Raw genomic sequence first — 115,343 nt, forward strand, 5'->3', positions numbered from 1 at the left:
GTGTTAAATACAGACGAATAAGAAGAACCATATATCTCTTTATAAAGCTTTTGTAAATCTTCTGTTATGTAACTTCTGTCTATAATTACTTTTCCTATATAATGCCCTCCACCTATGAATTTACCTTTATTTGTAACACCTAATATTTCTAACATTCTAGTGAATTGACTTTTAGATATTGTTAAACAGCCAGCAAAACAAGCAGCATTTTTATAATCATCAATAGGTCTTGAATGAATATCAATTCCAGTACTACCAGGATAACCTGATCTTCTAATAACTGGCACACTTTCATTTCCTAATCCAAGTTCCATAGCATATTTACCTTTATGTAGTTTGGAATATACATTATATACACCTAATTCTAATGTTGGTGTTGGTGTATCATCATTATACTTTCCTTCTCCCATAGGAATATCTGGTAAGGTACTAGCACTAGTTGTATAAAATAACTCTCCATCTTTAGTTATTATAGCAAATATAGCTCCCATCCTGCCTTTTGGATGTAATGTAATATCTTTTATAGCTTTGCCTTTGTAGTTTCCTAAACCTTCAATAAACAATAATACGTTATCATTTTTTAAGTAAGGTTTTTCTTTAATGTGCTTGTTATAAATCTCCACTATTTTGTCTTTCATGAACTCACCCTTCCTTTATTATTATTGTATATAAGCACTAATGGCTAATAGGGTACTTATGATACCTACTAGCCATCCAATATATTGCCTATATTCTTTTTTGTTATTCCTGCTATTCTCTAATTTTTGTACCCTGTCTCCTACATCATTTATAGTCTGTCTAAGTCCATTATAGTCTCTTATCAAGGTCTTTGTTTCTGCCATTTCTATAGTTACATCACTAATCTCTTTAGTTACTCTTTGCATTGTTTCATAGAATTCTTTTTGACTTACTGCATCTGGCATATTACACCCTCTATACTTGATCAAAATAAGATTGAAAATGTTAAACAGGAAAAACGTGCTAGAAATTGGGCTTATGAAAAACTTATAAACATAGAAGACTTTATGTCGGCTTATAAATATGGTTGTTCTAATCAATATGAAATAGCTGAATATTTTAATGTAACTGAAGAATTCTTAATAAAAGCCGTCAATCGTTATAAAGAAAAGTATGGATTATATTATAAAACAGATAATTATATTATTTATTTTGAACCACTAGGTATACTAGAATTTTATAATAAGTAGTTATCTTATTATCTGTTTAGTTTAAAACGTAGAGGAGGTTAACTTATTGTGTAAGGTGGAGTAAGGAAAAGAGGTAAAAAATGGTATTATTATTTTGAAGCTGGAAAAGTCAATGGAAAAAGAAAAAAAATAGAAAAAGTAGGTGGGCTCACAAAAAAAGAAGCTGAAAGAGCTCTAAGAAAAGCCCTTGATGAATACGAAAGATGTGGATCACTTATAAATGAAAGTGATATATCTATTTCAGATTACTTTGATTATTGGTTTAAACAATATGTAATGATTAACTGTAAGTATAATACACAGGACTATTACAATAGAATAATAAATAATCATATAAAACCTGCTTTAGGTATATATAAGTTAAAAACAATAACACCTGCAAGACTTCAGGAATTCATAAACCAAAAACATATATCTGGCTATTCCAAAAACTCAATAGTAAATTTTTATGGTGTTCTTTCAGTAGCATTTAAAGCAGCTGTATACCCTTATCAATTCATTAAAATAAATCCAATGCACTATGTAAAAGTACCTAGAACACAAAACCATGATCGAGGAAAAGATGATTTAAAAGTTATTACAATGCATGATTTTAACACCATAATTAAAAGATTTTCATATGGAAATACATTTTATGTTCCCATCCAAATAGGATTTAATACTGGTATGCGTGCTGGAGAAGTTTGTGCTCTGACATGGGATTGCATTGACTTAAGAAATAATTCAATAAAAATCCTAAAAACTCTTATTGGAAAAGGGAAAGGAATATGGGAATTAGGTACACCTAAAACTAAAACTTCTTATAGAACTATTACAATTGGTACTACCCTTAACAATATATTAAAAAAGCACCATAAATGGCAACTAGAAAACAAATTAAGATATGGTAAATATTATACTGATTCAAATTATGTTTGTACAAAAGAAAATGGTAAATTAATTACTACAGATAGTATTAAATATCTTAGTAGAGTCGTCAATTATGAATTAGGTATCAACTTTAATTTTCATTCATTAAGGCATACACATGCGACTATGCTTCTAGAAGCTGGAGCAAATATTAAAGATATTCAAGAAATATTAGGACATGCTAAACTATCTACTACTATGGACACATATTCACATGTAACTAATAAAATGAAAAAAGAAACTGTTGAAATATTTGAAAACACAATAAAATAATTTGCCACCGACTAAGTACTGACGGTGGCAGTAAGGTGGCAATTTAATATTTTTCTTTTCTATAGCAACTGAAAACCCTGTATTTATCGGTACAATTTACAAATTGTTTCAACGTGCACCGTATGCGGAAACATATCCACACACCTAACTCTCTCCACCTCATACCCTCTCTCCAAAAACACTTTCAAATCCCTAACCAACGAAGTCGGCTTACAACTAACATAAACAATCTGCTTAACACCAAAGTCAATAATCTTCTCAAGAGCCCTAGGATGAATTCCATCTCTTGGTGGATCCAATACAATAATATCTGGTTTATCCTTAAGTTCATCAATAACTTTCAAAACATCCCCAGCAATGAACTCACAGTTACTTAATCCATTTAACTTAGCATTCTCCTTAGCCGCCTCGACAGCCTCTTCAACAATCTCAACCCCCACCGCTTTCTTAGCAACAGGTGCCAACATCTGAGTAATAGTCCCAGTACCACTATATAGATCAAAAATAACCTTATCCTTAGTCTCTCCTACGTAATCCCTTACAACCGAATACAATTTCTCAGCTCCAAGAGAATTAGTCTGAAAGAATGAAAATGAAGAAATACGAAATTCGAGTCCCAGTAATTTCTCTACAAAATAATCTCTTCCATACAGATTCCTAAGTTCATCCACTTTAACCGCATCAGCAAGATTATCATTGATAGTATGCATTATAGAAACAATCTCACCATCCAGATTACATTCAACCAATTTACCAATCCACTCACTAAGATCAATATCCATCTGAGATGAAGTAACTAGGTTAACAAGGATTTCATTAGTTTTTACTGCTTTCCTAACTATCAGATACCTGAGATACCCTTCATGAGTCCTCTTATAATAATAAGGTATATCTCTCTCAGAAAAATAATCTAAAGTAGTTTTTAAAATTATATTGAAATCGTCGCTTACTATCTTACAATCATCAGCAGTCACAATATCATATAATGAAGCTCTTCTATGTAACCCTAATGCCAGAGGTCCATCTTTATATTCATCTCCGAAACTATATTCCATTTTATTACGATACTGAAATACATTAGGGCTTCTAGTTATACCTTCATACTGAAAGTCTGTATCTAACGTATTCAATAACTCTAGAACCTGAGACTCTTTCAATTTAAGCTGTTCTTCATATGGTAAAGATTGATATAGACATCCTCCACATTCTCCAAACACCTTACAAGGTGCCTCCTCTTCTAAAGGTGATTTCTCTACTATATCTAATGCCCTCGCTACTATTTTATTCTTCCTCTTCTTAGTAACGACAGCTTTTACTTTCTGTCCTGGTATTACATTCTTAACAATAACCTTTTCTTCATCTATGTTAATAATTCCCTTATTAGGAAATTCAACTTTCTCAACAACACCTTCAATAATATCCTTTTTTTTCATCTATTGTCTCCTTAATAACTGTAATTATTTAGATTATTAAACATCTATCATACGCTCTTATTTCATATGCTTAAAAAGTATGACTTTCCTATAATGTAAAAATAGCGGAGAATTTCTTTCTCCGCTGTAATTCATGCTTATTATAACTATTCTTCAGATTGTGTTTGTTCTTCTTCTGCTGTATCATTATTGTCATCAGTATTATTTTCTTTGTAATCCATATCTTCAAAATCTTCGTCTTCGAATTCCTCAAATTCCTCGAAATCCTCTTCGTCATCAAAATCTTCGAATTCATTTGGGGCTAGCAATTTGTATAATGCAAAAGCTCCTGCGGCAACAGTAACAACTCCAATTACCACCCAAATCCATGTCTTACTTTTATGTTCTTTCTCTTCATTATCATTACCTTTGAACTTCTTAAGCAAATCGTTGACTTGCTTGATATTAAGGAACTCTTCTTTGTTAAGTTTCTCAATCATACTTACACCAACCCTTCATTTGAATATTTTGTATAATTATACCATTATTCTTTGCATTTTTAAACTAATTTTATTCTTATTTTTATTAATATTTTATTAAAAGTATAATTTTATGCTTTCTTTAGATTAGCAAGTCTTGCCATAAGCTTTTTAACTCCAGCACTTGGGAAATTAACTGTAACTTCAAAATCTGCTCCTCCTGGTGTAATGTCCAGTACCTCACCTATGCCAAACTTAACATGCTTTACTAAATCACCTTTTACATAATTAAGTGAAAAATTACTTGGAGATGGAATATTGTTAACGTTTTTCTTAACCACATATGGATTAGTTTTCAAAAAACTATGTGCACTTTTTCTGAAGCTAGTTTTTTCATTAGGTATATCTTGAACTGATTCAGTATACTCAAGATCAAACAAGTCATTGTTGATTTCTCTAATGAATCTTGAAACTTGATTATATTGAGTCATACCTCTAATCATTCTAGAATTGGCACCTAATAGATATAACTTTTGTTTTGCTCTAGTTATACCTACATAGCATAAACGTCTTTCTTCTTCTACGTCTTCTTGTTCTCCAGAAGATATGCTCATGTAGCTTGGGAATAGACCATCTTCCATACCAGAAATAAAAACGCAGGGGAATTCTAATCCTTTAGCACTATGCATAGTCATTAGAACGACAACATTGGTTTCTTCATTATAATTATCTATATCTGCTATAAGAGCAACTTCTTCTAAGAAACCATTTAATGTTGGATTTTCCTCATTACTTTCATATTCAGTTAATTTGGATATCAACTCCCCAATATTATCAATTCTTCCATATGCTTCATCTGTACCTTCAGCCTCTAGTTCTTTAACATAGCCAGTCCTGTCTATTACTTCATTAGTCAAGTCAACAAGACTCATCGTATCCATTTCTACTCTCAGAGTTTTAATAAAATTAGTAAATGCTTCCACTTTCTTAGAAGAACGTGTCATATTTGGTATTTTACCAACTTCACAAAGTGCGTTGAAGAAATTCACATCATTATTATATGCATAATCCTCTACTTTATTAATAGTAGTTTGTCCAATTCCTCTTCTTGGAACATTTATTATTCTTTTTACTGCAATATCATCAGTACTATTATTGATAGTCTTCAAATAAGCAAGTATGTCTTTAATTTCTTTTCTTTGATAGAAAGATGTACCGCCCACAATTTTATAAGGGATATTATTGATGATGAATCTTTCCTCAATAACACGTGATTGGGCATTAGTCCTGTATAGTACTGCAAAATCTTTAAAATTTCTATCTTCTGATTCAATACCTTTAATTATCTCTGAAGACATATATTCAGCTTCAGCCTGTTCATTCTGTAGACATTTATAATTAATTAAAGCACCTGCTTCATTGTCAGTATATAATGTCTTATTCTTTCTTCCATAATTATTACTTATTACTTGATTTGCCGCATCTAATATATTCTTGGTAGAACGGTAATTCTGTTCCAACTTGATTACCTCAGCATTTCTAAAATCTTTCTCAAAATCAAGTATATTACTGATATCTGCACCTCTAAATCTGTATATAGACTGATCATCATCACCGACTACACATAGATTTTTAAATCTGCTTGCTAACAATCCAACAAAAATATATTGCACGTGGTTAGTATCCTGATATTCATCCACCATGATATATTTAAATTTATCTTGATAATAAGATAATACATCTGGACATAACCTAAATACCTCAACTGTTTTTACTAATAAATCATCAAAATCAAGAGCATTATTTTTTTTGAGCCTGTCTTGATACATGGTGTATACTTTAGAGACAACTTGACTCCTGTATTCATAAGCTTGCTTTTCGTAGTTTTTTGGTGTAAGAAGCTTGTCTTTTGCTGAACTTATACTACTTAAAATACTATTTTCTTTAAATTGCTTAGGATCAACATTAAGTTGTTTCATGCATTCACGAATTAATTTTTTCTGATCATCAGTATCATATATAGTAAAATATCGGTCATAACCAATTTTATCAATATGGCGTCTAAGTATCTTCACACATGTAGAGTGAAATGTACTAACCCATATATCTTCACTACCATAACCTACAAGGTTATCAACTCTTTCTCTCATTTCTTTAGCTGCTTTATTCGTAAAAGTAATCGCAAGAATATTCCATGGTGCTACATTTTTTTCTTCAATTAAATATGCTATTCTATGTGTCAATACTCTTGTCTTACCTGAACCTGCTCCAGCTAATATAAGCAAGGGGCCCTCTGTATGTAATACTGCTTTTTTTTGCATTTTATTCAAAGAGTCATATTTTTTATCCATATCAATTACCACCTATATAGTAGAGTTTTTCATATACCTAATATCATATCATATGAAACATTAATTCGCTAGAGCCAAATATAACTATTTACAAGGAAAACTAACTTTAAATGACTATCTTAGCTATATGAAAAACATATTATAACTTACGTTTTCTCAATGTTAGGAATCATGAACGATTCTATATAACTTATTCATTATTCAACAAACTTCTTGCTATGTAGTTTTAAATACTATATAATAAGTATAATGCATAAAATGCATATATAAAGATTTATTCAATGTTAGTTATTTTAAGCACTACTCATCAAAATAATGAGGTGATAAAGAAATGAATTACTTAATGTATATGAAAAAATTATTAAACGATCTTGAAAACATGGACCATGTTTACTCCAAAGATATTCCAAACATTAGCTTATATATGGATCAAGTCACTACTTTTATGGATGAAAATCTAGGTTCATTAAAACGTAGGGATGATGATAAGATATTAACAAAAACCATGATTAATAACTATAGTAAAAATCATATACTACCACCACCAATAAAGAAAAAATATTCTAGGGATCATATGATTATGCTAATATTTATATATTATTCAAAACATGTGCTATCCATAACCGATATTCAAAAACTTCTATCACCTATAAAAGATATGTTAGAAAACAATCCCGATTTTTCAATAGAAGAATTTTATGATAAATTATTGAATGTCCAAAAAGATGAGTTTAAACTTTTTAAGCAGCATATTGAAAAGACTATAGAAGTAGCAGCTAACACATTTAAAGACTCCGATGAAGAAAACAAAGACATTTTGGAGTTATTCAATATAATATATCTGTTAACTCTTCAAGCCACTGCTCAAAAACATCTGACCCAAAAACTTATAGATAGATATTTCAAACAAAATACAGATCCCAAAGATACTAAACCAAAAAAATAAGCTAACGTAATCGTTAGCTTTTCATTCGTGCAAAAACCATATCATAACCGTCATTTCCATAATTCAATGAACGATTAACCCTACTAATTGTTGCTGTGGATGCACCTGTTTTTTCTGCAATCTCTAAATATGTATGTTGTTCCCTCAACATTTTTGCAACTTGTAGCCTCTGAGCAAGAGATTGCAATTCATTTACTGTACAGATATCTTCAAAAAACAAATAGCACTCTTCAGAATTATTTAAATTTAATATAGCTTCAAAAAGCTTATCCAATTCGTGTGATTTAATATTCTTACTCATTATATCCCTCTCCCTTTCTTCAGGTATAATAATAAAAAACCCATCTATCTATTTATTATTACACCTATACTCCTTAATCAAATTTTACCACGATAAAATATTAAAGTAAAGGGGATAATTACCCTTTTAGATATCTTTTTAATTTTTCTACAGAGGTGTTAACAATCAACTCTTTCGGGAAATTGATTTCATCAATCAGCTTAATAGCACTATCAAATTTTCCCACATCATAAGACACGTGTGCATCACTACTTAAAATGACGGAAACATTTTCTTCCATACATTTTTGCAACATTGTCTTTATATTTTCTGTTCCCTTCCTGAAACCTTTTGGATTCATGGAACTGTTATTCACTTCTAACAATACCTCATGTTCTTTTGCCGCTTTTACAACTCTATCATAATCCAATGGAAATCTTCCATCATCAGGATGTCCTATTACTTTGACATAAGGATTTTTCATTGCACCTATTATTGCATTGGTATTCTGTTCTATATCACCAAATTCAATACATGGTGGGTGTAAACTAGCTATAACAATATCCAGTTGCTCCAATATGGTAGTATCAACATCAATATCACCATCATAGTTAATTATATTGGCTTCTATACCTTTTAGAACCTCCACCCCATTAATGAAATGAGGTATAACTGATAAATTACTAAAATAAAACATATGTGCAGATCCTGGCATTGTTGGTGCATGATCTGTTATAGCTACTAATTCAAGTCCCTTCTTAGCAGCTTGCTCTACTACTTCTTGCATTGTACTATATGCATGTCCGCTTACTATGGTATGCGTATGAACATCTAGTATATATTCCATTAAATCATATCCTTTCTACAACTGTTACCAAATGATTATTCCTATAATTCCTGCTGCAATAATATAATAAATAGGATGCTTTTTGAATTTTAAAACAGCGAACAAAGTTACTCCAAATAGTATTATTGATTTTATGTCAAAGAAATCTCTAATCATGTTAGTCTCTTTAAACAGTTTAAGGTTGAAAATCGAAACTGTCGCAATATTGACTATTGCAGTAAGTATCAAACCTATAACTGTCGCTCTAAGTCCTGTAAATATGGATTTCACAACTGGTTTTTCATTAAATTGCTTTAAAAATTTCGCTATTATCATTATAATGACGAAACCAGGTATTATCAAACCAATAGATGATAATAGTGAACCTATAATATTTCCTTGTTCATAGCCCACAAAAGTAGCCATATTTATCGCAATAGCACCTGGCGTAGATTGCGATATAGCTATCATATCAGTAAATTGTTCTTCTGTAAACCAACCAAAATCTCTTGCTTTCTGCTGAAGTAACGGTAGCATAGCTAACCCACCACCATATGTAAATAAACCTATCTTAAAAAATTCATAGAATAGTCTAGCTAGCATCTTCGTCTTTTTCCTTTCTATTATAAATAAAAATACTTACTATCACTGCTCCTATTATGATAAAAATTGGAGAAACATCAAAAAATAGTACGCATACGAATGCAACTGATAAAAATATTATTCCCCAAATATCTTTAACGGATTTTCTTACCATCTTATAAACAGAAATCACTAATAATGCTAGAACTGCTGCCCTAACACCTTTAAAAGCATTTTCTACTATAGTTATTTCTCTTAATCTACTAAAAAATGTAGATATCATTATTATAATGATGATAGATGGAGAAATAACTCCTAGTGAAGCAGCTACAGCTCCCCAGAATCCTTTACCTTTTACACCAATAAGTGCAGCAGTATTAACTGCTATTACACCAGGAATGGATTGGGCCAATGCATAACTATCAAGTACTTCTTCTTCTGTAGACCATTTATATTTTTCTACTAGTTCTTTCTCGATTATAGGCAACATAGCATATCCACCACCTATAGTAAATAGTCCTATTTTGAAGAATAACATGTAATACTTTAATATCTCTTTAAACTTTTTCATTGATAATCACCTTTACATTTAATTACGTAAATATTCAACATATTTTAACATATAATTTTCTATATTTAAAGGACAAAAATTCATAAAATGATTAAACATCAAATATTGTAACAGGTACAATCTCCTATGCATAGTATATTTATACCAAAGCAAACAGCATGAAAACAGTTGTTTACTAACAAAATAAGGAGGGTCAAATTAGTGAGGAAAAAATTGGTTAGCTTAGTAGTACTTATGATTATTGCATCGACTGCAATCCTTAGTGGATGTAATAGTAAAAGTAATCTTACAACTGTAAGACTAAACGAAGTTGTTCATTCAATATTCTATGCTCCTCAATACGTCGCTATTGAAAAAGGGTTCTTTGAAGATGAAGGTCTAGATATTGAACTTACCACAGGATGTGCAAATGAGTACATCAGTAAATAAAATCGATTACTATTTCATCATCACATACAGTTATTTTACTAACCAATTTACTTATGATAGCTTTCTTTTCATTCAAAGAACAACTATTATAAATTCCTGTTAATTGCTCAAACTTACATTTATCCTTTAACTTCTTAACATTTTCTTTAACACTATCAACATAATCTGTAATCTTTTGTATCTCTATATCTAATTTTGCTAGTTTATCTTTATTACGATTGATATTCTTAACGAATATATCCGCTTTTTCCTGATCATTATTCAATAAGCATTCATCTATGGCCATTTCATATTTATATATCAATTTTTGCAGTTTTTCTCTTAGTAATATAAAGCTATTCAACTCGTACTGTTTATTATAATTAGTACATTCTATAGTTGATAGCATTTTATTAAAATCAGCTACACTAAAATCCTTTATTTCATTAGCAATCACTTCATTAATAATGCTATCATATTTTGATATACCATATATAGTCTTTTGTGTTATTTCCTTATGCTTTTCCTTATTCACAATATGATTTGGACAGCAATAATAATAAACTTTTTTCTTGATATCTTTATTATCTTTCTTTCTATGATATTTATTATAAGAATAACCTGTTTTCAATTTACAACCACATCTACAATAAATAAGTCCACTACATAATGCATTATCACTTATAGTAGCTGCTGTAAATAATTTATTCTTGTTTTTTTTGCGTTTTTCTATTAAGTCTTGAACATGATAATAATCTTTATCACTAATCAATCTAAGTTGTTTATTATATGGTTGAATCTTATAATTGTCTTGGCTATTTCTAATAACCTTATCTCTTGTGGATCTTGTCTTATTATACGATTTTAGACCAATATATACTGGATTCTTCAATATTCGTATTATTGTTGAAGCTCTCCATAAAAATTCATTTTGTGAAAGCTTCATATTATGATTTAAGTAATATTTCTTTTTTCTAGTATAGAAGTTATTACTATTTAAATAATTAGCTATTCTTACTGTACCCATGTTTTTGTTCATATATAGATCAAAAATGATTTTCACCACTTTTGCTTCTTCTGAATCTACGACCAGCCTACTAATGTATTGTCCTTTTCTATTCATATCGTTAGTTCTAATTAATCTATATCCATATGGAAGCCCTCCTAGAAATCTTCCTTTCTCATTTTTTTCTGCAAAAGCCGATTTGACTCTCATAGAAGTCTTGATACTCTCAAATTCCGCTGTCCAACTATTAAAAAAATTAATCAACTTGTCCATATGGGAATCTGTCCTTATTTCATTATTGGTTAAGGTTTCGAAAACTCTTATATCATTATTTGATAATACTTGTAGAATGTGAGGTGCTTCATCAGATCGTCTAGTAAGCCTGTCATTATTATATATTAACAATAAATCAAAATCTCTATTTTCAGCTCTTATGAGTATATCTATTAACTCATTCCTTTCTTTCAATGGTACCTTAAACCCTGATACATCAATCTCTGTATACTCTTCAATTAATTTCACATGATTTTCTGTGCAAAAATCCTGACAGCTTTTTTTCTGCATAGCCTCATCCTGTCTATCAGTACTAACCCTGTATAATGCTATAGCTCTTAATCCTTTTATATTACACTCCACATAATCCCCCCTGGATTTTAGTATTCATTTTTTTGAATGGAAGTAATTAATATCTTGAATACTCTATTTTCCACTTCTGACTTATCTCCCTCTAATTGATGATTACATATAACTTTAATACCTTTGACATATTTAATTTCTATTTCTCCATTCTTCAAAAATATAACTCCTTATATTTAAATATATCTATTAATATGCCATACATATATTGTCCTATTAATAATATTTATTGAAAAAGATACTATCTAAAAACACTAATTAAGATTTCTTTTTGTACATTAACAAACAAAATTATAATAGATTTATGTATTATTTTGACAAAATATATAATAAAATGATATAATGTAAAAAATATACATAACTAGAATAAAAAGTATATATATCATCATTTATTCAAGGAGGAATTTTTTACATATTTAACTCAAGGGGTTATATAAATAACACTTATTTTACGGAGGTAGTTTATGAAATGGTTTAAAAATTTAAAAATAACATCAAAAATACTTATAGGATTTATTTTAGTTTCTTTAATAACTGGTGTAGTAGGATTTGTTGGATATTATTCAATGAACCGTATTATGGATGATCAAAATGAAATTGCTAATGTACGTCTTCCCAGTGTAGAAGCTTTGTTAATTATAAGTGAAGCTCAAACAGCTGTCATTGTTGGTGAACGAGGACTTATTAATTCGGATATATATGATGCTCAATTTAGAAAAGATCAATATACATACATTGAGGATGCCTTTGCCAGAGCTGATGCCGCTTGGGTTGTATATGCTGAACTTCCCCAGACGGAAGAAGAAGCCGTATTATGGGATAAATTTATAACTCAATGGAAAGATTGGGAAAAGAAAGAAAATGAAATTGTCAAATTGCAAAAAGAAAGAGATGAATTAGCAACATCTAATTTACCTGAAAGTATTGATAAAATTAAATCGATTGATAAACAGGTTTTAGAATCTTCTAACATTAACAGAGAACTATTTTTACAATCCGAACAAACATTAGATGATATTATTAATGTAAATATGGCTATAGCAGATGAAGCTAATGATAAAGGTAAAGATACATATGCTTCTGCCAGTCTAGTAGTTATTGTAGTTATAGTATTGGGTATATTCTTATCTATTTTCTTTGGTTTGATAATAGCTAATACAATAAAAAAACCTATCAAGAAATCAATAAACATGTTAAAAGATATCTCTGAAGGAGAAGGCGATCTGACTAAAAGACTTAACATAACAACTAAAGACGAATTAGGTAAACTCGCTAATTATTTCAATATCTTTATAGATAATATACATGAAATAGTTTCACAGGTTAAAACAAATGCTGATAACCTAGCAGAATCATCTAATCAAATTTCACTAGGTATGGAACATTCTAACGAAGGTATGGAAGAAATATCTACTGGCGTAGCTAATGTTTCAGATAGTTCTCAAAATAATGCCAGTATTGTTGAAGAAGCTACTGCTAGTATACAAGAATTAGCAAGTAATTCAGATATAGTTTCACAACAAGTCGACAATGCATTCAACGACAGTAATTCAGCGCTTGAATATGTTAATCAAGGAGCTAATAATATAAAAGAAGTAGTTAATGCCAATAGTAGGGTAAAAGAATCCACTGACCAAGTATATGATGCTATAGTTAATCTAAAAGCTTCATCAGATGAAATAGGTGAAATAGTTACAATAATAGCTAATATTTCTGAGCAAACTAACCTCCTTGCATTAAATGCTGCTATAGAAGCCGCTAGAGCTGGTGAACATGGTAAAGGCTTTGCTGTTGTAGCAGATGAAGTAAGAAATCTAGCAGAAGAAAGCAAAGAATCAGCTCTAAATATAAGCAAATTGATAACTGAAATCCAAAGCAAAGCTGATAATGCCAACGCAGCTATTTCTGAAGGTCAAGAATTAGTAGAAATAAGCGTTAAGAAATCCAATATCATCGATGACCACTTTAGAAATATATTGAATTCAATTAAAGGCATTAATGATAAAATTGAAATGATATCCAATTCAGCTAATCAACAATCACAAGTTGCTGAAGAAATGACAAAAGCTATGGACCAAATGTCATCTTCAATTCAAGAAAATGCAAGTTCTGTTCAACAGATTAACAGTGTAATGGAAGAACAGGCAAGTGCATTTGAAGAAATCGGTGCTAGTATAGAAGAACAACGAAACGTAGCTTATACATTAAAAGAAAGAACAGATAAATTCAAAGTATAATATATTAATACTGATATTAATGTTGGGAAGTATCATAATGCATTGTATTAAAATGATACTTCCCAATTATTTTTAATCCACTCTCTTCAGGTTATGTTTACTCATAATAAAAGACTGTATTCTCATTTGGAATAACATATTATAAATTGACTGATGTACTCAACAGGATGGGGCGCAGATAAATCAATGACAGCTTTAATTTCTAACAACGCAGACATAGCCTTCATGGGTTCAGAATCATCTATTTACGTCTATAATGAAGGCAAAGAAGACTATGTAATCAACTTTGCACAACTCACCCAACGTGCTGGAAACTTCCTAATAGGAAGAACTAATGAAGAATTCAATTGGGAGAATGTAAGAGGTAAGACAATAGTAGGTGGACGTCCTGGGGGTATGCCCCAAATGGTACTGGAATATATTCTGAAAAAGAATAATATTAACCCTTATGAGGATGTAGAGGTTATTACAAATATCGACTTTACCGCTACAGCTGGTTCTTTTATTGGAGGCACGGGAGATTATACAGCTGAATTTGAACCATCAGCTTCCAAAATAGAAAATGAAGGTAAAGGATATGTTGTAGCTTCATTAGGAGTAGAAAGTGGTATGGTTCCTTACACCTCATACATGGCAGAAAAAAGTTATATAAAAGCCAATCCAGAAACCATACAGAAATTCACAAATGCTATCTATAAAGCTCAAATCTGGGTTGATGAACACACTCCAGAAGAAATTTCTGAAGTTATAGCACCACAATTCAAAGATACCGAAATGGATCTATTAATCAAGATAGTTCAGAGATACAAAGATCAAGATACTTGGAGAAAAGACCCATATTTTGAAAAAGCAGGTCTTGACCTACTTCAGAATATTCTTGATTCAGCTGGTGAACTATCGAAAGAAGTAGAATATGATAAAATCATAACAACAGAATTTGCTGAAGAAGCAATCAAAAATATAGAATAAATTTAGGGCATTTCATAATTAGCAAACAAAACTATCAAACACTAATTATTGAAATGCCTTTTTTATATTTGTAACATTTAGAATACCAATTCACTTATGTGAATACTAACATCTTTCATCGCAGAAATTACTTCTTCTATATTATCTCCTAAATGCTGTCTGAAAGTCCCTGCTCCCAATACCGCTATAGGCTTAGATTCACCCGCATATAATGGAATACCTATTCTCAAAATATTTTTATTTATGAACCCTTTATCAAGAACATATCCGTTCTCCATAAAATGTGATTTCAATTCTTGTAAACACTCTCTCTTATCATTATAATCACTAAAATAAGTTTCTATAATTCGCTTCTGCTCTTCTTGCTCTAAATGTATGATATAAGGCAAAGACCAAACAATGGATTCTTCATAATAACGACTGGTATCAACACTCATCATGGTTATATTATCTTTATGTGCCTTTTTGGTTAATACAATAAACTGGTCATTAGAATATCCAATTAGCAATAAACTGATTCCAAAACGGTCACTTAATTCAACTAAATGTTTATAAGCCACTTCTTTCAGGAAATGCCATCTATTACTTTTCTCAGCTAGACTGAATAACTTCAATCCTGTTATATATTTGTTGTTTAAATTCTTCTGTATATAATCTAGATAGCGCAAAGTATGAAGATAGCGATTCAAGCTACTTACATTATAACCAGTCATCGATTGAAGCTGGTTAAAACTAACTTCCTCCTCTTTTGCTATTATCTCTAGAATCTTTAGCCCTTTCTCTAAAGCTGGAGCTGGTGTCAAAGACATTATATCACCATTCCTTTCAACTAATTATAAATCTTTCTTGATTATGTAAATTAATGCCAATAGATATAGTATACCTGCTATAACAAAAAGTATTTGAAAAATATCTAGCGAAAATATTTTCCAAGTCGGATCGATTACCCTAATGATGATTGTACTAATATTAGTACTAACAAAAGAGAACACTGCTGTAATAGCTGAATTAACTGCCATATATGATAATCTATATTCATGATCTGTTAATTTCAAGTTGACATTAAACTTAGCTATATTGAACCCTATCATAAATATACCATTTAACAAGATAAATAAAAAGTAAAATATGTGAAAATCCAAAGAAATAAAAATCCATAAAAAATGAGTAAAGCCAAAGCATAAACCAGTATATTTCAATATCTTTTTCCATCCATATCTATCCACACCTGCTCCCCACATTTTAGCAAGGAGTAATTTGACTACCGCTGTAAAACTTGCTACGAAAGCTATAAAACCATATGAAAGATTAATATATTTAATAGCATATATATTAAAGAAAGGTCTACCGAAATTCCATGCGAACATCCATAATAATGAAAATAATATAAACTGCCTATATTTAGTATCTTTTAGAGGATATGTTAAAGTTTGTCTTAATGTCAACTTACCTTTAGTTATTATAGGGTAATCATCTAGTCTTGTAATAATAAATATTTCTCCAACTGCAAAAATAATACTTATTATAAATATCATCATAAATAAGGCTGTAGTATGTTCATAGGAATCCAGAACCCTACCCACGCATAAAGGAATTAGTATACCAACACCATTAGATATCAAGTTACGTGTTGAATAATATCTTCCTTTTCTATCCATCGGAATAATTCTATCATTCCAAGCTAAAAAAGTTCCTCCCATAAGTGAAGTGAATGACATTGAAGTGAATATTATGAATAATAAAAGTATGAATCTGTAATTCTCAATAAATGGTAGAAACATTACGAAATAGAATACAATGAATCTTAAGGTTCTAGTAATAAGTACCATTTTCTTAGGACTCTTGAATTTTTCATATATCAACGGAGAAATCAACTGAAAGATATTAGTAAGAGCTATGAACCCTAAAATATATCCCATCTCATAATCTTGTAAACCTAGATAAATCATGAAGCTAGTTAAAACTAAATTACCTGGTGTAGCAATTGCTTCAAAAATATTTCTTAATCCGATACACAGTAAAAAAACATTCTTCTGCTTCATTTTATATTTTTTCATACATCCACCTTTACTTTTATATATAATAGTTTAACTACTATATATAATACCATAATATCGAATATACTTCTACATGATTATTCAAATCAATAAAATGAGCTAGGAAGATATATTTTTCTCTGGACCTAATGATTGCCATATTTTATAGTTATTTAAGTATCAAAGTTAAGTCATTAACTTACACATAATAATGTTGACTGTAATACAATATAGTATATTGAAAATAAATTGGAGGTACATATGTCTCCTTTAGTTAAAATTAAAAATCTATCCTATACTTATCACACACCAAAAGGTGAAACCAAGACTTTAGAGAATATCAACCTTGAGATTAATAAAGGAGAATTTGTAAGTATTGTAGGTCCAAGTGGATGTGGTAAATCCACATTGCTATCCTTAATTTCCGGTTTATTGCAACCATCTATCGGCGAAGTTTTCCTTGACAAATCTTTAATAATTAACGATTCTCATTATATTGGATACATGCTTCAGAAAGATCATCTTTTTGAATGGAGGACAGTATATAAAAATGTACTCCTTGGTCTAGAAATCAATAACAAAATATGTAAAGAGAGTCTTCAATATATAGACGATTTATTAAAAAAATATGGATTATATGATTTTAAGAATTATAAGCCTTCTCAGCTTTCAGGAGGTATGAGACAAAAAGCAGCTCTTATCAGAACATTAGCTTTACAACCAGAAATATTGTTGTTAGACGAACCATTTGCAGCTCTTGATTATCAAACTAGATTATCTGCCGGAGATGAGATAGGAACTATATTAAAAAAAGAAAATAAGACAGCTCTATTAGTAACTCACGATATAGCAGATGCTATATTTCATAAAAAGTTACTGAATCAACTTTTTCACACTTCAAAATACAAACAGATGATTACTATATTACTGCTGCATTTAATTATAGGTACAAAAAGCTGAATTACCAAAAACCGTCTTACTTATAGTATTCATATTTAAAATTAAAATACTCTTATCTTGTTTAATGGCCATAAGCGAATTACCACTTGACCTTCAACCTTATCTATTTCTACACATCCAAAATCCCTACTGTCACTACTATGTTCTCTATTATCACCAAGTACAAATAATTCACCTTCATGAACCTCTATTGGAAAGTCGATAATGGTTTTTTCTGTTATACCTTTAATATATGGTTCTTCTAATTCTTTATCGTTAATAAAGACCTTACCATTTCTAATATCGATTCTATCTCCTGGTACACCGATAACTCTTTTTACGTATCTCATTCTAGGATGCTTACGTTGCAACTTTCCTAGAGTATCTTCAATACATATCCCTATAGGATTGCCCCAGAAACCTTCAGGTCTATCTTTCAGAAAAACTATTATATCTCCAAATTTGGGTTCTGTAAATATGTATGATAACTTCTCAGCAAACAAAAAATCATTTTCCTTCAAGGTATTTTCCATTGAATGTTGTTGAACTTTTGTAGAAGCTAGTGCATAACTTTGAATGACAATCACACTAATAATTACAATAACCGCAAATACAACTATATCTTTTAATTCTTTTAATATTTTTTTACCCATATTTTTTACTCCAATCTCTTAATAAGTTTTTTCAGGAAGATTAAGTATATTAAGATATTTTTTTAAAATCATATTATCTTCATCCTTCACTCCTGAATAATAAAAAGTTAACTTTCTATTACTGCTAAATGATTTATCACTTCGTTCCATAATATCTTTCAGATGTCTGACTGTACCTACATTACCATCTACTATTTTAACATGTTCAGGTATAATTTCTCTAAATTGACTTTTATAAAAAGGGAAATGCGTACATCCAAGTACGATTGAACCATATTTATCTAAGTCAAAAGGTTCTAATTGTTTTCTAAGATATGATACGATTTTATTTTTATCGAAGATGAAATCTTCTGCATATTCAACTAGTTTCGGAAGTGCTAATGAATCAACTATAGAATCACTATCAACTCTTTCAACCAGATTTTTGAATTTCTCTTCTTTTAAAGTCAAATCAGTAGCTGTAACCAGAATCCTTTTATTCTTGTTGTGTTCTACAGCATATTTTACAGCAGGTTCCATACCGATAATGGGAATATCATATACTTGTCTTAACTCTCTTACTGCTATACTTGTAGCTGTATTACAAGCAATAACCAAAACATCTACCTTTTTGGATATCAAAAATTGAACTACATTATATATGTATTTCTTCACTACTTCTTTTGGCTTAATACCGTAAGGAGCATTTATAGAATCTGCATAATAAATATATTCTTCATTAGGTAGCATTTTAAGTGCTTCATTTAAAACTGTAATTCCACCTATTCCTGAATCAAAAAAACCAATTTTCAATAATATCACCTTATATTTCTAACTACTTTATTTACTAGAATTTATTTTTAAAAATGAATACAACTAGAATAATTATATCATGTTGTATTTAAAATATGAATGAAAATTTACAATAATTATATTTTATTTTCATATTCTAAAATGATGACATATTTTTTCTATAGTTATTAATTATATACCATTTAATTAATCCATTCAATAAAAAAGGCTACTACACACTAAAATCAGCTGTAGTAACCTAATACTATACTTTAAACTACCTGTTTCTATATTGTTTAAACTTAGCTTTCATCTTTCTTTTCTCTTCCAACTTAAGTTTAGCGTTTTTTTTGCTTTCAATAAATATCAATTCCCTCTTTAGCTTCTTATAACTTTTAAGCCTTTCCTCGTCTAATTCACCACTTTTTATGGCATTTAATACTGCACAGCCAGGTTCATTAGTATGAGTACAATCTCTAAATCTGCAATTCTCACTAAGAGCATTGATTTCGCTAAAAGTATCAGTTAGAACATTTTCATCTTCACCTTCACTCCATAAACCTATTTCCCTCATACCTGGAGTATCTATAATCATCCCTCCATCTTTCAGAATGATTAACTCTCTATGAGTTGTAGTATGCCTTCCCCTATCATCATCTTCTCTGGCTTCATTAACCATCATGACTTCTTCACCTAATAAAGTATTGATAAGAGTAGATTTACCTACTCCAGATGAACCTAATACAACTGATGTTTTACCTTCACTAAAATATTTCTTGATTTCGTGTATACCTGTTCCACTTATAGAGCTGATAACATGAACATTCACACCAAATGATATATTCTGTACTTCTGCTAATCGATCATTAACATTATCACATAAATCAGCTTTACTAAGAATGATTACTGGTTCTGCTCCGCTATCCCAAGCTACTGTCAAATACCTTTCTAATCTTTTTACATTAAAATTATTGTTGAGAGATGTAACTATGAATACATAATCAAAATTAGTTGCAACAACTTGCCCTTCAGTAGTATTTCCAGCTATTTTCCTTATGAATTTGCTTTTTCTAGGTAGAACTTTTTTAATTATAGCTTTTTCTTCACCATTAACGGGTGTTACTGCAACCCAATCTCCAACTGTGGGTAAAAGATCTTTACTGGCTTCGTAATATAATTTACCTGAATTGAATCCTTCTAGTTCACCATACTGTGTTACAACTCTGTAAATCCCTCTATGTTCTACTAATATACGAGCAGGTATTAATCCTTTACTATAGTAAGTAGTAAAACTCTGTTCTAATTCTTCATTCCATCCATAATCATTAATTATCATATAACATACCTTTCTTATTTCTCCAGAAAAAAATCCCAGTGCATTCTCATTGCACTAGGAATAATCTCATAAAATAAAGGTTAGTTATATATCTATTTACATTAGTAATTATCTATTTTATATAGAATAATAGACTAATCCTCTTGAAAATATAAAAAGCAAAATTTCCTTTTATACAAAAACCTAGGCAATGTTAACACTGCTCTAGGTATATAAACCAAATTATAGATTTTCTCCTGGGAGCAGTTTGATTTTAAATTGTTTGGTTAATTGGATTCTTGTAATTTCTTTTAACATAAACAACCACTCCTTTCGAATTTCTCAATTTATTAACAATATTTATTATATCATATATTCATTGGATAAAAAAGAACTTTTATTTACATAAATAAATAAAGGGCTGTTTTACACTTTATACCTTCATCACTATATAAAACAGCCCCTTATTTATTAACAACAAATTTTATCGATCATTATTTTTTATTAAAATTCAGACATAATTTATATTAATTAAGCCAATAATATTATAAGTAAATGTATTAATCATGTATTAAATCTAATAGAAACGAACTAAAAATTCATTGTATATCATTAATTTAAATATTATAGAATATCTTTTAATATTAATTCATGATATATATATAATTAAACTTTAATATATACTTGATATATATTTGATTTAATATATGTATTATAGAAATTTTTAATCTGACTAAGCATTTTTAGAAACTTCATTAGGTATACAACTGGTAAGTTTATCATTAAAAAAAATGCCATACACGTTATCGACATCTAGTTTCAAAATATCAATAATTTTTGTTACTTCACGTAAATTGAAATCAACTATACCTAGTTCTTTTCTATTGTAAGTTTTTTGTGTTATTGATAGCTTTTTTGCCATTTCTACCTGTGTGTACCCCATAGAAGCTCTGGCAGATTTTAATCTATAAGTATTCATACATTCACCTCCCAGCACTTACCATTTGAACAAGTCAATCGTACCATACCATTTGGTAAGTGTCAACTAATAGTTTGTATTTTTGGTAATACTAATTTTAATTTTGGTAAGTAAGTATTATACTATTAATGAAATATCTCAAAGGGTATATATATAACAAAAATAATTATTTAAAGTGGTGTTTAAAATGAATAATAATTCTATTGGTTATCGAATATTAAATCTTAGAAAAAAAAAGAAATTTACGCAAAAAGAATTAGCAGTAAAAGTACATGTTACAGAGGCAACAATGTCAAGATATGAAAATAACCTTCGAGAGCCTAAGGGCGAAATAATTAATAGAATTGCTTTAGCTTTAAATACTACCACTGATTATCTGCTAGGAAGAAGTAATAATTCTCTTCCTATTAGGGAGCTAGACGATAATAAATCCATAGATATCGACCTCAATACTTTTATTAAAAAGTTAGAAGACGTAGATGGTCTAAAATTCCATGGAGAATTTATTGATGAGCAAACAAGAAGTATTATCTTAAAAACCTTAATACATGCAAGGGAAATTGCTGAAGAAATGCATAGAAATAAGGTAAATCCTATTAAGCAGTAATTATGAATGCAGGTATCCTTATTGATATTTAATAATATCATACTCTACACTCTCAAAGAGCAGAAATATTAATATTTCTGCTCTTAAATTTATAATAATATTCATATACTTATAAATATAAAAATATAAGGAGCACTATTATGAATATAGGAATCTATTCTAGAAAATCCAAAATAACCGAAACAGGTGACTCAATCAAAAACCAAATTCAATTATGCAAAGAATATGCATACAAATATTTTGAAATAGGAAATGTATACATATACGAAGACGAAGGTTTTTCGGGTAGGAATACTAAACGCCCTGAATTTCAGAAAATGTTAAAAGATGCCAAAAACAGTAAATTAGATATTATCATTTGCTACAGACTTGATAGAATCAGTAGGAATGTATTGGATTTTTCAAATACACTACATATATTGACACTTAACGAAATTGAGTTCGTAAGCATCAGAGATAATTTTGATACCTCAACACCAATGGGAAGGGCTATGATGTATATAGCAAGTGTATTCGCTCAACTTGAAAGAGAAACCATAGCCGAAAGAATTAAAGACAATATGTACAAATTAGCGGAAACCGGTAGATGGTTAGGAGGAATAACACCCCTAGGATATAAATCAACTAAAATCATAGATAAATCAACAGGTAAGTATATTTCAGTACTAATTGATGATCCTTATGAAAGTAAAACAGTTAAATTAATATTTGATAAATATCTGGAATGTAGATCACTTAGCAGACTACAGATATACACTCTAGAACTTAATCTAAAAACTCGAAATGATAAAGACTTTAGTTTAAGTTCATTAAAAAAAATCCTATCTAATCCTGTTTATATGTCAGCAGATAAAAATGCATATGAATATTTTTCGAAAAATAATTGCACAATTAACATACATCAGGATACTATGAATTTCAATGGTAATTATGGAATAATGGCTTATAATAAGAATAATGAAACCAATAATAAAATCAATCAAAAAGCAATGTCCCAATGGATTATATCTATTGGTGTTCACCATCCGATTATACTATCAGCCAAATGGATACACGTACAAAAGATATTACAACTCAATAAGCACAGAACCTATTCAACGCCAAGTAAAAGAAAAGCATTACTTACTCCAATAATAAAATGCAAAAGCTGCAATAAACCTCTAAGAGTAATCAGTAAATATGAAAATAATAAAGTTAAGTATTTTTACTATAAATGCAGAGTTAAAGAACTTACTCATAGTAAAGAATGTTCCATAAGAAATCTCAATGGCAATGCAAGTGAAAAATTGATCCTTGATGCAATTGAACATTATATCTCAATCGATAAACTTATCGAAGAATTAGAATCATATGCACAAAGTGTAAATAGCAGTAATGCTAACAACAAAATTTCCAACCTGCAAAAAGAAATAACTCAAACTAAAAATGCAATATACCATTTAACTTTGATTTTATCAAGTAAAACAAATGCTGTTTCAAAATATATCATAAAGGAAATAGATAAGCTAGATACTAAATTACACTCATTGAATAAGCAATTAGATATATTAACAAATTCAACAGCTACTAAAGCAAATGATAGTTACAACATGGATTTTTTATTGAATAATGAAATACATAGTATGTTATCCCATGAACAAAAAAAATTACTGATAAATAAAACTATAAAAAATATTTATTGGGATGGAAACAACTTAGAACTAGAATTACTACATCATAAATAATTCAGTAAAGTTACTTTTTATTTTATATAGTTGAAGCTATAAGTATGGGTGACAAAGTTGTCGTTCTAAGCAAAAGACCTGCAACGATAAAAAAAATATTTGACATTAATCTTACTATTGAAAATAAAACCCCTTTTAATTCAAGAAGTGCTCCTGAATTCCGTTTTTACTTTAATTCCATTTGGAAGGAGCTTGATAAAAATGATTGACGACTTCTCCTCAGAGCAAAAAAAATATCTAAAAAAGGTCAAAAAAGATAAAAAGATAATCCTTCTATTTCAAATTATCATTTTATTGTTTTTAATAATTACCTGGGAAATATGTTCAATATATGGAATAATTGATTCCTTTATATTCAGTTGCCCATCAAGAATCGCCGAAACTACTATAGATATGCTTCTAGACGGTTCTCTCATATATCATATATGGGTAACTTTATATGAAACTATCATAAGTTTTGCATTGGGTAGTATTTTGGGAATAATCATAGCAATCATTCTATGGTGGAACAATAAAATATCAAAAGTACTAGAACCTTATCTTGTGGTATTCAACAGCTTACCAAAAACAGCTTTAGCTCCAATATTTATCGTATGGCTTGGTAATAACACAAGATCTATCATTATCACTGCTCTAACAGTATCTATAGTAGTCACAATAATAAATGTATTCAACGGTTTCATTAACGTTGATAAAGAAAAAATTAAGTTGATATATACTTTTAACGGCAAAAAAAAAGATGTACTCAAAAAAGTTATAATACCCGCTAATTTTTCTAATATCATTAGTACCATGAAAGTTAATATAGGACTTTCTTTTATAGGGGTAATAATTGGAGAATTCATAGCTGGTAAGGCTGGGTTAGGAAAATTGATCGTATATGGAAGTCAAGTTCTTAAAATGGATTGGGTAATGATGAGTATCATAATATTAGCATTACTAGCTACTGGTCTCTATGAACTGATAGTCTTTGCTGAAAAAAAAGTCAACAAATTAAACAAATAAAATTATAGCTTTGCAGTAAAAATATAGATTAACCATTATATTTTTTACTGCAAAGCTTTTTCAAAAGGCTATTACTATACCACCATCATTAGCGTACGTAGATGAAATGCCTCTCATTTCCACAATGAAAATATCTTTAAAATTATATACATTACTAATCTTTTCTTTTAAAGCATTAGCTCTTTTCAAACAATTACAATGAGCTATTACTAAAAGTTTCTCTTCCAAGTTATCTTTTGTTTCACCCATTGCAGCTATCATTTTACCTAGAGCTTTATTTATTCCTCTTCCTTTGTTAATCATAATTATTTCACCTTTGCCATTAGAAGCTAAAACAGGCTTTATATTGAGCACATTGGCTATAGCGGCTTTTACCAAACTCATTCTTCCAGTCTTCACCAGATTGTCTAGCTTGTTAAGAACAAACATAGTTTTCATTTCTTTGATATAATTGCTTATAGATTCTACTATCTGAGAATATGTTTTACCTAATTTAGCTAAATAATCAATTTTTAAAGTTAATAGAACCTCTCCAGCTGATGCACTAAGTGAATCAAAAACATGAATCTTCTTATTGTCATTTTCGCTAAGATAGATATCTTTTGCAATCTCAGCACTATTATAGCTTCCGCTTAATTTGCTGGATAAAGTTATCACAAATACATTCTCTTCTTCACTCTCAAATCTATCAATATATTCTGCTGGTGCAGGACATGCAGTCTTAGGTACAGTCGTACTATCATTCATTTTCTTAACGAAATCATCAACTGAAAACGAACCATCGTCTGTATACCTTGTACCCTCTAGCTCTATGGTAAGTGGGGTTATCTCTACATTTATATTTTTTTTAATTTCATTAGTTATGTCACAACAACTGTCTACTACAATCTTAAAATTCAATTAATAGCCTCCTTAACATCTATACTGCACAATGTAGTTTTAAATACTACCTTTAATATTACCATAAATGAAATAAAATTTAAAGGCTATTTTTCATTTTGATTAATAATTTTTCTTGAATAATTAAATTTTAAACTATATAAAGATAAATACATCATCATAAAGCATAAAAATTATCAAACAGTTTACTCATATTTAATAAATCATCTACTCCTACTAATTCATTTATTGAATGCATTGCAAGCATTGGTACCCCTACATCTACAGCTTTTATAGGTAGATATGCGGTAACAACTGGTCCTAGAGTTTTTCCTCCGGGTATACATGAGTGATTAACGAATTTTTGATAAGGTATCTTATTTTCATCACATAATTGCTGGATAGTACCTGTTGATTCACAATCTGTAGCATAGCTTTGCTTAGCACTGAGTTTCAAGACTATTCCTTCATTGATAACAGGTCTATTAGTTGGGTCATTCTTCTCAACAGCATTAGGATGTAAAGCATGTGCAGCATCAGCAGAAATAATAAAAGATTCTTCTAGCATCCTGTACTGTTTAGATCTTGTTCTGCTAAGTGCCATAGATATTCTTTCTATTATGTTAGAAAACAATACACTGTCAGCGCCCTGTTTGGTTCTGCTTCCAATTTCTTCATTATCGAAACAAGCAGCAATATTAATACCACTTTTATTTTCTGTATTAGCAATTGATACAAGGCTAGTATATACCATCGCTAGATCATCAAGTCTTGAAGATTGTACGAATTCTTCATTAATACCCACTACATTTCCTTTTCCTGTTAAGTATAAGTATAAATCAAAATCGAGAATATTTTCAATCTCTGTGCCTAGTTCTTTTGCAATATAAGATACAAGATAATTATCTTTTGATAATGTTTTATTAATCTGCCCAATAAGTGGTAATGTATCTTTTTGAGGACTTAATTCAACACCTTTATTCACTTCTCTATTCATATGAATAGCTAGACTTGGAATAGTAAGTACTGATTTCTTGAAATCAATGTATTTAATAAGTGGTTTCATTGGGTTATCAGATTTCAATGCGACTTTTCCAGCAAGGGATAATGGTCTATCAAACCATGTATAATAGACAGGTCCACCATATACTTCTGTATTTAGTGTAATATAATTGTCTGTTTTGATTTCTGATACAGGTTTGATTTTAAAGCTTGGGCTGTCAGTATGAGATATTATAATCTTATATCCCATTTTGTCAACATATTCTCCTAAAGTAAAAGCGATAATCATTGAAGAATAAGGAATAACATAATATTTTCCTCCTTTTTCAACCTGCCACTCATCTTTCATGTTAAGTTCTTTAAAACCCTTTTCATCTAATATTTTCTTTCCTTGTATCACACTATGATAAGGAGATGTACTTTTTTCAATAAATGTCATTAAATCTTTTGAATAACTCATACTTGTTTTCATTTTTATTTCCTCTCTTCTTAATCTTTATACTATTTGTTTGATTGTTTTATTGTATATTTTAATTATATCAATAGAACTTTCTAGTTAATTGTAGTCATATTAATTAATCAATATAAAATCTCCATAAATAATCTGCTGCCTCTTCTGCATAATCAATATTAATACGTTTGGATTTTTTTATATCGATATTATCATGTTTTCCATCATCATATATATACAATTGGGGTGATAGCAAATCCATTCCGTTATGGGTTAAATCAAGTCCCAAAGCTTTACATAATTTCCCAGGTCCGTTAGAAAAATTTTTAATCTGATAATTATTCAGTTCTTCATACGCTTTATTATATCTGTTCAATGACATTTTAGTAATATTTTTCACGGGAACTACTCCCCTTATCAAAACAGCACAAGGGTCATTTATACTTTCTGTAACTATATTAAGGCAATAATACATTCCATATATTATATAGATGTATATATGACCAGCTTCACCCCACATTACTTCAGTTCTTGGTGTCCTCTTGCCTCCATAGGTATGACAAGCTTTATCATTGATTCCTTTGTAGGCTTCAACATCAGTTATCTTGACAATAATTTCATCCTTATGGTTATCAAGAAAAACAAGGTTTTTACCTAGTAATTCTTGTGCTACTACCAATGTGTCTCTTTCATAAAAATCTCTACTCAATCTATTCATTTTATTTTACTCCACTTTCTATCATATGTATGTATTATAAAGCAAATTTATTTGGATTAACATTACTTACTCACATATAATATTACAATAAAAGTATTGAAAGTTCTACCTCTATTTTGTATGATATACTTTAAGGGTACAATCACTATTGGTATTTGGGAAGGAATGGTACTATATGGTATGTTTTAACATAATTGATATAAAACTTTTTATGAATAATTTATTGAAAGATAAGATGTTTGATGATTTCGAGGTATCTACTGTTGAACTTAATACGTTTACGAAGTTCAATATTTCTTGTGACATAAATAAAAAATATCTTTCTACAAACGAAATTGAAATACTAGAAGGCAGAGATCAGGTTAAATGGTCAGAAATCAAGAATATAGTTTTCTATATGATTAAAGGAAACAAAACTCCATCTTATCTGAAAATTGTTTTTTCACTACCCCATGACAAAATAGAAAATATGATATCAAAACATCAATTACCTACAAAATCAGATAATGTAAATGGATTATTCATTAATATTTTATATGAAGATAACGTTCTAAAATGCACCACTGGTAGTTCTATGAAGATATTTACATTAGATAAGACTCTAGAAAATTATTGGGATGATTCAGTTAAAATATTTTTCAAAAAACACGGCATAACTGTTTAACCTATAATTCATATCGTTTATAATATAAATATTGCTTTTTTGTTAGCACTCTTCTTCAATGAGTGCTAATTTTTTCTTGACATCTACATAAAATACATTTATTATATCTTATATAAGTTATAATAAAAAATTCACTATATACCTTTACATATTACCAAGAGGCTACGCCTCGTATAATATTTCAAGATAAATAGAAAGTTAAGCTTTCTTATTATATAAAATATAAATACTTATGAAAAATTGTTAGGAGGAGTTAAAATGAGTACTGAAAAAGGGAATCTTTCCATCCATAGTGAAAATATTTTTCCAATAATAAAAAAATGGTTATATTCTGATCATGATATATTTGTAAGGGAACTTATCTCCAATGGATGCGATGCTATAACTAAACTAAAAAAATTAGACGCAATGGGAGAAGCATCTCTGCCTGAAGATAATGAATTCAAGATTGAGGTTATTGTTGACGATAAAGAGGAAACTCTGACTTTTATTGATAATGGTATTGGTATGACAGACGAAGAAGTAAAACAATATATTAATCAAATCGCTTTCTCCGGTGCTGAAGACTTTATGAATAAATATAAAGATAAAGCTAACGAAGACCAGATCATAGGTCATTTCGGACTTGGTTTCTATTCTGCTTTCATGGTAGCCAAAAAAGTTACTATTGATACTCTTTCATATAAAGAAGGATCAAAAGCTGTTAAATGGGTAAGTGACGGTGGTAATGAATATGAAATGAGTGATAGTGACCGTACCGAAAGAGGAACTAAGATTACACTTAACATAGGTGAAGACGGTAAAGACTTCTTGAATGAATACACAGTCAGAACTACAATTGAAAAATACTGTTCACTAATGCCTATAGAGATATATCTGATCAATCCTAATAAGGAAGAACCTAAAAATGAAAATGAAGACGAAAAAGGTGAAGTAAAAGAACCAGAAGAACCAAAACCATTAAATGACACTACACCTTTATATCTAAAAAAACCTAATGAATGTACAGATGAAGAATATAAAGAATTCTATAGAAAGACTTTTATGGATTTCAAAGAACCTTTATTCTGGATTCACCTTAACATGGACTATCCATTCAACTTAAAAGGAATACTTTATTTCCCAAAAATCGGAAATCAGTTTGAAACAATGGAAGGTCAAATCAAATTATATAATAACCAAGTATTCGTTGCTGACAATATCAAGGAAGTTATTCCTGAATTCTTACTGTTATTAAAAGGTATTTTAGATTGTCCAGACCTACCACTTAACGTATCAAGAAGTTTCTTACAAAATGATGGTTTCGTCAAGAAAATTTCTTCATACATTACTAAGAAAGTAGCTGACAAACTCAATTCACTATATAAAAAAGAAAAAGAGTCTTTTGAAAAATTCTGGGATGATATACATCCATTTATCAAGTTCGGTTGCTTGAAAGACGATAAATTCTTTGACAAGACAAACGGAATCATATTGTATAAGACTACAACTGGAGATTACGTAACACTACAAGAATATCTTGATAGAAATAAAGATAAACATGAAAACAAGGTTTATTATGTAACAGATGAAACACTACAAGCTCAATATATCAAAATGTTTAAAGATAATGATATGGAAGCTGTCATAATGAATACGACTATTGATCAACCTTTCATATCACATGTTGAAATGAAAGAAAAAGATACTAAATTCGTAAGAATCGATGCTGACCTTACAGATAACCTAAAAGATGAAGATGATTCAAGTGAAGAGGATAACAAAAAACTTCAAGAAGAAGTTCAAGGCATCTTCAGAAAATCACTTAGCAATGAGAACTTAACAGTTAACATTGAAAATCTTAAGGATGAAGAAATTTCAGCTATGATCATTCTACCTGAAGAATCAAGAAGAATGCAGGATATGAGTAAGATGTACGGAATGTTCGGAATGGATGCTGCTTCAATGCCAAGTAATGAAAGCCTTCTTCTTAATAAGAAAAATAAGTTGGTAAAATATATTCTTGAGAATAAAGATACCGAAAACACTGATATGTTCTGTCAACAAATCTATGATTTAGCTATGATTAGCCATAAACAGCTATCACCAGAAGCTATGACTACATTTATTGAAAGAAGCAACAAGATTCTTCAAAAATTGATATAGTCATATTTGACAAACTGATATATTAGTGATATTATATATGAAAATTTAATAGTTTAGTATAGTAGAGGAGCATTTTACATCAGTAGATAATTTGATTTGTTCAGGCAAATGTGATAATCATTGAAAGGGTAAGATGCCGAAGAAGAAAATACCTGTCTGTTTTCTGTCTGGGTATATAGTGAATAACTATATAACTGTCATATATTAATTGATATATGGGGTGCTACTTGTGACATTTAATATTAATTCTCACAGTCGGCACACAAAGCCGACTGTTTTTTATTATTCTATATTAAAATCCAACATTTCCCTCCACTTACTAATGAAATATTAAACAATACTTTCAATTATTTGTTATTATAACAATATAATATAATAAACAGATATTTGAAATGGGAGGTTTGATAATTATAAAAATTAAATCTATATGAAATCTGAAAATATTTGCTTACCTTATATTGATGTTTTTATTAAAAACAGATATACTAAAGTAGAACTGAAAGCAACTAAATAAATATGCAGTGACTAACTTATACTTAGTCATAAAAAAGATTTTAAATAGAAAAATTCTATTGTAACCAATAAAGATTTTTACTATAGTGTAATACTAAGAAGATATAACAAAAATAATATATAATCTGAGGAGGTTATCTGATGTCTATTTTTACAGGTGCTGGTGTAGCAATAATAACACCATTTAATGATGATATGAGTGTTAATTATGAAGGATTAGAAAAACTGATTGATTTTCAAATAGAAAACAAAACCGATTGTATTGTGATATGTGGTACAACTGGTGAATCTTCTACTCTTAATGATGAAGAACACCTTGAGTGTATAAAAGTAGCTATTGACAGAACCAATAAAAGGGTTCCTGTTATCGCTGGAACTGGAAGCAATGATACAAAACATGGTATAGAACTTTCCAAACAAGCTCAAAAACTAGGAGCTGATGGATTATTACAAGTAACACCTTATTATAATAAAACAACCCAAAAAGGCTTAATTCAACATTTTAGCTCTATCGCTAACAGTGTTGATATTCCTGTTATCCTATATAATGTACCTTCAAGAACAGGTCTCAATATTGATGTTGATACTGCATATGCATTATCAAAAGTAGATAACATCGTAGGTATAAAAGAAGCTAGTGGCAATATCGGTCACATTACTAATTTAGTTCACAAATGCGAAGGTAATCTTGACCTTTATTCTGGAAACGACGACCAAATAGTTCCTCTACTCTCTCTTGGTGGTAAAGGAGTTATCTCCGTTGTTGCTAATATCATGCCTAGAGAAACTCATGATCTAGTTGCAAAATTCTTAGCTGGGGATGTTAAAGGCAGTCTAGAAATACAGCTTAGAATACATGAATTAGTAAAAGCACTTTTCTGTGAAGTTAATCCAATTCCAGTAAAAGCAGCTATGAATTATCTAGGATTACCATCTGGTCCATGTCGTTTACCATTAACAGAAATGGAACCAGCTAACTTCTTAAGAGTTAAAAAAGCAATAGACGATCTTGGAATAACTATCTAAAAAAAAAACCACTGAATACATTTTGATTCAGTATTCAGTGGTTTTTATTATACTACGTAGAGCATTACTTCTTAGCAAATAACACATAATATATTCTAGCTATAAATATTTGTATAGATTTAATGTGTACAAAACAAACGTAAAAAACGGTTTCAAAAATGAAAGGAGTTATATAATGACTAGAATTATAATGCATGGTTGTAATGGGAAAATGGGACAGGTAATTTCTAGAATAGTTGAAGATGATAAAGATGCAGTTATAGTTGCAGGTATTGATGTCAATGATAACATTGCTAACCCATATCCTGTTTTTACTGATATGAACAGTATTGATGTTGAAGGCGACGTTATAATTGATTTTTCTACTGCAAAAGCTGTACCTTCATTAATCGACTATGCTAAATCAAAAAAATTACCAGTCGTATTATGTACAACCGGTCTTAACGATGAACAACTTAATATAGTTAATGAAGCTAGTAAAGAAATTGCCATTCTATTATCAGCAAATATGTCATTAGGGGTTAATCTTCTATTGAACCTAGTGAAAAAAGCTGCTAAAACACTTACTGCAGCAAACTTTGACATTGAAATCATAGAAAAGCATCATAACCAAAAAATAGACGCTCCTAGTGGTACTGCACTAGCCTTTGCAGATTCTATTAATGAATCACTTAACAACGAATACTCCTATACTTATGATAGAACTATAGTAAAAGCTAAAAGGGATTCAAAAGAAATTGGTATCCATTCCGTAAGAGGTGGTACAATCGTAGGTGAACACTCAATTATTTTCGCTGGAAAAGACGAAGTGGTTGAACTTAACCATAATGCTTTATCCAAAGATATTTTTGGCGTTGGCGCTGTGAATGCTGCCAAATTTTTAAGTCAAAAATCAAAAGGCATGTACGATATGCAAAATGTGATTGAAGGAAACTAATAGATTAATTCTATATCGAATAGACAATAAGTCATTTACAGTAACAGTAGATGACTTATTTTATTACTAACTACTATATACAGTTATTTTTTAATGCTCTCTAGTGAATCGTAATATTTCTCTAAAACCTCACTATTATCTTCAAAAAAGTAATTAAGATGTTCTATATTTTTAAGGACCCTTGGTTTTATATAGTGTTCCATCAATTCTGTATCTTTTAATAAATTATGTTTGACACCTATCAATCTAAGAAATTTCTCTATTACATTATGCCTATGATATAAGAATTTTCCTATCTCCTCACCTTTTTTAGTAAGGCTTATAAGTCCATATTTCTTATAATTGACTAAATCTATGGAACTTAATTTCTGAACAAGCTTAGTGGATGAAGAAGGTCTTACGTTCAATCTATTAGCTAATTGATTCATTCTTACATAATTTTCTTCTTTACATATTCTATATATCATTTCTAGATAATCCTCCATACTTGGAGTAAGTATATTATTCTCTCTATCTAGTATTTCATAACCTCTAAAAGTATAGAACTCGGATAAGTTGATAGTTATCCCCTCCTTTAATCTAAATTATTATAGTATCAACAAATTTATTCATATAAATCAAATTGATTCAGTATAATAGATACTACCGAAATAATACCCTACGAAATCATTGCTAACCATAATCAGCATTAAAACCTTCTTATTTCTTACCTGAGATAATTGCATAATTCCTAATTAATTCTATACGCACAAGTAGATTATAATGGTAGAAGAACTTAAACATACTGTCCTATAGAAATGAGCGGAAGGTAATTATGCAATTGCTTAACTAATAAAATATTTTTACAATGACTACAAATATTTATAACATTTTAATTGTTTATTTTTAATATTTCATTATATTTTATAATGTGTCGTGTTAATGTCGTATAATACAATGATATCATTATATCAAGCCAATGGTAGAGATAGCTTAGTACGTACAACAGATAATTTATAAAATGTTATATTCACATTTTACAATTAATCATCTCCTATCTCCTTTATTAATGTAATTGCAATTACACAATAAAATATTATATAAAAGGGAGTTTTTTTAATGGCAACAGGAAAAGTTATAAATCAAACACCAGTATATTATGGTCCTAGTACCTCTTATCCTTCAGAAAACAGTTATGCGGGACCAAATGATACAGTGACTATATTATGGGCTGAAGGGGCTTGGTATTATATTGAATATCCGGCTGGGACAAAAAAGAAGAGAATGTATATTAAAGATAGTGCAGTAAGTCAGAAAAGTGGTAATATATCGACTTATAATCCTAATCTACAAGTAAGATATTGTCTTGCTTCAACCAAAACTTATTGTGGTCCATCTAGTACCATATATCCTTCTGCAGGGTCAATAAGTAAAAGCGAAGAAGTACACTTCTTGTATTATAAAAAAGAAGGTAACTATGCTCTAATTGAATACAACATCAGTGGCAATAAAATGAAACGAGCATGGGTTGATTCTATGAAATTAGGAACTGAACAACCAATTCCTAGTCCTGTAGTTGGACAACGTCCATCTGATATGAATATTAACAGTGATAGTTATATGAGTAATACAAATATGTACTACCATGCTAATCTTGTAGGACAATGTACTTGGTTTTGTTGGGGTCGTGCACATGAAAAGAAAGGAAAGGCACTTTCATTTCATGGTGGTAACAATGGTCGTCAATGGTATGCTAATATTAATACCTCTAATGTTACAAAAAGACCTGCTAGTTTAGGACCTATTACAAATGCTATTTGTTCAATTTCATATGGGGATAATAAACCTGGACATGTTCTTTTTGTTGAACTTGTTGAAGAAAATACAATATACTATACTGAAGCTAATTACCCAAGAGATGATCGTTTATCTAGTAATGATGGTATAGTCAAATCATGTGATAAAAATCAGTTCCCAGTAAGTGGAACGGTAATGGGATATATAGTTTTATAATGGAAAGTTAATATGACTATCCTAGAAACATATAACTGAAAGTGTGTAAAAAATCTCCACCCTTATTATCATTTAAATAATTAGGATGGAGATTTTTTATTAATCTACTAGTTTATCTTTAATGATATAATATCCATCATTGTAAAATTCTAAAATATATATTTTTGATCTTATTATATTATTATAACTTTCATCATAGAAATCAACAGTTAATTCTAATTGGTTTCCATTAAGGGATTTTTCTTTGATTTTAGGAAATGCATTCCCTCCAAAACCAGTAATCGTAGGAGTTTCGATTTTTTCAGAATCCGTATTAATTAACTTTGTATTTCCTATGTCTAAAGTATACTCTTTTAAATATTTATCCAATTGTTTTTTAATATCTTCAACTTCTATCTGAAAAACACTTAATTCTTCATTATACCATTGCTTATGATATTCATCGTACAGTTCATCTTCCTTATCAGAATCTACATTTTCAAATAACGAATACAGAAATAGTTTATACAATTCATCTGCATCTAATTCTGTAGCATTGTTAAAGTCAAATTCAGGACAACAAATTTCCAAATTATATATATAACTGTCCAATAATTCTTCATCAGTCATTTTTTCTACTTTTTTAATTATTTCTAGTTCACCAGTTTCTTGTGACACTTCATCATTACCTTTATCATCTGATGAATCTTCATTATTATCTGTTGTATCATCTATTACTGTTTGTTCATCAGTTGGTGTCGGTGAAGTATTTGATTCTTCTATCTCTTTATTTGCGTTATTACAAGAACATAGAGATATAGTAATCAAAATAGTTAAGATTAAGATATTTAATTTTTTCATTATTGATATTCCCCTTCAATATTATTTTCTTGATAATCGTAATATATAAAATATATAATGTCAACATAATAAATGAATTATTATGGTAAATAAAAAATTATAATAAAAATTTTATTTGTACTTGCACCAATCAAGTTATCAATAAATATATTATTCTAAATGGATTCTAAAAGTTTCTTACGCCTAACTTTATAAAATAAAAAAACGAAGAGATTTTTATTATAAATCTTAAATCAAATAAATGAGGTGATAGATAATGAATAAAGTAATGTCACTAGATAATTTGGCAGTAGGTCAAGTATGTCAATTGTTAAGATTATTATCTGATGGAATTACCAGAAGAAGATTGCTCGACTTGGGATTAGTGAAAGATACTCCTATCAAAGCGCTTTACAAAAGCCCTTGCGGAGACCCTGTTGCATATGAAATTAGAGGAACAGTGATTGCTCTTCGTTCGGAAGAAGCGTCAAAAATAATAGTAAAATATAATCCTAATAAGGAGGATACTATTTAATGGGACTTACTAATCAATCAACTGGTTTGAAAACTTTAAAAGATAGCTTCAATGTGGATTTGCAATCTCCAGATGATATAGTCATAGCCTTAGCAGGTAATCCTAATACTGGAAAAAGTACAATGTTCAATTCTCTTACAGGTCTAAAACAGCATACGGGAAATTGGCCCGGTAAAACTGTTACTAACGCCAGAGGTACTTTCTCACATAATGGTCAAAAATATATCTTAGTCGATCTTCCTGGAACTTATTCACTATTATCTAATTCTGTTGAAGAAGAGATAGCTAGAGATTTCATATGTTTTGGGAAACCTCATGCAGTTGTTGTTGTAGCTGATAGTACTTGTCTAGAACGTAACCTCAACTTATTATTACAAATACTTGAGATTACCAGCAATGTAATCTTATGTGTTAATCTAATTGACGAAGCCAAGAGAAAAGGTATTGAGATCAATTGTAAGAAATTATCCCATGAACTGGGAATTACAGTAATTCCAACTAATGCAAGAAATGGTATCGGGCTTGATACACTAAAAGATAGTCTACATAGTATGATTACAGCAGAAAGAACCTTATCCCCTATTAAAATCAATTATAATGACCAAATTACGGAAGCTGTCGATGAATTATGCCCTATTATATCTCCAGTATTAGAAAATGATGTTTTAGATATTAGATGGACCTCATTAAGATTACTTGATGGGGACAGTTCCATAATTAAATCCATAGAAAAATACCTTAATATTGATTTGTCTTCTAGAGAAGAAATCATGTCAAAGATAAATTCAATAAAAGATGATTTGGAAATCATTCATAATATAAACATAGATGTTTTAAGAGAAAAAATAGTATCCAGTATAATTGATACCGCTGAATCAATAACTACCAAAGTTATTTCTGAACATAAAAAGAAAAATAAGAGTTTTGACAGAAAAATAGATAAAGTAATTACTTCAAAAGCACTGGGTATTCCAATAATGTTATTGCTTTTAGGTATTATTTTTTGGATTACAATAGTGGGTGCTAACTATCCATCAGCACTGTTATCTAATATGTTCAGTACTTTAGAATTGAAACTTACAGATTTTTTCAACTGGATAAGTGCTCCTGCATGGCTTCATGGTGTAATTATTCTAGGACTTTTTCGAACTCTTGGCTGGGTAATATCTGTTATGCTACCTCCTATGGCAATATTTTTCCCTCTTTTCACTTTGTTAGAGGATCTTGGATATCTGCCTAGGATAGCTTTTAATTTGGATTATTTTTTTAAGAAGTGTTGTGCGCACGGGAAACAAGCGTTGACGATGTGCATGGTTAAACTGAAACTGTAATATAATAGATTTTAAAATTTAGCCTACCTATTAAGATAGGCTATTAAGTTCTAGTAAATGTAATGACTAAAAAATTATTATGAAATTAGTTTTGTTAATTGGTAATAACAATAAAATCCTAATTCTTAATTATTGATAATGATGTTTAGATTTTTTTACTTTTTTAATCCCCAAACTTGAAAAATAATTGGCTTCTTTTTGATAATCACCAACTTTAGAACCTAACGTTAACAATGTAATTTTATAATCCTTATTAAGGTAATAATATAAATTATGCATATTATTATCATATTCTATTTTATTATTTTCTTTTGGTATTTTTAGTATAAGCCTAGCTTCATGTTCAGATTTCCAACAATTAGCTTTTATCAGATATCTAATCTGTGATAAAATATTATTAATACATTTATTAATAATTTTACATTTATTAGTAGATAATTTCTTGTTTTTTTGAAAATGTAAAATATTATCTACTTTTATTTTAATATCATTTATTTTATTATTAAAGTCTTTAATTCCAGGATAAATTACTTTATATAATTTTTTACTACCACCTTCAATATAATCTTTTTCATTCATTTTAAATTCTTTATACGAATCAGGTCTAGGAATAAAATATTTAAATGGGTCATCAAAAAATTCTTTATTTAAAATTATTGAAGCACCTTTTGCATCATCCCCATAGAATCTAAATAGGTTTAGATCATCCTCTCCTTTACAAAAGCTAATTAAATAAATTTCTGAATTAGTTTCACTATCAATTACTTTTAACAAATCATTATATTTAACATCATTAAAATAATCATATAACAATTTACCTTCATCTGGATCATTTAAACAATTTGAATTTGTTAATCTAATTTTACCGTTTGGATTTGCTAAAATACCTGCAGTATTTAGGTTACAATAATGAGCATACTTATGAATGTCTTCTGCTTTAACAACACATTTATCTTTAATAGTATTTACAGTATTCAACAAATCATATAACAAAATTATTAATTCACTATAGTTTACTGTATTGGTATTTCTATATATTTCATTACATGTATAATAAATGCTTTGTTCGTCAATAGCTAATGGTATTTCGAATTCATTTTCTATATTATCGCATATTTTATTCATATAATTAAAATCATTAATAAAATTCTTTCTGTCATAATTAAAATCATATTTAATTATTAATAATATACTTGCTAAATAATTAATATAATTATTATTTATACCAATTGCAGATTTAATATTATTAATAACTTCTTTTAGTCTATCATTATATAATTTATCCTTTTTAATAACGACCATATAATAATAAAGATTAAATATTAAATTATTATTATTGGTTTTATTAAAACAACTAATTGCATCTTCTACATTATTACTATTTTTATAATTCTCATTATCAGTAAAAGCATATAATGTACCTAACAGATTATAATATCTATTATATAAATAAGAATTAGATTTATATTCTTGAATATCATTCTCTAAATAAATCATTTGTTTTAGTGCTTTTTTATAATTATATTCATAATATAGAACATAGCATAAATAACATTTTATTTCTAATTGTAACTCTTTATTATTTTTAAATTTTTCTTGGGCTAATTTTAACAATTCTTTTGCTTTTTTTGTCTTATTATACTTTATATACATTGTTACTAAATTCATATAGGAGTAGAATAATTTATATCCAAAAATTATACATTGTTTTAATTTAACTTCAGCTTGTACACAATTATTATTTTCTAGATAATATATTCCATAATAAAAACTTAATAGAGTATTTACATTAATATTTTCGTTAATATTATTGTCTTCACTCACACTATCACATATAACTTTCATAGTATTAAAATCTCTGATTTCTAATAAATAATCTAATAAAATCAAAAGAAATTTATCATCATTAATTTTATATTTATAAATTTTATTTGTAAAATAATCTTTATAGATACGTTTATGGCATAAATTAATTTTAGTAATATTATTTAATATTAATGATAACATTTTTTCACACAAAAAGTATATATTCATATTACACAAATTAACTATCTCATCTATATAATATAAAATAAAATATGTAAAATTCTTATTATGAGAGGTTATAGTTTTATCAATTAATTTACATAAACTACTACTGATTATATCGCTTGCTTTATTTTGTAAATTTATAAGCTCATCTATTAATATATTGTTTTTTTCTATATTTCTTGCTTTTAACAGTTCTAATGTTATTGAAAACAGTTTACATATAGTATCTTTTAAATCAATATAATTTTTTTTATCTTTTATATCGATTAAAAAATTTTGTAGTTGTTTTTCTATTTCTTTATTATAACTATTTATCGTTTTGTTCCAAGTATCTATTTTAAATTCAATATTATCATTATTCATACAGACCACCTCAACTTTAGTCTATATTATAACACGTTTCCAGATAAATATTAATAGATAAATTTAATGATAATCCCTAAAAAAAACCAACCTTCAATTAATATAGTAGGTTACTTGACAAATTATTTAATTTACTTGCATATAATATAATTTTTTATGAATTTATATATGTATTTTTAAATCATATAAAAAATAATACACTTATTTTTTAACATTTATTTATATATAATTGTGGATTTTTACTCAAATATAGCGTAATATAGTAATTGTTAGAATATTATGCCACGAAAGGAGAATTTATGTGTTACAGCTATATACACCTATATTAAAATGGAAAAAAGGAGAACAAGATGCTTTACAAAAACTATCTGAAGAACATAGAAAAAAGATTATTCCGCTTATAGAACTAATCGACTATATTGAACCTGAAAATTTCATAGAAACTATTAAGTCATGTTTTAACTATCCTATTTATCTTGACACTATAATTGCAGCGGAAGATGACAGAGACTTTTTATTAAGTATTATAAAAAACTCTAATGGATTAGCATATCCCGTATTATACTATGATGATTTACACGAAACAATAGATAAGATTTACCCTTTAGTAAAACGAATAGCTGTTAGGTTAACCCTGCCTAGCGATATTGAAGCACCAGAATATGAGGATATTTTTGAGAATATTAGAGATTGCAAGAAAAAATTTGCTGACATAGAAATTGATCTAATAATGGACCTTCAAGTTATTGAAACCAAAAGAGAAGCTAATATCCATATGAGTGAGTTAAAAATGGTATTAGAAGAATTTTGTTTAAAAGATGTAAAAATTTTAAATAAAATATTAATTTCATGTACTTCTTTCCCTTCAAAATTATCTATAAAGTCAGGAGAAACAAAAGAATTCGATAGACTTGATATTAAAATCTTTAAAAAAATTTATAATAATAAACGTTTTTCATTATTACGTGATAAACTTATATACTCAGATTATGGTGTAACTAAGTTTACTGATAGCGAGATTGATTTTTCTCATCTTCAATATGGTATTTTACCTAAGATAAAATATACAACTCAAGATAAGTATATAGTCATGAAAGGAAAAAAGGACCATAAACGCAATGTGATGGTTGTTAGTTGTTTTGACATGTCTCACACTATTGTTTCCGCCAACTATTATTATGGAAAAGAATTTTCATTTGGTGATAATCAAATATATTGTAAAGCCCATCGATTAAATGGGCATGGTCCGGGCAATAACGGTCAATGGGTAACTATTGTTGCAAATCATCATATAGTTGCTTTAATTCAACAGCTTTCCAATCTTTACGACTTTTAAGCTTTTCACGTACATATTCTTTTGTATCATGATTATTAACTACTTTTGAAACAAGAATTCCTAACTCATACCGTGTTTTGCTCTTAATTCCCTTTTTAATACCGTTATCAATTAAGAGTTCACATAGTTCATTTTTCCAAAGCAATTGAGATAGATAGAATATATCTATCTCTTTATTTTTCTTAACTTGTCTCTTTCTTTTTAATACTGGCTTTTTTTTATTTAATGATACATAATATACTCCCCACCAATCAGGTACAATTTTCATAACTTTTGATACATGCTTTTCACCTGTCACAATTGTCATGGTATCAAATATTTTATTATAAGATTCAATTTGATCAGGCAATCTTTCTAAAGTATCTTGCTCACTTTTGATTTCATATCCATGTAGTTTCCCATTTAAAACAGCCATATCAATTCTTGATGTACCCATACATACATCCATCTCTTCAACTACTTTTGTAGTTGGGTCAGAAGTATATTTTTTCAGCGTAATAAATTTATATTTTAATAATTCTCTGATATCTGAATCATAAACTTTCATAAACTCACCTTTCACCTGTCAATATTGCTACTCTTATTATAATATTAATAACGTGGTATTTCAACTTATACTTACTGTGAATTAAATTAAAGTTCTCATTTCCTGTTAGAAATCATCATTTGTACTACTTGTAATCTTTTCTTTTTTAGCTATACTAAAATTTTATTTTCACTGTACAATTAAGAAAAAAAACACCATAATTCATAAAAATTTCAAGCCTATCTCCGACTAAGAAAATAGGCTCTAATATTACTTATCAAACTTTCTTTTTTGTGTTAACTGTTTTATTATCTCATTACCAAATACAGCAATAGCAGCTATAATTACAGATTGTATTACAGCAGTTACAATTACTATTGGTGTAAATTCACCTTCTACTACCACGCCCATATAAATAATGGTAATAAATAAGCTTGCACCTAATAAAATGATAGGTATAAGCCACTCTGCAGTAAATGCTGGTATTTTCTTTAAGAATAATCCTAAACAGTATAAAAATATAATTAATACAAATAACTCTGGTCTTATAAAACTTATAATTGCGTTCCAATCCATGTTATGTCTCTCCTTTAAAAATTTTTATTTCACCCTAATTTCTTTTATCTTAACTTAAACTTTACTTCCTTATTGCCTTGTTTAATACTGCGAATAATTCTCCAACTGTTATTGGCTGTCCTAGCTTGTTTTTCCAGTACTCTGGACTCTGTATTACATCTCTTTCTATTAGTCCGTTAAAACCATCTATTTGCCATTGTGGTACATTGATATACTCTGTTGTTTTATTATTAAGTGATTCAATGATCTGGTTAAATGGATACTTCTGTCCTGGACAATTTGGTTTTCTTCTTGGGCTGATCTCATAGTGTCCGATTATATGTTTTCTATCAACTGGTATTTCAATATTCCACTTATCTTTTACATAGTCTATTATGTATTGATGAAGCCATATTGTAGCTTTTAATTGTTCTTCTGTTAATTCGCCTTTTGTTTGTTTATATATCCCCTCATGTTCTATGGATATAGAATACCAATTAGGATTAACATTCATTTCCTTCACCATTGAAGCTGTAGCATTCTTTATATCTTTACTATTAATACCATTAGCCCATGCATTATCTTCTATTTTTACGAATTGATATATTTCTCCTGCCTTAGTAACTAAAAAATGTGCTGAAGAAACTTTATTACCTGAACTTGTAAACCAACAAAGGGCTGAACTTGCAGACCCTTCTGTTATATGATCTACAATTATTCTTGGAGCATATCCTCTCCTTGTAGATTTATTGGTATTACTGTTTCCTTTCCAAATTATTTCATATTCTTTCATCTAATCACCCTTTCGTAATAAACGATATAACAATAGCTACAATTATAGGAAAGCAAATTGATGTAATAATCACCCATTTAGCCTTATCTATTGTTGTAGCTATCTTATCTATAGTTTCATTCATTTTTGTTAATAATACTTCTAGTCTTATAGTAGTATTTTCTACTGTATTGACCTTTTCTTTTAGATTATTTATTTCTTCTTTGTTTTCGTCTATCCTATGATGTGCTGATTTAGCTGATTCTAAAGCTATCGTGGCTTTATCTGTATTTTCCACTTACCTACCACCTACTTTCGGTATTATGTTTTTCCTCTCTTCAAGTATGTGTTTTTTAGCCTCTTCTCTAGCATCTCTTATAATCTTTTCTACTTTCTTAGCTTTCTTTTCTGCATTATCTTCTGTCACTTCTCCAATATCTTTTAATTTATCTTTAATGATCTGTCCTGATATCTTAAGATAATCTGCTTTTTCGCTGTCTGTTAATGTATATTTTACTTTATCTTTAGTAACATATGATGGGGCTATAGAAGATGGATAAACAGTCGTTTTACCAGTGTATTTTTCTATATCCTTAAGCTTATTTGTAAACTCATTAGGTTTATAAGTAGTCTGTATAGCTGGATTAATCAATCTATTAAAAAATGCTCTCGAATCAGTTCCTTGTGGTGTTAATTCTTCACCTAATGATGATACACTAGGAACAAGAGATTTACTCATGCCTGGTATACTTGCTTTTATTCTCTTTTGTAATCTTTCTGTAGGCTTACCACTATATTGTTCTCTTTGTACTGGATCAGTTACTTGTGCTGCTTGCCTTATTGGTCCAGAAACAAATCCAGGTATTGCTTCTGTTACTGGTGTTATCATAACATCAAATTTTGATGAATCTTTATTCATACCAGTATAGAACATTGATTTAACTATACTTAATGTAGGCAGGTCCAATACTTCCTCTAATGCTTGATTAAGTGATGCAGTAGCGACCTCTTGTGTAGACTTATCTTTCTTAACTTCTCTGTCTATAGCTGCGCCTATGGCCCAACTCTTTCCTATAGGTTCTATCCAGTTAAGAGTTGATAGTTCATCACCTTTTTGTAATTGTGTACTTTCACCTTCTAAAAGTCTTTCTATAGCTGAAAGATTAACTTTCAATCCTCCTAATCCTTCAGACTTTTCTAATGATTTAAGGTCCTTGTCTTTGTCTGCATCATCACTAATTAGAAGTCCTTTTTGATGCATTAATGCAGCCATACCAATCATTAATGAACCATTTGTAGCTCTACCAAATGCCATAGCTGCTTTATGTTGTAATTTAGGATTTTTACCTACTTTTGCCAAGTTGTAAATACCCTTTAGATATCCTGCAGGTGTATACTCTATTACTCTTGATATAATGTTACCTGGTACCCTAGGATATTTTATTATCAGATCACCTAATCCAAACTCTTTGGTGATAATACCACTAGAACCTCTAATCTTTTGTCCGAATCCTGCATTGTTAAATACGTCTTTTAGTCCTTGTAATACTTTTGATGGTAAAGAATCATCTTGGAACGTTCTATATAACATTTCTTCCTCTGCTATATCAATCATTTCCTTTGTAGGTTTTGTAACTCCTGCAAGCTTCATTTGCTGATTAAGTACATCTTGTTTTATCTGTCCTTTGAAAAATTCGTCAGGAACTTTTAATTCATAAGACAAAACTTTTTCTCCTGTTTTACCTAATTTACCATTAAAGGCACTACCCCTTTGAATGGTGTATTTCCCTACATCTGAATTAATACCTAGCTTAGTATACATGGCTGAATCTTTTGCTCTGTCTATTGCTGGTACAATGGTTTTTCTCCATGATGTAGGTGCTGTTAGTGTTCTCTCTCCTGTCTTAATAGATGTAATCTTGTCTATTGGAATAGAAAAGAGATTACTTAACCTTTCGGCTTCATTGAATGATAGGTTACCAAATATATTACGCATAGCAGTAGGAATGTTTATTAAATGTGACATAGCTTGATAGGTAGATATCTTTTTCCATATAGAAGGTTTTATTAATCCCCTAACTTCATTCAATACTTGTTCTGTAGCTATCTCCTTCAACTTATCTTGGGTTTGTTTTGATAACTGATTATCAACCCATTTAGGAAGTTTTTTACCATAAGTTTTCTCAATCTGACTAATCATTTCTTCTGGGCTATCTATACCTTGTATTACTTCCATTTCCTTGTATATCTTTTCCTTAAATGCCTTAGTATCTTCTGTAGTAAATTTTAAGCCTTTTTCTTTAGCTTCTTTAATTAGCTTATCGGTCCATTTTGTCATTCCCTCTGGTGTAGTTCTAGCCCATGTTGCAGCTATCTGGTTAGCTTGGCCCATACGCTTAAGCTTATCTGAATGTTTCTCTAACAACTCAAAGGCTTCATCATACTGCTTATCCTTAAACAGTTTTTCTATCGTTTCCATGCCTACAGCAGATTCAACAGCGTTATTATAGACCTTTCCATCCCTAACCATGTTTTTTGATGCTTCAAAATTCTGTTGAACTAGCTTCTTAGCAGCTGTTAATGTATCTTTATTATTTATTGCATTGTATTCTAGTGGATGCTTTTCTACTATATCCCCTATACTCTTCTTAAGTCCTTCAACGTCTATTCTACCTTGTGAGAAACTTAAGTTTTCTCTTGGTCCATTTGCTTCAATGCTCTTATAACTTTCCTCTGCTAGTTCTTTCAATTTCTTTTGAGCCTTATCTGCGAACATTTGTAAATTTAATTTCATCTGCTTATCGTTAGTTGTTCCTAGTAACTGCTTAGTTTCATTTATGATGTTTTCAAGTTCTTTTGCATCTGTTATATTATCTATATTTTTACTAATTATGTTATCAATCTCATTTACTGGTATGTTTAGAGCTTCTTTTTTTATGTTAGGTATAATTGTATCAATGGAATTGTTAATCTTGCTAGAAAGCTTGTTAAACATAATATCTGGTTTTAGTTTAACACCACTTTCACTTATTCCATTTTTCAAATGTCTTTCAGCTTCTTGTCTGATAGCATATTTAGGTGGTTTTCCGTTATATTCTTTAAATAATCTACTATACCACTGGGGATTATAACTCGTTGCACCTACTCTATAATATCCTTCCTCACCAAACTTTTTAGCTGTATATCCTTTTTCAACTCCATTATTGCTGGTATTAAGTAAAGTCTTTGTATAATCGTCTAATTTACTGTTATATATTTCTTTTGCTTTTTCTGGTGATAGATCATCAATAGTTTTTGCTAACACTTCATCAAAGTTATTTGATTTGGTACTGTTTGATGCTATCTGATTAATAACTTCATCATTAATAAATCCTTTATACTCTTTATCTATGTAATTTAGACCTTTCACGATATCATTGATATCACTTTCATTAATAACCTTTTGAGCTTCTTGATTGATAATCTTTTCAGCTTCTAGTTGTGGTAATTCTTTAATAGCTTTTTCTACTGTTTCGACTGATTGTTTTGCTGCTTTATTATTTTTTAATATCTTAGCTAGATCAATGGCTTCACCAGCACCTTTAAATACTAAATTAGATACAGCATCTAAAAGAATATTTTCACCTGTATCTTTAGCAAGTTCCAAACCTTTTTTACCCTCTGCTTTAGCATCTAACATACCTTGTGGAGTTCCAAGAATTAAGTCCTCCACTCCTGCCCCGACTCCTGTTGCTGCAATTCCTCGTAATAATCTTGGAGCAGTTGCAGCACCCATTTGAGTTACAGCAGGGTTAAGACCAGATTGCAATATACTTTGTACAGCTGGATTAGTGGCTTTGCTGATTAATGGTGCGCCAACCGCATATGTTAATCCATATCTACCAAGAGTACCAGCTAATTCTCCACCACTAAGAAGTCTTTTTTCTCCTTTGTTAAGTTCAGCATATGGAGTATAGCCTAAATTCTCTTTTATTTGTCTTTCTTTGGCTTCTGGTGTAAAGGCTTCTTTGATTTGGTAATTCTCAGGAATATCCGAATTTTCCTCTATAGTCTGAATGCCCCCAACAAAAGGCTTAGCTAGTCCAGTTCCAACACCTTCTAATACTGTTTTAACTTTTCCTAACTGCTTTTTTATCCCCTGTTTAAAGTTGTACCAGTTATTATCTGGTTCTATATAACCTTTTAGTACTTCTGGCTTTTTATATCTATCAGCAAGAGTCTGTAATGTTTCCTCGTTAGTCTCAATAGGTTTAATGGAATCAAGCTTTTCCATAAAGTCTTTATACTCTGTAGATTGAGATATTTTATAGTTTTCTACTTCACTTCCTATAAGTAACTTACTTTTACTATCACTATTATTATTGTTTAACTCACTACCTATTAATAATTTACTCATTTAATCACCTACTACCAACTGGTAAACCATACTGATTAGCTATGGCTATTATGTAATCGTCTGGAACTCCATTATCTCGTAATTGTTTTAAATACTCTTCTAATTTATTAGAATCTATTCCTGTTACTTCCCCATCTTCTTTTATGACACAATATTTATTTATATAATTCGTATAACCCGTTATATCTTTACTTGTTACAGGGACTTCCAACTCATTGTTAAGAGCTTTTTCATACTGTTTTATTTTTAGTTTATCTAATATCTTTTGATCAGCAGTTCTATTGTCAGCACCTACATTACTAGTTAATTTGTTCTTATATGCTATATCAGCTAATTTACTCTTATACTCTACATCTTTCATCTTGTTATAGTCAGAATCAGGATTTATTAGTTGATCATATTCATATAAAGCCTTATCATTACTTATCTTTCCGCTGTCTATCTGTTGCTGTAATAGTTCTAATTGTCCTTTAAGCTCGTAAGGAAGATTATCAAGCTTAAGCTTATTAATTTCATTGTTTATGGTTTGAGCATCAATATTAGCTTGATTCATTTGTCCTTGCATTGTTTGTTGTCCATTATAATATCCAGTTAACCCTGCTTCTGAAACACCCTGGCTAAATGATTGTGAGTCTCTTTGTAAGTTATATGTTCTATCAGCATTTTCCTTGTTAAATAACTGCGCTTCTTTTTGTAGATTATACGCTCTATCAGCATTGTACTGATTAATTAAAGCTTGTAGCGTACTTGCTTGTGCGCCTGCTTTAGCACCTGCTACATCTGATTCATAAGCGTTATTTATTCCTGTTCTTCTCCTTTCTATGTCTGAGAATGCGTCATTTTCTGCTTCTTTTAGATTACCTACACCCTCTAATAAAGCCACTTCATTAGCTATTCTAGCCTGTGAATTTTCTCCACTCTTATTTAACCCATTTTGAGCGTAATACTCTTTGAAGTTCTTAGCACCCATCTTAGATTGTGTAGATAGATCATTTCTAGCATTATAATATTTAGGTTTTATCGTCCTTTCTTCTTGGGTTAGACTGGAAAGTGAATTATCTTTAGCTTTCTCCAATGCAGCTATAGCTTTTTTCTTCTGTAATTCTTGTAACTTTTTTATTTCTTCATATGGATCATAATCCGAGTAATTTGAATGATGAGAAGACCTCCTTGAAGATGATCTGCTAACTTTTACTTTAGGTTGAGGATTTTTCCTACTATTAAGCATTTCTTCTAATTGGTCTGCACTATAATTATCTCCTTCTATATCACGACTTTTACGTAAAGCATTAGCAGTATCATGCCACCTGGTAGCATCTTTATCGTCTTTATTATTTTTAGCATTTTCCCAGCTTCTCTTATACCTTAATAATCTTTCTAATTCAGCTGTTCTTAGATCATTTACCGTTGCCATTGTAACACCTCTACTCTTCTTGTAACATACCTTCTAACATGGACATTAAGGACGTTTCCTCATCCTTTGTAATAACACCTAGTAATCCAAATTTTAATGCATAAGCCATACCTTCTTCTAAAGTTAAAGTATTATCATTTATTCTTTTCTTAATTTTTATCTCTATCCAATTATTCATATTCTCATTCTCCTTTTATATATTACATTTTCTAGTAGTTTTGATATTTAATTCTACACTAGCTGTATAATCATACTTATGGTTGCTGGTAGTAATAAGTGCTGCTTTATGAATTGTTTTTGGTGTATCAAATATAACAGTGATAGTCCGATTTTTTTCTAATTTGTCTATGTACATATCGTCTAACTGTGTCCATCTATTTCCATCATACATTAACAGTTTATAAGTTCTGTAATTGTAATCATCTTTAAATACACTAATACATGCGGAAATTCCATAACAATTATCTATAGGACTTTTATAAACTACAGCATTATTATACCTATCACCACTATAATAAAAAGAAGTATTTGCTTCTCCATCTTCTTGTGGATCATCGTTTATGTAAATATCATTTGTATATTCTCTGTAGTATTCATTTATAGCCTTTATTCCGTTATTAGTTTTTATTCTTATCCCTGTATTTCCATTACTTTTTAATGGAATACTTAATATTCCTTTATTAGTTTTTATTCTCAAAGGACTTATATTATTAGAGTATAAATTAATTTTATTCTTTTTTGTCTTGATATGACCTTTTATACTATTCTCATATTCAACTATTAATTTAGGACGATAACCAGTATAGTTATTACTCCTTATACTACTTTCTTGTTCATCACCATCCACTTTACTCATAAAAACACCAACTATGTCTTTGTTTATATTATTAATATCATTATTATACTTTATTGCTGTTTCTACCCATCCACCATCTTGTGGACAAAATAAATATCCAAACTCTTTTATACTTCTAACATTCCAATTACTAAAGTTTAATATGCTATTTTTAGAATAAGTACTCCAAGGACTTCCGTATACATATTGCACTCTAATATTCCCGCCATTTCCATCTTCATATGGATTAGAATATGCTTTAAATGTAACTTTAACTATAGCTTCTTTTATTGGTAAAGATGATAAGTCAAACCCAATTACACCATATATTCCATTTAGCATATCTGATTTCAACTTAATAATATTCTCATTTCCATGTGTAACATTATTATCTTTGAATCCATAATTTGAATAAGTAGGATAGAAAGTCTTTGTGACAATTGCCATTACTTACACCTCCTACAAGTCAGTTCTAAGCCATATCCGACCTATTTCTGGATTTGATGGGTCACTTGTTCTTGTCTCAATTCTTATTGCAGCATTTTGAGTACGAATACCAGGAATAGCATTATTTATTTGGTTCTCTATAGTATTATTCATATTTGTAAGTTGTGTATCATGCTTATTAACTTTATTCTCTGCATTATCTAATCTAGTACCCTGTTCTCCGATAGCTAATTCATGTTCAAGTAATACCATGTCATTAATCTTCTCTTCTTTATCAAAGTCTTTATTTAAGTCTGTTATCCCTAATGTATTTTGTTCAACCCTTTTATTAACATTGCCTGGTATTAATCCATTTGGAATTATATTAAGACATGTAGAAGGGTCCCTCCTGCATTTACTATGTACTACACCTGTATACTTATTATCTAGTGTTATAGTTACTTTATCGTCTCCAATCACTCCATTAAGTGTATTACCATCCGAATCAATCAACTCTAATATTTCTATGCATTTAAAGTCCATTACAATAGTATTTTCATTGTTTAAGTGAATTTCTTTTATAGTAGTTGGTATCTGAACTAAATCTCCATTTTGGTAGGCTGGGAGAGGGGATGGGAATTTGAATCCTTGTTCTCCATCATTTATAACTTCAGGATTTTCAAGTTGATACCGTACGATTAAAGGATTTCCATTATCATGTAAAGATTTAAAATATGATTGTATCTCACTAGTTGTTGGTATGTGTGAATTATCCCAAGGTGTATCATCAAATCTTAAAGATAGATATAAAAGTCCTCCATACATATTAAAGTTGTATCCTGCGTGCGTAGATATTTCAGACCATGAATATCTTGGATCATTTAAGATAGCACTCTGTGTTTCATATCCAGTTGCTGATTTAGCATTATCCACATAAACACGTACTGAATCACCATCTGGTGCTTTTGATGAAAAAGAAGTATGCTGTGTTCCATCAAGTACTATAGCACCACTATTCCTATAAATTAATTTTTTGTTATCATTAATTTCATCTTTTATATCACCAATACAAAGTAATGGTCGTGGACTACCAAACCCTGTTTTTGTCTCAACATAAGGTTCATAAGGTGTTGCTGTATTATTTCTTTCTAATTGAACCTCGGATATATACATTCCTTTTGTTACTGTACTATCTTCATAGAACCCTATAAATAAAAAATTTTCATTTTCATGTGTTGTAAATGATACATTGTTTTGTCCTCTTCTATCTGATACAGTTGATTGAACATTGAATACATTATTTGTAGGTTTTTGAGAATAACCATAACATCTTAATGTTTTGGTAGGTACTGTATAATCATTAAATTTCAAAGTATATTTTGTATTTGGTTGAACTTCAACCAAAACGGATGGAACATTAGTTAATGTTAATCCTTGAGATACTAATTTATTATCAATGATATCTGCTGTGTGTTTATTTACATCACTTCTATTATATATTGTTGTGTTGACATTAAATAAATTCTTTCCCCTGCTCACTAAATCGTAACTTAGGGCAGAAGTTTTTAAACCTTCCCAATAACCATTTCTCACAATTTCCAGCATTTGTTCTTCTGTGTAATTTTCTATGCCATTAGCTGTCATATTAATAGCTAAAGCTTCTTTAACATAGATTTTCTGTGATGCTGTCTCGTCATCTTTATAAATTTGAAACACAAAATAGTCAACACTAGAGCTTAATGTACTAATTTTATAGTTCTCTTGAAAATTACCTGTACCCTGTAAAGTATTTGCTCCTGCAAGTCTTACGGATTGACCTGTACCTGTTTTTATTTGTGCATATACAAAATATTTATTACCTGTAGTTAAAGGCATATTTTGTTCAATACGTCCATATCTCTGATTAGGTAAAAATTCTGCAATAGTATTATTAACAACGAAAGCACTTGCACCTGCTTTTGCTACCCATTTGTCTGTATCATCATGAAAATCTCCATTTTTAACAGATTGATATATAGGTTTAACACCTTTAACCTCAGGATAAAATAACCCTTTTGTATTGTCTGGGTAACTAATTACAGTTGCATTGGAATTAGTTGGATTAAGCCTAAATTCTTTAGACTCATTTAGGTTTTTTTCATTATCTTTTATCTTACTTTCCCATGTGTCTAAATGAGTTTTTAGGTTTTTATGAGTATGTCCATCTACATCTTTTCTACTATGAATTACCTCTTCAATAGTTCCACCACTAGCAAAGTTATTTACATCTTCTTGAAGTGTATCTAACGCACCACTCACATTATTAGTGTTAGGTACCTTACCAGAATAAGAAATCTTATTAGCTGTATGAGCGTTTGACGATTTTATGTGATTACTTATATTAGTTGAATTTTGGTTGACCTTTGATTTATCTGCTTTATTATTCTTAAGGCTTGTTATATCAGTAATATTTTTACCAATTTTATTCTGTAGGTCTTGGTTTTTACTATCTACTTCTCCTTTTGTATATGTATTGGATTTATCTGCTTTGTCATTATTCAAACTAGATATATTATCCTCATTTGATTTAATTTTACCTTGTAGTGTTGTGTCTTTATCATCTATTTCTTTTTTAGTGTATGTATTGGATTTATCTGCTTTATCATTATTTAATTTAGATATATTTTTCTCATTGTTTTTTATACTAAGTTTTATATCTGAATCTATATCGTTTATTTCAAGTTTTGTATATGTAGTTTTTTTATCTGCTTTATTAACTTGAAGATCATTTATATCTTTTTTATTCTTGTCTATATTATCAGCATTTTTTTTAATGGTTTCGGTTGTTCTTCCTTCGCCCTCTAGTTCTTCAAACTTATCTTCTGTTTCAGGAATCAGAGTATCGTTTATATAGTTCTTTATCTTATTGGGTCCTTTGTCAAAAGTAGATTTTAGAACTTCGGGAGTTAAACCGCCTACGTCATTTGGTTCATTATCTAGTTTCTTTATTATATTTAAATCATCTGTCATTTTTGTAAGTGCCATTTATGATCACTCCTTTACTTGCTTTCGCCACCTATCCTAGCTTTGATGTTTATTGATAATAATGTTAGAGTCTCATCTATTGCATTGTTTGTTATTATCAGTTTAAAATAGACGAATTTCTTTGCTTTTAGTTTAATGTCCTGTGGTTGTGGGCTGTAATTAGTGTTAAAACTCCAATGTGCAAAATTAGCATGTACAAACGTGGATAAACTATAATAAGCTTTACTTGCAATACTGCTTTTACTAGACTTGCTATCAGTACGAAAACTTATACTAGCACTGGTTCTGATATTTGGTTTGATACTAACCCATATCTTATTGACAAACTTAGTATAAGTCTCTATTCCAAAATCAGAAAATCCCATTTCCCATATGCAATTGATTGCTTTACCATTATCATTACGTGAATCTTTATCAAGTTTTACTATTCTACCGTCTGATGTTCCAAAATATAGCACACCATCAATAGCTATTAAACAGATAGCTGGTATACTATCAAAAACATACCAGGTATCATTACGATAATTCCAGATATACGCAATAGAACCTATACATAACCAATATTCACTCTCTTTTTCATAGTCAAATGTAATAGCTTTTGTTAGGTCCATTTTATCTAGTGATGGCTGGATACGTTTTGATATGTGATTGGCATTTCTTTCGTCCCTAACATTACTTGATATCCATTCGTATACCCCATCATATACAGATACAGGGTTATTCTGAATTACTTGAACACCATTAAAAGGTTTATTGCCTATACTTGTATTCAGTGGATATACAGGGAATGAAGCATTACCATTAGTAGTTGTATAGTATGAATAATAAGTACCTCCATTAGTAAAAATTATCTGTCTGTCATACTGTAAAACTATATCAGTTATATCATATTGGCTTGAACCTATTTCCGTATAACCGTTTACAGGGAAGTATTCAGCACTTGGCTGTCCATCTTCTAAATCTGAATAAATACGTCTATTTCTCAACTTAGAATTACCCCATAGATGTACTCTTGTGTCATTAGAACCACCATAACACATAGCATACTTACATTTAACAATCTGCTGTCTATCACTTGTTGCTTTCATTTTATATCGTATAACCACATTATCGGGTAATGCAGATGGAGCTGTATTAAATGTAACTTCACCAAAAGTTCTGTTTACTGTAAAACTAGTGCTTTCCGTTTTTTCAACACCATCTACTGTTGCAACAACCTTATCACTTTGAATATTTTTTCCAACTAACTTAAATTTCTTAGTAGAGCCATCACCACTGAAACTCTGTTTAACCCAATCTGTAAGTAAGTTCTTTTGCTCAAATAGTTTTCCTCCACCGTCTGGTTTAGTAGTTATCGTTATAGTAGGAATATAGCCTTTTACAATTTCAAAAGTAGTTCCATCCCAAGAATAATATTCGTATCCATTTAAGATGTACACCTTATCATTGTAAGCAAAAAATGTTGTTACGTTATCCTTAAGAGTTCCTATTATTGTACTTGTATTCATACCCCTATAAATACGTCCATAACAAGCAAAAAGAAAGTGATATGAGCCTTTTATTTTCCCATACCACATTCCTCTTATTGGCTTTCTTAGACGGTTTACTATATTTGTTTGTCCTGGTCTTTTTTTGAGATTATAGTTTCTTGTCACTCTGAAATTTCTCATATAAGATGCTTCACCCAATTTTAAACCTGTTTCACCATCAGGATCTAAGTTAACACCAAGAAATTCATCAATTTTTACAGGTTCTTGCCTAGGTTTTTTTCTAACTTTTGCCATCTAAAAACCTCCGTACACATCTTTTATAGGTTCTTCACTTGCTGGTTGTCCTTTTTTATAGTAATACTTTAGTTCCTCATATCTATCATTAAAATAAGCTGCAACGTCGTCTTTTTCTTCCAACATTAAGTGGGTAGCTAAAAAATATGGTAATAAATTTGTTGCAATTACCTCGTCTATCTCTAATTCCTGTGATAAATCTGTTATTCTATTAGGTAAAGGACTAAAATAATCAAGCATCTTAGCTATTTCACATTGACCTATGGTTAATATAGAGGGAGCTTTTACCTTATATGATACGGTGTCACTTTCGCTGATATTTCCACTATCTAGTCTTTCATCTATTAAGTCCATAGTTATTTCAAAGACTTCTTGTCCTGTCATACTATCACGTCCTTAAATCTCTTTCATTCTATTTTCTTGTAGCTTCATTGCTGTTTGAGTATCTTTATCTTGTGAATTCATGTAAACATCATGGTATGATTTTGGCATCTTTGCTTTTTTACCAACAGGGAACATCAAAGGCTTAAAATTAACTGTAACTTGTACAACTTTCATTTTAGGATTTAACTGGTCCACAGGTATTACAGTCTCTATAATTTCTTCATTAAATGGATTTTGATCAGTTTTTTTAATAGCTTCTACGTAGTTTTTTTCATTGTTAATAATAGTCTCAATAAACTCTTCGTTACTCATTTTGGACCAATCCGCTGGTAAGTCTATACCTTTATCCTTGTAATCCATTAAAATTGACATAAGCTCGTTTCTTTTTAATGCAGTAAGTTCTTCTTTCTTTGAAACTTCATTTACTCTATTCATAAGTTTTCTCCCTTCAAATCTAATTATTATTAATGTCCTGAAACTTCAACTCTATATATTGCTTCTTCTCTTAATCTCTTAGCTACAAATAAAGATTTCCAAGCAACTGTTGAGTATAGTTCCATAGGGTTTTCAGTTCCACCAGAACGTTTGTCTTTTACGATAATTTGTGGCTTTTTCTTTCCTGCAATATCTGGTGTTCCAAATGCTTCAGCTGCTAGAAAAACGATACCAAAAACGTCTATACCGTCTTTTCCTGCGCCTTCATATACTGGCGTTGTATTTGCATCTTGGAAATAGACTCCGTCAAGTTCTCCAATAATACCTCTCTTAATCATCTTGGAATCTTGATATTTGTTAGCATCTTTCCATTCTGGCCATGATTTAATAGTTGTCATTACTTCTGGAGGAGTTAAAGCAACATAACCCATTTTACCGTTAGGCATTTTAATCTTTTTAACATTTTGACGTTTAAAGAACTCTGTAATAGATGTAAGCATCTTGTATGTAAATTTATCTGTTGGAGTGATTTGATTTCTAGCAAGTTTACCACCACCATATGCAACATTAAGTCCTGCACCTACTGTATCCATAGCAATTGAATCAAGTGTTAATCCTGCGTGTTCCCCAAACATTTCTGTAACTTCTGTAACCACTGGGTCAATACCTGTGTCTTGTAACTGATCTGATATTTTGGTCCAAGTACCGTATTGTGATACACTCGCTTGGATTTTATCTATTGTTATATCTACATCTGCTGGTGTAACACCTTCTGTTAATGGTGTTTTAGTTAATGCTGGCTGTTTGAAGATTCTCCATGATGTTGTTTGACCTTCATTTTTAGGTACCTTTGATAGTTTTCCATAAGGCATTAATACAACACTGTCTTTAAGCTCTTTTAATAGTGTTCTTTGATAAAAAGTATTTTGTTCTGGTGTTAATCCAGAGTATTTATTCATTATTCATCATCCTTTCATGTCAATAACCCTTGTTTTGCTAGTTCAACTTGTTTAGCGAAATCTTCATCACTCATACTATCCCATTTAGATGAGTGGTCAACATTTCCACCTGAAGCACTACCAGGGGTTTTTGCATTATTATTTATTTTATTAATTGTTTCTTGTTCTGTTTGTTGCTTTATGCTATCTTGCTGTTCTAATAAGTCCTTTATTCTTGTACGGTTATATGCATCTAATAGTGATATTCCTTTTTCTTCTCTCAACTGCCATACATCAGGTTTTATTGTGCTTGGATCGATATCTGGGTTCTCATTTAAAAATTCTCCAAACTCTTTTTCCCTAGCTTCTTTTTCTTGGGTAACTTTTACTTGATCTTCATATTGTTGTCTGAATTTCTTATTTTCTATCATTTCCTTTGCATATTCTTCAGGAATGTTTTTACTAATTAATTCATTAAGTTTGTCTTGCTCTTGCTGTTTATTCACAGCTTCTATATATTCAGCAGTACTATTGAATCCATAATTTTTAGCAAGTTTATCAACAAAACTCAATCTTGGGTCGCTTTTTAATTCTTCGTATTTATTTTGTATTTTGTCATAGTTATATCCCTTTTGAAGATAATTAGTTCTTTCTGATACTGGGATTTTAACTTCTTCCTGGTTGTAAGTTATAACGTCATATTCTTGTTCTGTTTTATCGTCTGTTGGATTTCCTTCTGGATTAGCTGAATCACCTGGTATGGTTTCATCAACCGGATCAGTTGGTTCTTCCTCTGCGAAAAACTGTAAATTCATACGGATTGGTTTATCCATTTTATTCATATGTTCATTTCTCCTTTGACTTGGTTTAGTCATTATAATAAAAGTACTTAATAGTACTTAATTACTCATCATACTTAATATTTTCTGTTCCATTTCATCTGGTTTCAATTTTTCTATTTCTTCCTTCTCTTCAGGTGGTAAACTGTCAACAAATTCAGTCATGCATTTATATAGGACCTGTTTTTCAATGTCTGCTTGTTTACGTTTTTCAATCAATCTTTGCTTATTTGGTATTACATTATTAGGTAACATCTCTAATGCTTCTGTTAGATCTATCATTCCAGTTTGTAACCAGTTACCTATCATGTTAACTGTTACAGCTTCACTCCAATGTGTAGATGGTCCAATATCTAGTTTAAGATTAAGCTTAACGTCTTTATAATCCTCACCTAAAAACCATAGAGTTTCTTGGTTCCCATCTTCATCTGATACGTTAATAAGTCTTTCGGTATTATACTTTGCTTTCCAGAAATCAGCCCATATTAAACCTATATCTTCTAAAGCTTGAAAATAACGTCTTTTTATACTTTCTATAGGGACAGCACTTGCTTGCTGTTGTAACATTAATGCACCCTGATTGTCTGCTTTTGCTTCGCCCATAGCATTCTCATTAGCTCCTGAAACCTCTTTTGTTGAATCCATAACAAATTCAATCAACTTGAATACGTCATAATTGGTTGAGCCTGTTTCCGCATATTTAAAAACGTTAGATATATCGCCATGTACACCAATAGCGTGACCTATTGCATTACTAATACTCTTAATCCTGGTCTTATCATAAATAGCTTTAGGAAAGGCTGTTCTTTGTGCTGATAGCATCCACATAGCTAACGTCTTATTGATAAAAGTTTGATTTGGTATTAATTCTGTTACCTCTGCTACTCCATAACATGATCTTTTTCTAGTTTCCCAATTCATTAATACCAATGGGTACAAGCTAAGTCCTGTTGATGTTTCTGGTACTATTTCTACGTTTTGGGTTGACTTACTGTAAAATACTTCCCCATCCCTTTTAGAGTATTCAAGTAAAACTGTTGTCTTATCTCCTAATTCGTCCTTTGCCTTTTCAAAGGCTTCGTCATTTGTATCTTTGTCTCCCTGTATTAGGTCAATAAGTTCTTTTGATACTTCATTGTTACTAGCTTCCTCTTTTAATTTAGATACTAGTTCACGATAGCTGATAATTATACTAGGTTGGGATTGTATTCTGTTATCATTCGGATTTGAAGGGAAGTAATTAACACAATCAATAATTTCTCCCACCAATTCACCTATAGCTTTTACGTCATTTCCTGTTTTTATGGTGTTATCCCAAAAATAATGTATTATTCCTGCACCTGAAGTTGCAGCATCTTTCAATATTTGTTCGCTTAGTGGAGTTTGTTTTATGTTCTCCCATGTTGCATCTGAATAACGAGTAAATAAGTCAGCAGCTTCTTCATACTTTTCAGCATTTTCACTATCAACTCCTGCTGAATAACCTTGAACAGAAAAGTTCATTTTTACCTCTTCACTCATAACAGACGATACCTTGAAGTTAACTATACGTTTTATAATATTTAGTACTGGCTTTGGTAAATCTCTTGATTTTATACCATACCATTGATCACCAGCTATGAATCTTTCGTTTTGCTGTACCCTGTCAATTAAACCATCTGTTCTCATGAAGTTTAAACCTTCTTGATACCGTTTCCAGGCTTTTGTCATTTAATATCGCCCCCATATCCTAGCCATTCTTCTAGTTCTTCAAGTTTTTCCTTATCTTTTTGTGATATTTCTTTTTCTTCTTTGTACTCTTTTACTGCTTTTACTGGATTTTTAATTAATGGGGTTATAGGTTCATTTTGTTTGATTGCTAAACCATCTTTTAACCCTTTTCTATAGGCAAGCAAAGGAACTATACAAAAAGCTATTCCTAATATTACATAAAACATATTTATCACCACCTTAAAAAATCTTCTGATACTTCCTGGCTATAAAAAAAGCCTTCTTCCGCTGGTTCATCAGCGTTAAAAGCTTCTGGTAGTTTCTTTGGTTTTGGTCTTACTATTATTGGATAATCCCTTTGTTGGTGTGCTATGTAGCAGTTAATTGCTCTGGCCATTATTAAATCATCATGTTGTCCCGACATAGCCTCTGGTTTACCTTTATCATTTTTAACAAAAGTAGTCATTTCCATAAGCAAATCAAGATCTTTTATTTTCTTCGGTTCTTCTCTGACTATAGTTCTTAACATTCCTAATGCCTGTGGTCTAGTCAACTTAGTTGTAAGATAACCGTATTTCTTTTGATACTTATGAGTTGTACTGTCTGGAGCTTCTTCTCTATAGTAAAGTCTTGGATAACCTAATCTTTGTAGTTCTTTTAAAGGATGAGTACTAAAATTTGTTTCTGGTCCTAATAAAGCTTCGTTAAAATATAATCCCAAACAAAACACTTGTCTTGCGTATATATCCTCGTCATAGTTGATTTTTAATACAGCTGCATCTGCACCTGTAACATTATTAGTCATACAACAAGTATTCCAGTCTGAACCATCACCAGCAGTATCGCCACCACCAACGTATGGATAACCTGGCATTGGATTTTCGTATATCTTAATATATCCCTCTTCATCATCAACCCACTTAATGGAATCCTCAACGACTTCATGGTTTACATAATCAAACTCAAAGTAGCCTGTCTTGATAGGTTGTATATTGGCCAGTATTCTATCATTAACATTTTTCTTAGAGAAATAAACACCACCTGTTATTCCCCATTGTCCAAGTGCGTAAATGTTATATTCGTTCTCGTCATACTCTTTTAATTCTTGCATTTCTTCGTGATAATCTTCATCAATGAATTTATTATCTAAATACGTTGAATGCGTGATTAATACTTTAGTTTTAAGCTTTTTAGTACATTTAGTCCAATGAATACAATCCATAAATGGTATCTTACCATGAAGCATTACTTGTCCTTTGACCTTCTTATCAAAGAATCTTTTTTTGAGCCAACTTAATACTGAAACAGGATTAAAAGTAAACATGATCTGCATATATTTTTTAGAACCGTTTTTATTAGTCCCTTTATATCCTCTCAAACGTCTATTAAGCTCGTTTACGTCTTTTTCTAATACCTGGTCTGCTTCTTCTATCCAGATTGATGTAATATCAAATATTGACTTTAATTTTTCTACATCATCTAAGCCGGCAAACAATATTTGATTACCGTTTTCTTTGAATGTAATCTCTTCTTGACCAGCCGCTTTTTTAATATCAAAATCATCTACGTTGTACCTAAGCTTAAGTCTTTTCCTAAGTAAGGGAAATTGAGATTTAGTTACCTGGTTAGCCTGGGCTCTTACACATAAAATTCTATGATCATCTTCAGTAACTATTCTATCAATTACCTTGTCAGCAGCTGCGTAACTTTTACCACTACCAGAGCCACCAATTAATACGTTAAATCTACCTTTAAATCTTTGGAATGGTTCATATATAGGATTAGCCATTTCATCCAACTTTACAACTCTTTCAAGTGATGAAAATAGCTTCTGTAACTTTTCTACAGACATCTGATTTAATTGTTCTTTTGTTATTTTATTCATAAAATCATCTGCCTTTTTTATGTGATTTATGTCAATTTCGTCTTTAATATATATGGAGGGGGTGGGGGTGTCTTCCCTCCTGCCCCCCTACTTAATTTTCAGGGGTCTAATACTGCTGCTTACAATATGCCTTGTAAATAGCTAATGTTCACATGGTACACTATAATTTTATTCAACTATGCGCAAAAACATTATTTCACGTCGTATTGGATGGGTGTATTCATTGATTATTCATCAATTTTGGTATATTACCTTAATTCCTAGCATTTTATGAATGTTTATTCGTATTATTGGTATATTTATACTGTATCAACGTATAATATGCACTAGCAAATCACTGATCAATGAACATTACCATGTGTTATTAGGTATATTGTTCAGGAATAATTTAAGGCTTATATTAGCTATAATAGTGATATTTGAGCCTATTTTTTTAATGAGTCAGTTTTATCAAATAATTATAATAAATCCTCATAATCTTCATATTCCTTTATTTCTTCAACTTCTTTAGCTTCAACATCAATCACATTTGAATCATTAAGCTTATTAGTCAACTTCATTATTCCTGATATAAGATCCTCTTTACTTGTCAGCATTACAACGTTATTATTTGTTGTTGTCTCTATCTCTTTCTTATCTTTCCAGTCAAAATTGTTTTTAAGATTAAATATTATACCTGCTGGGTTCTTTCTGGTTTTATCAAATAGACATTGTTCTGCATAACTCTCTATTCTTTGTTTGGCCAATGCTATTATCTCACTAAAGTTATTTTCTTTATCGTCATAAGTACCTTTTGCATATTGATTAAATGTTTCTCTTTGGGTAGTAAGATATACGCATAAACTTAATATTGTCGGTGCTTCTTTTTCTATTTCTTCATACACTGGGTTATCGTCTGCATCTGTAACAATATTGCCTTGTTTATCTCTAGCTAATACATTTCTTGTAAGTTGATTAAAATATTCTTCTATTTTCTTATCTAGTTCTATAGCTGATTTAAATTTTCTTGGTCTCATATCTTTTCACCTTCTAACTTTTACATGAATATAGCCCTCTTGGATTTGATACCAAAAAGGCTATTAAAAGGGGGAATGTATATCTTTTGCCATTACCATATTAACACCTTTTAGAGGTTCAAAAAGGTTCAAGTTAAAAAATATTTCTAAAATAACTATTGACATTGTCCACCCAATGTTGTAGTATGAATTTACAGCAACACAAAATCAAATAAACGGAAGGAGCTGTTTCGTTATGTTTAGTAACGTTAACACACTTGAAGAATTAAAGAAAGAGTATAGGAGACTTGCAAGAAAGTTTCACCCTGATAATGGTGGCTCTCTTGAAAAGATGAAAGAACTTAATAATGAATTTGATAGGCTTTCAAAAACTTTCAGCAATCAAGAAAATGTTGAATTTAACTCTGAAACATTCAGAAATATTATTAATAGCCTATCTCAATATGATATCACAATAGAGATTATTGGTACTTGGATATGGGTAAGTGGTAATACATATAAGATTAAAGATAAACTCAAAGAGTTAAAGTTTAAATGGTCCAGGAATAAGAAGTCCTGGTACTGGTACGAAGGTGAATATAAAAAACATACTAAAAAACAGTTTACTATGTCGGATATAAAAAGTATGCATGGCTGTAAAGTAGTTAAGCAAGGCACAACAACAAATACTAATTTTATAGGGGCTAGAGCTTAGGCTCTTCCCTTTTTTGAAAGGAGAGATATTAGTAATATGCATATACCATACGATCTAGGATATAAAGAAGATGAACAACAAACTGTTAACAATTATTTTTATAGTTTCTCTAATACTTATGATGTTAAAAAGTTAATGGAAAACTATAACGTAGCCCAACGTAATAAAGAATATGCTCAAAATCTTATTAAAAACATTGAACAATATCAAATGGACCTGTACAATAGATGTCAGGAGATACAACAAACTATCTTTGAAAAGATTATATATTTTGAACGTTATACATATTGGTATGATAATAAAGTCAATTTTGATTTGCTTATTATCTCTAATCCAGTAGGTAAAGATATTAAAAACAAGTACTATAAAACAATAGAAAAATATAAATTCAGTGGTAGGGAAAGGCATTTAGCCATAAGAAAATATAAAGAATTATGTAATTTGTACCCTAATATGAAAACAGTTAAGAAAGGATTTGATACTACTTGAAATCATTGGATCAAGGATCATCTAAAAAACGATATTTCCGTTGTCCTGACTCCTTATATGAAAAATTCATAGAAAAGGTTAGAGAAAATAAGGAAGAATCAGCGTCCGCGGTAATTAGAAAATTAATTGAAGATTACACAGAAAAACAGCCCACTCCATAAGGAATAGGCTGTTTTTTTATACGTCTTTTATATTTCTCTTAAGAGTGCTTAATGATACATGGGCTTTATTAGCTATCTTCCAGTTAGGCATTTTGGGGTCCTTCATCTTATACATTATGTATTGCTTTTTTACATCTCCTAGACTATTGATAGTATTTTCTAAGTCTCTTCTCTGCTCATTTAGTTCTTCTAATTCTGCTTTAAGTTCATTTATGTAATTAGTCAAAATACAAATATTATTAGCTGTAATCATTATATTTTGTTGTCTTGTAGATACTTGTACTTTTTCTTGGTCATAGTTAAGGCCCTTTATTTCTGGCGGTCTATAAGTATTCATGATTTTTTGTAACTCTCTCTTAGCTGATATTAATTGACTATTAGCTACTGCTATTGCTTCAACTACTCTTGTATATTCTTGAATTATATTCATTTTCACCCCTCCTTAAGCTATTTGCTTATATTTCCTAACTCTTGCTTTAACCGCTTCCATTAATGCATCTTGTCCAGTAGCTTTACTTCTTAATGCTTTTATTACATCTTCATCTATTGTACCTTTTGTTACAAGATGATGGATAATAACATTTTGAGTTTGCCCCTGTCTGTCTAGTCTTGCATTAGCCTGTTGGTAAAGTTCTAAGCTCCAGGTAAGTCCAAACCACACGATTATATGTCCTCCAGCTTGTAAGTTTAGTCCATGGCCACAACTTGCAGGATGGGCTAGAAGTAATCTTATCTTTCCATTGTTCCAGTCCTTTATATCTTTAGAACTCTCTAGTTTTTTAGGTTTATATTTCTTTAATTGCTTCATGATTCTATCGTAATCATGTTTAAAAGAATAAAATACTAATATCGGTTTACCATTTGCACAATCAACTATTTCTTCTAAGGTATTTAGCTTTTCCTTATGAATTTCTCTTACCTGCTTGTCCTCGTTATATACCGCTCCATTGGAAAATTGTAAAAGTTTATTGGATAAGCCTGCTGCATTGGCCACTGATATTTCCTCTTGGTCCATGAATTGTAGAACCATTTTCTTTTCAAACTCTTCGTACATCTTTTGGTCCTGATCGGATAAAACAACATCCACTGTTCTGTCAATTCTTTCTGGTAAGTCCAAATAATCTCTAGCTTTCATGGAAATACAGATATCACTTATTCTTTCATATATCAGTTCTTCACTCTGTCTCTTAAGCTTATAATTAAATACTACATGACCATTAGTTTGTCCTGGATTAAAATAATTGGTTCTATAATGGCCTATAAATTTTCCTAATCTCTCACCCATATCAAGTAAATATAATTGACTCCATAAATCTATTAAACTATTTGGTGAAGGTGTTCCAGTAAGTCCAACAACACGATTTATTAAAGGCCTTACCATCTTCAATGCTTTAAATCTTTGCGCTTTAGGTGATTTAAAACTTGATAATTCATCAATTACAACCATATCAAATGGAAATGCTGTCCCATAGTAACCTACTAACCAAGAAATATTTTCACGATTAATTATATAAATGTCTGCTTTAGCTTTTAGTGCTTCTTTTCTTCTAGCTGCTGTACCTAAAACCTTTGAAAAGGTTAGGTGCTTAAGATGATCCCATTTTTTTATTTCTGCGTCCCATGTTGCATCTGCCACTCTTAAAGGTGCTATTACAAGCACTTTATCCACTTCTAACTCTTCATACATCAAATAACTAATAGCTGATAACGTGGATACAGTCTTACCCTAGGCCCATATCTAGAAATAATCCACAATATGGATTTTCTATAATGTGATTTATTGCGTGTTTTTGGTAATCATATGGTATAAATTTCAAGGCCTAACCACCTCCCCTACTTCCACACAGTTATCAAATATTGAATGCCAGGTAGCATGTTCAACTTGAGAACGGAATACTTTCAAGTTATCTGGTGAATTATTTAACTTATTGCCATCCATGTGATGTACAACTTCTCCATCTCTAAGTTTTCTACCTATTTTCTTTTCTGCCACTACTCGGTGTTCATGTTTTCCATAATATTTCTTATAAGATTTACCCTCGCCCTTACCTAAGTGCGCTTGTCTTACTTTTTTTCTAGTTTCATCAGTCATTCTATAAGGGTTCATTTCCTCATTCATTGTTTTCATATGACAACTCCTACTACAAAAATCCCTTTCTGTCTTTTGTGATGGTGATTTGATAATAGGTTTTCCACATCTAAAACATTTAGTTCTAATCTTATTCCGTCCTTTATACTCGTAATAACATTCCCTGCTACAGAAATTTTTATCCTTCAACTTGCTTGGCCTGATATCAAATTCATTATTACACCAGTAGCATTTAATCAACATCTTTTTTCACTTCCTCAATAAATCTATCTAAAGCCTGCTTACTATCAACTTTGTAACACTTAAATCCTAATTTTTCTAACTGTCTTTTTCTAGTCTGTTGTATTGATCTAAGCTTATCGCCTGTGCTTTTTGTCTCAACCCAATAGACTCTACCGCCAGGCATTAATACAATTCTATCTGGTGCACCTACAAAATATGTCGGTATAAATTTTTCTGCTCTCCCACCAAGTTCTTTTATCTTTTCCCTTAACTTCTTTTCTATTAACTTTTCATTCAAATTTATCACCTCTTATAACTGATACACAAAAATTTCTCTCGCGCGTATACATATACGTATTAGGCGTATAATACGTATATATTCCCCCTAATATATATATTTACTCTTATATATAATATTTTGTGTACTATGTGTAATATATATTGTAACGTCAGTATTTTCTAGTTTCTATTGATACACAAAGTCGATTTTTTTTGTGTATCATCTTGTGTACTTCGTGTACTCTTATATTTAGACTTTGTGTCCAAAATCAGACTTTGTGTATTGGTTTATTGTGACTTTGTGTTCAAACAGATTTGATGTATATCCTTTGTCTACCGTAACCTTTAATTCTGCCGACACCGCCAGATTTTTTATACATTTCCCAACCTTTAATAGCCTTAAGAATATTATTTATTTCCATAGATTTACGTCTATCAAGGTCTTTTTTTTGTCCGTTAAACAATTCAGTCCATACCTCTATAACACTTATCCTATTCCTTAATATGGTACCTTTTTGGCTGATACTATCTATATTATGAATATAATTGGTTCTATCAAATACATCCATATCATACCAATCTTCTGGAATAGGTGTGTTAAGATAATCTTCTACTAAACCTATACGTTCATCAACCTTAGTATGCTGTTCTTGAACCTTATTAGCCATACCTTCCATATCTTTGTTCAAATATAGTTTCTCACCTTGTTGGTACAGATGCAGGGCTTCGGCCCATACTTGGTTAACTACCTCTTTGGTTAATTCGGTAAATATATTCTTTGTTGGTTCAACCACCATGGTATCTACAGCCCAAAACCTTCTATTACCTGTACTATCTGTTAAAAAGTCACTATTATTTGTGGTTCCAAAGAATATGCATTGTCTAGGATGAGTTTCTGTTTTTCTACCGTAAGCAGGCCTAAATACATCTTCTTGTTTTGACATAAAATGCTTAACTGTTTCAACTTCCGCTTTTCTAAGTCCACTTAATTCAGCCATTTCAATAAGCCAGTATCCTTGAATTTGTTCCACTGCTTCTTTACCCTGTACAGTAGTGAAACTATCAGAAAACCATTTGCCACCAAGTTTTTTAAGAATAGTACTTTTACCTACACCTTGTTTTCCTACTAATGTAAGCACATAATCAAATTTGCAACCTGGATTCTTAATTCTGGCCACGCAAGCTACAAATGCCTTTCTAGTAACTGCTCTAACATATTCCGTATCTTCAGCACCCAAGTAATCTATAAGTAAAGTATCAATACGTGGTTGACCATCCCATTCAAGTGTATTCAAATAATCCATAACTGGGTGGAATGCATTCTCTTCCATAATAAGAGCAGATGCATCATATATTTTATTACCACCTGTTATACCGTAAGTAGCTTCCATGTAATGCCTAAGTCCAGCATCATCTAAATCCCTTAATTCATTATTATTTTTGTTAATCTTTCTCCAGGGTAGATTACCTAAAGCTATACACTTATTATTAAATTTATTAAAGGCTAATTTAACCTTTAGTTTATAATCATTTTTAAGAATTATTAATATATTATCTATACTGCTTCTAATACGTCCTTTACCATCTATATCAAGGTTTTCTGTCCAGCTTGTATCAATCTCACCATCTTTTAATTCTATTCCTTCAAAATCCTCTATAGCAGATTGAATCTTTTCTTTACCTAGTTGTTTTCTTACCGTTTTATCTTTACTGCAAAACTCCACCATTTCTTTATATGACGGTAATCTGTTACTAGGTGTATTAGGTACTGCATCTTCATCTTTAAGTCCGAATAAATGTATTCTTACAAGGTCAAATGCATTACATAGCTTACCACTAGCTGGGTCCGTTCCATGATGGCTAAATGCAAACTTATCATCGTATGTAATAAGTCCTGCTGCTGTACTGCCTAGTTTATATGTGTATCTATTTTCCATAGCACATGGTTCATATTCATCCTGAAGATATTTTTCTATTGCTTCATGAATGTTATAGCATCTACAGAAGGCACCAATAAGACCAGGCTTTTCTAATGGATCACCTTGTTTTTTTATCCCCCTAGCAACTATTTTATTTACTCTGTCAGAAATGGGCCAGCTGCTGCTATCCTTCCAATCAAAATATGTATTAAGTATCTGATCAGCATCTAACCATGGAGCATCTAATTTCTGAAATAGGTACTCTCCATCTTTTGAAGTAGATGGAAAGTACATAAGTCTTGAAGGTTGGAATGTAGTATCATCAAAATCATTTATTCCTAAATCACCAGCTATCCGCCTAGATATAGCTTCATATTCATCTGTAAACACTGGACGATTAATTGGGATAACTAATCTTAATTTTGGAATTTCTGGTGTATGCTTATGAGTACTGTATATTACAGCTGCATTACCATACAACATATCAAATGAATCAAATATGTCATTATCAGACTTAGCATGATCTATATCTAATGTAATAACCGTCCTATTTTGTACGCTGTCTACTTTTCTAACACCCTGGCTAAGATAACCACCTACAAACCCACCTACATCTTTAATCTCTGATTGACGACCTTTAGGACTGGCCATATATTCGTTATGCGTTTCAGCAGTCCTTGTTGTCTCGCTTAGCTTGTTAACTAATTCAGACCAAAGAATCTCTTTATTTTTCCATTTAGTTTCTTTCCTGCTTCTACCAACTGCTATTGATATCTCTCCATCATACTTCAATTAAAGTCACCTACTTATACTGAGTTATTTTAACTATCTCATCAGCTCTAAAATATTTATCCTTTTTACCGCCATTATTTATATATAAACCTTTACATGTTATATGCGTAATAACACCTGTTAAACCTTCTAAAGTGTTTGTCTTAATTGTTACTTCATCACCTATGAAAAAAGCTTTTTTATCACTATTTCTGATACAGTATTCTGTTTGCATATACTTATATACCTCCATTTCTATTCAATACAAAATTAATCGTTAGTAATGGTACTAACATTCTCTTTTAATATTTTTCTAACCATAGCCCAAAATTTTTGAAATCCCACCTTCTCATTGGGAACAATTCCAAGTTGTTTCATTCTTTCAAATTTACTTTCAAGTTCAATCAGATAATTATCTTTAAGAATTGAATACCCTATTTTCTTTTCTGCTCCTTTGGCCTTAGTCCATAAATTGGGATATAAACAATAGACTATATACCATTGTTGTTTTCCTGCCTTAAGACAACCGATACAATTAGCATGTCTAAAACATTCATATGTAATAGGTCTATTAATTCCAATATCTTCTATGTTATGTATAGTTCTCTCCCAGTAAGCTAATGGATAATCTGTTTTATATCCCATAGTTGCCATAATATCCGAACGTCTTTTAATACGAATATTCTCACCTTTATCAAAACCATAATAGACAGTACAATCATTATTCACTCCATTATTTGCTGGAAACTCTTTCTTTAACCAGTCTTGAAAAGGTTGAGTTTTAAGTCTATTAGTACATAGTGCGGTACCGTTACCAACTTTAAATGCTCCAATTCTCATACATACATCAAGCGGTGTTTCATTTTCCCAGTTATTCATATTAGCGTATATAATAGGAATACCTAAATAATCAGCTACTTCACCTTTGAATCGTTTTATATCCTTATGTTCAACTTTACTGGAAATATTATGATTAAGAAGTATTACATTTTCTTTACCATATTTTCTTACAACTTCAACTGCTACTAATGCACTTGAATGACCACCTGAATAACATACTATATGTTTCATATTTTCACTTCCTAAATCAATCGTTAAGCTGTCAAATACTGTAATTCTTCTCTAAGTCTTACAGGCACGATTAATATTTTCTCTTCTTCTTTAGTTGCATATATTGGTGATATCTTATCCCTACCTACAAATTCAATATCTTTTTTATTTAAGTTTATAAGGTCAACATAAGTTTTATCTGCATATATGTAAGTGTCAGCTTTAAATATTGAATATAGGTTTTGATCTAATTGCTGAATAAGATGTGTAAATTCAACTGATTTATAGCGGTTGGAGATATTAAATAAGCTTATAGTGCTATCTATTTTATCTTTATTTAATTGGCTTCTTAAACCGTAGTGGTTTTCTAGTCCTTGTCCTTCTTGTGGAATACCCCCGATTATTTTAATAAGAGCTGTAAGAGCTGAACCCTTAATTTCTTTTTTGGTCTTCAGTCCAAAATGTTCAGTAAGTATATAACTGTAACCATCCTTAATAATCCATCTAACAGTATCTTTATTTTTTAATGCTACAGATAATTTTTTTATATTTATCATAATTTCACCTCATCATATATTAATCTTTTAAGTAATATTTTGTTTCGTATCCATCACCTTTTAGTAATAACCCTGGTACCCATTCTATAGGCTCACTCATAATTTTTAATACTTCACCCATACTGTATTTATCATCATATGGAGTATCTAAAATTACCTCATCATGTACATGCATAACGGTTTTATACCCTACTTCATCCAGTCTTAACATAGTTTCTCGTAAACAGTCTCTAGCAATGGCCTGTACAATATTCTCTGTTAATTTACCTCCATATGTAGTTATACGCTTCCATTGCTTACTTGTCTGGTCCATACCTTCATATACTAGTCTTTTACCGAAACCAGGTTCATTTTCAACACAAGCTCTCATATAAGCTAAATCTCTTCCAGAAGGCAATCTAACGAATAAGAAGCCTTTACGATAATAAAATGTAATACCATATTGGATCCTAACCGGTATCTTTTGGTCTACAGCTTTTACAGCAGCGTTACCAATAGTACGCCATAATCTAACTATTGCTTTATTTGCATTTCTCCAAGCATCAACTATATTTTGTAATTCTTCTTCATCAATACCCATATCTAATGCACCCATGGCCATTAAAGCACCTGGTCCACCCTGATAACCTAAAGCTAATTCTGCAACTTTTCCTTTTGCCCTTAGATCACTACCTTTTGTTATCTGTTCTATAGGTACATGGAACATTTGTGAAGCTGATGCCTCATATATTTTGCCATGTGTAGCAAATACCTGCATTCTCCATTTTTCATTAGCTAACCAAGCAATTACCCTTGCTTCAATAGCTGAAAAATCTGCTACTATAAACCTTGAATTATTTGAAGCGATAAAAGCTGTTCTTACTAATTGAGATAGTATACTGGGAACATTACCGTACAACATTTCAAGTAATTCCAAATCGTTATCTATTACAATATTTCTGGCCAGATCTAAGTCAGATATTTTATTCTTAGGTAGGTTTTGTACCTGGACCAATCTACCAGCCCATCTACCTGTTCTATTTGCCCCATAGAACTGTAATAATCCTCTTACTCTTCCATCTGTACAAATGGCCCTATTCATTGCTTCATATTTCTTAACAGATGTTTTGGCCAACTTCTGTCTGATCTTCAAAACTTTTCTTAATTCACTGTTATCTGTCTGTTCAAGTAATTCAGGAATAGCTGTTTTTGATAGACTCTTTACCTCAATACCTGTTATATCTAGTATCCATTTTTTAAGCTGCGTTACGCTATTAGGATTCTCAACCCCTGTTATTTCTTTAAGTTGTTTCATAAGTCTATCAGTATATGTATTGTTTAGGTTTATCGCATTAACAACCAATTCTATGTTTAATTTAATACCCATATCATTTATGTTTTGGTCTAAATACCACATCTGCTTTTCTTCTTTAGGTATTTCAAAGAATCTAATTTTATTTCTAATATCTCTTTCAACTTCAACATCACGTCTATTATATTCTTTGAATGTATTCCATTTATCCATATCATGTTGTGGAAGGTTTCTAGTTCTACCACAATTCTTTTTAGTAGGTTTACAAGGCTTTGAAAAATAATTAATTAATGCCTTGCCTGCTTTCATCTTTTGGTTTTCAAGGTGAAGTACTTTGGCCACTTTATCAAGTCCTAAGGGCATACCTAACATTGAGGCTTTTACCATGGTACACTCCCATTGTTGAACTGGTATATTAGGATTTATAGGAGTTTTAATTCCTAATTTATGTGTAGACATGTATTTAGATATTGCAACCCTTTCAAATTGGGCGTTATAAGCTGTCTTAAGTATTTTTGAATTATATAATGCTTCTAATACTTCATTAGGTAGTTCTTCGCCTTGTGCCAGATCTATTACTTGTACTGATTCATCATCAAAAGCATAAGCGAATAATAATATTTCAAAATCAGGAGAGTCTACATATTTGTAGACTCCAACCTTTGTAATATCCTCGCCACTATAGGTTTCAATATCAATAGCTAATGTTCTCATAGTAAATCATCATCTTCATCTGCAAACACAAAATCATCATCAAAATCAGATTCTGCAGTTGAACGTCCTCCTAATGGTTCACCGTCTTTCAACTTCATTATATGATTTAATCCACAAGCAATACCTTTATTTCCACTTGTATTAAATGGATAGAATGTTACACTGGCTCTACCAAAACAACCACTGTATACCTCATCTTGATCTAATATTTTATTACAGTCATTATCCACAATACCTGGTTTTGTTTTACAGTTAGCATTTATAAAATAACTGTTCTCATATGCTTCATCATCTGGTCTTTCTTCGTCACCATCACGTAATGGTGTTTTTAAATTAGCTGGTAATTTACCACCAAATTTATTGGATTTACCTTGTATCTTAGCATTTTCAACAGCTTGTTTTATTTGTTTTAAAGTCTTTTTATCTGACTTAGGTATAATAATTGAAGCGGAATACTTTGGGTCTTGGCTTTCATCTATAGCGTTTGGTTCCCATACATGTAAATAACTAAATCTTACTAATCCTGTGATTACTTTTGTTTTTAAGTTTTCCATATTATTAATTCCTCCATATTTTATTATTTAAAGTATTTTAACTAATTGTCTTGGTAATTCATTATCCCTTAAAGTAGTATTGAATGATTCAACTACTTTTTGAATTTCTTCCTTTGCTGTAATTTTATTAGTTACATCAAAATCCTCTTCCCATTGCATCTTTTTATCTTTTATTAAAGCCCTAACTTTCATTAAATAACCTCCTGAAAATCCTTCTTTGCATCATCTTCACTCTGCCATGCTGGACGTTTATCGGACTCCTGAACAAGAGTAGGTTTTCCCGTTGGTTTAATTACTAAATCAGATAATAATTCTTCAAATGCTTTTTTCCCTATAGCTTTTTGCATAGCTGTTATACCTAATAATTCTTTTGGTTTATGTAATATTGATTCCTCATAACCATAATCTACTAATGCCTTAAGTACTTTATCTTGATCTAAATATTTTCTATTACTTCTACCCTCAACTAACTTAAAACCAGGATAATCTTTACCATGATTTACAGCCTGGTCAAGTGCAAACTCTTCTACTGCAGTAAGCCATTTCTTGAAATCAGATGCACGATTTAGTATATCTGCTATATCTATATCAGATAGAAAAGGTCCATCCTTAAAATCATATTTTGCTAATATCATTTGTTCATCTGCATAAGCCCTACACTTAGCCTTTACCCTACAAAACATACAATGACTACCAGGACAAAATTCACCTTCACCTTTAAATGCTTTGTCTGCGATAGGTTTTATGTATTCTCCCCATGAATATAGATCCGCTGCTGTGATAGTAAATTCTGATATATTTTCTAATCTTGGTTGTACTATGGTTAGGTGTATTTTCTGGATGTCATACAACATTTCATATTCGTCTAATGCACCAAGACCGTATAATTTCATCTGTGGGTTATCTATGGCCGATACCTCTACACCTTTACCATATTTGAAGTCAATAACTTCAACGGTACCATCTGCAATGATAAGAGCATCACCAGTACCGAATCCACTTGGTACATAACTTGAAAAATCAAGACGTTGTTCTACGATTAGCTGTGCATCAGGTGTGATTTTTTTGGCGTTCAAATATTTTTCTCTTACTATTTCAGCATAAGCATCACAATAATCTAACATTTCATTAGCAAATAACTTATCCTTTTTTAACTTGTTTAACCTTCTAGTAAAAGTTGTTTTAGTAAATTCATTATTGTTGTACCTTATTATTTGTTCACCAATTTCATGAGCTAGTGTTCCCTCTTCTGCAAAACTACTTGTTTTCTCCGGTTCTTTTTCTTCAAGTCTAGCAGATGGTGGACAAGCCATCCATCTACTAGAACCAGAAGCACTTAATATTGCATGAGCCATTATACCAACTCCTTGACTTCGTCATAGAACGCTTGATAATTATCTGTTGCAAGAGTAGATACGCTTTTAGCTTCAAACTTAGTTAGTAACTTTTTAACTGCTGGCTTGTCCTTCTTGGCTGCTTTTGCTGTAAGAGATCTTATTTCCTCTATTGTTACACTAGGTTCAACTTGTTCATCTGGTTTAGTGGTATCTAATTCTTTTGGTTCTTCCTTCTTTGGTTGTTCTACCTCTACATTTTGTTTAGGTTCTACAGAAGGTTTTATACTCTCTGCTGATACTTGTTGCATGGCTTGACCTTGTTCAGGTTTAAATGCTTTTATTCCTCCTGCTAAATTACTTAATAAATTCAAAACCTCTTTTGCAAGTGTAATTGTTACTTTAACTTCTAACATAATCTTTATTGCTCCTTCCTTGATTTAATTAATTTATAATGCTATACTAAAAATGATTTTAATTATTTTTTGTCAGCTGTTGCATAGCTGGCTTTTTCTTTGTTTACAAAACACCATAGTTTATATTCAAGTCTTTTAATATCGTCAGATTTATGTTTATCTACTATTTGGTCAAGAGCAATAATTAATGCAGTTGCTTCTTTTTTATTGATTGGTATAGTAGAAATAAGCTTGTCCCCCTTTCCTGGATATAATAACAACAGATTATTTACAAGTTCCTTATCTGTTATTTTTCCTCTTATGTAATCTTGTAAGAAAACTAGTACTTGCTTATTTTTTTTGTTTTCAAAATACATTTTTATTAGGTTCCAAACTGTACCGACACATGCAGTTGCTATCATAGCAAAAAGTACACAATACAAGCCTATATAATACAATGGGTTAGTATCCATCTATTCACCTTCTTTCTATCCCCATGTATAATCTTTGTAATAATGAAGCCATTCACCATTACAAAATGTAACAACTAGCTTACCGTTTTTTATAGTTACCTCTACAGGTACCCAATCTTTTTTATATTCTTTACCTATTGAACTGTTATGTGTTTTATAAGTGTTTACAAATATTTCTTTAGCATTAGGTCCTAATTTGTTGTAACCTTTTACTTTTGAAAAATCTATCTCCATATAATTTTTCATAAAATACTTCCTTTCTTTTGTTTAAGCCTTTCCCGATTAATTATGTTATACTTGTATCAAAAAGGGGGTGTTTCCATGTCTAATCTTTCTAAGCCAGGTACAGATAATAAACCTGCTGGAACTTATAAAGAAGTAGGTCCTCGTGGTGGTCAAATCAAAAATCCTCGTACTGTTAAAATTGATCGTGGCGATAGATTGCCACCAACTCAATCAAAAGGTAATAAGTGGCAAAAGAAATAACAGATTAAATGGCTGCTGTTAATGGCAGTAGCCATTAAATTTTTGTACTTAGTTATATAATGATGCATTCTTACTTATTCCTTCCTTGTAAATTATTTTATATATTTGTCTCTGTACTAATTTTAATAATTAAGTGTTATTCTAACTTTAATCTTTATGGAAATAATATAATTCATGTCTTATCTTCCTGTGTTAATTCTCTTTATTTATTCACCTTCTCTTTTCCCAATCTTTCTAACCTCTCTAACTCTTCATCATCTAAGTTTGCTAGCATCCTGTAAAATGTTTCTGTCTTTTCGTTAACCTCTATCATATGCCCTTTAATAGAATCTAAAACTGTACCATCTCTGAGTATATGTTCTACTTTATACTTTTGACCATTAAGTTCTTTTTCCATCTTCACACCTCCATAAATATTAATACTTAACATCTCTTTTACTTTATAATTTATGACTAATAATTTTTGTCCTATTACAATCTTTATATTTTGTAAACACTTTTAAAAATCTAGTATCATTTACCACACTAATAAAAAACACTAGTTCATTCAAATTACTTACCCATTCATAAGATTATTTAATGTCTAAAATGTTTAAAATCTTTTTTTTCTGTTTTTCAGCCTTTCTTGAAGAGTTTAAGATATCATATAGATAGGTTAAACTTATGCCTAATTTTTTAGCTAATTCTGAAATACTCATTTCTTTATCAATTAGTGCTTTTCTTACTGTCTTTTCAAACTCAGTCATCTATAATTACCTCCTTTCATACTGTTGAATTATTTCAGCGTTATTTATTGACAAAGCACTGAAAGTATTCTAATATAATAATTATCACACTATATTTTAGAATTAATTCAACAAACATTACTAGATTGCTGAAATAATTCAGCTATAATTTCATTATACTGATTTGTTTCAGTATGTCAAGTAGTTTTACTGAATTCTTTCAGTTTATTTTATAAGGAGGAAAAATGGTGAATGTATTAGAAAAAATTCAGGAATTATGTAAAGAAAGAGAAATAAACCCATCAAGGCTAGAAATTGAATTGGGATTTGGAAAAGGAACTTTATATAAGTGGAGTAAAAGCGTACCGAAAAGTGATAAATTAGAGAAAGTTGCAAACTACTTTAAAGTTTCCATAGACTACTTACTTGATAGAGGCAACTTATACGATATAGGTGAAGCAATAAAAGGAGAAAGAGAATATCAGGGATATTCTATAGAAGAATTATCAGAACTTATTGGTGTAAAAAAAGAAAAACTAAATGAGTATGAAGAAAACTTAGTTCCAATTAGTGAATGTCTGTTAAAAAAAATTAGTAAAATTTTTGACATGACCGTTCATGAACTTCTAGATAAATATAATATATATGACGAATGTATCCCTCCTCAATTTAATGGAGATATTAATAAGTATGAAGCTTTTAAAAAAACACGTGATAAAGATGCAACAAAAGAAGATAAAATAAAAACAATAGCGGCACACACTATGGCAGATCTAACAGAGGAAGAAAGAAATGATGTTATTAAATATGTAGAATTTATTAAGTCTAAAAGAGATAAATAGTAATTTTTGCGCTTCAAGATAATAAAGGGGTGTTTATTACAAATGACAAAACTTTTACAATATATAGAAGATGAAAATATACAACTTATTGAAGCAGATATACCAGTAAAAAAACTTAAAGGCTTATATTATGATAATACAATTATTATTGATAAGGAAGTATCTACTACAATTCAAAAGAAATGTATCTTAGCAGAGGAGATTGGACATTATTTTACAAGTACAGGGGATATCTTAGATCAATCTAATATCACGAATAAAAAGCAAGAAAACAAAGCAAGGGCATGGGCTTTTGAAAAATTAATAGGCTTAATGGATATAATAAATGCATATAAATGTGGAGTACGTAATAAATTTGAATTAGCCGAATACTTAGATGTAACTGAAGAATTTTTAAATGAAGCTGTTGAATACTATAAAAGAAAACATGGTATATTATTTAAACTTGATAATTATATTATATATTTTGAACCCCTTGGAGTAATAGAAATATTATAGTCATTAGAAATAGTTTCATTAAAATTGAAATAATATAAGTCTTTAAAAAGGAGGTACCTCTATGCCAACCAGTTCAATAAAAAGAGTAGCCTGCTACGTAAGAGTAAGCACAGAAAATCAACTTGAAAACTATAGTATAGACGAACAGACAGACCGTTTAAAAGCCTTCTGTAAAGCAAAAGATCTAACTATTGTTAAGTTCTATACAGATGGTGGTTATTCAGGTGGAAACATGAACCGCCCTGGACTACAACAAATGTTAAAAGATATCAAAGGTAAACATATTGATATGGTTATAGTCTATAAATTAGATAGATTAAGCAGATCACAAAAAGATACCCTAACATTAATAGAAGATGAATTTCTATCAAATGATGTTGACTTTGTATCAATGAGTGAAAACTTTGATACCTCTACCCCATTTGGAAAAGCAATGATAGGTATATTATCTGTATTTGCACAATTGGAAAAAGATCAGATTACAGAACGTTTTACAATGGGTCGCATCGGTAGAGCAAAAAACGGATATTATCACGGTGGACCAACTGCTCCAACTGGCTATGACTATGTAGATGGTGAACTTGTGGTAAATGAATATGAAGCATTACAAGTTAAAGAAGTTTTTAAACGTTTTTTAGAAGGTAAAAGCATCAATGCTATACAAAAATATATGAGTGAACATTACACCAACAAATACGGTAACTGGAGCAGTCACACATTAGTTTTAAATATCTTGCGAAACAATGTTTACATTGGTAAAGTTAAATTCAAAGGTAAAGTATATGAAGGTAAGCATAAACCTATTATATCAACAGAAGTATTTAATGAAGTTCAAAAACTATTAACCAGTACCAAGAGAGAAGATTCTAAAACAATTTTTCAGAAGAACCCATTTAAAGCCAATAATTTATTAACTAGTATATTATACTGTAAAAAGTGCGGTGCTAGATTTTGTGGTAATCATGGAAACTATGTTTGTTATTCCAGAGGGAAAACCGACAGGCGAAAAATCATTGATCCTAATTGTAAAAATAAAAAATGGAATATACAAGCTTTAGATAAAATCGTTAAAGATGAAATCTTGGAAGCTGCACTTAATAAAGATTACTTCAATAAAATAATATCTACTAAAAAAGTGGATACAATTGATAATTCAAAAGAAATAAAAAAAAGAATTGATGAAATAGATAAACAGATTATTAGAATGATGGATTTATATCAAGTTGGTGGTATTCCAATAGAACAGATATCCAATAGAATAGCAAAATTAAAAAAGGAAAAGGACACTATATCAGATCAACTTATAGGTAAAAAACAAACAAAACTTTCTATCTCTGAAGCAAAAGGAATATTATCAAGATCAGCCATGATATTAGGAAACGGTGATTTATCACAGCAAAGAATGGTTGTAAGTAACTTAATTGATTACATTGATATAGATGATGAATTAATACAAATCCATTGGAGCTTTGTCTAATTATATATTACAGTTTTAGTTTATCCATGTGTATGGGTTTCGGATGTAACGCCGCAGCCATAACATCTTGTAGGATTATAGATTCTCCTCGAGAAAGGCTTATTGCAATAATAACCAACAATTTTGTTCCTTGTAATGGACGTTTCCCTACCCTTATAGCACTGGCAACGATATTCATCACAGGATTAAGTGGTAGATTCTCTTCAATTATTGGTGCTGTCGTAATATTATTTACTATCGTTTTAGCTGTCTTATTGACATTCGTGATGTCACGATTATTATCAAAAACTATACTGAAAGGTATTCCTTCATCATTCACTTTAGAGTTGCCTCCTTATAGAAAACCTCAGGTTGGCAAGATAATCATCCGGTCTCTTGTGGACCGTACTCTATTTGTATTGGGAAGAGCGATAGTTGTAGCTGCACCTGCTGGAATACTCATTTGGATATTACAGAATATTATTGTAGGTGAAATAAGTGTATTATCCCATTGTGCCAATTTCCTACAACCTTTTGCCAACTTGATAGGTTTAGACGGATATATATTAATGGCATTCATATTAGGCTTTCCAGCTAATGAAATAGTCATACCTATACTTATTATGAGCTATATGTCAACTGGAGCCATGATAGAACTTGATAGTCTATCTGCTCTAAAAGACTTATTAGTCAACAACGGATGGACTTTACTTACTGCTATATGCACAATGTTATTCTCACTTAATCATTTCCCATGCGGAACCACTCTGCTGACTATTTACAAAGAAACCAAAAGCAAAAAATGGACTTTCGCATCCTTTATCATTCCTACCATTACAGGAATAATAATATGCTTTATCGTAGCTCAAACTGCAAGATTGTTTGGATTAAATTAATATGTTCATATTAAAACTGGCTAGGGCAAACCTAGCCTAAATATACCTTTCGTTTAGTAAATATACTAAAATTCACTTATATAGATAATGACAATAAAATTACCCACTAGCAACAATTTGTTGCATTAGCAACAATAGAAACACATAATTCATCAGCTGAAACAGTTAAAATAGCAACAGATTCAAGTAAATCGACACTCATACTAAAGAATCTAACAACTTCTATTGGAATTCCTCCATTAATTATTACACCTGGAGAAGTAACTCCTAGTTCTAATTCAACTATAATTGTCCCTGATAATCCTTTTATGCCAGAAGCATTCCATATTTCATATGTTCCAGCATTAGGAAATGATAGCAACTTATTTGTAAATCCATATTGTTTACTACATTTACAGCCTTTAATTGCACTACTCCCTACTCCACAACAAGTACTATTTTCACATGACATATTATCACCTCCTTATTAAGTTTAATTTCCTTATTTAGACAAATAGTATTATCAATATACTTTTTATACCCATACACCATTAAATAAAAAATGCCAAATTGTAGCGCGATTATTTACACTAAACTCTAAAGCTTGTACCTATACTTTTTCTAAATATATTATAACTAAATAATATCTCATTATAGTATATTAAACGAGCTATAATTTTGTGCGACATATTAATAAATTCATCTTTACTTATATTATTTTTTAATTGTTTTATTATATATATCTATATTTTATACATAATAATTATATGTTATTTATTGTTATTTTGTTTACTAATTATGTGTTGTTATATCTCATTATTTATTTGATATATTGTAAAGTATACAGTAAACCATCGGTACCTTTACAAAAAATGCCACCTATTTAAGGCAGCATCATAATTACTTTCCTATAAGGAAAAAAGAGTCAAAGAAAAAATCTTTGACTCATTTTGCATCTTCCTCATGAATCTCTATTTTAGATATGGAAACTTCATAAGCTACTTTACTTATTGATTCAGTCTCACTTAGCTTTTTCTGATACTCTCTGCTCTGAATTCTTCCCCAGATTTTAATTCTATCTCCAACGTTGAATTTTTCAGCATATCTTGCGTTTCTACCCCAGCATATACATGGAATATAATCTGACTTATTATAAGGACGGTTTACAGCTAATAATATATCTGTTATCTCTCTACCAAAAGGTGTTGTTCGATACATTGGTGGCTTGCAAATATAACCATCCAAATATATGTAATTGGGATTTCTTTTAATCTCCTCTTCTTCAAGAGTGGAGATCTCTCTAGCGAATACGGTTAACACTAATCTATTTTTACCATCAATTTGTCTGTTATAAGAACGAAATTGTCCCTGAATATCTACTAATTTACCTCTCAGATCACTTGTAGTGTCAATAAGACGCTCAGATACCATTATAGGTATAATATCAGAATTGTCACTTAGTCTTGATATTTCTACATTAAAATTATAGAATCCCTCTCCATATACTTCATGGCTGAATTCAAATGTAGAATGTATTTTCCCTATTAAATTAACTTGATTGTTTCTGATAACATTATCTTCCATGATACTTATCTCCCTTCCATTATATTAAACATCAATAATCCAGAGGATAATCTAGCTTAATATATATTCATATGTTTAATGTTTATCTATATTTATCTTTATTCCAGAAAACCACTTTTTAGAATCAGATTTTTAAACTTACTACATGGAATTTAATTTATCGCTAATACTCCTGTCAATTAACATGACTGCTGTAACAGCTGACATGATATTATATATATCATGTCCCCAAGAAGTTTTTACGAAAACAGGGAATTCTTGTGGTTCAATGACTATTTCTTCTTCATCTATCTCTCTCTGAATACAATATATCAGTGTTTTGCTAGTGTCCATATCACCACCTAAGCTTGATATAGTCACACTAGATTTCTTATTGAATCCAAGAGTAATAAATCTACAAAGAGGGATATCAAGGTCAATATCTCTTAGCTCATTATCTACATTAGCAATAACATAATAAGTAGTTTTCGTACTATCGTCATTCACATTAATAGTTATGGATTCACTATTTTCGGATATCTCATATCTTTCATCTACTTTTTTCATAATATCTTCAAAAATGAATATTAAGTTACTTATCTTATCATTACCAGTTATAATAATTTTTTTCATATTAGCAACCTGCCTTTGAAAATATTTCAATAACTATATCATTTATTATTGTCTAACTTGGTAATTAATAATCCTATAAAATAAAAAAAATAGTTATTGGCTATCATAATTATATTTAAGTGTTGTATAATAATAACTAGCTCAACATGCAAATTTAACTTGAGCTATACCCACATGATTGTTGAAATTACAATTTGTTATTGAAACACACAAAAAACAAAGTAATATGTCACTATTTATTGTTTTTATACATAATGAATATTCATTTTAGATAAATTATAATTATACTTGTAATAAAACATATCTTCAGTCGTTAATATTAATAATATCAGGTTTAGTTTTCTCTAATAATTAGTGAACATTACCAAAACACATTAATCAAATTACAATATGGAAGGAGGATCATCATGAAATTTACTATTACTACATTAATTGAAAATTCAAAAGGTGAACATCTCGGCTTAATCAACGAACATGGTATCTCGTTTCTAATCGAAATGGATAACAAAAAAATATTGTTCGACACTGGTCAAAGCGGCGATTTTATAAAGAATGCAGCTACATTAGGTAAAGATTTGAATGATATTGATACCGTTATACTAAGCCATGGACATTATGACCACACAGGAGGATTCAGAAAACTAGTAGAAAATGTTACTTCTGATTTTAGATTATATGTTCACAATAATGCATTTATAAAAAAATACAGTTACGATAACACACATTACAAATTTTTAGGTAACAGTTTTACAAAAGATTTCATATCAGAAAACAATATTGAGTCTCATTATGTGACAGAAGATATTTTAGAAGTCCACAAAGGTATATATATTATATCAAACTTTGAACGTGTTACTCCATACGAGAAAACCAACCCAAGGTTCTATTTAGAGAATGGAGATGAACATATTCTTGATCATTTTAATGATGAAATCATGTTGGCTATAGATACTGAAGAAGGTTTAGTAGTCATATTAGGTTGTTCACATCCAGGAGTTATCAATATGTTGAAAACATTAATCAAACGCACTGGCAAAAAAATTAATACTATCATTGGTGGAACTCATTTAGTTCGTGCAGATGAAGATAGAATTAATGAAACCATAAATGCTTTTAAATCTATGGACATAAAAAAATTAGGTATTTCACATTGTACAGGTGAAAATGCCATGAATCAGTTACATCAAGCGTTTGGTGACAAATATTTCCATAATACCACTGGAACTGTACTATATTTTGATAAATAAACTATTGGAGAGATAGGTATGTTTTTAAAAGATATTGCACAAAAAATTGTTAATCTGATGATGGAAGTCATTGATTATAGAAATATAAATATAATGGATTGTGACGGTTTCATTATAGCTTCTGGTGAACCAAACAGAATATCCACCTATCATAAAGGTGCTGATGATGTAATTAAGTCAGGAAAGGGGATTGAAATATATCCACAAAATGTTAATAATTTTCCTGGTTCAAAACAAGGTGTTAATCTGCCAATAAATATTGAAGGTAAAGTTATAGGCGTTGTAGGTATATATGGACATCCAGACGAAGTTCGAATGGTAGCAAGATTAGTAAAAAACTCAGTAGAACTGGCTCTGGAACAATATCTAATATCTGAACAAGTGAACTTGGTTAAAGATCTAAGCAATCAAATGATTAGGAAATTACTATTCAATTCCGTATCAGAAACAGAAGAAGAAATATTATGTTTATCAAAAGTCGCACGTATCAATTTGGAACTTAAAAGATGTGCCGTAGTAATAAAACTAGATAATTATGATGATGATGGAATTTATGAATCCGTTAATGCTATGGGTGAAATAGAGAAATTATTATCCACCAACAATTTCATTACCAACAAAGATTTCTTCGGTATCATAAACCATTATTTCATAATCTTCAAAAGTATAGCTGATGATAAGCGCTGTGAATATATGAACAATATTTTGTTCACACTTGAAGATAACAGACCATATAAGATAAAAATTGGTCTAGGTAGTTCCTACAATGATATTTACGGATATAAAAAATCTTTTAATGAAGCAGTAGATATTATTTCTATAAGTAAAGGTAAACCTCTTGATATTAACAATTTTGACACGCAAGCTAAATACCTTCTCCAAAAAATACAACCAGATGCATCTGAACCATTCATAAAGAAACTATATATTTCTATACTTAATGAAAACGGAAAAGTTCCTGAATGGTTTTATAAGACACTAGATGCTCTATTTGAAAATAATCTTAGATTAAATGAAACAGCTATAGCTTTATTTGTTCACAAAAATACTCTAGTGTATAGATTAAAAAAAATTGAACAGCTAACAGGATTAAATATTAACAATTTCTACCATGCAACTCTTCTATATTGTTTATACACATACATAAATAATATAGAAAGTGATATTTAAAACTCAAAAATACTAGGAGGAAATATTATGACAAGTGGCATAGGACTTTTTATTATTGTTTTAATTGCAATTGTGGGTACAATTATATTAATTTCTAGATTCAAGATGCATCCTTTTATAGTATTGATACTAGCAGCTTATTTTATCGGTCTATGTACCAAAATGCCTGCCGAAACTATAATAAATACCATAAAAAAAGGTTTCGGCAACATTTTAGGAAATATCGGTATTGTAATCATTGCTGGTACAATAATAGGTACAATACTTGAAAAAACAGGGGCAGCCTTAACAATGGCCAACAGTATATTAAAACTTGTAGGTAAAAAAAGAGCACCTCTTACAATGAGCTTAACAGGTTATGTTGCAAGTATACCTGTATTCTGTGATTCTGGTTTTGTTATACTTTCCCCTATTAATAGAGCTTTGGCAGAGAAATCAAAAGTTTCTCTAGCAGTAATGGCTACAGCTCTAAGTTCAGGATTATATGCAACCCATTGTCTAGTACCACCAACACCAGGTCCTATAGCAATGGCAGGAACTCTTGGAGCTAATCTCGGCTTAGTCATATTAGTAGGTCTGGTAGTATCCATTCCTGTTATGTTAGCAGGTTATATATATGCGATTAAAGTAGGTCCAAAATTCCCTATAGACCCTAATCCAGAAACTACTGTTGAAGAGTTATTAGAGAAATATGGTAAGTTACCAAGTGCTTTTAAATCTTTTGCACCTATTATTCTACCAATAATACTTATTGCTTTTAAATCAATTGCAGATTTTCCATCAGCACCTTTCGGTAACGGTTTCTTTAAATCTTTCTTTGATTTTATAGGTAATCCAGTTACAGCTTTAATTTTAGGTATATTCCTTGCTATGACCTTAATCCCAAAATCAGAGAAACAAAACAGTTTCAAATGGATTGGAAAAGGAATATATAATTCAGCATCCATATTAGCGATTACAGGTGCAGGCGGTGCTCTTGGTGCTATTCTTCAAGCATTACCACTCGCTGATGCATTACAAGATTCATTACTCAAATATAATATAGGTCTATTACTACCATTTATTATCGCAATGCTTTTAAAAACAGCTATGGGAGCTTCTACCGTTGCTATGATCATAACATCTGCTATGGTTGCGCCACTTATGGCTAAGATGGGCATGACAAGTGAAATGGCAAAAGTTCTTGTGGTTCTAGCAATTGGTGCAGGTTCTATGACAGTATCCCATGCAAATGACAGCTATTTCTGGGTTGTTTCCCAATTTAGTGATATGGATACTTCCACAGCTTATAAATGTCAAACAGGTGTTACCCTAGTACAAGGTATAGTAGCAATCATCATAATAATGATCATAGGATTAATATTCATATAAAAATAGTTATAACATTCGTAGAAAGGAAATGATTTAGTGAAAAAAATAGTTATTGCATCAGATTCATTTAAAGGTACTATAGACTCAATTGACGTCTGCAATATTGTTGAAAAAGGTATTAAAAATATTAGACCTGAGATAGATACTGTAACAATTCCTATTGCTGACGGAGGCGAAGGTACTGTTGATGCTTTTCTGAATGCAATTGGAGGCAAAAAAATCACCAAATCGGTTACAGGACCACTTTTTGATAAAGTTGAAGCAAGTTATGGTATATTGGATGATGGTTCTGCTGTCATTGAAATGGCTCAAGCCTCAGGATTACCATTAGTGGAAGGAAAAGAAAATCCTCTAAAGACTACTACTTATGGTACAGGAGAATTAATTGAAGACGCATTATTAAAAGGTTGTAAAAAGATTATCATAGGTGTAGGAGGAAGTGCCACCAACGATGGTGGAGTTGGAATGGCCGCTGCATTAGGAATTAAATTTCTGAAAGAAGATGAAAGTGAAATAGATTTGACAGGTGGAGGCTTAACCGATCTAGCTAGCATAGATGTAAGTGATATCAACTCAATGGTATCCGAATGTAATTTTGTTGTAGCTTGTGATGTTGATAACCCATTATATGGGAATAATGGAGCTGCATTTGTTTTTGCCCCTCAAAAAGGTGCTGATTCAAATATGGTGAAAGTTCTTGATGAGAATCTAAAGCATTATGCTGGAATAGTCAATCGAGATCTAGGGATTAATTTACAAAATTACAAAGGTTCTGGAGCTGCCGGAGGTCTCGGAGCCGGTTTACTTGCTTTTCTTAATGCTGAACTAAAATCTGGTATAAATATCTTATTGGATGCTGTGGATTTTGATAATCTGATTGCTGATGCTGATTTAATTATTACTGGCGAAGGCAAAATCGATGGACAAAGTTTACGTGGAAAAGTTCCAGTAGGTATAGCTGATAGAGCCGTCAAATATCATAAGCCTGTCATTGCTATTGTTGGCGCGATTGGTGATGAGATAGATGCTTTATATGAAAGAGGTATAAGTTCTATATTCAGCATCAACAGAAGAGCTGAAGCTTTTGAAACAGCTAGGAATCATTCAGAAGAAAATCTTTTGAAGACGACTGAATCTATTATTAGGTTAATATCTGTGATATAGATTTTTGATACATGAAATAATATATGGATTATATTATTACTTAGGATATATGATAAGAAACCACTGGTTAATTCAAAAAAATTAATCAGTGGTTTTTTCTCACTGTCCTCAATGAAAATAAAAGTATGACTTCTATATAAAATAAAAAACAGACAGTATGCCATACTGTCTGAATAAATCAACAACTTTTGCCGGGTGTAGTTATATAATTAATAATAGTTTTTATTGGGCAATTTTTAATTATAAAACTATACTTTTTTCTTAGTTGTTATATGTTGCTGTGTCTTTAGCTAACTCTATAGTGTGCTTTAATGTTTTTAGTATTATGGATTTAGTTCTGTTGTCTATTGGTTTGCCTTCAAAACGTAAACCAATTTCATTTTCAAGTTTTTCTACAATCCTATCTAACTCTTTATCAATATCTTTACAATCAAAGAGTTCTGATATTGGAGTTGGATTTTCTGTAATGCCAATTAAATAATCCATAGACACATCAAAAAATATAGCTAATTGCTTTTTGGTTTCATCATCTGCTTGTCTGGCGCTTCTTTCATATTGTGAAATATTATTTTTTGTTTTTCCTACTACTTCACCTAGTTGTTCTTGAGTTAAACCTTTACTTTTTCTTAATAATCTTAATCTATCACTAAAATTTGGCATTCTAACCACCTCCTATATATTTTAGAATCCAAACATATTACTGTAAATACTAATAACCAATAAGACAACATAATATAAAATTAGGTATTGACAGTAACCATAGCGTGTATTATAATATAGTTAACGTTTTGGTTATTATTATATGAGTTATTACAGCAAAATATTCGTTATAGATATTATCGTTTTATTTATAGATAGTGTATTCTAATACCTCACTGTTTGGTTGATATTAATAATATCAACCGCGCCAAATTCTCTGTTAATGCATAACATGTCGTTATGCACGTGTAATTATGATTTTATTTTATTAGAGGGCAAATGAAATAAGTATAATTACACAAAAAATTTATTTTAAGAAGTATTATTGCTTCTTAAAATAAATTTTCAAATTATAGATGTATAATATAATATTTTTTTATGCCCTAACTAAATTAATAATTATCATTGCTAAGGGTCTTATTACTAAGGTTTAATCCTTTATATACTAATATCATTATATCCATATATAATAGGCAATAGTATATACTCCCCTCCCCTTACATGATTAATTATAAATACATACTCCCCTCATATAATCTAGACTTTATGTCTAGATAACTTATGTCTTTGCACACACAATCCTAAATGGTTGAAGAATCTAATATAGCATATTATATTAGATTTTTCTCTATTTGTAGAGATTAATTTTTTAACTTATTTGGGGTTTATAATCTTATCTATTCTCCCTTTAATTGTTCTATCTCATCTATTATCTTTATGAACTCTTTATCCTTATTGATAGCATTAAATTTTCTATCATTTAGTATAAAGTATAGGTTTTCATACAAATTGGCTTTTATAGGATATTCACTTTGTTCTAATTCATTAAAACACCATAATTGATTAAATTGGTCTATATTTTCCTGATTATATTTTCTGTAGGATTCAATTAATCTATTAAGCATTTCAATGACCTTATGATTTTTACCTATCTCCACATATAATTGTGCTAGTTGAAGATATTCAATCAACAGGAAAACCGTTTCATTATTATCAGCAGTAAATAAATTTCTCATATCCAAACTCAGTTTAAAATATTTCTCAGCAATATCATAATTTTTCTCTTTCTGATAAATATTTCCTAAGCTTATGCACACAAGTGTTATTTCATTAATATCTTTAAATAACTTACCTTGTAATAGTTTTCTAGCTTCATCATATTTCTTATGTTTTATATATATACTAGCTAGAATATCATTTGGGTCACATTGTTTATTAGGAATCCTATTAAGCATTTCTATTGCTTTATCGTCTCTACCTAATGATGAGTATACACTTGCTAGACTATATAAAGAAATCTCAACCAGCTGTTTATCATTACAATTGGTGATTATTTCTTCATATAGCATCGCTGCTTTTTCAATAATATCAGTACAACTCTTTTCATTACCTGCTTTCCAAGAATACAAAGTATATAGAAACGCAATTCTACTTTTTTAAAAATAACTTAATGAATACTTTTTCAAATAATCATTAGTCCTATCAACAGCTACATCAAAATCAGAGTTATTAAAGAGTTCATTACACTCAAAGTAGATCTCTTTGACCTTTTCTTCACTTACACGAACTCTATAATTCAGTAAATAATCTATCGTTATATTAAAAAATGTAGCTAACACTGGTAATAATGTTATATCTGGATATGAATTACCACTCTCCCACTTGGATATAGCAGCTGTAGATACTCCAATAAAATTTGCAAGTTGTTCTTGAGTCATAGATTTTTCTTTTCTTAATTGATATATAACTTCACCTATTTTTATTTTCTTCATTATTTACACCCCATAGTTATTTCGGTAAATCTAGTATACAATGTAAATGGAAAAATACCAATAGAAGTGTAGTTAAATTAAATGCATTATTGTTAACTATTGGTTTAATTTCTGATTAGTTCTTTTTATGATTGTCTTATTATTTGGATTTCAACCTTTTTAACTTTAAATTGCTTAATATGACCATAATCGCTATGATAATCGCCAAAGGCCATAGGTTGCCAAAATTAAAACCGTCATCCCTCATCATTTCATATCCCCAAGTCGCTGGGAATATTTTACCCACATTCTTAAAAAAATCAGGTAGTAAATCAGTAGGAAACATAATCCCCGACAGCATCATAGATGGTAAAAATATCACTTGTGAAATCATGGTAAGTTTTGCTTGGTTTTTTACCCATAATCCCAATACACTACCAATACTTAATGATACCGCAATAAAAATCGCCAGTGAACAAAAATACAATGGTAGACTTGCCGGTAGTGTTGCGTCAAAAGCAATGGGGGCAACAATATATATTATCATACACATAATCAGTAGATGAATGAACGCTGATAAAAACATCGTAATCAAGCCAAGATGTAACGAAACCCCATTTGCCTTATATACTTTCTTTATATCACTTCCATATATCTCTATAATGGAAGGAGGTAAACCCAATAGCGCTCCAGTTGATACGCCCAGCACAGTCATGGATTGTATAAGCGTATACTTGGCCTCAGGGTCTATAGATGAAAATATTTCACCCATTACAGCAAAGAATAAAAGAGGAACCAGATAACAAGTAATCAATAGTGATTTGCTACGTATATCTAGTTTCCATTGTAATAATACTCCATACAAAAATGCACTCATTACCCATTCCCCCTTGCTACATCAATGAAATGCTGTTCAAGTGTTCCCCTGTCTATCTTAATATCCAACACTGCAACTCCCCGTCGCTTGAAATCTTCAAGCAAAGTTAACATAGTATCACTAATATTATCAGAATCAAATTTTTCATCGCCTTGTTCGGTTTTAATGTTAATGGTATATCGTTTGCCTATTTTCGAAGTCAATTCTTCTACAGTACCCAAAAAAACGATTTCTCCATCATTAAGAATCGCAATACGGTCACATAGACTTTCCACCTCTGCCATATCGTGACTGGCTAAGATAATTGTCTTTCCCTGGACTTTCAGTTTACGGATATGGTCATGTAGGGATATTCTACCTTCAACATCAAGTCCGGCTGTGGGCTCGTCAAGGAACACAATATCAGGGTCGTTTATTAAGGCAAGAGCAAGGTGTAAACGCCGTTTTTGTCCCATTGACATTTCTTGGTATGAATTTTTCTTTAGCTTATTAATTCCAAGAGCATCAAGCATAGAATAATCTATTTTGGCTTTATTCCATTTTGCAAATAACTGCACTGCTTCCATGGGTTTGATATGTGCTGGGAGAGATGTTGATTGCAGTTGAATACCCATACGACCATTGACGATGATATTGCCACTTTCATACTTTCTTAATTTCTCTATACACTCAAGTGCTGTAGTTTTACCAGCTCCATTTACTCCTAGCAATGCGAAGATTTCACCTTTTATAACATTGAAACTTAATCCTTTCAGTACAGTATGATCGCCATAACTTTTCCTTAACCTATCAATCTGTATGGCGTAGCTCATTTTGCTCCCTCCTCTAAGGGATTATAATCCAATGTGGTAAAATATGCTCCCAGAGCCTTTTCAATGAAATCGTTGGCAATTGCTTGTTTTTGTTTCCATTCATTGTCTTTTCCATTAAAATTTTCTATTAGATTAGTCAGTATACTCATATCCCCTCCAGTGAATTCCATAATCATTTCCCAAAATTCTTTGGCAAGAGTTTGCCCTTTCTCACTTTCTGGTAACACCCCTTCTTTTTGAAGCCGTATCACTTTATCTAGTATACTTGTAAAATTATCTATCATCGCCAAACCGCTATCCTTATCGAAATGATTTCTACAGTAATCAAGAATATTATCATCAAAATGCTTAATAAGCCAGTAGAACTTATTTTTCATTTGCAGATTTACTATGATATCAGCATACTTCTTGAAATCCACCGAATGCATTTGCAATACTTCTGCTTGCAATGATTCTATTTGTTTTAAGGATTCTGTTAGAGTTTCTATCTTTTCCCGTATAGTGGTGGATTGTTCAGTAAGCGCTTTAGCAACATCTTCGGGAGTATCAAGAGAGGTCAGGTTATTCTTTATATCATTCAATGAAAACCCAAGATGTTTCAATGACAGGATCTGATGTAGTTTAATCACATCCTTATGGGTATAGAGCCTACGTCCTCCTTCACTCTCTAAGGATGGAATAAGCAAACCTTCTTTATGGTAATATTGCAAGGTACGGACAGTAACATCCATTTTCTTTGCCACCTCACCAACCGTCATATATCCTTCTGGTATCGCTTTATATTTTTCCATGTTACACCTCCTATCTATATTATAATTCATTACGTTACGTCATGAACAAGATGTTTTTTATAATTTTATTAATATGTGATAGTTAATACAAATTATAATCTAGTTATTATTATATGTTTTGTTCTCTTTCTTACTCTTGCAATACACATCAGCAACCTCATTTTAGGCGCAACATTTCTATAACTATTTTCTAGTATATAGTGTAATTGGGAAAATACCAATAGATTTACTATTTTAGTAAATAAAAAGAGGCTAAGCCTCATAAAAGATTTCAAGGAAAATAGAAAGTAGAACTTTCCTATATTATCAAAAAAAATAGAGAATAGTAATCTCTATTCTCTACTTCAAATATTATCAATATCTCATTATCATCTTTTTTATATTATGACCAAAAAGACTCCACCAGTAATCCACTCAATTTCAAGTAATTACTATAACATTCTTTATATAATTCTACTCTTTCCTTAATTGGTTCATAAGTTTTTTGTATCTTGACTGTTCTACTTACAGCATCATCAAAATCCTTGTATAACCCTACTCCGACTCCTGCAAGAACAGCAGCTCCTAGAGTAGTCGCATGATCTGAATAAGGTACATTAATCACCCTATCAGTTATATCAGCTTTCAATTGTGTCCATACATTACTATTAGCACTTCCACCTACACTTGATAAACTTGCCACTTTTACTCCTGCTTCTTCAGCAGTTTCCAAGTTGTGATTAAGAGCATAGGCTACACCTTCCATTGTACTTCTTATCATATGAGCTCTTGTCTTGTCGAAAGACAATCCATAATAAACTCCTTTTGCCTTACTGTTCCAAAGAGGTGACCTTTCTCCTTTCATGTAAGGCAAATATATGATACCTTCACTTCCAGGAGTTATTTTTTCCGCTTCTTCACTCATTATCGCAAAAGGACTACTATCTATCCTACTTGCTTCTTCCTGCTCTTTATGACCGAATTCTCTGTTGAACCAATTGAGGGTTCCACCACCACCAGTGGTGCCTCCCTGTAATAGCCACATATCTGGTACAACATGATATCCTAATATCAATTTAGGGTGAACTACAGGTTTACTAAGTGCAATACTCATTCCTCCTGCTTGACCGCCTTGTTCTTGAGTCTGTCCTTCGTTGATGACTCCAGCACCAAGAGTACAGCAAGCAGCATCTAGACCTCCTGCAACTACAGGTGTTGATATTTTCAGTCCTGTTGATTTTGCAACTTCTTCAGTTACATATCCAACAATTTCATGGCTATGCATTATAGGTGCCATCATGTCTATTGATAACCCTAGCTTATCAGCTATCTCCACATTCCATTCACCATTTTTTATATCAAAGAAATGGAATCCATAACACTGTGAATAATCTTGAGACAATTCATTGGTTAACTTATAAGCTATATAAGCATTACTTTGCAAGAATTTATAAGTCTTATCATATACATCCCTCATATTCTCCTTAAACCATAACATCTTAGGAGTTATATAAGCAGGATCTACAGGATTACCACTTACTTCTATTATTCTCTCTTCACCTATTGTGCTTTTCATCCATTGTGCCTGTTCATCAGCTCTTCTATCCAGCCATATCATCGCTCTTGTAAGAACATTACCAGATTCATCAATAGGAATACACGCCCAAGATGTACCATCAATACCAATTCCTTTGATGTCTTCAGGATTGATATGATCTTCATCCAGCATCTCAGAAATTCCTTCTGTAATTACCTGCCACCATTCATCAGGATCCTGCTCAACAAATCCTTCCTGTGGATAATACGTAATATAACTCTTAGTTAAACTACTGACTACTCTGCCGTCAACATCAAAAATAGTCATTTTACATCCAGAAGTACCCTGGTCAATTGCTAATAATAAATCCATTAAACAACAACACCTTTTTTAAGTATAATATTAGCATATAATGAAGTTTCACCAGTTGCTACTACTGCATAAGCTTTCTTGGCTCTCTCATAAAACGCAAATCTTTCCTCATGACAGATTTTCTTGTCTCCCTCTTTCTCTTTAATGATTGCCTTATATTTATCCCATATCTCTGGAACATAAGAATCACCCTTGACAACTTCCATAAGAGCAATAGGTTCATCAACATATATATCAAGTGGCATCAACTCAAGAATCGCCTCTAACACTTCAGGAACTCCCTGTCCATCAAGCCTTACTAATCTTTGTGCCATTGAAGCCCCTGGGAAATTACCATCAGAAATAACAATCTCATCCCCATGTCCCATCTCCATCAATATCTTCAACAACTCCGGTGATAAAATACTTGGAATATTCTTTAACATCTTAATCCATCCTCTCCCTAATATATTTCTACAATATATAATTTTTAATATAATATAATTTTTTGTTATTTATTGTAAATACTATTTACCTCTCTATATATCGGTAAAAATAAAAATCCACTTATTCTCTAATCATATTTTCTATTTATATTTTATTACAGATTAGTTTAATACTAAATGATTACAATATACTCACTAACTATCTTTCAATCCACTCAACTTCCGTCTTGCAAAACCAAAGGGTAAAGTGTTAGAATCACGCAGACCGACCGCTTCTCAGGGTAAGGCAAGTGATTCTAACACTTTACCCTTACCCTTTTACAAAATCAACTCAAACCTTCTCTACCTTAACTTGACCAAAATACTCATCAACCAATTCTCTCTCAACATAACCAGTCTGAGTAAACTGCGTATTAGCAGTCCCACAAGCTATACCCATCTTAATCATATCAATCTGACTGAAATCCCTAGCCAATCCAATAGCACATCCAGCCACGAAAGAATCACCAGAACCAACAGTATTCACTACATCAACAGGAGGAATAGTAAACTTATATACTCCATCGTCTAGTCCAGCGATACATCCATCTTTACCTCTACTGATAATAGGCAACTTAATACCCATCTCTCTGAAATACTCTATAGCCTTAACCAATCCCTCAACAGAATTAACATCTCCATCATAAACTTGTCTTATCTCATCAGCATTAGGTTTAACTATATATGGTAGAGCTTTCATACCTTCAATAAATGCTTTTGAACTAGTATCAAGTATTACTTTCTTATCATGTTTTTTAGCAGTATCTATAAGTAATGAATAGAAGTCTACTGGCAAACCTTTTGGCAAACTACCTGAAATAGTAACGACTTTTACATCACTGAGCATTGCCTCATATTCTTCTATGAACCTATCTGCCTCAGCTTTATCTATGATAGGTCCTGACTCTAACACTTCAGTACTTGTTTGATTGACTGTATCTGATACATTAATACATATTCTTGTTTCTCCACTAATATTGATAAATCTACTATCTATACCCAACTTCTTGACTTCATTATCAATAAAATCTCCATTAGGACCTCCTAATACCCCTGTTGCAGCTACATTTTCACCCATTAGCTTAGCAACACGAGCTACATTAAGACCTTTACCTCCTGCAGAAGCAACCGTCCTACTAGGACGGTGTACCTCTCCAAGTTTGTAATTATCGACTATATAGATTTTATCAATAGCTGGATTCATTGTAATCGTAAGAATCATAATTACACCTCTAAAATTCGTCAGCTAGACCATTAGAACCACAAAGTCTGATTTTCGCTTTTACCACTTCTTTAACAGCTTCTCTTGCAGCTCCCATATAATTTCTTGGATCGTTTTCATCTTTGTTCTTATCAAATGTATCAACTATTGCTTTTGCCATTGGATTCTTTAATTCTGTAGCTATGTTGATTTTGGCGATTCCTCTTCTTATAGCTTCTCTAATACTTTCATCTGGTACACCAGAAGCACCATGTAGAACAAGAGGTACATCTACTATGGCTTCAATTGCAGATAACCTTTCAAAATCAAGCTTTGGTTCACCTTTGTACATACCATGTGCTGTTCCTATAGCAATGGCTAATGTATCAATACCTGTATCTTCAACGAATTTTTTTGCTTCTGATGGAATTGTCAAAGCTGCTTCATCACTGTTGACGAACATATCATCTTCAACTCCACCTATTCTACCGATTTCGCCTTCAACTTGCATACCTACAGCATGAGTCATTTCTGTAACACGTTTGACTAATTTTACATTCTCATCATATTCAAGATTAGCTCCATCAATCATTACAGATGTATAGTTGTTTCTTATACATTCTACAATAGTATTAAAAGAAGGGCAATGGTCTACATGAAGTGCAACTGGTATATCATACATTTCTGCTGCCTTTTTGACTATAACACCTATGTATTCAATACCAGCATGTTTTAATGTTCCAGGTGTGGTTTGAATAATAACAGGAGCACGTTCTTCACTAGCACCTTCAATAACAGCTTGAATAGTTTCTAGATTATGGATGTTAAAAGCAGCAATAGCGGCTTTCTTTTCTTTAGCTTTCTTAATTAATTCTAGTGAACTTACTAATGGCATGATTTTTCCTCCTAATTTATAATGTCATCATTACTTTTCCTGATACTTTTTTAGCTTCGATATCTTCGAATGCTTTACCGATATCTTCAATATCTATAGTTCTGTCTATTAACTTCTCTACTTGAATCTGACCTGTTCCAAGATAGTTAGCTCCTAGAGTCCATTCTTTTCCTGGGAAAGGTGCGGAATATGACATCCAAGAACCTTTTACTGTCAATTCTTTTCTATTCATACATTCGAACTGCTTTGGTTTTATAGTGAATTCCGTGTGAGGTGTACCGATATACATTACACTTCCTTTATTGCCAGCAATCTCTAAGCAAAGTAATTCAGTAAATGGAACTCCTGCTGTTTCAAGAACCATTTCATAGCCTTTTCCATTTGTGATTTCTTTTACTCTCTCATTTATGTCATCATTCAATGTATTGATTACATGGTCAGCTCCTAATTCTTTTGCGATATTCAGCCTTGCATCATCAATATCGAATACTGTGATATCTTTTGCACCCATGATTTTCGCACATTGTAGAGTCAGCAAACCGATAGTTCCCATACCTGTTATCGCCACACTAGTCATTGGTTTGAAATCCATAACTAGGAGACCATGCAAAGCTACAGTAATTGGCTCAAGGAAAGCTCCTTGAACATATGAAACTTCATCAGGTAATTTGACAATATTAGTTTCTGGTGCTTTTACATATTCAGCCCAAGCTCCATATTCTCTTGAACCTATGAAACTATAATTTTTGCATAATGCATGATTACCGCTCTTACAATCTTCACACTCATGACAAGGTTTTAATGGTGCTACTGATACTTTGTCATTAACCTTTACACTAGTGACATTTTTACCTACTTCCACTACTTCACCTGAAAATTCATGACCAAACACATTAGGATAATAGTGAGAAGCAGTCCCTAGTACTCTAGGTATATCTGATCCGCAAACTCCTGAAGCTTTTACGTTAATTAGAACTTCATTATCATTAATCGTAGGTTTTTCAATATTTTCTACTCTAATATCTTTTTGTCCATATAATACAGCCGCTTTCATGGATTAAGTCCTCCTTTATTGTTCTATGTTGCCATCTAGGTCCCATAAGTCTTCCCATGTTTGATTATCTTTCCATAAGAAAACTTGACCTTTGATTAAACGACAATTCTTATCAATCTTACTAATAGCTTCCATCTCTTCATCAGTTAATGGATTTTCTGTTACACATTTTATGTTACTTAAAAATTCGTTTCTTCTTACTGAAAATGGAATAGGCACTTGACCTCTTTGTACTGCCCATTTGATACATACAACTGCTGGATGAACTCCAAGTCTTTTTGCTGCTGCTACGATTACTGGATCTTCTATATCAACAGTATCTTTTTCAGTTTTATCTCTATCTGGACGAGTTGGTGAACCGATAGGACAGAAACCGATAGGTTGGATATCATTCTTCAAACAGAACTCAAAAAATTCTTGTTGTTGAAAATGTGGATGTTGTTCCATTTCATTAACTGCTGGTTTGATTCTTGCATCTCTTAGGAGTAATTCCATTTTCGCTTGAGTCATATTTGAAGTACCGATATTTTTTACAAGTCCCATGTCTACTAATCTTTCCATTTGTCTCCATGTTTTCATGAATTCTTCATGAATATATGGACGTGCATTTTCACTTCTTGAATCAACAGAACAACCTGGTGCATGATAATTAGGGAATGGCCAGTGAATTAAATATAGATCTAAGTATTCAAGTTTCAGGTCTTTCAATGTCTGTGCTACTGATAATAGAACATCTCCATCACCATGCATATCATTCCATACTTTTGAATTAATCCATAAATCTTCTCTTTTAACACCATTTTTCATAGCTATTTCAAAAGCTTCTCCGATTTCTTTTTCGTTCTCATATACTGATGCACAGTCTATGTGTCTATATCCAACTGAAATTGCTCCCAAAACCGCATCGGATATTTCATCTGCTGTAAATCTGTCAGAACCGAATGTACCAAGACCTATTGCTGGCATTTCATCTCCAGTACGTAATTTTTTCTTAGGAATTATATTAGGATCTACTCCATCTAATGCAATTTGAAAATTAGTTCTTAAGTTTTCCATTTGACATTTCTCCTTTTTTATTTATATTAATTTTAAATATTACTTTAATTTATTAGCTCATCGTTTAGTTGTAGTTTATATATGTTATAGCTAAACGTTTAGCTCAAGATCAAATTAATATCAACCAATATTTATAAATTGGTCGATACTGATTCTTTTATATGAACTTTTGTCTTCAATCTATAAGTTGAAGGAAAATCTGAATAATCGTCATTTAGTCTTCTAAGCATAAGGTTAGCGGCAGTTTCACCAATCTCTTTCATTGGTTGTTCAACAATAGATAATGGTGGTCTCACTATTCTAGCCATTTGAATATTATCAAAACCAATCAAAGACAACTCATCTGGAATAGTGATATCAAGGTCATTAACTGCCATGATTGTACCTATGGTCATTTCATAATTGGTAACCAATACAGCTGTAGGTCTATCATCCATGTTCCAAAGGTCAATGAAAGCTTTATGACCGCTAACTACAGTATAATCTGCATTCTTGATCAGATTCTCATCTATATCTAAATCATAATCTTCGTGAACCCTTATATAACCTTTTCTTCTTTCATCTGCAGTATAAGTATTTTCTGGTCCACATATAATTCCTATTCGCTTATGTTTTCTTATAATCAATTCCTCTACAGCTTGATATGAAGCATTTAGATTATCTGCTATGACTATGTCACAATCCAATCCTTTTATCATTCTATCTAGTAGAATAATAGGAATCTTCTTATCCAATAATTCCTGAATATGCTCTTTTTCTCCGCTATAGCTAACCATAATTATACCATCAACATGTTTGTTCAATAGAAATTCAAGTTTATTGTTTTCTAATTCTTTATCTTCCTTAAAATCACATATTATCGTTCCATACCCTTTTTCTTGTAGAATGCCTTCAATAATTGATACTATTGAAGTAAAAAATATATTTTCCAAGGAAGGTAGTAGTACGCCTATTGTCATGGTTTTATTTGTCTTAAGTCCTCTGGCCATTTCATTTCTTTTATAATCTAAAACATCTATAGCCTCTTGAATTATTTTCTTGTTTTCATCCAATACATTTCCACCGTTAATGTACTTAGATATTGTTGCTATAGATAGTCCTGTGTATTTTGCTACGTCTTTAATAGTTGAAATACTATACACCTCCATCGCGAAACGTTTCGTTTGATATTATTATAACATAGATTTTCATATATACAAGTATTTTTTATTCTTTTATTCACATTTTGAACTTATATATTAACATAATACTGGATTAAAAAGGTCAACTAGTAATTTCATTGATAATAATATAAAAAATAAATTAATTTATGAATTTACATAAGAAATTAAATTTTTAATAAAAAAGACTTTTCTTTTTAATATAATTTTAATATAATCTAATTGATTACCAATTTTATTTAACTTTTATACTAATAATATTCTTAAAAATATTTTTAATTACTTAACTCAACTTTTCCTCCTTTAATTTGATGCAGGTAAATAAAGGATTATAGTTTAGTTTGCACAATAAAAAGATATAAGAATTATTCAGTAAGACCTTATCATTATCTAACCTGCATATACTGAAGCGGGAAAGTTGAATACTTAATAAAACGGGGAGTGGTTTAATGTTCAATCTTGATGATTGTGTTGCATTTATAACTAATAATGCTTCTAAGCAAATGGAAAATTATTTTAATGACAGATTAGTTCAGTTAGGTAGTACTAGGGTTCAATGGATTGCCTTATATTATCTAGGGAAAAACAAATCTATAAGTCAAGTTGAACTAGCAAAAAAAATGAATATCAAAAGTTCTACAGTCGTAAGGCTTGTTGATAGAATGGAAAGAGATGGTTATGTCAAAAGAGTCAAAGATGCTAATGACCGAAGAATAACCAGTCTTGAATTAACTAACGCTGGTATTAATCTAAGAAAGCAATTACTTCCAGAAGGTGAAAAAGCTAGTAACGTCTTTTCTAAAGATATTACTGAAGAGGAGCTTGAAATTTTCATACATGTTTTAAAAAAAATGGTAGATAATATTAATGAATAGGATATAATCAAAATTTTTTTGCTGTTGTTATCAATTTTCAATATTGATATGCAAAATAATATGTGCTATACTAATCATTGCATAGACAATTAATCTACTAGGAGGTAATACAATGGAAAAAGACCCAAGACAAATGCTAAATGATTTTATGTCAGGATTAGAAGATTTAGGAAAGACAAATGAAGCTCATATAGGCTCATTCATGAACCTATTAGGTACTGCATATGAACCTGGTGCTCTTGATACAAAAACAAAAGAGTTGATGAGTGTAGCAATAGGTGCTTATAATCGTTGTGAATATTGTATAGTATTCCATGTATATAAAGCACTTGAAGCTGGAGCAACACGTGAAGAAATATTAGAATCAGCTATGGTTGCAGTTGCATTTGGTGGAGGTCCATCTATGGCTTATACTGTAACATTATTAAAGAAATCCATTGATACATTTGAAGAAGATTTCAAATAAATTGAATCTTACTACGGGCTGCTAGTCAGCCCCTTTATAATATAAATCTTATTGTAAGTTAGGAGAATATTATGGATATTGAAGTTAAATTGGATAAACTATCCGGTCATGCAAAAGATGGTAAAATAGGTAAAATTCATAAGACCATAGGTGACCAAGTTACAACAGAAGATATTTTATTTAACATAGAATCTAAAAAAGGTAACATGCCTATAAAAGCATCAACTAACGGCATATTAAAAAACATACTTGTAGAAGAAGGTCAATCAGTTGAAATAGGAACTAGCCTAGCTGTTATTGACGGAGAACCTATAAAAGAAGTTACAAAAGAAAATACAAATAAGAAGAATATTAGTAATGGAGCTAATATCAGTAAAACACCAAAATCTAATTTTAGTTATTTTGGTGGATTATTAAAACCGGAAAAATTGAAATTGCAAAGTGATATTACTATAATTGGTGGGGGTCCAGGTGGATACGTTGCTGCAATTCAAGCAGCTAAATTAGGTGCTAAAGTAATTTTAATAGAAAAAGATAAGGTTGGAGGAACATGTCTTAATTATGGATGTATCCCTACAAAAGCTATAGTAAGATCTTCTGAAGTATATAGAGATCTAAAAAACCACAATGAATATGGTTTGCATGCTGATAATATTTCAGTAGATATGAAAAAAGTTATCGAAAGAAAATCCAATATCGTAGATCAATTAGTTAATGGAATTGAATATTTATTAGATAAGAATAACGTAAAAGTCATAAAAGGTACAGGGAAAATACTTGATGCTAATTCAGTATTCGTTAAAAGCAATAAACAAGAAATTACTGTAACCACTAAAAATATTATAATAGCAACTGGGTCCAAAACATCAATGATACCTATTAAAGGAATAGATCTAGATAATGTTATCACCAGCAAAGAAGCCCTTGAACTTAATGACTTACCAGATAAATTAATTATCGTCGGTGGCGGTATAATCGGAATGGAATTCGCTTTCATATATTCTAGCTTTGGAGTAGATGTTTCAGTTGTTGAATTCCTAGAAAATACTTTACTAGCTTGTGATAAAGATGTATGTGACGAAATCAATTCGATAGCAAAAGATTCAGGCATTAAACTTTATACTAGTTCCAAAGTAGAATCAATCATCAAAAGTGAAGATGGTAAATGCATAGTGTCCTTCACTGAAAATAATACTTCCAAGTTTATTACTGGTGATAAAGTACTTATGGCTGTAGGAAGACAACCTTCATATAAAAATATTGGCCTAGAAAATATAGATATAAAACTTGACAGTAAGACAAGAGGTATTAAAGTCAATAACAAAATGCAGACTAATATACCTAATATATATGCAATCGGGGATGTAACTAACATTATTCAACTGGCACATGTAGCATCTCATCAAGGCATAGTAGCTGTTAAAAACATTCTCGGTATAGAAACTGATATGGATTATACTGTAATACCAAGTGCTATATTTACTAACCCTGAAATTGCTATGGTTGGAGTTAGCGAAAGAACCGCACAGGAAGATGGTCTTGATATAGAAATAGGGAAATTCCCATTTGCAGCTAATGGAAAAGCTCTGACTTTAGGAGAAAGTAATGGTTTTGTTAAAATAATTAAAGAAAAACCAACTGGAAAAATCATTGGTGGCTCTATTATAGGACCTCATGCTACGGATTTAATTGCTGAAATCACACTGGCTATTAAAAACGGATTAACAACCAAAGATGTTATGGAAACTATTCATGCTCATCCAACAACAGCAGAATCCATCCATGAAGCTGTTTTAGCTACTGAAGGTGGTGCTTTACATTTTTCAGAATAACATTAAAATAAGCACTATATGTTCCGACTCCATTGACCCATGGTATAATCTGGCTTTAGAAGAATATTTATTGTACAACATTAATGATAATGAGATTATACTTTATCTATGGCAAAATGAAAATGCAGTTGTTATAGGTAGAAATCAAAATGCATGGAAAGAATGCAAATGTAAAAAGTTAGAGGATAACGGAGGCAAATTAGCAAGGCGATTATCTGGGGGCGGTGCTGTATATCATGATTTAGGTAATCTAAATTTTACTTTTATCATGGATAAAAATTTATATGACCTTGATAAACAGTTAAATGTAATCTTACAGGCTGTTAATAGATTTGGTATCAACGCTGAATTTTCAGGTCGTAATGATTTAACTGTCCAAGGGAAAAAATTTTCTGGTAACGCTTTCTATTTCTTAGATAAAGCTTGTTATCATCACGGTACTATACTTATTGACACAGATTTCAATAAACTTACTGATTACCTTCAAGTCTCTAAAGAGAAAATAAAATCAAAGGGAATTGATTCTGTTAAATCAAGAGTTGTGAATTTGTCAACCCTTAGTAGCGACTTGACTATAAATGGAATGAAAAAGAGTTTATTAGATAGTTTCAAAGATATCTATGGGACTAATTCTGATATACTCAATAAAAATGTTGATTCCAATAAGTTGAAACAGCTATATGATAAATATTCATCATGGGAATGGCGATTCGGTGAATCTCCAAAGTTTGATATTACTTTTGATAAAAGATTTTCATGGGGAGATTTCCAATTAAATCTCAGCCTTAAAAACAGTCGTATTGAAAATGTTAAGATATATTCAGATGCTATGAACAGTCAATTGATACAAGATATTGCTATGAACTTGAAAAACTGTCCTTTTAAAGTAAGTGATATCATTAATTCCATTAATGATATACCTCATGATGAAACAGATGAATCAGTTATTAAGGATATTACTGTTTGGCTTATGGAAGAATTCAATACATTATGATTTGATAGTAAAAGATATGAGATTATAAATATATTACTCATATCTTTTATTTGATTATATGTTTTACAATTAGCTATAATCATTTAGTAAATATGGTAGTTAGAAAATACATACCTATCACTATAGGTCCACCTATTAAAAGTGATAGCATATTTTTTTCTTGGATGGATATTTGTAATAATATTAATAGCATCAAAAAAAATGTGAATTTAAAGAATTTTTTCACATAATTCTTCATTTTGTTATTATCTTCCACTTTGTTTTCATTCTCATTAAATTTATTACTTGGTATGGGGGCTGTTAATTTTTCTTCATCTGATAATGCCTCCAGTAAAAATTCTTTTTTGCATTCTTGACATTGATAGACTAAAGTACCTTTATACAAATCCTCATCATTAAATTCATTCCCTCTTAACTTACTCTTTGCCCTACCTTGATATTCTCTCACTACTCTCTTGGATATATTAGTACTACCGCAATATGGGCATTTTTTCTTCTTTAGTAAATTTTTTAATTCTTTTATGTTAAAAGTATATTCTGTACTTTTCATAATTTATTCCACCTCTTATTTGTAAATTTATATGTATTACCAAGAAACACTGATACTTCCACCGAAACCAAACAGTGCAGCTACTCTTGCTCCAAAATTCATTTTTCTTTTCCCATTTTTATATTCATACATAACATCTAATCCAGCTCCAAAAGCTCCTGCGTAACCTTCTCCAGTTAAAGAAATATCTATTCCAAATATGGAGATTGTAGCTTTTGGTTGTATACTAGCACCAGCTGCAATAGCTTTTCCAGAGAAACCATATCCACTTCTCCCCCATTTCACATCTCCCTTTGCTTCTGCTGTCAAAACTTCTACCTCTCCACTAGCATTACCATATAAATTCTTTGATCCTATGTTACCTGTATTGATTTCAAAGTCCAAAGCTGCTACACCTAAAGTAGCTGATAAATCTATATTATTCTCTTGTAAAACTTTACTATAACCAGCTTCTGCACTAACTGCATAAAGATTCCAATAATCTTTATGCCCCAAATTACAAATATAATAGTTATCTCCCCTATTACCAAAACCATCAGCATGTAAAAAGTCTTCAGTATCTTTATTAACAAAATTATTATTTAATAGAGTAATTTTATCAACCTTATTAAATTCAGTAGAATTATTAAAATTTGTGTATAATAATAATGAATTTTGTGTTTGAGCGTCTAACTTCCCAGTTAAATCTGTTACATATCCTTTTTCATTTAAAAATTTCTGAATTTCATATATTTTTCCCGTTGTTGTATAAGGGCTAAATGATAAATTTTCTTTTAACTCAGGAATAATATTAAAAATCTGATTAATATTATTTTCTATAGCAATATTATACTTTGTTTTTTAGATATCTTCAATATTTGTTTTAATTTTATTATTTACCCCAGACATATTATTAAACGTAGTATCTTGAAAATTCTTTAATAACTTTTGTATTTCTATTTCAGTTTTTTGATATTGATCAATAGCATCTGTCAAAACAAGATGTAATTGTTCAGAGTTATACTCACAATTGTCAAGTTTCTTACTTATTGATATAACATCATAATTAATACCTGCCTTATATCTTATTTCCTTATTTAGCGAATTAATTATATTATTATAACTTCTAATTATATTATCAATTCTAAATGGTATTTGTTTTATTTTATTATTTTCTAATTCAAGATCTTGAACATTCATAAAAATTTCATCCATATAATTCTCCTCCATTATATTATTATATCCAAATTAATATGTACTTCTAATAATGCATATTTATATAATTTATCATAAATAAATTATCTTATAATTTCAAGCATTCCTGATAAAGTGCACGATTTAGAGGATAAAATGCATTGATATTACTTTTTGGTAATAATTACAGACTAATTATATATAATATACACTCATATTTTTGGATACTAGAGAACTAATTCTGATTATATGTTTTAATCCTTTTTATTATATTTCTTTTAACTATTTTATTAAATATAACCTTAGTATATAAACATAAAACAATATTCCCCTTTATTTACTTGCATTAAATTAAAGGTGTGAAAGTTAAGTTCATTATATTAAAAGACAAAAAAATAGAGATATCATCCATACCTCTATTTCCAATATTAATATTATATATATCTATTATGTACTTCAATCAAAAACATCTTTTGCATTATAATTATGTGCATACTGGTTAATCATAATTCTGATTGACTACTCTTTTTTTATTTGTTTGCCAGTATGATCCATATAATAATCATCTTTGATTATCAATTCTGATATAGGTACAATTTCATACCCTTTTTCTTTTAATCCATCTAATATTGGTCTTAATGCTTGTGGTGTATATTTAGCATCATTATGAAATAAAATTATTGAACCTTTCTTTAGGTTTTTGTTATCTAGTACTGTTTTTATTTCATGGTCTACTCCATATTCTTTCCAATCCAGACTATCCTCACGAGTTATGAACTTACAAAGGGTTATAAAACCTTAAACATCAGCAATTCAAGACTTTATACTTTATAGTTTTGACTTAAATTATATACATATAATAAGTAAACTAAAATTCTTCATACAGATCTTGAACATTTATGTTGGTATCTCCCTTAATAAATTTAAGTAAAAATATTGATAACATTTCTGCTTTATTGCTGGATAATAAACGACCTCCACTATCATGAGCTATTTCAATTATAACATTCCAATTTTTAGTGTTAACTATTTCAGTAAGTTCTTTTTCTAAATCAATTATATATTCTTCTATTTCAATTTCTTTAAATTCATTAACAAGATCCTCTATTTCACTATAATCTGCACTCATGTTAAAATAACAGCAAAAAAAATATTCAATTATCATCTTTATTTATCTCCTCAATATTCTTTTTGTCTACTATAAAATACGTTTTATAATTATTTATAATTCATAAGATATTATATATTTGTTAATGATTTATTCAATTCATTTCTAACTATATTTTTACATTCCTCTTCATCTAAAGTACATTTTTCAATACCTAGTAACCTAATTAATATACTCGTAATTTTAGAAAATATAACTTGATTAGAACCATAATCACTATAATTTCCAATATTAAAATTAAGAGTACCACTAGGAATAATGTTTAAATCTTTTAGTACTTTTGTTGCAGTATCTAAAATTGTTGGTGCATACTCACTAGATATGCCACAATATACATTATCAGAAGGAAGTGCAAGTGAATCATTAACACTCCTTATAGAATCACCTGTTATATGTACATTAATCTCTAATTTTTTTGATTCTTTATAGATATACTCTATTCCTAAAAAACCGTAATACCTAGGAGCTACAAATAATTCCAATGCTATATTTTGATTATTCCTAGCATTATTATCACAGCTATCTATAGTTGAACTTAGTGTTTTAACTATTTCATCATTTGATGATGGTAATTTATTTAACCAAACTCTACATTTTTTTAAATTTCCAATGTTATCTATATTTATCATTAATCTAACCCTAACTTTCAATTACAGACACAATTTTCTTTAATTGTATTCTTATCTAATATCTAAATTATATCAGTTTCAATAATTTAATATACAATCACAAAACGCTATCATAACCTTCTACTAATTTATCAACAATATCTTTATCATATTTATCAAGTTGTGTATAACAGTCAAGGTTTTTTTTAATATAACCTAATTTGATAAGTGTTGCCACTGCTAAATGACCACTTGTATATATACCCATTAATACATCTCGTTTATCTTTAAATTCACTTATCTCTATTAATCTTTTCTTAATTCTCTCATTAATATACTTATGTTTAACTATCTCTTTCATTGTATTACTTAGTACAAATGGATTGCTATATTTCAGGAATTCTTCTAATTCTTTTTTTCCATAATTTCCTTCTTTAATTAATTTTATTAATTTTATTAATTTTAAACTAGTCATTATTTTCTTCCTAACATTTTTTTTTTAATAACTCTTGTATTTTCTGACGTTCTTGTCTATAATTTTCCCATAACTGAGAATATACATCTTTTAACCCTTTTTCATCTCCATATTTTCCCTTGTTATATGATATAATTCAATATAAATTTATCAGCTTTTTATGAATTATAGCTTGTTGTTTCAGGTAACGCTTTTTTAGATAGCATAAGCTTTTTAATTTTAGATGCTGATACAAGATACATCATCTGGTCTATTGGTTCAGTTGTTGAACCTAGCTTTTGTACTTCATGGGTTTTTTTGTTTATAGAAAATTCTCCTGTTTCTTTTCCAAGCTTCCCATAAAAATAAATTACTTCTGTAGAGTCTTCCGATTTCTTCCTTATAGATACTGATAGAGCCATTTTCTCACCTACTTTCCAAATACTTCTTCTGACCAATTATATAATTCATTCGCTTTCTCATGAGCTACTTCATATACTACATTATGTTTTTTCATATATCTTAACTCAAATAATTCATGATTAAGTAAAGTTATATCACTTGCTTTTGGTGTACCTTTCATCAATCTATCCCAGGCTTCTGCTTGCCAATAATTAGCATCAAACCTTCTCACAGAACCGTTAGCAAATTTATGTTTTTTAAAGAAAAGATGCTCTTTAATTTTATTTATATCTTCTATACTAAAATCTGTATTATTAGCTATTTTAATAAAATCATCATCCATAGCTCTAAATCCTTTGTACATAGACTCTCCTAAATCTTCAAGTTTAATAAATTCATCTACGCTCATCTTACTTAAAATATCATCAATTGCTCCTGAAGATATTGCCTCATAAGCCGTGTCTATTTTGATTTCTTTAATAATATTTTCCGTATCTTTTAAGAATTCAATCGTTTTATCACTAGCCTTAAGACCATCAACTATTTCATCTGCTTTATCTATATTCTTAATTACATCACTAGATTTACTAACTCCTTTAGCAAGTGTACCCACTTCATCAGCATATTTGAATGCTCCAACTATTGGTATCAAACCAATTAAATCTAATGCAGTTTGTCCAACATGTCCCCAAGACCATTCCCACTTATGGAAATCACATACTATGTCTCTTACATCCATTGGTGCATCTAACCCTAAGATGCCTAGACCTATTTGTCCACCTGTTCCTAATAGTGTAACTTCATCTGTATAATTTCCCATAACAATCTGTTCACCAGAACGTTCTAAATAATCAAACACACTATTCTTCTTAGTATTATCTATTTCATCCCAAGTAAGCAGTTCTTCATCATCATAGGAATTGTTGATTTTTTCATTAGTATTAGCAAAAAAACTAACTAAGTGTTTAATACCAGATTTTAATTTATCACCTATACGTGTGAAAAAGCTCTCTTCTTTTTCATCAGGTAATTCTGGTGGCTTCGTGTAATTATTAAATTCGATAGAATCTCTATAGGTATATGATTGTAATCTTGCTTCAGCTTCTAGATAAGCTTCACATGTTTCAGTTAAAAAATCACAAAACTTATATAACTGCAATTCTATATTATCTAGCTCTTTGTAAAGTATGTTTAGTTCATGATATATATTTTGTCTGCATTTTATGTCATAATCTAATGAATTACTGATTCCAGAAAATCTATTTTTGTTACTCTCAATTGCAGACGCAATCCTCTTTAATTGTATTTCTTTTCTGCTTAATTCCTCTGATTTAACTGAAATTACATACATTATATCACTCCTTTATATTATCATAAGCACTTAATAAATTCTAGAATTAAGTTCAAGTAAATCAAAGTACATATGCATAGTAATATAATAGATACAATTCATATAATTTTCAATAAATCCTGACGAAATGCATATTTTTTGAGATGAAATGCATAAATTAATACATTTTATTACTTTTAAGTAATATTATATAACTCTAAGTTATAATAGTTTTTATATATATCAATATTTTTTACATTATGCTATACTTACATATTAGGAGGGCGAATATAATGTATAAAAAACAGGTTTTTCGTTATAGTTGTTTCGCATTTATCTTTTCATTTATTGTTTTGCTTTTTACACCTTTTATAACAGGTTTTTTGAGTAATTCTATTGACTACACCGAAGCAAACAAATATGGATTAGCTACTGGAGTTATTGCATTTTTTGGAGGTCTTATAAGCTTTCTTATTGCTTACTCCATATATAGACAAGAACATCCAGTACAATATAAAAACAATCTAAATGATTTTGATGATACTGAAAATGATCATGAATAATTAATTCCCTGAGGTTATTGCCTTAGGGTTACTTTTTTACTAAATATTTAAAGAAAAATACATATTCTTACATTAGTTACCTCTATTGATAATATAATAATAAAAAAGAGGTTATTTAATGAATAGGCAAAAATTTGTTGCTATACTATTTTCTATATTATTTCTAATAATAAGTGTTATCCAATTGTTCATTGGAAATTACTTTCCATCGATACTACTCAGTTTTGCTTCACTATGTTTTTTTATAGCTTATAAACTGTTTTAAGTATAGAATACAATCAAAAAATTAAAATTTGATAAGTTATTATAAGGTTCTAGCCTTACATTTCTAATATATAAAATTATTTTATATTATTTCTTTTCGTCTTTTTATGATTCCCTATAATATATATTTTTTGTTTCTCTACAATAACCATTTACAATATTACATATAATATTAAATTTCAACTATTAACTATTAGCAACATAATCAACTTATATTTTTCCAATACATATATACAATAAATTATATAATATGATATAATATGACTAACTATTTACATAGTAATATATGTTAAGGGGTTGATGCTTATTAATGTATCACTAGGTAAAAGAACACGAGAACATGTAAAAATCTATTGGGATAAGATACAAGATGAAGAAACACAAAAAATGTTTCCATTCAGTATTGAGTCCTTAGAAGAATCACTAAAATTATTTGAAAAATCACTAGAGGATGAAGCATCCAGTTATGGCAGAGTTATATATCATGACGATAAATACGTAGGTGACATATGGTGTTATTGCATAGATGAAACAGATGAAAAAATGGCTATGCTAAGTATAGTTATATTTGAAAAAACTGTTTGGGGACAAGGTATCGGATCACAAGCTATTAAAATGTTTATTAAAGAAATCTTTGATAAATATAGCATTGATAAAATAGGAGCTTTTACATATGCCTACAATGACAGGTCTATAAATCTTTTAGAAAAATCTGGTTTTAATAGAATTGAAACTTTTGTAGAAGACGGTATTGAATCTATATATCTTGAATTAAGTAGATAGGTACAATGAATATATCATATATTTATCATAAAATTCTACTATAAATATTAGAAGGGATGATATTATGACATTTGAAAATTTATATAATATAGCTAAAGAAACTCTTAATCCTAGAGACCTCTCCGATACTTCGTGTTGCGGTAGCGTTGCAGCAGCAATAGAAAGTGAAAGTGGTAAAATCTATACCGGAGTATGTATAGATGCCCCTAGTTCTATGGGATTTTGTGCAGAACATTCTGCTATTGCAGCAATGATTACTGCTGGTGAAAATAGGATTGTAAAATGTATTTCAGTATACAGAGATGGTTCAATTTTCCCTCCTTGTGGAAGATGTAGAGAGTTTATTTTTCAGATTCACAAGGATAATTATAAATGCGAAGTAATGGTAGCTAAAGATAAAGTTGTAACTATTAAGGAACTGTTACCTTATCATGATATGAATTAATTCTTGATGAATTTTACATAATAAGAATAAAGGAACTAAATATGAAAGAAAAAGACAGTATATATGATTTTGAAAATATTGAAGAAACTACGAAAAGTAAAAAGAGTGGCAATAGATCAAATATCTTTTTGGGTACATTTTTTTTATTTATTCTAGTAATCATAATTGGGCTAAGTATGGATGATCTTAAATGTCATGACTTAGAAGCTGTTTATGGTGTATTAGTATCTACGCTGTTCTTAGGTGGACTAGGCATTACTCTAATAGTCAATGGCATAAAAAGCTTAAAGAAAATTGAGAGAGAAAAATTAACGGATAAGGATAAAAATTATATTTTAGATCAAATGACAGCATTTAAGAACCTTCAAATTAAAGCTAAAGATATAGAACCTTTATTAACACTAAAAAGCAGAGAATATCTAGCTACTTGTACAATCGAAGTTACTAGTGCTGATGTTAGAAAAATCTTGAAAAAATATCAGAATAAAGATATATCAAATAAGCTTTTATACAATTGGGTAAATATACTATGGTTTGAGGATTGCTATGTTTTTGATACTGTCTGCGAAGGTATCATAAAGGCAATCTGGGATAATTATCAGGAATCAGACACTCTATCTAATGTAAAAATTAGTGATTTTTTGAATAAATTATATATCCTATAATTAACATAAAATTATATACATTCCTTATGTAACCAATAAAAAATCATTTATTCTTATGGATTTGCTGTTTCATTTTTTCATTGTGTTTTTTGAAAATTTCACAAACGAATATAGTATTTTCTCTATCGATTTTTTCTTTTTCTTCTGGAGACATTGAGGGATGGATATTGATAACTTTGTAAGACATTGGTTTCTCCAATACATTATTATTACTTAATGAATTGTATGAAATAATGTTTGTACATAATGCTTATTTTAAGCAACATTAATTTTCTAATTAATATGTTTTTTTATAGTTATTTACATTAAAGTAATAACTACATTATAATCGAAATAAAATTGTGAGGTGCTATATATGAATAAAGGTGGTAAAATTGTTGGAATAGTCGTTTTGTCTATTTTAATATTTGTCAATTTAATAAAATTATTTGTAACAGCTATAACATATATGATTGCATCACCTGGTGCAAGTTTTGAGTCTGGATATATAGTTGGATCTTCAATAGGCTCTGTTTTGTTCATTGCTCTATTAATTTTCGGGATTGTCAAAATAGCAAAATCTTTATCTAATAAATATTAAATAAAGATTGTCAGTTGAGTGTTATACTCTTTGATTACTAATAAGATTTTGTATTGAATTAATGGTTTTAGAAATGAAAGGTTGTTTATATGCTTATATTAATTTCTATTTTTCTTGGTTTAATTGCTTTTATTGTAATATTAATTTTAACTGAATTAATTACTGTTATCTCTGGTTGTTATGGAGATATAGAATTATTTGCTATATGTTTGGTGGGTGCAATAATAATTAGTTGTACTTTCATTGTAATTGCTAAGTTAGATGATCTGAAGAATTCTAAGGATGAATCTAAGGAAGATTTACTATAAGAATCTAATTAATTCATACAAAAGTATAAAATACTACTTAACTTTATACTTTTGTTTTATTGTGATAAAATAATTCTCAACATTTTTTTAAATTATAGGTTTCTATAATTTGCGAATCAATTAATGCCTGGTCATTGTTTAAGAACAGGCATTAATTGTTAATAAATATCTTTTAATATCACGATAACAGTTAATAAAGTTTATAGATAAACAATCGTAAAACGCTATCATAATTTTCTACTAATTCATATCTTTATCAAATTCATCAAGTTGTGTATAACATTGTTATTTATTATTTGGTTCATAATTAGAGTTATTTAACATTTCATCAACTATTGCTAGTAAGTCTTCATCATTTATTGTACCATCGATTACTACATCAGCATCATATTTTTCTTTATCTGTATTTTTCAGCTAGCATATTAAAATAATATCCGTCTATAGCTAAATCAACTAATGTGAACTCATTAGTACGGTTTACATCCAAAAAACCCTCTACAGTAATTATCATCCTTTTAAATTTTATATAGGTCTGCTCATTATTTAGTTTATGAATGCTTTTATCTTAACCAAACAGTGCTTTAGTCAATATTATTTTTAATTAGAATAATACCATATATACAAATTTTAATTAACAATATTTTATTAACTAATTTACATTAAACAAAATTATTTTTGTCGAACTTTATATCCATAATATGACATATTTTTTTGAATAATTGTGCTACAATTGCTATTGTTTCGATCGAAATATATAATTCTAATATGATACGTGTAATTTACTGAAGATTTTTATTTTTTTGTTTAAAATTATCAATTATACTTATTTTACAATTAGAATTATCTTTAGCTAAAGGAATTGCAGATGGTGAATTCTATACTGTACCAGTAACTTACTATGCTCAAGAATAATGTTATTGGTATGGACCAGCTTCAATAAGACAAAGTTTTAAGTTTTCATAAACTAGAGAGTAAGAGTTCTCAACAATTACCAACCCAAACTACCTTAGCTAAACAAGCTGATACAACTAAAGATTGATCTGAAACTAAAAATTTGAGAGATACAATCAAAAATTACAAAAAAATATATAATTTTAGCTCTTATCAAGCTACAGATATAAATAATTGCATTAATCCATTAGCTACATTTGAACGTAGAATAAAAAGCGCTTTAACGTATAAAGAAAATGCTCCAATAGTACTAATTGAGAGAGAAGTAAGTTGGACAAATTAATGAACCATTATAAGACATTAAATGATAACATAATTATATAGTGACATGCTCCCCCACTAAACCTATAAAACGGTTTTGAGGGGGCTTCTTGGGACGTAGTAACCTAATGGTTACTATTATTACCAAGCTCTACGGGTAAGCCCTACCCTGTAATATTTTAATATTGCAACAACAAT

Annotated in this window: 123 protein-coding genes, 3 pseudogenes and 1 riboswitch (2 of these 127 cut by a window edge); of the genes and pseudogenes, 42 read left to right on the plus strand and 84 right to left on the minus strand. The window is 30.2% G+C overall.

The window, feature by feature from the left end:
- Together QMG30_RS01400 and QMG30_RS01405 are read right to left on the minus strand one after the other, a co-directional pair.
- Window positions 1–638 carry the 5' portion of a hypothetical protein gene (locus QMG30_RS01400; protein WP_281811471.1) on the minus strand. It extends 187 nt beyond the left edge of the window, so the window shows 638 of its 825 coding nt (coding positions 1–638); it begins with the start codon at window positions 636–638; its stop codon lies off the left edge, out of view.
- 21 nt (window positions 639–659) lie between these two features.
- Window positions 660–923: a hypothetical protein gene (locus QMG30_RS01405; protein ID WP_281811473.1), complete on the minus strand. Its 264-nt coding sequence runs from the start codon at window positions 921–923 to the stop codon at window positions 660–662.
- A gap of 102 nt (window positions 924–1,025) precedes the next feature.
- Between QMG30_RS01405 and QMG30_RS01410 the strand changes: the two genes are divergently transcribed.
- The 3 genes and pseudogenes from QMG30_RS01410 to QMG30_RS01415 all read left to right on the plus strand — a co-directional run bounded on the left by QMG30_RS01410 (window position 1,026) and on the right by QMG30_RS01415 (window position 2,390).
- Entirely contained in the window at window positions 1,026–1,208 is a 183-nt protein-coding gene (locus tag QMG30_RS01410; protein ID WP_281811475.1) for a hypothetical protein, read from the plus strand.
- A 75-nt stretch (window positions 1,209–1,283) separates the two neighbouring features.
- Window positions 1,284–1,604: pseudogene (locus tag QMG30_RS25205) on the plus strand (N-terminal phage integrase SAM-like domain-containing protein); the annotation flags it as partial.
- Between the two features lie 15 nt (window positions 1,605–1,619).
- Entirely contained in the window at window positions 1,620–2,390 is a 771-nt protein-coding gene (locus QMG30_RS01415) for a tyrosine-type recombinase/integrase (protein WP_353511674.1), read from the plus strand.
- A gap of 83 nt (window positions 2,391–2,473) precedes the next feature.
- On the opposite strand, the gene rlmD is transcribed toward QMG30_RS01415, so the two are convergent.
- From rlmD to pcrA, 3 genes are all read right to left on the minus strand, one after another.
- Entirely contained in the window at window positions 2,474–3,823 is a 1,350-nt protein-coding gene (gene rlmD / locus QMG30_RS01420) for a 23S rRNA (uracil(1939)-C(5))-methyltransferase RlmD (RefSeq protein WP_281811477.1), read from the minus strand.
- A gap of 146 nt (window positions 3,824–3,969) precedes the next feature.
- Window positions 3,970–4,302 carry a hypothetical protein gene (locus QMG30_RS01425; RefSeq protein ID WP_281811479.1) on the minus strand — a complete coding sequence of 111 codons (333 nt, stop codon included), beginning with the start codon at window positions 4,300–4,302 and terminating at the stop codon, window positions 3,970–3,972.
- A gap of 110 nt (window positions 4,303–4,412) precedes the next feature.
- Entirely contained in the window at window positions 4,413–6,632 is a 2,220-nt protein-coding gene (pcrA, locus tag QMG30_RS01430; protein WP_281811481.1) for a DNA helicase PcrA, read from the minus strand.
- Between the two features lie 331 nt (window positions 6,633–6,963).
- On the opposite strand from pcrA, the gene QMG30_RS01435 reads away from it, so the two are divergent.
- Window positions 6,964–7,578 (plus strand): DUF1836 domain-containing protein, encoded by a 615-nt coding sequence (locus tag QMG30_RS01435; protein ID WP_281811483.1) that lies wholly within the window; start codon window positions 6,964–6,966, stop codon window positions 7,576–7,578.
- A 13-nt stretch (window positions 7,579–7,591) separates the two neighbouring features.
- Here the strand turns inward: QMG30_RS01435 and QMG30_RS01440 are convergent, their stop codons facing one another.
- The 4 genes from QMG30_RS01440 to QMG30_RS01455 all read right to left on the minus strand — a co-directional run bounded on the left by QMG30_RS01440 (window position 7,592) and on the right by QMG30_RS01455 (window position 9,837).
- Window positions 7,592–7,879 (minus strand): YerC/YecD family TrpR-related protein, encoded by a 288-nt coding sequence (locus QMG30_RS01440; protein ID WP_281811484.1) that lies wholly within the window; start codon window positions 7,877–7,879, stop codon window positions 7,592–7,594.
- A gap of 118 nt (window positions 7,880–7,997) precedes the next feature.
- Window positions 7,998–8,705, minus strand: coding sequence for a phosphatase (locus QMG30_RS01445; RefSeq protein WP_281811486.1), 708 nt, complete (start codon window positions 8,703–8,705; stop codon window positions 7,998–8,000).
- Window positions 8,706–8,729: 24 nt separating this feature from the next.
- Window positions 8,730–9,287 carry a chromate transporter gene (locus tag QMG30_RS01450; RefSeq protein WP_281811488.1) on the minus strand — a complete coding sequence of 186 codons (558 nt, stop codon included), beginning with the start codon at window positions 9,285–9,287 and terminating at the stop codon, window positions 8,730–8,732.
- Window positions 9,277–9,837, minus strand: coding sequence for a chromate transporter (locus tag QMG30_RS01455; RefSeq protein WP_281811490.1), 561 nt, complete (start codon window positions 9,835–9,837; stop codon window positions 9,277–9,279). Before QMG30_RS01455 ends, QMG30_RS01450 begins: the two co-directional genes overlap by 11 nt.
- Window positions 9,838–10,038: 201 nt before the next feature.
- Here QMG30_RS01455 and QMG30_RS01460 point away from each other — a divergent pair, with 201 nt between their 5' ends.
- Window positions 10,039–10,266, plus strand: coding sequence for an ABC transporter substrate-binding protein (locus QMG30_RS01460; RefSeq protein ID WP_281811493.1), 228 nt, complete (start codon window positions 10,039–10,041; stop codon window positions 10,264–10,266).
- Here QMG30_RS01460 and QMG30_RS01465 read toward each other — a convergent pair.
- Window positions 10,256–11,887, minus strand: coding sequence for a recombinase family protein (locus QMG30_RS01465; RefSeq protein ID WP_281811495.1), 1,632 nt, complete (start codon window positions 11,885–11,887; stop codon window positions 10,256–10,258). The genes QMG30_RS01460 and QMG30_RS01465 overlap by 11 nt on opposite strands.
- A gap of 17 nt (window positions 11,888–11,904) precedes the next feature.
- On the minus strand, window positions 11,905–12,045 hold the full coding sequence (locus QMG30_RS01470; RefSeq protein WP_281811497.1) for a hypothetical protein: 141 nt from the start codon (window positions 12,043–12,045) through the stop codon (window positions 11,905–11,907).
- Between the two features lie 306 nt (window positions 12,046–12,351).
- On the opposite strand from QMG30_RS01470, the gene QMG30_RS01475 reads away from it, so the two are divergent.
- A complete protein-coding gene (locus QMG30_RS01475; RefSeq protein WP_281811499.1) occupies window positions 12,352–14,124 on the plus strand; it encodes a methyl-accepting chemotaxis protein in 1,773 nt (590 codons plus the stop codon).
- 186 nt (window positions 14,125–14,310) lie between these two features.
- Window positions 14,311–15,093, plus strand: coding sequence for an ABC transporter substrate-binding protein (locus QMG30_RS01480; protein ID WP_281811501.1), 783 nt, complete (start codon window positions 14,311–14,313; stop codon window positions 15,091–15,093).
- 77 nt (window positions 15,094–15,170) lie between these two features.
- Here QMG30_RS01480 and QMG30_RS01485 read toward each other — a convergent pair whose 3' ends face one another.
- Both QMG30_RS01485 and QMG30_RS01490 read right to left on the minus strand, forming a co-directional pair.
- A complete protein-coding gene (locus QMG30_RS01485; protein ID WP_281811503.1) occupies window positions 15,171–15,902 on the minus strand; it encodes a helix-turn-helix domain-containing protein in 732 nt (243 codons plus the stop codon).
- A gap of 24 nt (window positions 15,903–15,926) precedes the next feature.
- Window positions 15,927–17,150, minus strand: coding sequence for an MFS transporter (locus QMG30_RS01490; RefSeq protein WP_281811505.1), 1,224 nt, complete (start codon window positions 17,148–17,150; stop codon window positions 15,927–15,929).
- Window positions 17,151–17,390: 240 nt separating this feature from the next.
- Here QMG30_RS01490 and QMG30_RS01495 point away from each other — a divergent pair, with 240 nt between their 5' ends.
- Complete coding sequence (locus QMG30_RS01495) at window positions 17,391–18,089, plus strand: ABC transporter ATP-binding protein (RefSeq protein ID WP_281811507.1); 699 nt, start codon at window positions 17,391–17,393, stop codon at window positions 18,087–18,089.
- Window positions 18,090–18,130: 41 nt separating this feature from the next.
- On the opposite strand, the gene lepB is transcribed toward QMG30_RS01495, so the two are convergent.
- The 4 genes from lepB to QMG30_RS01515 form a co-directional block, all read right to left on the minus strand.
- Window positions 18,131–18,721, minus strand: a complete 591-nt coding sequence (gene lepB, locus QMG30_RS01500) for a signal peptidase I (RefSeq protein ID WP_281811509.1) — start codon at window positions 18,719–18,721, stop codon at window positions 18,131–18,133.
- Window positions 18,722–18,739: 18 nt separating this feature from the next.
- Window positions 18,740–19,513 (minus strand): glutamate racemase, encoded by a 774-nt coding sequence (gene murI, locus QMG30_RS01505; protein WP_281811511.1) that lies wholly within the window; start codon window positions 19,511–19,513, stop codon window positions 18,740–18,742.
- A gap of 256 nt (window positions 19,514–19,769) precedes the next feature.
- Entirely contained in the window at window positions 19,770–20,828 is a 1,059-nt protein-coding gene (gene rsgA / locus QMG30_RS01510; RefSeq protein ID WP_281811513.1) for a ribosome small subunit-dependent GTPase A, read from the minus strand.
- 712 nt (window positions 20,829–21,540) lie between these two features.
- Window positions 21,541–21,786 (minus strand): helix-turn-helix transcriptional regulator, encoded by a 246-nt coding sequence (locus QMG30_RS01515; protein WP_281811515.1) that lies wholly within the window; start codon window positions 21,784–21,786, stop codon window positions 21,541–21,543.
- A 187-nt stretch (window positions 21,787–21,973) separates the two neighbouring features.
- On the opposite strand from QMG30_RS01515, the gene QMG30_RS01520 reads away from it, so the two are divergent.
- From QMG30_RS01520 to QMG30_RS01535, 4 genes are all read left to right on the plus strand, one after another.
- Complete coding sequence (locus QMG30_RS01520) at window positions 21,974–22,393, plus strand: helix-turn-helix domain-containing protein (protein ID WP_281811517.1); 420 nt, start codon at window positions 21,974–21,976, stop codon at window positions 22,391–22,393.
- 140 nt (window positions 22,394–22,533) lie between these two features.
- A complete protein-coding gene (locus QMG30_RS01525) occupies window positions 22,534–24,117 on the plus strand; it encodes a recombinase family protein (protein WP_281811519.1) in 1,584 nt (527 codons plus the stop codon).
- 44 nt (window positions 24,118–24,161) lie between these two features.
- Window positions 24,162–24,326 carry a hypothetical protein gene (locus QMG30_RS01530; protein WP_330680628.1) on the plus strand — a complete coding sequence of 55 codons (165 nt, stop codon included), beginning with the start codon at window positions 24,162–24,164 and terminating at the stop codon, window positions 24,324–24,326.
- Window positions 24,319–25,122: an ABC transporter permease gene (locus QMG30_RS01535; RefSeq protein WP_309298617.1), complete on the plus strand. Its 804-nt coding sequence runs from the start codon at window positions 24,319–24,321 to the stop codon at window positions 25,120–25,122. The genes QMG30_RS01530 and QMG30_RS01535 overlap by 8 nt, the downstream gene beginning before the upstream one ends.
- 60 nt (window positions 25,123–25,182) lie before the next feature.
- On the opposite strand, the gene QMG30_RS01540 is transcribed toward QMG30_RS01535, so the two are convergent.
- The 3 genes from QMG30_RS01540 to QMG30_RS01550 all read right to left on the minus strand — a co-directional run bounded on the left by QMG30_RS01540 (window position 25,183) and on the right by QMG30_RS01550 (window position 28,172).
- Entirely contained in the window at window positions 25,183–26,022 is an 840-nt protein-coding gene (locus QMG30_RS01540; RefSeq protein ID WP_281811521.1) for a DegV family protein, read from the minus strand.
- A 157-nt stretch (window positions 26,023–26,179) separates the two neighbouring features.
- Window positions 26,180–27,475, minus strand: coding sequence for a M18 family aminopeptidase (locus tag QMG30_RS01545; protein WP_281811523.1), 1,296 nt, complete (start codon window positions 27,473–27,475; stop codon window positions 26,180–26,182).
- Between the two features lie 103 nt (window positions 27,476–27,578).
- Entirely contained in the window at window positions 27,579–28,172 is a 594-nt protein-coding gene (locus QMG30_RS01550) for a DNA-3-methyladenine glycosylase (protein WP_281811525.1), read from the minus strand.
- Between the two features lie 175 nt (window positions 28,173–28,347).
- On the opposite strand from QMG30_RS01550, the gene QMG30_RS01555 reads away from it, so the two are divergent.
- The 4 genes from QMG30_RS01555 to dapB all read left to right on the plus strand — a co-directional run bounded on the left by QMG30_RS01555 (window position 28,348) and on the right by dapB (window position 33,457).
- Window positions 28,348–28,836: a DUF5721 family protein gene (locus QMG30_RS01555; RefSeq protein ID WP_281811527.1), complete on the plus strand. Its 489-nt coding sequence runs from the start codon at window positions 28,348–28,350 to the stop codon at window positions 28,834–28,836.
- A gap of 258 nt (window positions 28,837–29,094) precedes the next feature.
- Window positions 29,095–30,981: a molecular chaperone HtpG gene (htpG, locus tag QMG30_RS01560; RefSeq protein WP_281811529.1), complete on the plus strand. Its 1,887-nt coding sequence runs from the start codon at window positions 29,095–29,097 to the stop codon at window positions 30,979–30,981.
- Window positions 30,982–31,035: 54 nt separating this feature from the next.
- Window positions 31,036–31,215, plus strand: a riboswitch (Lysine riboswitch).
- 420 nt (window positions 31,216–31,635) lie between these two features.
- A complete protein-coding gene (gene dapA / locus QMG30_RS01565) occupies window positions 31,636–32,520 on the plus strand; it encodes a 4-hydroxy-tetrahydrodipicolinate synthase (protein WP_281811531.1) in 885 nt (294 codons plus the stop codon).
- Between the two features lie 175 nt (window positions 32,521–32,695).
- Window positions 32,696–33,457: a 4-hydroxy-tetrahydrodipicolinate reductase gene (gene dapB / locus QMG30_RS01570; protein WP_281811533.1), complete on the plus strand. Its 762-nt coding sequence runs from the start codon at window positions 32,696–32,698 to the stop codon at window positions 33,455–33,457.
- An 83-nt stretch (window positions 33,458–33,540) separates the two neighbouring features.
- On the opposite strand, the gene QMG30_RS01575 is transcribed toward dapB, so the two are convergent.
- Window positions 33,541–33,942 (minus strand): iron dependent repressor, metal binding and dimerization domain protein, encoded by a 402-nt coding sequence (locus QMG30_RS01575; protein WP_330680629.1) that lies wholly within the window; start codon window positions 33,940–33,942, stop codon window positions 33,541–33,543.
- A gap of 613 nt (window positions 33,943–34,555) precedes the next feature.
- Between QMG30_RS01575 and QMG30_RS01580 the strand changes: the two genes are divergently transcribed.
- Window positions 34,556–35,449: a CHAP domain-containing protein gene (locus QMG30_RS01580; RefSeq protein ID WP_281811535.1), complete on the plus strand. Its 894-nt coding sequence runs from the start codon at window positions 34,556–34,558 to the stop codon at window positions 35,447–35,449.
- 99 nt (window positions 35,450–35,548) lie between these two features.
- Here QMG30_RS01580 and QMG30_RS01585 read toward each other — a convergent pair whose 3' ends face one another.
- A complete protein-coding gene (locus QMG30_RS01585) occupies window positions 35,549–36,289 on the minus strand; it encodes a hypothetical protein (RefSeq protein WP_281811537.1) in 741 nt (246 codons plus the stop codon).
- A 256-nt stretch (window positions 36,290–36,545) separates the two neighbouring features.
- Between QMG30_RS01585 and QMG30_RS01590 the strand changes: the two genes are divergently transcribed.
- Window positions 36,546–36,803, plus strand: coding sequence for a FeoA family protein (locus QMG30_RS01590; RefSeq protein ID WP_330680630.1), 258 nt, complete (start codon window positions 36,546–36,548; stop codon window positions 36,801–36,803).
- The gene (locus QMG30_RS01595; protein ID WP_281811538.1) at window positions 36,803–38,134 is read left to right on the plus strand and encodes a ferrous iron transporter B; all 1,332 of its coding nucleotides are present in this window, start codon (window positions 36,803–36,805) and stop codon (window positions 38,132–38,134) included. Before QMG30_RS01590 ends, QMG30_RS01595 begins: the two co-directional genes overlap by 1 nt.
- A 129-nt stretch (window positions 38,135–38,263) precedes the next feature.
- Here QMG30_RS01595 and QMG30_RS01600 read toward each other — a convergent pair whose 3' ends face one another.
- The gene (locus QMG30_RS01600) at window positions 38,264–40,528 is read right to left on the minus strand and encodes a DUF2971 domain-containing protein (protein ID WP_281811540.1); all 2,265 of its coding nucleotides are present in this window, start codon (window positions 40,526–40,528) and stop codon (window positions 38,264–38,266) included.
- Window positions 40,529–40,829: 301 nt separating this feature from the next.
- On the opposite strand from QMG30_RS01600, the gene QMG30_RS01605 reads away from it, so the two are divergent.
- Window positions 40,830–41,864 carry a beta family protein gene (locus QMG30_RS01605; RefSeq protein WP_281811542.1) on the plus strand — a complete coding sequence of 345 codons (1,035 nt, stop codon included), beginning with the start codon at window positions 40,830–40,832 and terminating at the stop codon, window positions 41,862–41,864.
- Here the strand turns inward: QMG30_RS01605 and QMG30_RS01610 are convergent.
- The 18 genes from QMG30_RS01610 to QMG30_RS01695 form a co-directional block, all read right to left on the minus strand.
- Window positions 41,800–42,411, minus strand: a complete 612-nt coding sequence (locus QMG30_RS01610) for a sce7726 family protein (RefSeq protein WP_281811544.1) — start codon at window positions 42,409–42,411, stop codon at window positions 41,800–41,802. The two genes, QMG30_RS01605 and QMG30_RS01610, sit on opposite strands and share 65 nt — an antisense overlap.
- Before the next feature lie 249 nt (window positions 42,412–42,660).
- Window positions 42,661–42,966, minus strand: a complete 306-nt coding sequence (locus QMG30_RS01615) for a phage holin family protein (RefSeq protein ID WP_281811546.1) — start codon at window positions 42,964–42,966, stop codon at window positions 42,661–42,663.
- A gap of 61 nt (window positions 42,967–43,027) precedes the next feature.
- The gene (locus QMG30_RS01620) at window positions 43,028–43,738 is read right to left on the minus strand and encodes an N-acetylmuramoyl-L-alanine amidase (RefSeq protein WP_281811548.1); all 711 of its coding nucleotides are present in this window, start codon (window positions 43,736–43,738) and stop codon (window positions 43,028–43,030) included.
- A gap of 4 nt (window positions 43,739–43,742) precedes the next feature.
- Window positions 43,743–44,015, minus strand: a complete 273-nt coding sequence (locus QMG30_RS01625) for a hypothetical protein (protein WP_281811550.1) — start codon at window positions 44,013–44,015, stop codon at window positions 43,743–43,745.
- On the minus strand, window positions 44,016–48,113 hold the full coding sequence (locus tag QMG30_RS01630; RefSeq protein ID WP_281811552.1) for a hypothetical protein: 4,098 nt from the start codon (window positions 48,111–48,113) through the stop codon (window positions 44,016–44,018).
- 4 nt (window positions 48,114–48,117) lie between these two features.
- Entirely contained in the window at window positions 48,118–49,527 is a 1,410-nt protein-coding gene (locus QMG30_RS01635) for a hypothetical protein (protein WP_281811554.1), read from the minus strand.
- Between the two features lie 10 nt (window positions 49,528–49,537).
- Entirely contained in the window at window positions 49,538–49,705 is a 168-nt protein-coding gene (locus QMG30_RS01640) for a hypothetical protein (RefSeq protein ID WP_281811556.1), read from the minus strand.
- 15 nt (window positions 49,706–49,720) lie between these two features.
- Window positions 49,721–50,809, minus strand: coding sequence for a hypothetical protein (locus QMG30_RS01645; RefSeq protein WP_281811558.1), 1,089 nt, complete (start codon window positions 50,807–50,809; stop codon window positions 49,721–49,723).
- A 12-nt stretch (window positions 50,810–50,821) separates the two neighbouring features.
- Complete coding sequence (locus QMG30_RS01650) at window positions 50,822–53,812, minus strand: hypothetical protein (protein WP_281811560.1); 2,991 nt, start codon at window positions 53,810–53,812, stop codon at window positions 50,822–50,824.
- A 14-nt stretch (window positions 53,813–53,826) separates the two neighbouring features.
- Entirely contained in the window at window positions 53,827–55,596 is a 1,770-nt protein-coding gene (locus QMG30_RS01655; protein ID WP_281811562.1) for a hypothetical protein, read from the minus strand.
- A complete protein-coding gene (locus QMG30_RS01660; protein ID WP_281811564.1) occupies window positions 55,597–55,980 on the minus strand; it encodes a hypothetical protein in 384 nt (127 codons plus the stop codon). It lies immediately after the preceding gene.
- Window positions 55,981–55,992: 12 nt separating this feature from the next.
- A complete protein-coding gene (locus QMG30_RS01665) occupies window positions 55,993–56,415 on the minus strand; it encodes a hypothetical protein (RefSeq protein ID WP_281811566.1) in 423 nt (140 codons plus the stop codon).
- Between the two features lie 29 nt (window positions 56,416–56,444).
- Window positions 56,445–57,374 (minus strand): N4-gp56 family major capsid protein, encoded by a 930-nt coding sequence (locus tag QMG30_RS01670; protein ID WP_281811568.1) that lies wholly within the window; start codon window positions 57,372–57,374, stop codon window positions 56,445–56,447.
- 14 nt (window positions 57,375–57,388) lie between these two features.
- Complete coding sequence (locus QMG30_RS01675; protein ID WP_281811570.1) at window positions 57,389–58,195, minus strand: hypothetical protein; 807 nt, start codon at window positions 58,193–58,195, stop codon at window positions 57,389–57,391.
- 57 nt (window positions 58,196–58,252) lie between these two features.
- The gene (locus tag QMG30_RS01680) at window positions 58,253–59,902 is read right to left on the minus strand and encodes a portal protein (protein ID WP_281811572.1); all 1,650 of its coding nucleotides are present in this window, start codon (window positions 59,900–59,902) and stop codon (window positions 58,253–58,255) included.
- Window positions 59,899–60,129 (minus strand): hypothetical protein, encoded by a 231-nt coding sequence (locus QMG30_RS01685; protein ID WP_281811574.1) that lies wholly within the window; start codon window positions 60,127–60,129, stop codon window positions 59,899–59,901. The genes QMG30_RS01680 and QMG30_RS01685 overlap by 4 nt, the downstream gene beginning before the upstream one ends.
- Before the next feature lie 5 nt (window positions 60,130–60,134).
- A complete protein-coding gene (locus tag QMG30_RS01690; protein ID WP_281811576.1) occupies window positions 60,135–61,787 on the minus strand; it encodes a PBSX family phage terminase large subunit in 1,653 nt (550 codons plus the stop codon).
- 458 nt (window positions 61,788–62,245) lie between these two features.
- A complete protein-coding gene (locus tag QMG30_RS01695; protein ID WP_281811578.1) occupies window positions 62,246–62,803 on the minus strand; it encodes a terminase small subunit in 558 nt (185 codons plus the stop codon).
- A gap of 235 nt (window positions 62,804–63,038) precedes the next feature.
- Here QMG30_RS01695 and QMG30_RS01700 point away from each other — a divergent pair, with 235 nt between their 5' ends.
- From QMG30_RS01700 to QMG30_RS01710, 3 genes are read left to right on the plus strand one after another with little or no spacing between them, the layout of a single operon-like run.
- Window positions 63,039–63,497 (plus strand): J domain-containing protein, encoded by a 459-nt coding sequence (locus tag QMG30_RS01700; protein WP_281811580.1) that lies wholly within the window; start codon window positions 63,039–63,041, stop codon window positions 63,495–63,497.
- Between the two features lie 36 nt (window positions 63,498–63,533).
- Entirely contained in the window at window positions 63,534–63,986 is a 453-nt protein-coding gene (locus tag QMG30_RS01705) for a hypothetical protein (protein WP_281811582.1), read from the plus strand.
- Window positions 63,983–64,147, plus strand: coding sequence for a hypothetical protein (locus tag QMG30_RS01710; RefSeq protein ID WP_281811584.1), 165 nt, complete (start codon window positions 63,983–63,985; stop codon window positions 64,145–64,147). Before QMG30_RS01705 ends, QMG30_RS01710 begins: the two co-directional genes overlap by 4 nt.
- 16 nt (window positions 64,148–64,163) lie before the next feature.
- Here the strand turns inward: QMG30_RS01710 and QMG30_RS01715 are convergent, their stop codons facing one another.
- The 15 genes and pseudogenes from QMG30_RS01715 to QMG30_RS01785 all read right to left on the minus strand — a co-directional run bounded on the left by QMG30_RS01715 (window position 64,164) and on the right by QMG30_RS01785 (window position 76,041).
- Window positions 64,164–64,577: a hypothetical protein gene (locus QMG30_RS01715; RefSeq protein ID WP_281811585.1), complete on the minus strand. Its 414-nt coding sequence runs from the start codon at window positions 64,575–64,577 to the stop codon at window positions 64,164–64,166.
- 12 nt (window positions 64,578–64,589) lie between these two features.
- Window positions 64,590–65,964: pseudogene (locus QMG30_RS01720) on the minus strand (SNF2-related protein).
- Window positions 65,961–66,275, minus strand: a complete 315-nt coding sequence (locus QMG30_RS01725; RefSeq protein WP_281811587.1) for an HNH endonuclease — start codon at window positions 66,273–66,275, stop codon at window positions 65,961–65,963. Before QMG30_RS01725 ends, QMG30_RS01720 begins: the two are co-directional and overlap by 4 nt.
- Window positions 66,276–66,468: 193 nt before the next feature.
- Window positions 66,469–66,756 (minus strand): VRR-NUC domain-containing protein, encoded by a 288-nt coding sequence (locus QMG30_RS01730; RefSeq protein ID WP_281811589.1) that lies wholly within the window; start codon window positions 66,754–66,756, stop codon window positions 66,469–66,471.
- Between the two features lie 286 nt (window positions 66,757–67,042).
- Window positions 67,043–69,448, minus strand: coding sequence for a virulence-associated E family protein (locus QMG30_RS01735; protein WP_281811591.1), 2,406 nt, complete (start codon window positions 69,446–69,448; stop codon window positions 67,043–67,045).
- A gap of 10 nt (window positions 69,449–69,458) precedes the next feature.
- On the minus strand, window positions 69,459–69,662 hold the full coding sequence (locus QMG30_RS01740) for a hypothetical protein (RefSeq protein ID WP_281811593.1): 204 nt from the start codon (window positions 69,660–69,662) through the stop codon (window positions 69,459–69,461).
- Window positions 69,663–69,697: 35 nt separating this feature from the next.
- Window positions 69,698–70,498, minus strand: a complete 801-nt coding sequence (locus QMG30_RS01745) for a hypothetical protein (RefSeq protein WP_281811595.1) — start codon at window positions 70,496–70,498, stop codon at window positions 69,698–69,700.
- A gap of 23 nt (window positions 70,499–70,521) precedes the next feature.
- Window positions 70,522–71,034: a hypothetical protein gene (locus QMG30_RS01750; RefSeq protein WP_281811597.1), complete on the minus strand. Its 513-nt coding sequence runs from the start codon at window positions 71,032–71,034 to the stop codon at window positions 70,522–70,524.
- Window positions 71,035–71,053: 19 nt separating this feature from the next.
- On the minus strand, window positions 71,054–73,039 hold the full coding sequence (locus QMG30_RS01755) for a DNA polymerase (protein ID WP_281811599.1): 1,986 nt from the start codon (window positions 73,037–73,039) through the stop codon (window positions 71,054–71,056).
- Complete coding sequence (locus tag QMG30_RS01760; protein ID WP_281811601.1) at window positions 73,036–73,593, minus strand: DUF2815 family protein; 558 nt, start codon at window positions 73,591–73,593, stop codon at window positions 73,036–73,038. The genes QMG30_RS01755 and QMG30_RS01760 overlap by 4 nt, the downstream gene beginning before the upstream one ends.
- A gap of 27 nt (window positions 73,594–73,620) precedes the next feature.
- Window positions 73,621–73,785, minus strand: a complete 165-nt coding sequence (locus tag QMG30_RS01765) for a hypothetical protein (RefSeq protein WP_281811603.1) — start codon at window positions 73,783–73,785, stop codon at window positions 73,621–73,623.
- Window positions 73,785–74,948, minus strand: coding sequence for a DUF2800 domain-containing protein (locus QMG30_RS01770; RefSeq protein WP_281811605.1), 1,164 nt, complete (start codon window positions 74,946–74,948; stop codon window positions 73,785–73,787). The genes QMG30_RS01765 and QMG30_RS01770 overlap by 1 nt, the downstream gene beginning before the upstream one ends.
- On the minus strand, window positions 74,948–75,343 hold the full coding sequence (locus QMG30_RS01775) for a hypothetical protein (protein WP_281811607.1): 396 nt from the start codon (window positions 75,341–75,343) through the stop codon (window positions 74,948–74,950). The genes QMG30_RS01770 and QMG30_RS01775 overlap by 1 nt, the downstream gene beginning before the upstream one ends.
- A 62-nt stretch (window positions 75,344–75,405) precedes the next feature.
- On the minus strand, window positions 75,406–75,795 hold the full coding sequence (locus QMG30_RS01780) for a hypothetical protein (protein ID WP_281811609.1): 390 nt from the start codon (window positions 75,793–75,795) through the stop codon (window positions 75,406–75,408).
- 15 nt (window positions 75,796–75,810) lie between these two features.
- Window positions 75,811–76,041 carry a hypothetical protein gene (locus QMG30_RS01785; protein ID WP_281811611.1) on the minus strand — a complete coding sequence of 77 codons (231 nt, stop codon included), beginning with the start codon at window positions 76,039–76,041 and terminating at the stop codon, window positions 75,811–75,813.
- A 75-nt stretch (window positions 76,042–76,116) separates the two neighbouring features.
- Between QMG30_RS01785 and QMG30_RS01790 the strand changes: the two genes are divergently transcribed.
- Entirely contained in the window at window positions 76,117–76,281 is a 165-nt protein-coding gene (locus QMG30_RS01790) for a YjzC family protein (RefSeq protein ID WP_281811613.1), read from the plus strand.
- Between the two features lie 202 nt (window positions 76,282–76,483).
- Here the strand turns inward: QMG30_RS01790 and QMG30_RS01795 are convergent, their stop codons facing one another.
- Window positions 76,484–76,678, minus strand: coding sequence for a BOW99_gp33 family protein (locus tag QMG30_RS01795; protein ID WP_281811615.1), 195 nt, complete (start codon window positions 76,676–76,678; stop codon window positions 76,484–76,486).
- Window positions 76,679–76,853: 175 nt separating this feature from the next.
- Window positions 76,854–77,027 (minus strand): helix-turn-helix domain-containing protein, encoded by a 174-nt coding sequence (locus QMG30_RS01800; protein WP_281811617.1) that lies wholly within the window; start codon window positions 77,025–77,027, stop codon window positions 76,854–76,856.
- Between the two features lie 227 nt (window positions 77,028–77,254).
- Here QMG30_RS01800 and QMG30_RS01805 point away from each other — a divergent pair, with 227 nt between their 5' ends.
- The 4 genes and pseudogenes from QMG30_RS01805 to QMG30_RS01820 all read left to right on the plus strand — a co-directional run.
- Window positions 77,255–77,848, plus strand: coding sequence for a helix-turn-helix domain-containing protein (locus QMG30_RS01805; protein ID WP_281811619.1), 594 nt, complete (start codon window positions 77,255–77,257; stop codon window positions 77,846–77,848).
- Window positions 77,849–77,890: 42 nt separating this feature from the next.
- Entirely contained in the window at window positions 77,891–78,346 is a 456-nt protein-coding gene (locus QMG30_RS01810; protein ID WP_281811621.1) for an ImmA/IrrE family metallo-endopeptidase, read from the plus strand.
- Between the two features lie 61 nt (window positions 78,347–78,407).
- Complete coding sequence (locus tag QMG30_RS01815) at window positions 78,408–79,823, plus strand: recombinase family protein (protein WP_281811623.1); 1,416 nt, start codon at window positions 78,408–78,410, stop codon at window positions 79,821–79,823.
- A 17-nt stretch (window positions 79,824–79,840) separates the two neighbouring features.
- A pseudogene (locus tag QMG30_RS01820) lies at window positions 79,841–80,698 on the plus strand (nucleoside recognition domain-containing protein); the annotation flags it as partial.
- A gap of 106 nt (window positions 80,699–80,804) precedes the next feature.
- Here QMG30_RS01820 and QMG30_RS01825 read toward each other — a convergent pair.
- The 3 genes from QMG30_RS01825 to QMG30_RS01835 all read right to left on the minus strand — a co-directional run bounded on the left by QMG30_RS01825 (window position 80,805) and on the right by QMG30_RS01835 (window position 82,873).
- A complete protein-coding gene (locus tag QMG30_RS01825; protein WP_281811625.1) occupies window positions 80,805–81,149 on the minus strand; it encodes a hypothetical protein in 345 nt (114 codons plus the stop codon).
- 473 nt (window positions 81,150–81,622) lie between these two features.
- Window positions 81,623–82,261, minus strand: coding sequence for a single-stranded DNA-binding protein (locus QMG30_RS01830; protein WP_281811628.1), 639 nt, complete (start codon window positions 82,259–82,261; stop codon window positions 81,623–81,625).
- 141 nt (window positions 82,262–82,402) lie between these two features.
- A complete protein-coding gene (locus tag QMG30_RS01835) occupies window positions 82,403–82,873 on the minus strand; it encodes a hypothetical protein (RefSeq protein ID WP_281811630.1) in 471 nt (156 codons plus the stop codon).
- Between the two features lie 407 nt (window positions 82,874–83,280).
- Here QMG30_RS01835 and QMG30_RS01840 point away from each other — a divergent pair, with 407 nt between their 5' ends.
- Genes QMG30_RS01840 through QMG30_RS01855 form a run of 4 tightly spaced genes read left to right on the plus strand, consistent with a single transcriptional unit; the run spans window position 83,281 to window position 87,825 of the window.
- Entirely contained in the window at window positions 83,281–84,120 is an 840-nt protein-coding gene (locus tag QMG30_RS01840) for an MBL fold metallo-hydrolase (protein WP_281811631.1), read from the plus strand.
- An 18-nt stretch (window positions 84,121–84,138) separates the two neighbouring features.
- Window positions 84,139–85,290, plus strand: a complete 1,152-nt coding sequence (locus tag QMG30_RS01845) for a CdaR family transcriptional regulator (protein ID WP_281811633.1) — start codon at window positions 84,139–84,141, stop codon at window positions 85,288–85,290.
- A 27-nt stretch (window positions 85,291–85,317) separates the two neighbouring features.
- Complete coding sequence (locus QMG30_RS01850; protein ID WP_281811635.1) at window positions 85,318–86,661, plus strand: GntP family permease; 1,344 nt, start codon at window positions 85,318–85,320, stop codon at window positions 86,659–86,661.
- 36 nt (window positions 86,662–86,697) lie between these two features.
- A complete protein-coding gene (locus QMG30_RS01855; protein ID WP_281811637.1) occupies window positions 86,698–87,825 on the plus strand; it encodes a glycerate kinase family protein in 1,128 nt (375 codons plus the stop codon).
- Window positions 87,826–88,086: 261 nt separating this feature from the next.
- Here QMG30_RS01855 and QMG30_RS01860 read toward each other — a convergent pair whose 3' ends face one another.
- From QMG30_RS01860 to QMG30_RS01920, 13 genes are all read right to left on the minus strand, one after another.
- Window positions 88,087–88,485, minus strand: coding sequence for a helix-turn-helix domain-containing protein (locus tag QMG30_RS01860; protein WP_281811639.1), 399 nt, complete (start codon window positions 88,483–88,485; stop codon window positions 88,087–88,089).
- A gap of 716 nt (window positions 88,486–89,201) precedes the next feature.
- Window positions 89,202–89,933 (minus strand): tetratricopeptide repeat protein, encoded by a 732-nt coding sequence (locus QMG30_RS01865; protein WP_281811641.1) that lies wholly within the window; start codon window positions 89,931–89,933, stop codon window positions 89,202–89,204.
- A 27-nt stretch (window positions 89,934–89,960) separates the two neighbouring features.
- On the minus strand, window positions 89,961–90,296 hold the full coding sequence (locus QMG30_RS01870; protein ID WP_281811643.1) for a helix-turn-helix domain-containing protein: 336 nt from the start codon (window positions 90,294–90,296) through the stop codon (window positions 89,961–89,963).
- A 139-nt stretch (window positions 90,297–90,435) separates the two neighbouring features.
- Window positions 90,436–91,152: an ABC transporter permease gene (locus QMG30_RS01875; protein ID WP_281811645.1), complete on the minus strand. Its 717-nt coding sequence runs from the start codon at window positions 91,150–91,152 to the stop codon at window positions 90,436–90,438.
- On the minus strand, window positions 91,152–91,964 hold the full coding sequence (locus tag QMG30_RS01880; protein WP_281811647.1) for an ABC transporter ATP-binding protein: 813 nt from the start codon (window positions 91,962–91,964) through the stop codon (window positions 91,152–91,154). Before QMG30_RS01880 ends, QMG30_RS01875 begins: the two co-directional genes overlap by 1 nt.
- A complete protein-coding gene (locus tag QMG30_RS01885) occupies window positions 91,961–92,755 on the minus strand; it encodes a MerR family transcriptional regulator (protein ID WP_281813378.1) in 795 nt (264 codons plus the stop codon). The genes QMG30_RS01880 and QMG30_RS01885 overlap by 4 nt, the downstream gene beginning before the upstream one ends.
- Window positions 92,756–93,137: 382 nt before the next feature.
- Window positions 93,138–94,643, minus strand: a complete 1,506-nt coding sequence (locus QMG30_RS01890) for a xylulokinase (RefSeq protein ID WP_281811649.1) — start codon at window positions 94,641–94,643, stop codon at window positions 93,138–93,140.
- Window positions 94,643–95,068, minus strand: coding sequence for an L-fucose mutarotase (gene fucU, locus QMG30_RS01895; protein ID WP_281811651.1), 426 nt, complete (start codon window positions 95,066–95,068; stop codon window positions 94,643–94,645). Before fucU ends, QMG30_RS01890 begins: the two co-directional genes overlap by 1 nt.
- Before the next feature lie 331 nt (window positions 95,069–95,399).
- Window positions 95,400–96,329, minus strand: coding sequence for a 1-phosphofructokinase family hexose kinase (locus QMG30_RS01900; RefSeq protein ID WP_281811653.1), 930 nt, complete (start codon window positions 96,327–96,329; stop codon window positions 95,400–95,402).
- 10 nt (window positions 96,330–96,339) lie between these two features.
- Window positions 96,340–97,203 (minus strand): class II fructose-bisphosphate aldolase, encoded by an 864-nt coding sequence (locus QMG30_RS01905; RefSeq protein WP_281811655.1) that lies wholly within the window; start codon window positions 97,201–97,203, stop codon window positions 96,340–96,342.
- 16 nt (window positions 97,204–97,219) lie between these two features.
- A complete protein-coding gene (locus QMG30_RS01910) occupies window positions 97,220–98,257 on the minus strand; it encodes a galactitol-1-phosphate 5-dehydrogenase (protein ID WP_281811657.1) in 1,038 nt (345 codons plus the stop codon).
- 15 nt (window positions 98,258–98,272) lie between these two features.
- Complete coding sequence (locus tag QMG30_RS01915; protein ID WP_281811659.1) at window positions 98,273–99,313, minus strand: aldo/keto reductase; 1,041 nt, start codon at window positions 99,311–99,313, stop codon at window positions 98,273–98,275.
- 131 nt (window positions 99,314–99,444) lie between these two features.
- On the minus strand, window positions 99,445–100,461 hold the full coding sequence (locus QMG30_RS01920) for a LacI family DNA-binding transcriptional regulator (protein WP_281811661.1): 1,017 nt from the start codon (window positions 100,459–100,461) through the stop codon (window positions 99,445–99,447).
- A gap of 461 nt (window positions 100,462–100,922) precedes the next feature.
- On the opposite strand from QMG30_RS01920, the gene QMG30_RS01925 reads away from it, so the two are divergent.
- The 4 genes from QMG30_RS01925 (at window position 100,923) to lplA (ending at window position 104,640) form a co-directional block, all read left to right on the plus strand.
- Window positions 100,923–101,348, plus strand: coding sequence for a MarR family winged helix-turn-helix transcriptional regulator (locus tag QMG30_RS01925; protein WP_281811663.1), 426 nt, complete (start codon window positions 100,923–100,925; stop codon window positions 101,346–101,348).
- Window positions 101,349–101,460: 112 nt separating this feature from the next.
- Window positions 101,461–101,814, plus strand: a complete 354-nt coding sequence (locus QMG30_RS01930) for a carboxymuconolactone decarboxylase family protein (protein WP_281811665.1) — start codon at window positions 101,461–101,463, stop codon at window positions 101,812–101,814.
- Window positions 101,815–101,885: 71 nt separating this feature from the next.
- The gene (gene lpdA / locus QMG30_RS01935) at window positions 101,886–103,646 is read left to right on the plus strand and encodes a dihydrolipoyl dehydrogenase (protein ID WP_281811667.1); all 1,761 of its coding nucleotides are present in this window, start codon (window positions 101,886–101,888) and stop codon (window positions 103,644–103,646) included.
- Window positions 103,624–104,640: a lipoate--protein ligase gene (gene lplA / locus QMG30_RS01940; protein WP_330680634.1), complete on the plus strand. Its 1,017-nt coding sequence runs from the start codon at window positions 103,624–103,626 to the stop codon at window positions 104,638–104,640. The genes lpdA and lplA overlap by 23 nt, the downstream gene beginning before the upstream one ends.
- Before the next feature lie 79 nt (window positions 104,641–104,719).
- Here the strand turns inward: lplA and QMG30_RS01945 are convergent, their stop codons facing one another.
- The 8 genes from QMG30_RS01945 to QMG30_RS01985 all read right to left on the minus strand — a co-directional run bounded on the left by QMG30_RS01945 (window position 104,720) and on the right by QMG30_RS01985 (window position 110,346).
- Entirely contained in the window at window positions 104,720–105,190 is a 471-nt protein-coding gene (locus QMG30_RS01945; RefSeq protein ID WP_281811669.1) for a hypothetical protein, read from the minus strand.
- 36 nt (window positions 105,191–105,226) lie between these two features.
- Window positions 105,227–105,685, minus strand: coding sequence for a hypothetical protein (locus tag QMG30_RS01950; protein WP_281811671.1), 459 nt, complete (start codon window positions 105,683–105,685; stop codon window positions 105,227–105,229).
- A gap of 345 nt (window positions 105,686–106,030) precedes the next feature.
- A complete protein-coding gene (locus QMG30_RS01955) occupies window positions 106,031–106,384 on the minus strand; it encodes a hypothetical protein (protein WP_281811673.1) in 354 nt (117 codons plus the stop codon).
- A gap of 847 nt (window positions 106,385–107,231) precedes the next feature.
- Window positions 107,232–107,528: a hypothetical protein gene (locus QMG30_RS01965; protein WP_281811675.1), complete on the minus strand. Its 297-nt coding sequence runs from the start codon at window positions 107,526–107,528 to the stop codon at window positions 107,232–107,234.
- A 74-nt stretch (window positions 107,529–107,602) separates the two neighbouring features.
- Window positions 107,603–108,160 (minus strand): hypothetical protein, encoded by a 558-nt coding sequence (locus QMG30_RS01970; protein ID WP_281811677.1) that lies wholly within the window; start codon window positions 108,158–108,160, stop codon window positions 107,603–107,605.
- 97 nt (window positions 108,161–108,257) lie between these two features.
- Window positions 108,258–108,614 carry a hypothetical protein gene (locus QMG30_RS01975; protein WP_281811679.1) on the minus strand — a complete coding sequence of 119 codons (357 nt, stop codon included), beginning with the start codon at window positions 108,612–108,614 and terminating at the stop codon, window positions 108,258–108,260.
- Window positions 108,615–108,772: 158 nt separating this feature from the next.
- Window positions 108,773–109,015, minus strand: a complete 243-nt coding sequence (locus tag QMG30_RS01980) for a hypothetical protein (protein ID WP_281811681.1) — start codon at window positions 109,013–109,015, stop codon at window positions 108,773–108,775.
- A gap of 8 nt (window positions 109,016–109,023) precedes the next feature.
- On the minus strand, window positions 109,024–110,346 hold the full coding sequence (locus QMG30_RS01985) for a hypothetical protein (protein WP_281811684.1): 1,323 nt from the start codon (window positions 110,344–110,346) through the stop codon (window positions 109,024–109,026).
- 272 nt (window positions 110,347–110,618) lie between these two features.
- On the opposite strand from QMG30_RS01985, the gene QMG30_RS01990 reads away from it, so the two are divergent.
- The 4 genes from QMG30_RS01990 (at window position 110,619) to QMG30_RS02005 (ending at window position 113,045) form a co-directional block, all read left to right on the plus strand.
- Complete coding sequence (locus QMG30_RS01990) at window positions 110,619–110,888, plus strand: hypothetical protein (protein WP_281811686.1); 270 nt, start codon at window positions 110,619–110,621, stop codon at window positions 110,886–110,888.
- A 564-nt stretch (window positions 110,889–111,452) separates the two neighbouring features.
- The gene (locus tag QMG30_RS01995; protein WP_281811688.1) at window positions 111,453–111,935 is read left to right on the plus strand and encodes a GNAT family N-acetyltransferase; all 483 of its coding nucleotides are present in this window, start codon (window positions 111,453–111,455) and stop codon (window positions 111,933–111,935) included.
- 64 nt (window positions 111,936–111,999) lie between these two features.
- Window positions 112,000–112,380, plus strand: a complete 381-nt coding sequence (locus QMG30_RS02000; protein WP_281811690.1) for a cytidine deaminase family protein — start codon at window positions 112,000–112,002, stop codon at window positions 112,378–112,380.
- A 41-nt stretch (window positions 112,381–112,421) separates the two neighbouring features.
- Window positions 112,422–113,045, plus strand: a complete 624-nt coding sequence (locus QMG30_RS02005; protein WP_281811692.1) for a hypothetical protein — start codon at window positions 112,422–112,424, stop codon at window positions 113,043–113,045.
- 43 nt (window positions 113,046–113,088) lie between these two features.
- Here the strand turns inward: QMG30_RS02005 and QMG30_RS02010 are convergent, their stop codons facing one another.
- Window positions 113,089–113,232, minus strand: coding sequence for a hypothetical protein (locus QMG30_RS02010; protein ID WP_281811694.1), 144 nt, complete (start codon window positions 113,230–113,232; stop codon window positions 113,089–113,091).
- A 168-nt stretch (window positions 113,233–113,400) separates the two neighbouring features.
- Here QMG30_RS02010 and QMG30_RS02015 point away from each other — a divergent pair, with 168 nt between their 5' ends.
- Together QMG30_RS02015 and QMG30_RS02020 are read left to right on the plus strand one after the other, a co-directional pair.
- Window positions 113,401–113,625, plus strand: coding sequence for a hypothetical protein (locus tag QMG30_RS02015; protein WP_281811696.1), 225 nt, complete (start codon window positions 113,401–113,403; stop codon window positions 113,623–113,625).
- Window positions 113,626–113,714: 89 nt separating this feature from the next.
- On the plus strand, window positions 113,715–113,933 hold the full coding sequence (locus QMG30_RS02020; RefSeq protein WP_281811698.1) for a hypothetical protein: 219 nt from the start codon (window positions 113,715–113,717) through the stop codon (window positions 113,931–113,933).
- A 1,391-nt stretch (window positions 113,934–115,324) separates the two neighbouring features.
- Here QMG30_RS02020 and tnpB read toward each other — a convergent pair.
- Window positions 115,325–115,343, minus strand: the 3' portion of a protein-coding gene (tnpB, locus tag QMG30_RS02025; protein ID WP_281811700.1) for an IS200/IS605 family element RNA-guided endonuclease TnpB. Its footprint extends 1,091 nt past the window's final position; only the last 19 of its 1,110 coding nucleotides appear in the window; the start codon falls outside the window, past its right edge; the stop codon is at window positions 115,325–115,327.

Origin of the sequence: Vallitalea longa (genome assembly GCF_027923465.1) — a bacterium.
Lineage (GTDB): Bacteria > Bacillota > Clostridia > Lachnospirales > Vallitaleaceae > Vallitalea > Vallitalea longa.

Coding starts and splice junctions, on each gene's coding strand:
- QMG30_RS01920 (WP_281811661.1), bottom strand. CDS start 100,461: ATGGAGGTGTATAGTATTTCAACTATTAAAGACGTAGCAAAATACACA.
- QMG30_RS01485 (WP_281811503.1), bottom strand. CDS start 15,902: ATGTCTTTGACACCAGCTCCAGCTTTAGAGAAAGGGCTAAAGATTCTA.
- pcrA (WP_281811481.1), bottom strand. CDS start 6,632: ATGGATAAAAAATATGACTCTTTGAATAAAATGCAAAAAAAAGCAGTA.
- QMG30_RS01740 (WP_281811593.1), bottom strand. CDS start 69,662: ATGCAAACAGAATACTGTATCAGAAATAGTGATAAAAAAGCTTTTTTC.
- fucU (WP_281811651.1), bottom strand. CDS start 95,068: ATGTTAAAGAATATTCCAAGTATTTTATCACCGGAGTTGTTGAAGATA.
- QMG30_RS01545 (WP_281811523.1), bottom strand. CDS start 27,475: ATGAAAACAAGTATGAGTTATTCAAAAGATTTAATGACATTTATTGAA.
- QMG30_RS01585 (WP_281811537.1), bottom strand. CDS start 36,289: ATGAAAAAATTAAATATCTTAATCTTAACTATTTTGATTACTATATCT.
- QMG30_RS01980 (WP_281811681.1), bottom strand. CDS start 109,015: ATGGCTCTATCAGTATCTATAAGGAAGAAATCGGAAGACTCTACAGAA.
- QMG30_RS01875 (WP_281811645.1), bottom strand. CDS start 91,152: ATGAGTGCATTTTTGTATGGAGTATTATTACAATGGAAACTAGATATA.
- QMG30_RS01480 (WP_281811501.1), top strand. CDS start 14,311: ATGACAGCTTTAATTTCTAACAACGCAGACATAGCCTTCATGGGTTCA.
- QMG30_RS02015 (WP_281811696.1), top strand. CDS start 113,401: ATGAATAAAGGTGGTAAAATTGTTGGAATAGTCGTTTTGTCTATTTTA.
- QMG30_RS01755 (WP_281811599.1), bottom strand. CDS start 73,039: ATGAGAACATTAGCTATTGATATTGAAACCTATAGTGGCGAGGATATT.
- lpdA (WP_281811667.1), top strand. CDS start 101,886: ATGGATATTGAAGTTAAATTGGATAAACTATCCGGTCATGCAAAAGAT.
- QMG30_RS01645 (WP_281811558.1), bottom strand. CDS start 50,809: ATGGCAATTGTCACAAAGACTTTCTATCCTACTTATTCAAATTATGGA.
- QMG30_RS01825 (WP_281811625.1), bottom strand. CDS start 81,149: ATGTCATGTGAAAATAGTACTTGTTGTGGAGTAGGGAGTAGTGCAATT.
- QMG30_RS01985 (WP_281811684.1), bottom strand. CDS start 110,346: ATGTATGTAATTTCAGTTAAATCAGAGGAATTAAGCAGAAAAGAAATA.
- QMG30_RS01635 (WP_281811554.1), bottom strand. CDS start 49,527: ATGGCAACGGTAAATGATCTAAGAACAGCTGAATTAGAAAGATTATTA.
- QMG30_RS01615 (WP_281811546.1), bottom strand. CDS start 42,966: ATGGATTGGAACGCAATTATAAGTTTTATAAGACCAGAGTTATTTGTA.
- QMG30_RS01455 (WP_281811490.1), bottom strand. CDS start 9,837: ATGAAAAAGTTTAAAGAGATATTAAAGTATTACATGTTATTCTTCAAA.
- QMG30_RS01885 (WP_281813378.1), bottom strand. CDS start 92,755: ATGGAAAAATATAAAGCGATACCAGAAGGATATATGACGGTTGGTGAG.
- QMG30_RS01925 (WP_281811663.1), top strand. CDS start 100,923: ATGTTCAATCTTGATGATTGTGTTGCATTTATAACTAATAATGCTTCT.
- QMG30_RS02020 (WP_281811698.1), top strand. CDS start 113,715: ATGCTTATATTAATTTCTATTTTTCTTGGTTTAATTGCTTTTATTGTA.
- QMG30_RS01525 (WP_281811519.1), top strand. CDS start 22,534: ATGAATATAGGAATCTATTCTAGAAAATCCAAAATAACCGAAACAGGT.
- lepB (WP_281811509.1), bottom strand. CDS start 18,721: ATGGGTAAAAAAATATTAAAAGAATTAAAAGATATAGTTGTATTTGCG.
- QMG30_RS01955 (WP_281811673.1), bottom strand. CDS start 106,384: ATGGATGAAATTTTTATGAATGTTCAAGATCTTGAATTAGAAAATAAT.
- QMG30_RS01905 (WP_281811655.1), bottom strand. CDS start 97,203: ATGCCATTAGTAAGTTCACTAGAATTAATTAAGAAAGCTAAAGAAAAG.
- QMG30_RS01830 (WP_281811628.1), bottom strand. CDS start 82,261: ATGGAAGATAATGTTATCAGAAACAATCAAGTTAATTTAATAGGGAAA.
- QMG30_RS01725 (WP_281811587.1), bottom strand. CDS start 66,275: ATGAAAACAATGAATGAGGAAATGAACCCTTATAGAATGACTGATGAA.
- QMG30_RS01790 (WP_281811613.1), top strand. CDS start 76,117: ATGTCTAATCTTTCTAAGCCAGGTACAGATAATAAACCTGCTGGAACT.
- dapA (WP_281811531.1), top strand. CDS start 31,636: ATGTCTATTTTTACAGGTGCTGGTGTAGCAATAATAACACCATTTAAT.
- QMG30_RS01435 (WP_281811483.1), top strand. CDS start 6,964: ATGAATTACTTAATGTATATGAAAAAATTATTAAACGATCTTGAAAAC.
- QMG30_RS01680 (WP_281811572.1), bottom strand. CDS start 59,902: ATGACAAAAGCCTGGAAACGGTATCAAGAAGGTTTAAACTTCATGAGA.
- QMG30_RS01425 (WP_281811479.1), bottom strand. CDS start 4,302: ATGATTGAGAAACTTAACAAAGAAGAGTTCCTTAATATCAAGCAAGTC.
- QMG30_RS01700 (WP_281811580.1), top strand. CDS start 63,039: ATGTTTAGTAACGTTAACACACTTGAAGAATTAAAGAAAGAGTATAGG.
- QMG30_RS01900 (WP_281811653.1), bottom strand. CDS start 96,329: ATGATTCTTACGATTACAATGAATCCAGCTATTGATAAAATCTATATA.
- QMG30_RS01880 (WP_281811647.1), bottom strand. CDS start 91,964: ATGAGCTACGCCATACAGATTGATAGGTTAAGGAAAAGTTATGGCGAT.
- QMG30_RS01990 (WP_281811686.1), top strand. CDS start 110,619: ATGTATAAAAAACAGGTTTTTCGTTATAGTTGTTTCGCATTTATCTTT.
- QMG30_RS02010 (WP_281811694.1), bottom strand. CDS start 113,232: ATGTCTTACAAAGTTATCAATATCCATCCCTCAATGTCTCCAGAAGAA.
- dapB (WP_281811533.1), top strand. CDS start 32,696: ATGACTAGAATTATAATGCATGGTTGTAATGGGAAAATGGGACAGGTA.
- QMG30_RS01975 (WP_281811679.1), bottom strand. CDS start 108,614: ATGACTAGTTTAAAATTAATAAAATTAATAAAATTAATTAAAGAAGGA.
- QMG30_RS01520 (WP_281811517.1), top strand. CDS start 21,974: ATGAATAATAATTCTATTGGTTATCGAATATTAAATCTTAGAAAAAAA.
- QMG30_RS01970 (WP_281811677.1), bottom strand. CDS start 108,160: ATGATAAATATAGATAACATTGGAAATTTAAAAAAATGTAGAGTTTGG.
- QMG30_RS01965 (WP_281811675.1), bottom strand. CDS start 107,528: ATGATAATTGAATATTTTTTTTGCTGTTATTTTAACATGAGTGCAGAT.
- QMG30_RS01535 (WP_309298617.1), top strand. CDS start 24,319: ATGATTGACGACTTCTCCTCAGAGCAAAAAAAATATCTAAAAAAGGTC.
- QMG30_RS01515 (WP_281811515.1), bottom strand. CDS start 21,786: ATGAATACTTATAGATTAAAATCTGCCAGAGCTTCTATGGGGTACACA.
- QMG30_RS01835 (WP_281811630.1), bottom strand. CDS start 82,873: ATGAAAAAAATTATTATAACTGGTAATGATAAGATAAGTAACTTAATA.
- QMG30_RS01690 (WP_281811576.1), bottom strand. CDS start 61,787: ATGAATAAAATAACAAAAGAACAATTAAATCAGATGTCTGTAGAAAAG.
- QMG30_RS01600 (WP_281811540.1), bottom strand. CDS start 40,528: ATGAATAATGATAATATTGAATTTAAAATAGATACTTGGAACAAAACG.
- QMG30_RS01695 (WP_281811578.1), bottom strand. CDS start 62,803: ATGAGACCAAGAAAATTTAAATCAGCTATAGAACTAGATAAGAAAATA.
- QMG30_RS01910 (WP_281811657.1), bottom strand. CDS start 98,257: ATGAAAGCGGCTGTATTATATGGACAAAAAGATATTAGAGTAGAAAAT.
- QMG30_RS01715 (WP_281811585.1), bottom strand. CDS start 64,577: ATGAATATAATTCAAGAATATACAAGAGTAGTTGAAGCAATAGCAGTA.
- QMG30_RS01445 (WP_281811486.1), bottom strand. CDS start 8,705: ATGGAATATATACTAGATGTTCATACGCATACCATAGTAAGCGGACAT.
- QMG30_RS02000 (WP_281811690.1), top strand. CDS start 112,000: ATGACATTTGAAAATTTATATAATATAGCTAAAGAAACTCTTAATCCT.
- QMG30_RS01610 (WP_281811544.1), bottom strand. CDS start 42,411: ATGAAAGTTTATGATTCAGATATCAGAGAATTATTAAAATATAAATTT.
- QMG30_RS01760 (WP_281811601.1), bottom strand. CDS start 73,593: ATGGAAAACTTAAAAACAAAAGTAATCACAGGATTAGTAAGATTTAGT.
- QMG30_RS01640 (WP_281811556.1), bottom strand. CDS start 49,705: ATGAATAATTGGATAGAGATAAAAATTAAGAAAAGAATAAATGATAAT.
- QMG30_RS01620 (WP_281811548.1), bottom strand. CDS start 43,738: ATGAAAGAATATGAAATAATTTGGAAAGGAAACAGTAATACCAATAAA.
- QMG30_RS01840 (WP_281811631.1), top strand. CDS start 83,281: ATGAAATTTACTATTACTACATTAATTGAAAATTCAAAAGGTGAACAT.
- QMG30_RS01650 (WP_281811560.1), bottom strand. CDS start 53,812: ATGGCACTTACAAAAATGACAGATGATTTAAATATAATAAAGAAACTA.
- QMG30_RS01800 (WP_281811617.1), bottom strand. CDS start 77,027: ATGACTGAGTTTGAAAAGACAGTAAGAAAAGCACTAATTGATAAAGAA.
- QMG30_RS01685 (WP_281811574.1), bottom strand. CDS start 60,129: ATGTTTTATGTAATATTAGGAATAGCTTTTTGTATAGTTCCTTTGCTT.
- QMG30_RS01845 (WP_281811633.1), top strand. CDS start 84,139: ATGTTTTTAAAAGATATTGCACAAAAAATTGTTAATCTGATGATGGAA.
- QMG30_RS01580 (WP_281811535.1), top strand. CDS start 34,556: ATGGCAACAGGAAAAGTTATAAATCAAACACCAGTATATTATGGTCCT.
- QMG30_RS01450 (WP_281811488.1), bottom strand. CDS start 9,287: ATGCTAGCTAGACTATTCTATGAATTTTTTAAGATAGGTTTATTTACA.
- QMG30_RS01670 (WP_281811568.1), bottom strand. CDS start 57,374: ATGAATAAATACTCTGGATTAACACCAGAACAAAATACTTTTTATCAA.
- rlmD (WP_281811477.1), bottom strand. CDS start 3,823: ATGAAAAAAAAGGATATTATTGAAGGTGTTGTTGAGAAAGTTGAATTT.
- QMG30_RS01630 (WP_281811552.1), bottom strand. CDS start 48,113: ATGAGTAAATTATTAATAGGTAGTGAGTTAAACAATAATAATAGTGAT.
- QMG30_RS01860 (WP_281811639.1), bottom strand. CDS start 88,485: ATGCCAAATTTTAGTGATAGATTAAGATTATTAAGAAAAAGTAAAGGT.
- QMG30_RS01780 (WP_281811609.1), bottom strand. CDS start 75,795: ATGGATACTAACCCATTGTATTATATAGGCTTGTATTGTGTACTTTTT.
- QMG30_RS01665 (WP_281811566.1), bottom strand. CDS start 56,415: ATGAATAGAGTAAATGAAGTTTCAAAGAAAGAAGAACTTACTGCATTA.
- QMG30_RS01890 (WP_281811649.1), bottom strand. CDS start 94,643: ATGGATTTATTATTAGCAATTGACCAGGGTACTTCTGGATGTAAAATG.
- QMG30_RS01660 (WP_281811564.1), bottom strand. CDS start 55,980: ATGACAGGACAAGAAGTCTTTGAAATAACTATGGACTTAATAGATGAA.
- QMG30_RS01475 (WP_281811499.1), top strand. CDS start 12,352: ATGAAATGGTTTAAAAATTTAAAAATAACATCAAAAATACTTATAGGA.
- htpG (WP_281811529.1), top strand. CDS start 29,095: ATGAGTACTGAAAAAGGGAATCTTTCCATCCATAGTGAAAATATTTTT.
- QMG30_RS01490 (WP_281811505.1), bottom strand. CDS start 17,150: ATGAAAAAATATAAAATGAAGCAGAAGAATGTTTTTTTACTGTGTATC.
- QMG30_RS01590 (WP_330680630.1), top strand. CDS start 36,546: ATGAATAAAGTAATGTCACTAGATAATTTGGCAGTAGGTCAAGTATGT.
- QMG30_RS01530 (WP_330680628.1), top strand. CDS start 24,162: ATGGGTGACAAAGTTGTCGTTCTAAGCAAAAGACCTGCAACGATAAAA.
- QMG30_RS01410 (WP_281811475.1), top strand. CDS start 1,026: ATGTCGGCTTATAAATATGGTTGTTCTAATCAATATGAAATAGCTGAA.
- QMG30_RS01765 (WP_281811603.1), bottom strand. CDS start 73,785: ATGAAAGTTAGGGCTTTAATAAAAGATAAAAAGATGCAATGGGAAGAG.
- QMG30_RS01675 (WP_281811570.1), bottom strand. CDS start 58,195: ATGAATAAAATGGATAAACCAATCCGTATGAATTTACAGTTTTTCGCA.
- QMG30_RS01595 (WP_281811538.1), top strand. CDS start 36,803: ATGGGACTTACTAATCAATCAACTGGTTTGAAAACTTTAAAAGATAGC.
- QMG30_RS01495 (WP_281811507.1), top strand. CDS start 17,391: ATGTCTCCTTTAGTTAAAATTAAAAATCTATCCTATACTTATCACACA.
- QMG30_RS01750 (WP_281811597.1), bottom strand. CDS start 71,034: ATGATAAATATAAAAAAATTATCTGTAGCATTAAAAAATAAAGATACT.
- QMG30_RS01810 (WP_281811621.1), top strand. CDS start 77,891: ATGACAAAACTTTTACAATATATAGAAGATGAAAATATACAACTTATT.
- QMG30_RS01745 (WP_281811595.1), bottom strand. CDS start 70,498: ATGAAACATATAGTATGTTATTCAGGTGGTCATTCAAGTGCATTAGTA.
- QMG30_RS01440 (WP_281811484.1), bottom strand. CDS start 7,879: ATGAGTAAGAATATTAAATCACACGAATTGGATAAGCTTTTTGAAGCT.
- QMG30_RS01705 (WP_281811582.1), top strand. CDS start 63,534: ATGCATATACCATACGATCTAGGATATAAAGAAGATGAACAACAAACT.
- QMG30_RS01785 (WP_281811611.1), bottom strand. CDS start 76,041: ATGAAAAATTATATGGAGATAGATTTTTCAAAAGTAAAAGGTTACAAC.
- rsgA (WP_281811513.1), bottom strand. CDS start 20,828: ATGATAATTAATGATTATGGATGGAATGAAGAATTAGAACAGAGTTTT.
- QMG30_RS01930 (WP_281811665.1), top strand. CDS start 101,461: ATGGAAAAAGACCCAAGACAAATGCTAAATGATTTTATGTCAGGATTA.
- QMG30_RS01850 (WP_281811635.1), top strand. CDS start 85,318: ATGACAAGTGGCATAGGACTTTTTATTATTGTTTTAATTGCAATTGTG.
- QMG30_RS01405 (WP_281811473.1), bottom strand. CDS start 923: ATGCCAGATGCAGTAAGTCAAAAAGAATTCTATGAAACAATGCAAAGA.
- QMG30_RS01550 (WP_281811525.1), bottom strand. CDS start 28,172: ATGAATAGATTGAGTAGAGATTTTTATGAAAGAGACACATTGGTAGTA.
- QMG30_RS01795 (WP_281811615.1), bottom strand. CDS start 76,678: ATGGAAAAAGAACTTAATGGTCAAAAGTATAAAGTAGAACATATACTC.
- QMG30_RS01815 (WP_281811623.1), top strand. CDS start 78,408: ATGCCAACCAGTTCAATAAAAAGAGTAGCCTGCTACGTAAGAGTAAGC.
- QMG30_RS01945 (WP_281811669.1), bottom strand. CDS start 105,190: ATGAAAAGTACAGAATATACTTTTAACATAAAAGAATTAAAAAATTTA.
- QMG30_RS01995 (WP_281811688.1), top strand. CDS start 111,453: ATGCTTATTAATGTATCACTAGGTAAAAGAACACGAGAACATGTAAAA.
- QMG30_RS01870 (WP_281811643.1), bottom strand. CDS start 90,296: ATGAAGAAAATAAAAATAGGTGAAGTTATATATCAATTAAGAAAAGAA.
- QMG30_RS02005 (WP_281811692.1), top strand. CDS start 112,422: ATGAAAGAAAAAGACAGTATATATGATTTTGAAAATATTGAAGAAACT.
- QMG30_RS01555 (WP_281811527.1), top strand. CDS start 28,348: ATGGTATGTTTTAACATAATTGATATAAAACTTTTTATGAATAATTTA.
- QMG30_RS01770 (WP_281811605.1), bottom strand. CDS start 74,948: ATGGCTCATGCAATATTAAGTGCTTCTGGTTCTAGTAGATGGATGGCT.
- QMG30_RS01915 (WP_281811659.1), bottom strand. CDS start 99,313: ATGGAAAACTTAAGAACTAATTTTCAAATTGCATTAGATGGAGTAGAT.
- QMG30_RS01655 (WP_281811562.1), bottom strand. CDS start 55,596: ATGGCAAAAGTTAGAAAAAAACCTAGGCAAGAACCTGTAAAAATTGAT.
- QMG30_RS01775 (WP_281811607.1), bottom strand. CDS start 75,343: ATGTTAGAAGTTAAAGTAACAATTACACTTGCAAAAGAGGTTTTGAAT.
- QMG30_RS01575 (WP_330680629.1), bottom strand. CDS start 33,942: ATGGAGGATTATCTAGAAATGATATATAGAATATGTAAAGAAGAAAAT.